This is a genomic window from uncultured Sulfitobacter sp. (assembly GCF_947502895.1).
In the GTDB taxonomy this organism is placed as follows: Bacteria; Pseudomonadota; Alphaproteobacteria; order Rhodobacterales; family Rhodobacteraceae; genus Sulfitobacter.
This window is the reverse complement of the sequence record NZ_CANNBM010000002.1, coordinates 456652-568226: the sequence shown is the minus strand read 5'-3', so window position 1 is coordinate 568226 and position 111575 is coordinate 456652. Positions and strand designations below refer to the sequence as shown.

Genomic DNA, 111575 nt, shown 5'->3' with positions numbered 1-111575 from the left:
AAAATCAAGGACTAGGGGGGAAAAATTCGTTATTCCCTACCAAAGCGAACGCAACTTGGGGAAAAATTAAGCATGATCACGCTATATGGTCTGAAAAATTGCGATACCTGCCGTAAGGCATTGAAAGAACTGGATGATGTCGTTCTGGTGGATGTCCGCACCGATGGTGTACCCGCAGAAATCCTGCAAAAGGCCCATGCGCAGTTCGGCGAAAAACTGCTCAACACGCGCTCGACGACATGGCGTGGGCTATCGGCGGATGAACGGACCGAGCCGCCTTTGGAGCTTATCGCCCGTCACCCCGCCCTTATGAAGCGCCCGCTGATTGTTGCGGGCGACACGATGTCTTTGGGGTGGACAGCACAAACCGCAGATCAGGTCCGCGCGGCGGGCTGATCTTTGCGCAATGCGCGGTCGAAAGAGATCGGGCCTGCGCCTTTGATGACCAGCACCAGCAGGGCAAAGACCCAGAAGGCGCGTTGGTCCATGATGATACTGTCCGGCACCTTGTCGAACCACGCGCCCAGCACTTTGGGGTCTGCCCAGCCGCCATGGCCATACAGATCGGTCAGGGATTGCAGGGCGATAAAGGCGATCATACCAAGCGCGGCCAGTCGTGTGAAAAGCCCCAGTACAATCAGGGCAGGCAGGATGAATTCGGCCCAAGTTCCAGCGAGAACAAACAGCTTGGCGAACAGGCCGAACTGGCTGCTGTCATATCCTACCGCCTCCATCATGCGTGGGAAGATCTGGACGTAGGCACCGGCGGAAGGGGAGAAGATACCGGCAAACCCGTCGCCCAGTTTGGTCAGGCCTGACAGCCAGAAATACATCAGCAGGATCGCCGCAAACAACAAGCGCGCCAGCGTGGGCAATAGCCAGTCGGCTTGCTCGAGTCGTTCTGTGGTGGCGCGGTAGAGAGAGAGAAGGGCGGTCATTCAGATGTCCTTTTGAGTTTTGCAAAATGCCTGCGATTGGAGCGCGAGGGTAAGTGTTGCTGCGAAATCGAAATCAGGTGCTGCGGCAGTTGCCGTCTCGACGGCAGGGCCGATGGGTTGGGTTTGCAGAGCACCCAGCCATGTGGCGGCACCTGTGGGCAAAAGATGCACTTGGGGATCAAACTCAGGCCGCGTGATAAGCACCGCCTGTCCTGTCGGACGCGGCGCCGGAGCGTCCGTGTCACGGGCGCGCTGCCACAGATCGTAAAGAGGCCAGCGCGAGCGGATAATTCGTGTCGCCGGTGCCGCTGTGAGATGTAGGGTGGCAAGTTGTTCGGGCGCTTGTTGCAGCACAGTCGGGTCAAATGGCGCTGCATCGGCGGCGTGGTAAGACGCACGGATCGCCAGATCCAGCCGCGCTACATCTCCTAGATAGCCGAGATGGGCTAAAGGCTCAAAACCTTCAAGAAACGCAGGAAATTCAAAGCCATAGTGCATCATTAGCGGCGTTTTGGGAGGGTGGGCGCGCACGAACATGGGCACGAGGCTGTCGAAATTCTGTTGACCCAGCAGGCTGCGCACCGAGGGAAAGGCGACCTTCATCGCCTCGACCAGCGAGACGGTGACGTTGTTGCGGTAAACAGCGTAACGGCGGCCTGCTGGTCCGCCTTGGGCGTCGATCAACCCTTCAGGCACGGGGACGGATGCCTCTAACAGTGCGGCGCGAAATTTTGATTGGGTAACGTGTGGCATCACTGGGCGGGGATGGATGTGAGGGCTGTGGCGGCACGTGCGGCTTCGCTGCGCAAGATTTGCCATTCTGGCACGTCTGTGTCCCATTCGACCAGCACGGGTCTGGGGCCGCTGCGGGCCAGTGTATAGTCCAGCAGTGCCCAAACAGGATCAACCACAGCTGCGCCATGGCTGTCGATCAGCAAGGGCGCACCGTGATCGTCCTCATCCTCGTCGTGGCCGCCGACGTGGATTTCGCCAACGGCGTCCAATGGATAGGCATCGATGTAGGCTTGGGGGCTGAGATTGAGGTTTGTGGCGGAGACAAAGACGTTGTTCACGTCGAGCAGCAGGCCACAGCCCGTCTTGCTGACCAGCGCGGCCAGAAAGTCGGTTTCGGAATAGGTGCTTTCGGCGAAAGCGAGGTAGCTGGAGGGGTTTTCCAGCAGCATCTGGCGGCCCAGTGTGTCTTGCACTTGGGCGATGTGGTCGGCCACGCGCGTCAGGGTTGCGTCGGTATAGGGCAGGGGCAGCAGATCGTTCAGAAACTCGGCCCCGTGTGTCGACCATGCAAGGTGTTCGGAAAAGCTGGCGGGGTTGGTGCGGTCAAGCAGGTGGCGCAAACGGGCGAGGTGATCTGCATCCAGCGCTTGTTCTCCGCCAATGGACAGGCCGACGCCGTGAGTTGACAGGGCAAAATGCTCGGCCAAGGCGCGCAGTTGGGCGTGCGGGCGGCCGCCATCCCCCATATAGTTTTCCGCGTGAACTTCGATCCATTGCACAGGCCCTGGGGCGGCGATGAGATCGGTGAAATGTTGGGGTTTGTATCCCACGCCGATGGCGTTTGGCAGCGGGGCTGCGGGGGAGGATTGGTCAAACATATCAGCGCCCTCCGGTAGTGGGTGGTGAGGCAGAGCAGAGCCGCGTGAACAGCTCTGCTCCGGTTGTTGGCTTATGCAGGCAGGTCACGGTCCTGCGGCTCAAGCGAGCCTTTACGCTCGGTGCCGTCTGCCATGGCGGGCAGGTCGATCGTGGTGCATGTGCCTGCGTCGACCAGCGTCCATGCGTTGCCCTGATAGTCGGTCACGGATGTGCCAGCGCATGTAGTGCCGGGACCGGCGGCGCAATCATTGGCGCCTGCAACGGACACGCCATAGCATTTCTCTTTGGAGGCGGCTTCGGCTGTGGTGGTTGTGGCACCTGTCATGGAGGCAGCAACAACGCCTGCAATGGCGAGGGTTTTCATGGTTGTGGACATCAGGTCTCTCCTTGGTTGGGTCTTTGATTGTCTTGGTAAGGACAGTTAAACAGGCAGTGCGCCCAAAATCTACTCACGAGGCAGTGTGTCACAGCCACGTCAGGATTTCCGCCGCTTTCTGTGTCAAATTCAGGGGGATTTTGCCGTTTTCGCGGTGTTTTGTAACAAAACGGGGGGCGCATGGCCCCCCGATCACGGTAATTGTTACAAAAGGTCTGGCGAGGTTGCCTCGATTTTCAGGGCGGCTGTAACATCGTCCAGCGCCTGCACCGAGGTTTGCTTTTCGCCCAAGCGGCGGACGGAGACCGTACGCTCCTCAACTTCGCGGTTGCCCACGGCGAGGATCACGGGAACCTTGCCGACCGAGTGTTCGCGAACCTTATAGTTGATCTTTTCGTTGCGCTTGTCAGCTTCTGCACGCACGCCCGAAGCAATCAATGTGGCGACAACTTCATCCACGTAAGCATCGGAGTCTGATGTGATGGACGCCACAACCACCTGACGCGGGGCCAGCCAGAAAGGCAGTTTGCCTGCGTGTTCTTCGATCAGGATGCCGATGAAGCGCTCGAACGAGCCAAGGGTCGCGCGGTGCAGCATCACGGGGCGGTGCTTGCCGCCATCCGCGCCGACATAGGTCGCGTCCAGCCGTTCGGGCAGGTTGGGGTCAACTTGCAACGTACCGCACTGCCATTCGCGGCCAATCGCGTCCGTGAGCGTGAACTCCAGCTTGGGGCCATAGAACGCGCCCTCACCCGGCAGCAGCTCGAACTCATAACCTGCCGCGTTGCACGCATCGCCGAGGGCTTTTTCGACGCGGTCCCAGCTTTCCTCGGTGCCGACACGCTTTTCAGGGCGGGTCGAGAGTTTGATGGTCCAGTCGTTAAAGCCCAGATCACTATACACAGACGCGAGGAAGGCGATGAATTTCGCAGTCTCGTCGACAATCTGGTCCTCGGTGCAGAAAATATGCCCGTCATCTTGGGTAAAGCCGCGCACGCGCATGATGCCGTGCAAAGCGCCTGACGGCTCATAGCGGTTGCAGCTGCCAAACTCGGCCATGCGCAGGGGCAGGTCACGATAGCTTTTCATGCCGGTGTTGAAAATCTGCACGTGGCAGGGGCAGTTCATGGGTTTGAGCGCATTGACGGTCTTTTGGGCTGCATGCTCTTCATCGACCTCGACGATGAACATATGGTCCTGATAGTTCTGCCAGTGGCCGCTGTCTTCCCACAGCTTGCGGTTGACGACCTGCGGTGTGTTCACCTCGACATAGCCGTCGGCGCGTTGTTTGCGGCGCATATAGTCCTGCAACTGCGTATAGACCATCCAGCCGTTGGGGTGCCAGAACACCTGACCGGGGGCTTCTTCCTGCATGTGATAGAGGTCCATCTCGCGGCCCAGCTTGCGGTGATCGCGCTTGGCTGCTTCCTCCAGCATGTTCAGGTGGGCGCGCAGCTTTTCCTTGCCGGTAAAGGCCACGCCGTAGATGCGTTGCAGCATCGCGCGGTCACTGTCGCCGCGCCAGTATGCGCCTGCGATGGACATCAATTTAAAGCTGTCACCGGGGACCTGTCCTGTATGTTGCAGGTGTGGACCACGGCACAGGTCTTGCCAGTCGCCATGCCAGTACATGCGCAGCGGTTCGTCACCTGGAATGGCCTCGATCAGTTCGACTTTGTACGGCTCACCCAAGTCTTCGTAGTGCTTAATCGCGCGGGCGCGGTCCCAGACTTCGGTGCGCACAGGCTCGCGTTTGTTGATGATTTCTTTCATCTTCTTCTCGATCAGACCCAGGTCTTCCGGTGTGAAGCTCTCCTTACGGTCAAAGTCATAGTACCAGCCGTCTTTGATGACAGGGCCGATGGTGACTTTTGTATCGGGCCAGATTTCCTGCACTGCACGCGCCATAATGTGTGCCAGATCGTGGCGCACCAGCTCGTTGGCTTGGTCTTCGTCGGCCATGGTGTGGATGGCGATGCTGGCGTCGGCGTCGATGGGCCATGCCAGATCGAAATGCGCGCCGTTCACCGTGGCGCTGATGGCTTTCTTGCCAAGCGATTTCGAGATATCGGCCGCGACTTCGCCCGCAGTAATACCTGCGTCGTAGTGTCGTGCGGAGCCATCGGGAAGGGTAAGTGCGATCTGGACCATGCGGGTCTCCTCGTCGGTTTGGCGCCTACGAGACGCCCGGTTGCGGGTTTATGTGAGCGCCGTTTTGACCGCAGGTGCAGGCCTCGTCAAGAGGCGCTGCGCGTGACGGGCTGGAACCGTGCGGATAGTGTCAAATGTATCAGCGCAAGGGCCGCGCCCGCGCCTGCACCGAGCCCCAGGGATGTCAGCCCGTAGCCCAAGATCAAAATACCGCCCAAGGCCGAGCCGATGGCGGCACCCACATAGATTGCAGCCGCGTTGAGCGCGAGGACGACAGGCGCGCGATGGCCTGCAAGGTTGATGAGGCGGGTCTGCTGGGCGGCCATGAATGACCAGCTGCACATCGCCCAAAGAAATGCCAGACCCATCAGCTTTGCCTCTGCCACCGGCAGCAGTGAGAACATTGGCATAATACATATTTGCACCAGACAGAGGCTTGTGAGCGTTATCCGCCAGCCAAACCGGTCGGATAGATAACCACCCATGACATTGCCGATCACAGCGCCCACGCCAGAGATCATCAGCACCAATGCGATGCCGTCGCGTCCAAAGCCCATTGTCGCACTTAGCAGCGGGGCAATGTAGGTGAACAAAATATACTGCGAGCCGATGAAGGTGGCGGTAAAGCCGATCGCAAGCATCAGACGCCCGTCGCCCAGCACATCGCGCAGATCGCTCATGCTGACAGGCTGAAACCGCAAACCCGGCGGCACGCGTGTCCAGATCAACCACAGGCAAGGCAGCGCTATTGCTACCACCAGTCCAAAAGCCCAGCGCCAGCCAAAGGTATATGCGATCCAGCTGCTTGCCGGCACGCCGATGACCTGACTCATCGTGAGGCCGAAAAAGACGGCTGCCAGCACCCGCGCGCGTTGCTCTGCGGGAAAAAGGGCGGCTGCGACAGCGGCAGCCAGCGGCGTGAATATCCCCGCACCCGCAGCCGCCAGTACCCGCGCCAGATTGAGCGTCGCCATGTTGGGCGCAATGGCCGAGACGGCTGCTGCAAGGGCGAACATGCCAAAACCGATGGCCATGATACGCCGCCGCCCGATCTGGCCTGTTATGGCCACCAGCAGCGGCGACAGCAGCGCGTATGCAACTGCATAGGCGGTCAGCAGCTGGCCTGTTTGCGCGGTGCTCAGGTCAAGATCTGCGCCAAGGGGTTCCACCAGCCCGATGATGCCAAACGCGCCAATACCGATGACAAAATTGCACAACGACAGGGTCGGGATCAAAAAGCGGTCTGGGGGCGTTGTGTCCATGACCAGCGATGTATCACCCACAGGGTACAGGACAACAAATTATAAAATGCCGTTGCGGCACAGCAATGGCGATGACGTAACCGAACGAGGACACCCGCATGCCCGAAACCACTGTCGAGACGACTTTTCGAACCATAACGGGAACGCAGGAAGTTTCCGGTGGTGCGGCCCACAAGAACGAGGCAGCGAACGGTCTGCGCCACATTGCAGCCCTGAGCATGAGCAAAATCGCGGACGGGCTGATTGACCCCAAACTGGTGCTAAGCTGGCTGGTGACGGCGCTGGGCGCGCCCGCTGTCTATGCAGGCGCGCTGGTGCCGCTGCGCGAGGCGGGCGCGTTGCTGCCACAGATCGCGCTGGCAGGCTGGGTGCAGGGCATGGCGCAGCGCAAGTGGGCGTGGGTGATTGGTGCCGCAGGGCAGGGACTGTGCGCAGGGCTGATCGTGCTGGCAGCCCTTACGCTGAGCGGTGCTGCGGCGGGGCTGGCGATTGGCGCGGCCTTGGGGGCGCTGGCGTTGTTTCGGGCGGTCTGCTCGGTCTCCTACAAAGACATTCTGGGCAAGACGGTGGGCCAGACACGGCGCGGCGCAGTCACGGGTATGGCGGGCTCTGCCTCGTCCATCGGGGTATTGGCGTTTGCGGCGCTGTTGATGACAGGGGTGTTGCAAGAACGAGGCGCGATTGTTGCGGCCATCGGACTGGCTGCTGTTTTGTGGGCATCGGGTGCGTTGGTTTTATCTTCGCTGAAAGAAGAACCAAGCGCGGCCGAGGGCGGGCTGACTGCTTCATTTGATGTCCTCAGAGACAATCCGGTGCTGTGGCGGTTCATCATTGTGCGCGGCTTGCTGGTGTCCACCGCTTTGGCACCCCCTTACTTCGTGGTGCTGAGCGGTGAAGAGGGCGGGACGCTGGGTGCGTTGGGTGCATTGGTGCTTGCTTCGGCAGCGGCCTCATTGCTCAGTTCCTATGTCTGGGGGCGGATGTCCGACCGCTCAAGCCGTCGCGTGCTGATATGGGCGGGGGTCAGCGGTTCGGGCGCTATCGGTATGGGGCTTGTACTGGCGCAATTGGGGTTTGCGCAGACAGTTTGGGCAATGCCGTTGTCGTTATTTGTCTTGATGATTGCCTACCATGGTGTGCGGCAGGGGCGTTCGACCTATCTTGTCGATATCGCTCCCGAAGATCGGCGCGCGGCCTATGCCGCTGTGGCAAATACCGTGATTGGGATGTTGTTGCTGGTTGCCGGAATTGCGGGGGGCGGTGCTGCACTGCTGGGACCGCAAGCCTCGCTGGTGCTGTTTGCAGTCATGGCCATTGCAGCGGCGTTTGTGGCGCGCGGCCTGCCCGAAGCGGAGGACGGTTGAAACAAACAGCCCCATGGGCCACACTCCAACCTGAACATGAAAGGTTCTCACATGCCTAAATATAACCGGAATTTCGACCTTACCCTTGCGGATATTGATATGATCGAGGCCGCGTTGCGCGTGGTGAAACGTGATCTTTCGCTGGGGCGGGAAGGGTCGCGCGCGCTGTTGCCAGCGGTTGAAAACGACGACCCGGTGCGTGAGATTGATGATCTGCTGGGGCGGCTTCATAATCAAAAGACATTCTACCGCCCCAACGACGAACCCTACGTCAGCGGCTAGATCGCAGCGAATACCGCAAAGGCCATGACCAGACAGCATAACCAATCGGCCGGAACGATCGTGGGCGAAGTGGTATGCGCGCAATGCCTCTAATATACCCTGCTGCATGTGCGACCTGCAGCCAGAGCAGTACGATCTACGTTCAATAGGTGATTGTTCGAAAGCTATCCGCACGGTCCACTCAAGCGCGGTGCAGCGCTCGATTGGCGATACGAAAGAAGCCGTATGGCGCATCTGCGGGTAAATCGTCTGCCCCTGCGCGGTGCATTTTGGATATGGTGGAACATGAAATGATAGGCCGCCATCCGCGCAGATGTTTCACCACGCCAAAGCGCGACATCTCAAGCAGTTCCGTCAGATCGGCCAGCATTGCCCAACCTTAAGGCGCAAAGCATCCCGCGGGGTGCGGGTGACAAGGTCGTCACGTGACAATATGGTCACCTAAATAAATCTCTGAGCCTTGTTGCCCTTGGTGTTGCCGCTGCGCATGATTGGCGAAATCTCATGGAGCGTGCAAATGACCGACCCCTCTTATCTGACAACGCCGCAAGGGCGACGGATTGCCTATCACCTCACGGACGGAGAGGGGCCTTGTGTGGTCTTTCTCGGGGGGCTGAAATCAGACATGGAGGGCACCAAGGCGGTGCATCTGGAGGATTGGGCGCGCGCCAATGGCCGCGCATACCTGCGGCTGGACTATTCGGGCCACGGCCAGTCGTCCGGTACGTTCGAAGAAGGCTGCATCGGGGATTGGCATCAGGATACGCTGGCGGTTGTGGACGCGTTGACGGAAGGGCCTGTTGTGCCTGTCGGATCGTCGATGGGCGGCTGGCAGTCTTTGCTGTTGGCCCGCGCACGCCCTGCGCGGCTGGCGGGGCTGGTCACGATTGCCGCGGCACCCGATTTTACCGAAGACGGCTGGTGGGCCAGTTTCACGGATGCGCAGAAGGCGCAGTTGGAGAGTGCAGGGCGGGTCGAGCTGCCCTCGGACTACATGGAGCCATATGTGGTGACCAAACGCATGGTGGAAGACGGGCGCGCGCATCTGGTACTGCGTGATGATCTTGATTTGCCCTGCTCGGTGCGGATGCTGCAAGGCACGGCAGATACGGCAGTGAGCGTGGCTACGGCCACGCAGCTGCTGGAGCATGCAAACAGTCCTGACATGCAGCTATTGCTGGTCAAAGACGCAGATCACCGTTTCTCGGACGGACCCTGCCTTGGGCTGATTGAACAGGCCGTCGAAGACGTGATTGAAACGTTCAAGGCAGGAGATTTCTGAGCATGGAACAGCGTATAAGTCTTATCACCCTTGGTGTGCGGGACATGGCGGGGGTTGCCGCGTTCTATGAGGCGCTGGGCTGGCAAAGGGTCGAAACGCAGGACGGTGTCATCGCGTTTGATCTGTTGGGGCAAACGCTGGGCCTTTATCCGCTGGAGAAGTTGGCCGAAGATATCGGGATCGCGGTTGAGGATATGGGGCGCGGGGGTACTACGTTTTCGTACAATGTGCGCGACAAGGGCGAAGTGGCGCCATTGCTGGCGCAGGCTGAAGCCGCAGGCGGGCGTATCTTGCGCGCCGCGTCTGATGTGTTCTGGGGCGGGCATATCGGCTATTTCGCGGATCCCGAAGGCAACATCTGGGAAGTGTCGCACAATCCTTATTCGCCGTTGTCGGGCGAGGGTGCGTTTCGCTGGAACGGCTATTGATGCGCACTCCGCGCAGTATGTGGAGCCTTGAGACGTTCGGCCGTGTGCGCCTGTCCAAACACTTTTACATGCGCGACTTTTTGATGAGTGAAATCAGCGCGTTTCACGGTATTCCCAACATTCCCGACGACCCTGATCTGGCGATCAGACACGGCCAGCGGCTGTGTCAGGACTTGTTGGACCCGTTGGAAGAGACATTCGGGCGGCTCGCCATCAGATCTGGCTATCGGTCGGCGGCGCTGAACACCTACGGCAACGAGAACAAGCTGAACTGCGCACGCAGCGACAACCCGATCGAGTGTCATATCTGGGATTGGAACGGGGCGGCGATTTGTGGCACATCTTTGGTGATCCCGTGGTTTGCCGACCAATACGACCAAGGCCGCGACTGGCGCGATCTGGCGTGGTGGGTGCATGACCATTTGCCCTATTCCGAGATGTGGTTTTTTCCCAAACTGGCCGCCTTCAATCTGGTCTGGCGGCCACAGCCGTTGCGCACGATCAGCAGCTACATTGCACCGCGCGGCATGTTGCTGCGCGCAGGCCACGTGCCTGAGGAAGACGTGACCACACGTGCGCGCCGTTATGCCGATTTCCCGCCGTTTCGGGGCATTGTCTATCCCTGAGGGCTTGCACACCCGCGCGCGGCACGGCATTGCGGAAGCGTGACAGCAAACGGGGAGAGACCATGAAAGAGCCGCTGGTTCTATTGCCGGGCATGATGTGTGACGCACGCCTGTTTGGCCCGCAGATTGCAGAGCTGTCCAGCGACACTGCTGTCATGGTTGCACCCGTCACAGGGGGTGAACGGATCGAGGAGATTGCCTCGGTTCTGCTGGACATTCTGCCCAAACGCTTTGCGCTGGCGGGGCTGTCGATGGGCGGGATCGTCGCGATGGAGATTTTGCGCCGCGCGCCCGACCGCGTAACGCGCATTGCGCTGATGGATACCAACCCGCTGGCCGAAACGCCGGTGATTGCCGCCAACCGCGAGCCGCAGATCGTCAAGGTCCGCTCGGGTCGGATGATGGAAGTGATGCGTGACGAGATGAAGCCCAACTACCTCGCGCCCGGGCCTTACCGTTCGGAAGTGTTGGAACTGGTGATGGAAATGGCCCAGACGCTGGGACCAGAGGTGTTCATCCGCCAGTCCCGCGCATTGCAGCGACGCAAGGACCAGCAGGCGACCCTGCGCAAATGCCGCGTGCCTGCATTGGTGCTTTGTGGCGCACATGACGCGCTGTGCCCGCCAAAACGGCATGAGTTTATGGCCGAACTGATCCCTTACGCACATCTGGAAGTGCTGGAGCATTCAGGCCATCTGCCCACGCTTGAGCAGCCTGACGAGACCACGGCCGCACTGCGTGCGTGGATGAACCAGCCCTATGTATTGAAATAGGCGCTGCCGCGCTCAGAGCGGAAGCTTTTCGCGTTCCTGTGCTGTAGGCACGTAGACCTCGCTCACAGGTTTGCATGTGGTGATATCGAAGAATGACGTTTGTTTCCAACGGCCTGTGATACGCGCGATCAAGGCACGCCACATGGTCCCGCCATAGAGACGCACCACTGACGTATGTTTGGATGTGCCGTCTGGCTGCGGCACAAAAGCCTCCATCGCGACAGGGCCGATGGCGGATGTGTCTGCAAGCAGGTTGGTCATCATGCCCGCCATTGCGAATTTGGGCGTGGGCAGCATTGTAAACATCGGCACTCCGCAGCAGGAAGCGCGATAGCGCAGCAGCTTTTCGGGATTAAACGAAAACACAGCAAGATTGCCACGCCCGTGCTGAAAGCTGATCTTGTCAGGCGTTGTCTGGTAGAGTTCTACGCCGCGATCTTCCGGATCATGACCAGTTGTATAGAGCACAGCTGCGCGGCACGCGGCGCAATAGCAGCGCACATGATTGCCGGTTGTGGGCGAGGCACCGTGCAACGTGCCCTTGATCTCACCGCATTTGCAAGAAAAGGGCACGTCTGTCATGGCGTCAGGCCGCCGCGTTTTTGTTGGCGGGCTTCTTTTTGTCCGCAGATTTGTCAGCCTTGCTTTTGGCGCTGGCTGCTTTGGCATCCGCTGCCTTTTTCACCCGGTAGCCGGGGGGGGTGCGGACCTCGTTATCGTCGATAAAGTCGAGAACCATGGGGCGGATGTTGTTGCGCCAGCTTTTGCCGGCGAAGATGCCGTAATGGCCTGCGCCTTCTTCCACGTGGCTTGCCTTTTTCTCATCGGGCACACCGCTACACAGGGCAAGGGCTGCAATACACTGACCAGGAGCCGAGATATCGTCCTTGGAGCCTTCGACCGTTTTTACAGCAACGGTTGTAATCTTGCCGATGTCCACTTTCTTGCCTTTGATTGTGAACTCGTTGTTGGCGATTTCGCCATTTTTGAAAACACGATCCACGGTCGACAGATAGAATTCGGCCGTCATGTCCATCACGGAAAGATACTCATCATAGAATTTGTTGTGCTTGTCATGCTCGTGCGCGTCGCCGTTAGCGACACGGTTGATTTGATCCATAAAGGCCTTTTTATGCGTCTCGGCGTTCATGGAGATGAAAGAACTGAGCTGCAACAGACCAGGGTAGACCATGCGGCCTACGCCTTTGTACTTGAAACCAACCTGCTGGATCATCGACTGCTCAAGCTGGCCCATGGTAACGGAATGGCCAAAGTCTGTGACTTCGGTGGGGGCAGCACTTGGATCAATCGGGCCACCGATCAGCGTCAGGCTGCTGGGCTGTGCGGCTGGGTCTTCCTCGGCCAGAAAGGCGGTGGCGACCAGCGCCAAGGGCGCAGGCTGGCATACAGCGATCACATGAGTGTCGGGGCCGAGGTGGCGAATATAGTCCACCAGATACATGGTATAGTCTTCGACATCGAACTTGCCTGCACTGACAGGAATGTCACGGGCGTTGTGCCAGTCGGTGATATAAAGGTCGCAATCGGGCAAAAGGCTGATCACGGTTGAGCGGAGCAGTGTTGCATAGTGACCCGACATGGGCGCAACCAACAGCACCTTGCGGCGCTTTTCGGTACGTCCCTGCACACGGAAGTGCAACAGATCCCCAAAATCGCCTTTCAGCTCGATATCTTCATAAACCAGACGGTCAGTGCCATTTGCACCAACAAAGGGAGGAATATTCCAGTCAGGCTTGGTCACCATACGGCTGAAAGCGCGCTCTGTGACTTCGCCCCACGCGCCCATCCATTGCAACGCGGGGTTGGGGAACATAGAAAAGGCAGGGTAAGAGGCCATTGCAAGCGTAGAGGCACCAAGCCACTGATTAGTGTTTCGGATTGTCTCCATCATATCGTAAGATGCCATAAAGCGCATTGTGGAACTCCTAAACCAATGCCCAAGAACTGGGGTACAAACTGTGCCGCGCGCCTCACGATGGGGTGGCTGACTCAAAATGCTGCAGGTGCGAACATAGGACGGAAGTATTAAGATGACAACTAATTCTGAAAATCACGATAAACCGACTGCGGCATCTTTGGCACGAATGACCGAGAACCTGAGCAAAGTGGACGCTCTGCGGGACCGTCTGACGCAGGTTTTGGCAAACCGTCATACCCACCAAGCGGCGCTTGATGGCCCAAATCAGGAATTGTTCGCAAAGGCTGCGAAGGGGTACATGCAGGAGGCGGTGACGAACCCGGCCAAACTGATAGAACACCAGCTGGAATTCTGGACCAAATCAGTCACGCATTTTGTGGAGGCGCAGCAGGCGCTGGCCAAGGGGACCCTCTCGGCGCCTGAAGATCGTACAGGGACGGACCGGCGTTTCACAAACCCGATGTGGGAGCAGCACCCTTACTTTAACTTTGTCAAACAGCAGTACCTGATGAACGCGGAGGCGATCTCGAAGGCGGTTGAGGATGTGGGCGACATGGAGCCGCGTGAAAAGCAGCGGCTTGCCTATTTCTCGCGTCAGATCATTGACATGATGAGCCCGACCAACTTTCTGGCGACCAATCCCGATGCGCTGCAACGCGCCGTGGATACCGAAGGCGAGAGCCTGATCAAAGGGCTGGAAAACCTGATCTCGGATCTGGAAGCCAACAACGGCGAAATGATCGTGCGCCTTGCGGATGAGGATGCTTTCGAGCTGGGCGGCAATATCGCCACCACACCCGGCAAGGTGGTCTACCGCAACCGGATGTTCGAGCTGATCCAGTACATGCCAACCACCGAGGAAGTACACGCCAAGCCATTGGTCGTTTTTCCGCCTTGGATCAACAAATACTATATCCTTGACCTCAAGGCGCAGAACTCCTTTGTGAAGTGGGTGGTGGATCAGGGATATACCTTGTTCATGGTGTCATGGATCAACCCAGACAGCACCTACCGCGATGTCGGTATGGAGGACTATGTCGAGGACGGATATGTAGCCGCCTTCCGCGAAGTGCGTGCAATTACCGGAGAGAAAGACCTGAATGCGGTCGGCTACTGCATTGCCGGCACGACCCTGTCGCTGACGCTGTCATTGCTAAAGCAGCGGGGCGAAAAGTCTGTGAAATCCGCTACTTTCTTTACCGCGCTTACGGATTTCTCCGATCAGGGGGAGTTCCAGCCCTTCCTTACCGATGATTTCATTGACGGGATCGCGGCAGAGACGGAAGACAAGGGAATACTACCCTCCATCGTTATGGCGCGGACATTTTCATTTTTGCGCTCCAACGATCTGGTCTACGGACCAGCGGTCAAAAGCTATATGATGGGTGAAACGCCGCCTGCCTTTGATCTGCTGTACTGGAACGGGGACGGGGCCAATCTGCCTGCCAAGATGGCGATGCAATATCTGCGTGGTCTGTGCCAGCGAAACGAACTGGCCGAGAGCGGTTATGATCTGTGCGGGCATCATCTGGTGCTGGACGAGGTGGATGTGCCGCTGTGTGCCATCGCCTGCGAGACCGATCACATCGCACCGTGGAAAGACAGCTATCGCGGTGTGCAAAAGATGGGCAGTACCGACAAGACCTTCATCATGACCCAGTCGGGCCATATCGCCGGAATCGTGAACCCGCCCAGTCGTAACAAATACGGCCACTATACCAACACCGATTTGGCGCTGGATCATGCGGACTGGCGCGAGGGTGCCAAGTTCCATGAGGGGTCGTGGTGGCCGCGGTGGGAAAAGTGGCTGCGCAAACGCTCGGGCAAGATGATTCCCGCCCGTATCCCGGGTGAGGGCGGCAGAGAAATTTTGTGTGATGCGCCTGGTACATATGTTGCGGTCAAGGCAAGGGGCTGATTTTCCAAAGAGTTTCCCTAGGGGCAGTCAAAAATGCTGCAGTGCAGAAAATACTTGCAATGCCGCACTGCAGCATCTATGTTGTTTGCAGACGCAGAACCTTGGGATCACCCAAGCAGATGCATAGAAATTCAGACGGGGCGTTGATGCTTCGATGATGCAAACAAAGGACGATTAAAATGGCTACTGCAAAAACACCTGACATGACTGCAATGCTCAAAGACATCATGGGCGCGTTCCCAGTTGACACGACATCCATGGAAGCGTCTTTCAAGACATCCGCAACACTGAACGAAAAACTGTCTGGCGTTGCCCTGACAGCTGTTGAGAAGTCCACCGAGATTTCTTCCGCATGGACCAAAGACACGGTAACAAAGCTGTCGGATATGGCGAAAGCCAAAGCCGAGCCAGCAGACTATGCAAAAGCGATGACAGATTTCGCAACTGCATACTCCGAAGCGGCGTCCGAGCACATGGCAGCATTTGCCGAAGTTGCGAAGAAGGTTCAGATGGAAACAGTTGAGCTGATGATGGCTGCCGGCAAAGACATGTCCGAAGAAGCACAGTCCGCAATGACCAAAGCAACTGGCGAAGTTCAGGCTGCTGCGAAAAAAGCGACAGCAAAATAAGTCTGGTTTCCAGACACAGGCGCCGCCCTGTCGGGGTGGTGTAAGGGAAGGGTGTGCTGCATGCAGCGCACCCTTTCTTTTTGCGCATGCAGCGACTAGGCTGCAACGCAGCACACCTTTGGGGAGGAACATTCGTGGCTGAGACAGGCAAATCCCTTTTGATCAAAAGATACGCCAGCAGGCGGCTCTATAATACCGAGACCAGCGACTATGTGACGTTGGAGGATATTGCGGGCTTTATCCGAGACGGCCGCGAGGTGCAGATTGTCGACCTTAAATCGGGCGATGACCTGACACGCCAGTACTTGTTGCAGATTATCGCAGAACACGAGAGCCGCGGCGAGAGCGTGCTGCCGGTGGATGTGCTGAACGATTTGGTGCGCAGCTACATGACCGGCAAGGTCAGTGTGGTGCCCGAGTTCTTGCAGCAGTCCTTTGCTATGTTGCGCGACGGGCAGAGCAAGGTGATGGAAAACATGACCTCGATGAACCCGCTGGCAAAAATGCCGGGGTTTGATGCAATGCAGGCGCAGCAAGAAGCGTTCATGAAAGCGATGACAGGCACCTGGCCCGCAGGCGGTGCTGCACCAGAACCCGAAAAACCTGCCGCCCAGAGCGGCGAGGATCTGGAAGCGATCAAGCGTCAGTTGGCTGAACTGCAGGACAAGCTGTCCAAACTGAAGTGACCGCACGGACACGGGCCATGGCCCGTGGTGATATACTTGGTGCGTGAGGCGGGTGTGAGCCCGCCTTTTTTATGTGATTTCTTTTAGCGGGCGTATTCGGGGGCCAGCCCCCGAGGGCGTTTACGCCCTCTCCCCCGGAGAATATAAGGCCAGGAAAAATAGGGGGATGGAGGGCTCAGAGCCCGATGCGGTCACGCATTGCATACCAGCACATGGCGAGCACCAGAAGCGGACTGCGCAGGGATGGACCGCCGGGAAAGGGGGTGTTGGGCAGTGCCGCGAGTGTGTTAAACCCGTCGTCTTGTCCGATGATCGCCTGTGCCATCAGCTGACCCGCGTGGGTTGCAGTGCCGACACCGTGGCCTGAATAGCCCGAAGCCGAGAGGATGTTGGTGCTGGTCCGCGCCAGATAGGGCAGGCGTTTCATTGTGATGCCCAGTGTGCCGCCCCAAGCATAATCTATTTGCACGTCTTTCAGGGCTGGAAAGACTACTGACATGGGTTTGCGCACTTTTGCTGCGATGTCTGTGGGAAAGCGGTAACTATAGCTTTCGCCGCCGCCAAAGAGCAGCCTACCGTCATGGCTGAGGCGGAAGTAGTTGACGACAAATCGGCTGTCGGCGACAGCTATATCGCGGGGCAACACATCGGCCACACGTGCGCCTAGGGGTTCGGTGGCGATGATGAAATTGTTTATGGGCATGACCCGTGCCGCCACTTGCCCGTTGAGCCCACCCAGATAACCGTTGCAGGCAAGAATTACGTGATCGGCAACTACATGACCTGCGTCTGTATTGACGGTTGCCGGACTGCCTTCTGCGATTTGTCGGACTGCGCTGCTTTCGTGAATGCGCACTCCGGCTGCTGCGGCAGCGCGGGCAAGGCCCAGAGCATAGTTTAGCGGATGCAGGTGTGCTGCATCTGCATCAAGAATTCCGCCGAGATAGTCTGGCGAAGGGCAGACCGATTGCAGCGCCTTATGATCAAGCGTTTCGATGTGCCGATAGCTGTATTTCTGCGCAAGATGTTCGGCATATTCATGCAGATGGCGGACCTCTTTCGTCGAAGAGCCCGTCCATGCGACACCTGGTTTGATTTGGCAGTCGATCTGATGCCCGGCGATCAGCGACTTCACGAGGTTTTTTGCATCTTCTGCCAAGGCCCAGAGCTTGGCTGCTTCTGGATCGCCGACAAGCGCCTCCAGCGCATCCTGATCCATCCGCTGGCCCGAGCCGAGCTGCCCCCCGTTGCGCCCTGATGCACCAAAGCCCAAGCGCTGCGCATCTAGCAGAACGACGCTGCGGCCCGCTTGGGCTAAGTGTAGCGCGGCCGAGAGACCTGTATAGCCCGCACCGACAATGCAGACATCGGCGCGCTGTGCGCCTTGCAATGGCTCAAAGGGGGGGAGGGTATTGGCCGTTGCGGCATACCAGCTGGGCGGGTAGGCGCCGCGCGTGTCATTGGCATAGAGCAGGTCCATTCTCCTGCCTCAGACGTTGAGCAACAGATGCTCGCGCTCCCAAGGGGAGATCACCTGCAGAAACTCGTCATATTCGGCCTCTTTTACAATCGCGTAGACGCGGGCAAAATCTTGGCCGAGGACCTCGTGGAGGGCTTCTGCTTCGCTGAACACGCGCAACGCCTCGCCCATCGTGCGGGGGATGTCACCATCGCCATCGTAAGCATCACCTTTGAATTCGGACATTGGAACCTGCTGTTCTTTCAGGCCCAGATAGCCACACGCAAGCGATGCTGCGATGCCGAGGTACGGGTTGCAATCCATACCTGCAAGGCGATTTTCGACGCGCCGTGCGGCAGGACCGGACAGCGGCACGCGGATGCCCGTTGTGCGGTTGTCACGCCCCCATTCGAGGTTGATGGGTGCCGCGTGATCTTTGACATAACGGCGGTAGCTGTTCACGTAGGGCGCGATTACAGCCAATGCGCTGGGCATGTGGTTCTGTAGCCCTGCGATGAAGTGCATAAAGGCGGCAGTCTCGTCGCCATTTTCGGCAGAGAAAATGTTCGCGCCGGTTTTTGCATCCAAAACCGAATGGTGGATGTGCATGGCTGACCCGGGTTCGTCTGCGATGGGTTTGGCCATGAAGGTGGCATAGCAGTCGTGACGCATGGCCGCCTCGCGGATCAGGCGTTTGAAATAGAACACCTCATCGGCTAGCTGCACAGGATCACCGTGCAGCAGGTTGATCTCCAGCTGGCCTGCACCGCCTTCCTGCGTGATGCCGTCAATCTCGAAACCCTGCGCCTCGGCAAAATCGTAAATGTCGTCGATCACAGGGCCGAACTCATCTACAGCGGTCATGGAGTAGGCCTGTCGCGCGGCGGCAGGGCGGCCGGAGCGGCCCATCATCGGTTTGATTTCATGGGCGGGGTCGAGGTTGCGCGCGGTCAGAAAGAACTCCATTTCAGGGGCGACCACAGGCTCCCAACCTTCGGCACGGTAGAGAGCGACCACGCGTTTGAGAACGTTGCGGGGGCTGAATTCAATGACATTACCGTTGCGATCATAGGCGTCGTGGATGACCTGAAGCGTCCAGTCGCCTGTCCAGGGGGCAGCGGTTGCGGTGGACATATCGGGACGCAGGACCATGTCCTTTTCGATAAAGCCTTCCTCGCCTGCTGCCTCGCCCCAGTTGCCTGTGATGGTCTGGTAAAAAATGCTGTCGGGCAGATGGAAATTCTCTTGTCGTGCGAATTTGGAGGCGGGGACCGCTTTGCCGCGCGCAATGCCAGGTAGATCGGGGATGATACATTCGACCTCGTCGAGGCGGCGGCCCTCCAGATAGGCGGCGGCGGCAGGTGGCAGGTTTTTGGTCCAATCGGCCATCAGGCCCTCGCTTTGCTTTTGAAAAATTGCGCCATGTGTCTGGCCATATCGGCGTTGTGGGTGGGTTGCTCCAGTCTATCAGTCGCAGTGGCTAACAGATCATCAGGAACGACCCCTTTGCCGCGTGTCCTGATCAGCACATCAACGGAGGCTGCTGGGAATTCGGGGTGGGGCTGGATCGTCCAGATGCTATCGCCGTAGGCCAGCACCGCATTGGCGCAGAAATCCGAATGACCCAGCACATCTGCGCCATGGGGCAGTTCAACGACCTGGTCCTGATGCCATGCATTGAGGGCGACTTGCTTGCCGTCGATGGTGTATTCGGTGCGCCCGACCGACCAGCCGCCCTCGAACTTAACCACTTTGCCGCCCATCGCCTGTGCAATGATCTGGTGGCCGAAACAGACACCGATCATGGGTTTGTCGGCAGCATGGATGTCACGGATCAGATCTTCCAGCGGGGGAATCCACGCATGATCCTCATATGCGCCATGTTTTGAGCCGGTGATAAGCCAGCCATCGGCGTCTTGGGGCGTGGAGGGAAACTCGCCATCCACCACCGAGAACGTCTGGAAGGTGAAATCATGACCATCGAGCATTTTCTCGAACATATTGTCGTAGTCGCCTTGCAGCTCGACCATACCTTCAGGCGCGTGGCCTGTTTGCAGAATACCAATTTTCATCGTTTATACCGTATCCAGATAAATCTCGACCTGCTCGGCAGGGCTGAGTTCTCGCATATAATGTAGTTCCTGCCGCTTTGTCAGAACAAGGTTCTGGATCAATTCAGGCGCAAAGATGCGGGCGATTTGCGCGTCCTTTTCAAAGGCGTCAATTGCTGTGGCCCATGTGTGCGGGATTTGCGGAAGCTCGGCTGCATAGGCGTTGCCAGTGATTGGTGCAGGTGGCTCAACCCCGTCTTCGATTCCGTTGATTGCGGCACCCAGAACAGCGGCCAGCATCAGATAGGGGTTCACATCACCGCCCGACACGCGATGCTCGATCCGGCGCGCGGCAAAGTTGCCTGAAGGAATACGAATGGCCGAGGTGCGGTTTTCATAAGCCCAACTGACGCCTGTTGGCGCATGGCTACCCGGCACCATGCGGTCAAAGCTGTTGGCGTGCGGGGCAAAGACGAGGGCAGAGCCCTGCATGGCGTTCATACACCCTGCAACTGCGTGGCGCATCACATCCGTGCCTTCCGGCCCGCCGTTGTCAAAGATATTATTGCCTTCGGAATCCAGCACAGAGAAATGTGTGTGCAGACCAGAGCCGGCATAGTCTTTGTAAGGTTTCGCCATGAAGCTGGCGGCAAAGCCGTGACGCCGCGCAAGGCCGCGCACCAGCATCTTGAACAGCCACGCATCGTCTGCGGCGCGCAGGGCGTCGTCGCAGTGCATCATGTTTATTTCGAACTGGCCCAACCCCGCCTCGGAAATGGCGGTATCGGCGGGAATATCCATTTCTTCGCAGGCGTCATAAAGATCGGTAAAGAACTGGTCAAACTGGTCCAGCGCGCGGATGCTGAGCGTTTCAGCGCCTTTGCGCCGCTTGCCCGAACGCTCGGACGGGGGGATTTGCAGCTTGCGGCCACTGTCGTCGATCAGAAAAAACTCAAGCTCTACCGCGCATACGGGGGTCAGGCCCCGCGCCTTGAAGCGATCCAGCACGGCGCGCAGGGCATGGCGGGGATCGCCCGCATAGGGGCGGCCATCCTCGTGGAACATCCAGATGGGCAGCAGCGCACTGGGTGCGTCCAGCCATGGCATAGGCATAAAGCCACGTTCTGTCGGTTTCAGAACGCCGTCACGGTCACCTGTGTCAAACACCAGCGGGCTGTTGTCGATATCTTCGCCCCAAATATCGAGATTGAGAACAGAAAAGGGAAAGCGCGTGCCGTCCTGCGTTATCTTGTCTGCAAAGCGGGTCGGGATACGCTTGCCGCGCGGAACGCCATTTAGATCAGCAGCTGCCACACGAATTGTGCGAACGGAGGGATTTTTTCGAAGCCAGTTGTGCATAGGTCACCATAGGGTGGGCTGGCACATGTCGGTGTTCGGAAACGATGAACGCCAACTGCCTGTGGCCAGCGCCACGGGATTTGATCAAATTATTGATACTACCGTATCAGATTAGGGCGCAAGCGCAATTTTTGGCGCTTCTCGGCAGGCAGATGGCGGTTGAGGCGGCGGTTTGCCAACCCGTACAACGAGATGATGACCAGCGTCAGCAAAATGAAATATCCCGCAAGGATCGGGTAGGGAATAAACGGGTTGAATGTCTTATCGGCAAAATAGCTGGCGTAATACAGCGCATCACCGCGCTGCTGCCACGCCGGAAAGCTGGAGATATAGACCAGTGTCGTTGCGTGGAACAGAAAGATCGCCTCGTTCGTGTAGGCGGGCCATGCAAGGCGCATCATGGTGGGCCAGATCACCCGTTTGAACCGCGTCCAGCCCGTGAGGCCATAAGCATCAGCCGCCTCCACATCGCCCTTGGGGATGGATTGTAGCGCGCCATAAAAAATCTCGGCAGAGTAGGCGGAGGTGTTGCAGACCAGCACAATCAACGCACCAAGCCATGCGGCGGTAAAGGGATCAAAGAAGGCGTATTGCGATTTGAGGCTGAGGAAAACGAAGTAGGCAAAGAAGAACTGGATGAACAGCGGCGAGCCGCGAAAGACAAAGATAAACCACTCACTGGGTTTGCGCAGAACTCGGTGACGGCTGGCTTTGCCCATCGCCAGCGCCGTTGCGATAAAGAAACCGATCACAAGTGCGGTCAGGCCGAAATAGATGTTCCAGATCATGCCCGAGCCGATCAGCGTGAACTGCTGGCATAGGGTGAAATCTTCACGCGGGAGCAGACGCTCGCCGATGCCGATGGCGCGCAGGCCGTAGTCCTGAATGGTCTGGAGGCAGGCACTCATGCCATATTCCTTTGCGCTTCGCCGCCGGTGGTGGCTTGGCCGTGGGTCAGACGGCGCATCAATCGGTCAATGACGAGTTCTGAAATACGGGTAAAGATCAGGTAGAATACCAGCAGCGCAAGGAAGTACCACATGCGCCAGTCTGGGTGCGGGTATTCGGTAAATCGCGGCGTTTTAGAGCCGCCAAGCTCGCGCGCCCAATAGACGATATCCTCAATCCCCAACAAAAACAGCAGCGGCGTGGCCTTGATCAGGACCATCCACAGATTGCCCAGACCCGGAAGAGCATAGACCCACATCTGCGGAACCAGAACGCGGCGGAACGTCTGGCGGGGCGACATACCATAGGCCTCGGCGGTTTCGATCTGGGCGCGGGGTACAGCGCGCATGGCACCGAACAGCACGTTGCCCGCAAAGGCCCCGAAAACAATCGCAAAGGTCAGTACGGCAATGGCAAAGCCGTATGTCTCGTGTACCCATTGTGGCGCGTTGCCCAGTGGCATCTTGGCGGCCTGACACACGATGAAGTCATTGCCCTGCCGGATTGGCTGATCCCAATCAGCGCACAGGGCTTTGTGGCGCAGGTATTCAATGCCCTGATCCAGTGCGATGACGAAAAACAGAAAAAATGCAATATCGGGCACGCCGCGCACAATGGCGATGTAGGTTTTGCCGAACCAGCGCAGGGGGGCCACACGCGACCGCGCAGCGGACGCACCGGCAAAGCCGAAGGCGAGGGCCGTGGGCGCCGTAATTGCCAGCAGGGTCAGCACAGTGAGAACGGACCAATAGAGGTTCATGTGCTTGCCTGTGGTCAGGTAGCAGCTGAACCAACGGAGGCTCTCTAGTTGGTCTGGGTCTGAGCAAAACTGGAACATGGTGCACTCTTTTCTAATACGCCAGTTTTCGCAGCGGGCTGGGGTTGTCAACCTCTTGCCGTTTCATTTCGCACGCGTCACTGTCGAGATGCATAAACGAGTGGGTAAGTCATGAGCGTAACGGGACCATCAGTCATTGTCGTTGGAGCGGGCATCATCGGCGCTGCGGTAGCCGATGCGCTGCAATCTGCGGGCGCGCGGGTGATTGTTGTGGATTCTGGCGCGGCTTCGGCGACTGCGGCCTCTTTCGGGTGGATCAACGCCAGTTTTCATCATGACACAGCGCATTTCAGGCTTCGCCACGAGGGGCTTGCTGCATGGCACCGGCTGCAGGCGCGGCTTGAGCTGCCAGTAGTATGGCAGGGTACGTTATGTTGGGAGGAAACTGGCGCGGCTTTTGACGCGGAGCGCGACAGGCTATCGGCGCTGGGTTATGACCTGCACGAGGTAGACCGCGACGCGTTTGCCGCACTGGAGCCGCATGTGGCTACCCCGCCCGAACGTGCCCTGCATTTTCAACAAGAAGCAGCGGCAGACAGTACTGCCGTAAACGAGCGCTTGTTACAGAGCGCCGTGGATGCAGGCGCACAGCGGTTGCGTGGCCTTAAGGTGCTTGGGCTGGTTGAACAAGGGGGCCGCATTACAGGTATCCGGACGGAGGCAGGGATTACCACCGCCGATCACGTCCTGATCGCTGCAGGTACAGGCAGTGCGGGGCTGATGGCGTATGCAGGAGCGCCCTTGCCGATGGTGCGCAGACCTGCGCTGGTCCTGCGCTCGCGGCCTGTCGCACCCCTCCTACGGCATATTCTTGTGTCGGAATTCGGCGAGCTGCGGCAATTGCCCGACGGCACATTGCTGATGCCTGCTGCTGTGGATCATCAGGGCGACACGTCAGAGGTTTTGACAAGCAGTCTGGAAGACACAGCAGCCGATGTACTGGTGCGGTTGCGCGCACTGCTGGGGGATAAAGGTCTGGACTGGCAGGAACTGACGCTGGCCCATCGGCCTGTGCCTCAAGACGGATTGCCCGTGATTGGCGCTGTGCGCGAGGGGCTGCATGTGGCCTGCATGCATTCGGGGATCACCCTTGGTGCGCTCGCGGGCGAATTGGTGGCGCACGAAATGCTGGAAGGGGTGTCTAATACGTCAGGCGCGCTGTTGGCGCCCTATCGTCCCGCGCGGTTTGGCGGGTAGAGGCGGACCAGTGCTGGCCCGCCTCAAGTAGCTAGATCAGAACTGTGCCGCTTCGGGCAGCCACTTTGCGATCAGCGCGTTGAGCGAGCCGTCCGCTTTCATGGACTGGATCGCGGTGTTGAACTTTGCGCGCAGCTCGCCATCGCTTTCACGGATGCCAAGGCCGATACCGCCGCCCAGCAGCTCGTCCTGCGCCAGAAGTTGCAGATCACCGTCTGCTTCGGCAATTGGCGCAAGGAAGGATTTGTCGGCCAGAACCGCATCCGCTTCGCCGTTTTTCACAGCTGCGACAGTTTCTTCGGGTGTGGCGAATTCAACAAGTGTCGCGCCGTCCATGGAGGCGACATGGGACGCCTGAATCGTGCCTGTCTGTGCTGCGACAACTGCGCTGGACAAATCCAGCTCGCCCATGGCGAGATACGAGGAGGGGTCTGGCAGTGTGTAGGGATCGGAGAAGTCGATGACTTCGTCACGCTCGTCTGTGATGGACATGCCTGCAATGATGACGTCGTAGTTGCCGGAAACGAGGTTCGGGATGATGCTGTCCCACTCGTTTGTGACCCACTCACAAGTCAGCTCTGCGCGCTTGCACAGCTCATCGCCCACTTCACGCTCAAAACCGTCGACTTCGCCGGCGTCGTTGAGGAAGTTATAGGGGGGGTAAGCGCCCTCGGTGCCGAGGCGGATCGTTTTGCCGTGACCGTCAGCCATTGCCATACCAGCCGTGAGGGCCAGTGCGGATGTCGCAAGAATAAGGTTTTTCATTTTGGTGTCTCCCAGGGGTTACCATTTAAGGTTTTATGCGGCGTGGGTTGCCGAAAGGAACCCGCGCAGTCGCTCTGATTTGGGCGCGCCGAACAGCGTCTCTGGCGGCCCTTGTTCTTCGATCAGACCCTGATGCAGGAACACGACAGTGTCCGATACATCGGCGGCCAGTTTCATATCATGTGTCACGATCAGCATTGTGCGCCCTTCGGCGGCCAGATCTTTGATGACACGGATCACCTCTTGCTCAAGCTCTGGGTCCAGCGCGCTGGTCGGCTCGTCAAACAGCAGGGCTTCGGGCTCCATGCACAGCGCGCGCGCGATGGCGGCGCGTTGTTGCTGTCCACCCGACAGCTGCGCGGGATAAACATCGCATTTGTCGCCGATGCCCACCTTGTCCAGATAGCGCCGTGCGGCTGTCTCAACCTCGGCGCGGTCACGGCCCAGAACCGTCAGGGGCGCCTCCATCACGTTTTCGAGGATGGTCATGTGCGCCCAAAGGTTGAACTGCTGGAAGACCATGCTGAGATTGGTACGGATGCGTACGACCTGTTTGGCATCGCTGGGTCGGCGATTGTGATCACCGTCGCGCCACGACACAGGCTCGCCCTTGAACAGAACTTCGCCTTGCTGACTGTTTTCCAGCAGATTGCAGCAGCGCAGCAGGGTCGACTTGCCCGAGCCTGACGACCCTATAAGGGAGACGACATGGCCTTTGGGTGCTGCGATGCTGACGCCTTTCAAAACCTCCAAAGCACCGTAGGCTTTGTGCAGGTCGCGGATTTCGATCACGGGAGTGTCTGCTGTCACGGCTGGTCCATACGTTGCGTTCCGGCGGGCATATGACGCGAGAATCACCTCTTATGCAATGCGCAATGGCATATGGCTGCAAGACTTCCTCTTTGGTCAACACCCAAGGGGTATCGCATCAGCCCTCGACGCGTTTGCGCGCCTGTGCGCTGTCCATATCCGTGATGCCCAAAAGATTTGCCACCAACCGTAGCAATGCGTCCTCTTCCTTGGCGCGTGCGCCATCTGCCAGCACAACTTGCCACAGCGCCTCTACCACAGCGAGGCGGTCATCATAGGCCACAGCATCCTTGATCGAGCGGGTAAAGCGCACGGTGTCCGGCGCCTCAGACTCCAGCGTTTCCGCATCGGTCAAAAGCGCATCGCGCTCTGCGCCTTCAAGGCCGTAGCGCGCGGTGATAATATCCTGAATACGGCCCCGTTCTGCAGTGCTGTATTCATTGTCAGAGCGTGCAACGCGGACCAGCAGCGCGGTGAGCGCAAGGCGGGCATCAGTGTCGGGCATCGGGGCGGGGGCCGACACGGTCAGCCGTTTTAATAGATCTGCAAACATAAAGGATAACCTAGGCGGTGAGGATGATTTTACAATTGGTCGCGTGCATTTAACGCGCCGAGGGCATTTTTTCGCGCAGCAACAATATCTTCGCCCGACAGACCAAGTGCTGCTTCGATCTCAACCAACTGCGCCTCTTCCGCGTCATCACGGCGACCATCGGCCAGCGCTACGGCCCACATGGCATCCCCAAGCGACTTGCGCTCAGCATATGGAACCTCTTCGCGCAAGATTTGCGCAAATTCGCTTGTGCCGGGTGCATGGCGCTCCAGCGCTTCGCATTCGGCGCGCAGCTTTGCCGCATCGAGCGGTTTTAGGGAAAAGGTCGTCGCCAGCACACGGTCGATCTGTGCCACCTCTGCGGCCACATACTGACGGTTGGCCAAGGCCACACGGACCAGCAAAGCACCTAGCGCAAGCTGCGCGTTGGGTTGTGGCAATGGTTTTGGCGCAGGGGCGCGGCGGGGGAAAAGACGTTCTAACATCGGCTTTGATTATCCGAGATTGGGGGCTTTGCCAAATTTAATCGTATCAAGGGCGATGCCTTGGTCGTCTGTGTTGTTCAGCACGATCCCCGCAATGTCCTCGGTTCCGGAGGCGCGCAGGAAACCCAGTGCAAACTCTCCTACGGGGGTGACAGGCACGCGCGCCAGCACACTGCCGTCACGGCGCAGGAACAAAACATCAGCACTGCCTTGCTCGCCGCCGCGCAGCCCTAGGGTGACAGCGGACTGGTCCTGATCGAACAAGATCGCGATAGCGCCTTCGCCCTGTGCGTCGCGTTTGGGGAAACCCTTGTGACCATAGCCGTTTAGCACAGTAATGCCCATAAAGCTGACAACAGACAGGTTCTGCCCCGCTTCGCCCGGCAGCAGGGTAAGCGGGCCGTAGGCCGCACCATCGACGGCATCATGGGTGCCTTGGACCTGTAGGGTCTGGCCAGCGAACCGTTCTCCGAACTGGGCGCCGTTTAACACCAGCACATCGTCCACCAGATACCCCGGACCCGCACCAGATGGTGTGCCCTGAAAATCTATCGTCTCGGGCAGCAGCAAGCTTTCTGGATCGACAAGACAGACGGCGCTGGAACAGGCAAGCGCGGGAAGCGGGAGCAGGGCGAGAATGCACGCGATAAGATGTCTCATGCGCAGAGCATATCACAAATCAGTCGCCATATCCTTCAATAATTATCAGACTGCCGTCAGAAACAGTCATGCGGATGTCCTTGGCGGCTTGGTAGCTGGGGCTTTGATAGCAGGCGACAGCATCTGCATAGCTGGGAAATTCGATCACGACGGTGCGCGGATGTGCAGTGCCTTCGCGGATTTGCTGCGTGCCGCCGCGCACCAGAAACTTTGCGCCGAAGTCGGCAAATGGTTTTGCATTGGCGGCGCGGTACTTCTCGTACACTTCGGCATCGCGCACATCCATATTGCCGATCCAATATCCCTTTTTTGCCATTCGCATGATCCTTCCGTTCGTCGCGTGCAATTAGCGCAGTTTGGCATAGCGGGCGGCAAGGCGTTGCGCCTCGTCGCTCAATCCATATGGCGGGTTTAACACAAACATGCCAGAGCCTACCATCCCATGCCCTGGACGGGCGGGGGGGAAGCGGACCTCATGGCGCAGCGCGCCCTTGTGTTGTGTAGTCAGCGCGTTGAGCATGTCCAGATGCGCGCCATTGGTCAGGATCGGATACCAAAGAGCAATGATACCTACATTCCATGCGCGGTGTAATTTGGCGATATGCCGAAAGATGTCGACGTAGTCGGTCTTGATCTCGTAGCTGGGGTCGATCAGCAGCAAACCACGGCGCGGTGTGGGCGGACACAAGGCAAAGGCTGTCTCGAACCCGTCGCGCAGGTGGATTTTTGCGCCAGTGGGCGACATTGCCAGTGCGAGCGCGGAATGTTCCTGTGGGTGAAGCTCGGCCAGATGGATATGGTCTGTGGGGCGCAGCAGGTGCGACGCGATCAGAGGTGATCCGGGGTAGGCCTTCGCGCCATCCTCGTCCTCTACGCGGGCCAGCACGCGGGCATAGGGATGATCCTTGGCAAACCAATTGCGCGCAACGGCGATACCGGCCGCAGCCTCGCCTGTCTTGAGCGCCTCGTCAGCGCCCAAATCATAAAGCGCGCGGCCCGCGTGGGTCTCGATATAGCTGAGAGGTTTGTCTTTGCGCGTGAGGTATTCAAGCATCCACGCCAGTAAACTGTGTTTGTGGACATCGGCCAGATTTCCGGCGTGATAGATATGTTGATAGCTGAGCATACCAGCGGTGTAGCGGATCAGCGCAGGGGCGCAACGCATAATATTCGAACTATCGGGCGCAGTTTGTCCCTGAAAACAGCCCTGAAGTTAACGTTATTTGAACTTCCCTGCGAGATGGGTCATAATCGCTTACATAAGAATAACAAGATCGAGTGGACTTTTGATGAAGGCGGTACTTCGTATGGTCTGGGATGCTTTCCTGAGACCTCTTTTGCAACGACCCAAAAAATTACAGGTAGCTGCCTTGTGCCATCGTGGTTCAGGCGTGGACAGCGAATACCTGTTGGTGACCAGCCGTGACACGGGCCGCTGGATCATCCCGAAAGGGTGGCCGATCCGCGGTCTTAAATCCAGCGAGACTGCGCTGCAAGAAGCGTGGGAAGAAGCGGGCGTGCGCAACAGCCAAGCCTCTGCTGCCCCCGTTGGCCGTTACACCTATAACAAGCGCAAACCCTCGGGGCTGCAAGTTCCTGTTGAAACGCTCGTCTATTCTGTTGCGGTGAAAGATCTGGCATCGGAGTTCCCCGAAGCACATGAACGCACGCGCAAATGGGTTACGGCCAGCGATGCGGCTAACATGGTGAACGAGCCCGAGTTGCAATCGATTTTCCGCGGCCGTGCCAATCAATCGGCCTGATCCGTTTTGCTAGGTTGATTTCCCCTATGGTGCGGCGCTATGTCCTTCCGCCAACGGGGGAACAACGACATGACACAAAAACAGGGCGATCCACGCCATCTTGAAACGCTGGACCGCGACCTTGCGCGCTATTCCAACCTAGAGCTTGCGACGAGCTATGTTGCACGCCCTATGGTGGGACCAGGCATTGCGCTGGTCTTTATTATGCTGGCTGGCTTGGCGGCGCTGCTGTTCTTCGGGCAGACCAACAATTCCATGATTGTGGTGATTGCAGCCTGTTTGGGGGCCTATATGGCGCTGAACATCGGGGCCAACGACGTCGCCAATAACATGGGGCCAGCGGTGGGGGCGAATGCCTTGTCCATGGGCGGTGCGATTGCGATTGCTGTTGTTTTCGAGAGTGCAGGCGCGCTGATTGCGGGGGGTGATGTTGTCTCGACGATCGCGAAAGGCATTATTGCGCCCGAAAGTATGGGCAATGCCTCGACCTTCATCTGGGCAATGATGGCGGCGCTTTTGTCCGCCGCGTTGTGGGTGAACCTTGCTACCTGGGTCGGCGCACCTGTCTCGACAACGCACTCGGTCGTGGGCGGCGTCATGGGCGCAGGTATTGCTGCGGCAGGGTTTGCGGCTGTGAATTGGCCCACAATGGCAGGGATTGCGGCCAGTTGGGTGATTTCGCCGATGCTGGGTGGTTTGATCGCTGCTATGTTCTTGTGGCTTATCAAGTCGCGCATCATCTACCGTGACGACAAAATTGCGGCGGCTCGGACATGGGTGCCGATCCTTGTGGGCATCATGGCGGGGGCTTTTGCGGCCTATCTGTCGCTGAAAGGTCTGAAAAAGATTATCAAGATCGACATGCCAACAGCGTTGCTGATTGGTGCGGTGTTGGGTGTGTTGGTCTGGGCCGTGATGATCCCCGTGATCCGCAAGCAATCCCAAGGGCTGGAGAACCGCAACAAATCGCTCAAAGTGCTGTTTGGTATCCCGCTGGTTGTCTCGGCAGCACTGCTGAGCTTTGCGCATGGGGCTAATGACGTGGCCAATGCTGTCGCCCCGTTGGCGGCTATTGTTCAGGCATCGCAATCCGCAAATTTCATGGAAGCGGTAAGCATTCCGTTCTGGGTCATGATTATCGGGGCGTTCGGTATCTCGTTCGGCCTGTTCCTGTTTGGCCCCAAGCTGATCCGTATGGTCGGCGGCCAGATCACCAAACTGAACCCCATGCGCGCCTATTGCGTGGCCCTGTCGGCTGCACTGACTGTTATCATCGCCAGCTGGCTGGGGCTGCCCGTCAGCTCGACCCACATTGCCGTTGGCGGTGTGTTCGGTGTGGGCTTTTTCCGTGAGTGGGACGCAGAACGGCGTATCCGCAAGCAGCGATTGGAAATGCCTGATCGCGCGATCTATGCGCCCGAAGAGCGTCGCCGCCGCAAGCTGGTGCGCCGCTCACACTTTCTGACGATCCTTGCGGCATGGGTAATTACAGTACCCGCAGCGGCAACCCTGTCAGCAGTTATCTTTGTGATGATAAATCTCGCGGTAGCCTGATCCGGCCACCGCAGTGTGCCCCTGCCGCGCAGGCAGGGGCCCCGCGCGTCACACCAGACGCGACATTTCCTTGGCCGCCTGTATAAAGCCCTTGAACAAAGGATGGGGCTTGAACGGCTTTGACTTCAGTTCTGGGTGGAACTGCACGCCGATGAACCACGGGTGATCCGACCATTCCACTATCTCGGGCAGCTTGCCGTCTGGCGACATGCCCGAGAACGTGAGGCCCGCTTTTTCCAGCTGCTCCCGATAGGCGATATCGACCTCATAGCGGTGGCGGTGACGCTCGTCGATGGAAGTGCTTCCATACACCTCGGCGACCTTTGATCCCTCTTTCAGCGTGGCATCATATGCGCCCAGACGCATGGTGCCGCCTTTGTCATCGCCGACCTTACGCTCAACCTTGTGGTTGCCCTGCACCCATTCCTTGAGGTGGTAGACCACAGGCTCAAATCGTTTCTTGCCACTGGATTCGTGGTCGAACTCTTCCGAGCCTGCCGTGGACAGGCCAGCCACATTGCGCGCGGCCTCGATCACGGCCATTTGCATGCCCAGACAGATGCCAAGATAGGGTACTTTATGCTCGCGGGCATATTGCGCGGCTTTGATTTTGCCCTCTGTGCCACGCTCGCCAAAACCACCCGGAACGAGGATGGCGTGATATCCTTCCAACTGGGCAGCCACGTCATCGGATTTGTCGAACACCTCTGCATCGACCCATTCGATTTTCACGCGGACACGGTTGGCCATACCGCCGTGTGTCAGCGCCTCGGCGATAGATTTATAGGCATCACCCAACTGCGTGTATTTGCCCACAATGGCGACTTTGACTTCGCCTTCGGGGTTATGGATACGGTCATAGACGTCGTGCCAGACGCTCAGATCAGGCTTGGGCGCAGGCGAGATATCGAAGGCATCCAGAACGGCCTGATCGAGCCCTTGTGCGTGATAGGCCAGCGGCGCCTCGTAGATGGATTTCAGATCGTAAGCGGCGACGACCGATTCCTTGCGCACGTTACAGAAGAGGGCGATCTTCTCGCGCTCTTTCTCGGGGATCGGATGCTCGGACCGGCAGACAAGGATGTCAGGTGCGATGCCGATGCTTTGCAGCTCCTTGACGGAGTGCTGCGTGGGTTTTGTTTTCAACTCACCACTGGCGGCAAGATAGGGCAGCAGCGTGAGGTGCATAAAGATGCATTGGCCGCGTGGTTTATCGTGGGAGAACTGGCGGATTGCCTCGAAAAACGGCAGGCCTTCGATATCGCCTACGGTGCCACCGATTTCGCACAGCATAAAATCAACTTCGTCTTCGCCAACGGCAAGGAAATCTTTGATCTCGTTTGTGACGTGGGGAATGACCTGAATTGTCTTCCCAAGATAGTCGCCGCGGCGTTCTTTCTCCAGCACAGTGGAATAGACGCGCCCGGATGAGACGGAATCGGTCTTGCGGGCGGCCACGCCTGTGAATCGTTCGTAATGTCCAAGATCGAGATCGGTTTCTGCGCCGTCATCGGTCACAAACACTTCGCCATGCTCAAAAGGGCTCATCGTGCCGGGATCGACGTTGAGATAGGGATCAAGTTTGCGCAGCCGCACCGAGAAGCCACGCGCCTGCAACAACGCGCCAAGTGCGGCCGAGGCGAGACCTTTGCCAAGCGAGGATACAACACCACCGGTGATGAAAATATAGCGTGCCATGTGCAGTTTCTCCCGTGCGCTTTCAGCGTCTGCTCTGTTGTTTTCGGACCTGCAAAACGGGTCCAGAGCGGTGCGAAATTCGCACCATCACGGGGCCTCAGTCTAACAGGATTCGCAACCCCGAGGCAAGGCGCTGGCCGCAACATGATGTTGCGCTGGGGCCTTTTACCTCAAAGTCTTGAGATTATGTGTTAATCGAGTGTCGGGACCAGTGGCGCATTGTCACCCTCGGCAGGGGGCAGCAAATTGTCCAGATCAGGGGTTGGCACGCCGTCGTTCTGGTTCAGGGCTGGCGGCTGTGCGCTTAGACGGTCCAGAACCGATACACCCGCAGATTTCTGTGCGGAAACAATGGTCAGCGTGATCGATGTCACTACGAATGCAGCGCCCAGCAACCACGTGAACTTGCTCATCGGAGTGGCTGGCGGGCGGCCCGAGTTTGCACCGCCACCACCGCCACCAATGCCCAATCCGCCACCTTCTGAGCGTTGCAACAGCACCACGGCAATCAGGCCAAGCGCGAGAATAAGGTGGATGATCAGGACGACATTTTCCATGGGGTGCAGGCTGCTCTTTTCTGGGTCGGTTTGGGGGTATCTAGGCACATTTGCTTTTGGGGGCAAGGGAGGATGCGCGGCGCAGGCTCTGCTTGCCCATAGACAAGCGCATTATCTCGCGGCAATGTGTCTGTATGCCCCATGACAGCCATGACCACGATCACGCCCACGCCCTGCTACCGCCCGAACCTGCCTTGCGGGTTAAGGCGCTGGAGAGCGTGCTAAAACAAAAGGGTCTGATTGACCCTGCTGCCCTTGATGCGATCATAGATACCTATGAAAACAAGATCGGGCCGCGCAACGGGGCCCATGTGGTTGCCAAAGCATGGAGTGATCCTGCGTTTCTGGACGCCCTGCGCAACGATGCCACCAATACGCTGGCCGATTTGGGGTACTTCGGCCGTCAGGGCGAGCATATGGTGGTGGTCGAGAATACGCCGCAGACCCATAACATTGTCGTCTGTACCCTGTGCAGCTGTTATCCTTGGCCTTTGCTGGGCATTCCGCCTGCGTGGTACAAGTCAGACGCCTACCGCGCGCGGGTTGTCCGTGAGCCACGCAAAGTGCTGGCTGATTTCGGTGTGGTTTTGCCTGACGAAACTGCTGTGCGTGTTTGGGATTCGACCGCCGAGGTGCGCTATCTTGTGCTGCCCATGCGGCCTGAAGGGACCGAGGGCTGGAGCGAGGATGCGCTGATGGATCTGGTGACACGCGACAGTATGGTTGGCACGGGTTTGGCGAGGAGTTCCGATGCTGCTTGAGAACCCCACTGATGCGGTGCGCCCAAGCTACGCATGCGTTGCCTCCATGGCATCGCTCTTGGCGGAGCACTGCTTGTGAGCCGTGTCCATGATATGGGCGGGCGGTTTGGTGACGGTGCAGTTGTGCCAGAAGGCGAGGACGAGCGGTTTCACGAGGACTGGCATGCACGCGCACTGGCCCTGACACTCGCATCTGGCAGTTTAGGGAAATGGAACATCGACGTATCGCGCCACGCCCGCGAATGCCTCGCGCCCAAGGACTACACGGCATTTAGCTATTACGAGAAATGGATAGGTGGTCTGGCGGCATTGCTTGTGAATACTGACGTGCTGCGCCGTGACGAGCTGGCGGGGCAGTCACATGCCGAGATCAGCGATCTGGCAGAAAAGAAATTGACGGCGGATCAAGTCGCGGGTGTTTTGGCCCGAGGCGGACCGGCGGACCGCCAGAGCGATGTCTTGCCCGTATTTACGGTAGGCGACAGCGTGCTGACACGCGCCATAGCAGAGAACACGCTGGTAAGCGGCGGTCATACGCGCTTGCCTGGGTATGCGGCAGGTGCGCGTGGGCGGATCGTTCGCTATCATGGCACACATATATTGCCCGACAGCAATGCGCATGGTTTGGGCGAAGCGCCAGAGCCGCTTTATGCTGTGGCTTTTGAAGCTTCTCAACTATGGGCGCATCCCGAACATCCACGTGACGAGGTCGTACTGGACCTATGGCAAAGCTATCTGGAGGCCGCATGAGCGCGACACCCGAACCTGTTTTCGAGGCCCCATGGCACGCGCAATTGTTCGCGCTGACAGTGCATCTGAACGAAGCCGGGCATTTCGAGTGGACGGACTGGGCCGCGCGTTTCGGAGCAATGCTGAAGCAGCACGGACTATCAAAAGAATTGAATGGCGGCGAGGACTACTTTACCGCATGGCTCGCGACGTTGGAGGGTTTTTTGGCCGAAATCAAGATGACCGATCCTGAAGCTGTAGAGGAAATGCGGGCGGCATGGGAGCACGCGTACCTGCATACCGCTCACGGTGATCCCGTGACGCTGGACGGCACTTTTGCACCCTGACGGGCGCAAGACGCCCGCCCACCGACCCGTTCAGGCATCTACATCATCTACATCGGCCTGACCCGACAGCGCACGGCGTACAATGCTCCAGCTGAGGCCAATGGCGAGTACAAAACTGAGCGCGCCCAGGCCGAGCCATACGTTCATGCTGGGATCTTTGAGGCGCAAAACGCCCAGGTCATAGAGAACCCATATGCCTGCGCCGACAACTGCGAGTACCAGAATCATCCCGAACGCACCGATGCTGCGCAGGGTCGCGCGCAGGTAAATGATGTATCCGATCAGCAGAACCAACCCTGCGAGCACGGCAATCGAGACATTCATGCCGCCATAGCTGCGCACCCACTGGATATAGTTGTACTCGGTCGGGTTAAACGTTGCTGTGAGCAGCAAAAACGCACAAATCCAGCGCAGTAAAAAGCCCATCATCGGTTGTCCTTTGTTCTGTTGCCGCGCAATATCGAAGCCTTACGCACAAAAGTCTATGGGAATTGGTCAGTTTGCGGTTCCCTGCCACCGCATGGACGGCTATCAGGGGCGCGGGTTTGGAATAGGCGGGCGGTGCTGAGTGCCCCTGCGATGAGAGGAATAGAATGGCCAATGTTGTTGTCGTAGGCGCCCAATGGGGTGACGAGGGTAAAGGCAAGATTGTGGACTGGCTGTCCGAGCGTGCGGATGTGATCGCGCGTTTTCAGGGCGGGCATAACGCAGGCCACACGCTGGTTATTGACGGCGAAGTGTTCAAGCTGAGCCTGCTGCCGTCAGGCATTGTGCGGGGTGGCAAACTGTCGGTCATTGGCAACGGTGTCGTTCTGGACCCGTGGCATCTGGAAAAAGAGATTGCCGGCTTGCGCGAACAAGGCGTCACGATCACGCCTGAAACGCTCATGATTGCCGAGAATACACCGCTGATCCTGCCCATCCACGGAGAGCTGGACCGCGCGCGTGAAGAGCAGACAAGTGTCGCAAAGATTGGCACCACAGGACGCGGCATCGGCCCTGCCTATGAAGACAAGGTCGGACGCCGTTCGGTGCGTGTAGCTGATTTGGCCGACGACGCGACGCTGGAACTGCGTGTCGACCGCGCGTTGGTCCACCATGACGCGTTGCGCCGTGGTTTGGGGCTCGAGCCTGTGGACCGCGCGCGACTGTTGGCTGATTTGCGGGCTATTGCGCCCAGCGTTTTGGAATACGCAGCGCCTGTTTGGAAAGTGCTGAATGAAAAACGTCGCGCAGGTAAACGCATCTTGTTCGAGGGGGCACAGGGCGCGCTGTTGGACATCGATTTCGGCACTTATCCCTTCGTCACCTCAAGCAATGTAATTGCGGGACAGGCGGCAACGGGTACAGGCATTGGTCCCGGCTCGATCGATTTTGTTTTGGGTATTGTAAAGGCCTATACAACGCGGGTGGGCGAAGGCCCGTTTCCGGCAGAGTTGGACGATGCTGATGGCCAGCGTCTGGGCGAGCGGGGCCATGAATTTGGCACTGTGACAGGGCGGAAACGCCGCTGTGGATGGTTTGATGCGGTGCTTGTGCGCCAGACCTGCGCGACTTCTGGTGTGAACGGGATATCGTTTACCAAACTGGACGTTTTGGATGGTTTCGAGACGCTGAAAATCTGTGTGGCTTATGAGCTGGATGGCAAGCGGTTGGACTATCTGCCCACAGCCGCGGATCAGCAAGCGCGATGCACCCCGATCTATGAGGAAATGCCCGGCTGGTCGCAATCGACCGAAGGCGCACGCAGCTGGGCCGACCTGCCCGCAGAAGCGATCAAATATGTTCGCCGCGTGGAAGAGTTGATTGATTGCCCTGTCGCCCTTCTGTCGACCTCTCCCGAGCGTGAGGACACGATTTTGGTCACAGATCCGTTTGCGGACTAATTGTCGCCATTGAAAACCGCTCGGGATGGGCCACCTCTCGTCCTGAGTAAACTGTTATGGAGAAAACGTGATGGCAATGAGTTACAAAGCCCGCCGCCGCTGGTCGCTGTTTGTCCTGCTTGTTGCATTGCCTGTTTATATCGTGGGCATGGTATGGGTGATTTCGTTGTTTGATCGCCCGCCGTTTTGGGTAGAGCTGGTGATTTATGTGGGTTCTGGCGTGATCTGGGCGTTTCCGATGAAGGCAGTGTTCAAGGGCGTCGGCCAAGCCGATCCTGATGCGAAAGACCCTGCAGGGTGAAACCCCCTGTGCCTATTCTGCGCAGTTACGATGCGGATGCGGCGCGTGCTTTCTACATCGATTTTTTGGGGTTCGAGTTGTTGTTCGAGCACCGGTTTGCGGATGATGCCCCTTTGTACATGGGCTTGAAATGCGGTGAGTGTGAATTGCACCTGTCAGAGCATTTCGGTGACGGGACACCTGGCACCTATATCCGAATAGAAGTCGATGATGTTGCGGCGATGTCTGAAAGGCTGATCGCCAAGAATTACAAAAATGCCAAGCCAGGCTGGCAACATCAAAGCTGGGGATGGGACGAAATGAGTATTTCCGATCCTGCGGGAAACAAGCTGATTTTTGCCTCGCCTCAAATATAAAACGGCAAAAAGGCGGACCATGAGGCCCGCCTTTTTTTGTGGATACCATGTGCCTTATGTTTAGCCGGCAGCGCGTGCGTCCTGCTGGAAGCCGATCTGGTCAGAGGCCTGAAAGCGGCCGCCTTTCAGCTTCTGGATTTTGCCTTCGCGCAACAGCTTGCCGAATGACCGCAGGCTTTCTTCGCGGGTAAAGTTCTCTTTCTCGACCTGACGGACTTTTGTCATCAGCTGCGGGCGGGAAAACTCCTGATGGCCTTCCACGAAAGAGAGGTATGCCGCTGCGGCCTCCAGTAGATCGGGTAGCTTGTCCGCGCCGACATCGGCTGCGAAATCAGCAAAGCTTGATGCATCGGAAACACCCTCAGTTGGTGCAGGTGTGTTGACCACTGCTGCAACGCGGCGGGGGCGTACGGGCGTAACGCCGGCTGATTGCGCAACGTCGATCCGCTGCTCTGCGACCAGTTTCAGCGGGGCAGGGCGTGTCTCGGTTGGGCGTTGGGTGCGGACACGCTCGCCTGTTACGGGGCGGCGGGGGCGCACAACACTAGCAAGGTCATCACGGTAGGCTTCGTCGCTATCTGTTTCACTGTCAGCACCGCCTACCGCTTCGTCAGCCTTTTTGGCGGCGACTGCGGCGCGCAGATGGGCAAAAGCATCGCGGCGTGTAGCGCCTTCTGGCTCGTCCATCTGGGTGGCTGTTTCTTCCATCAACCGTGACAGGTCTGCATCTGCATTGCCGTGAATATCTGACCGCTGCGATGTTTCTTCTACGGCAGGCGATTCTACCGGTGCCTCTGGCGCGGTCTGCGCAGGCGCGTCGGCTGCTTCCATGTCCGCCTCAAGCTCGGCTAGTTCGCGGGCCAGTTCTTGTTCGGCTTCGTCGCTCAGCGATGAGCGTTCGGCCAAGGGTGCTTTGCGCAGGGGACGGGTTTGTGCGGCAGGCGCGTCGTCCTCATCCTCTTCGTCGTCATATTCCTCCAGCTTGCCCGCGTCGATTGCAGCTTCAAGCGTTGCGCGCTTTACCTTGAGCACACGGGTACGCATCGCTGGTGCGGGTGTGGCAGGGGCCATCTCGGCAGGCTCTTCGCTGGCTTCCTCTTCGGGTGCTACGGCATCAGTGTCTTCGGCCTCGTCAAAGAGGTGACTATCGCCGAGGTCATCCAGATCATCCGCATCGGGGGCAGCAACAAGGCTATCCATCGCTGCGAGAATGTCATCATCCATATCGTCGTCGTCGTACAGCGATGCCAGATCATCCAACACAGGGGCGGCATCTTCGGCGTTGTCGTGCTCCAGACGGCTCAGGATTGCGGCGATATCGTCATCCTCGCTTTCCATGGAGGGCGCAGGATCGGCATCCGAATCTGCTTCGTCATCGACGTCCAGTGCGTCTTCCAGGTCACGCAGAGTATTGGCGAGAACATCGCTCTGGGCTTGTTCGTCGCTTTCGTCTGCGTTGTGTTGCGCATCTTCAATGGTCTCATCGGCCTCTGCCACAGCAGCAGCCAGTGATGCTTTTACTGCGTCTGCATCGGCGTGCTGGTCTTCGGAATAGTCCGGCGCTGCGGCTGCATCGGACTGCTGGGAGACAACGGCGCGAATGCGCTTGAGCTTGTCGGCAATGCTGTCGGCTTTTGCGCGCTCTTGCGCAGGTGTTTCCTCTGCAACGGGGACGACATCCTCAAAGCTGTCGTCTGTCCCTGTTGCGCTGTCGGCAAAGAAGGCTTCGACATCGGCGTCAGGCAGGCTGGGCACGATATCGTTCTCGTCTTCCTCAACCGCGTCCTTTTCGGGTGCGGCTTCAGCTGCGACTTCGGCATCAGCTTCGGAAGCGTCAGCGTGGGCAGGCTCTTCGCTTTCGTCTGCTGTCGCGTCGTCTTCTGACTGCTCTGCTTCATGGGCCGGTGCTGCGACTTCTTCTTGTGGTTCAGCCGCGTCTTTGCCGGAAGATGCATTTGCATCTGCTTCTGGCGCGTCGACATCGGCGTCGGCATCGGGAGCGTCGGGCGTCTGATCTGCCTTGGCTGGCTCTGTCGTCGGCTCTGCGACCTCAACACTGGCCTCTGCCATGGCATCGGCCACGTCTTCAACAACCTCCTGGGCTACCAGAGCGGCAGACTGGGGGGTGTTGTGCGCAGAGAGAACGATGCGGCCATCATCCTCGCGGGCCTCGACATGGCGTGCGATCTCTCGCTCTGCGATGCGGGCCAGCATTTGTGCGTCGGGCTGAACGGGTTCGGCCCCGAAGTATCTGTCGTCGGCCGAGAGATCGCGAAAATACTCTGCAATCGCCTTCATCGTGCCGAAAGAATCGTCAAATCCTTCAAGGGTGCACGAGAAAGTGCCATAAGATACGGTAAGAATCTTGTTGTTATTGATCATCGGATGCTCGTCCTCTGCGTCTTTGTTGGGACTTGTTTACCATGATATCCAAGACCAAAGCGGCCCGAAACTGTGCCGGATGCGGTATCATTGTGTGGCGATATTGTGGTTTTCGCCGAATGTCGCCATGTAGGTCGCATGTCAAAAGCCATTCTTCACAGTTCCGGTCCTGTTACACTTCTCGGTGGGGGGCAAGCTACCGCACAAGACATTGCGGAGGCGTTAACCATCGCGCCGAAACTCGTGGCGGTGGATGGCGGGCTGGTTGCAGCACAGGCCGCAGGAGTTGATCCTGTGGCTGTCATCGGTGATATGGACAGCGCACCCCCAGATGCGCTTGCCCGTGTGCCGACCCAGCATCAGCACCGCGTAAGTGAACAACAATCTACTGATTTCGACAAGGCTCTTCGTTCTGTTGCCGCCCCTGTTGTATTGGGGGTGGGGTTTTGCGGGGGGCGTGTTGATCACCAGTTGGCTGCTTTCCACACCCTATTGGCCCACGTGGACCGCCCCTGCATTTTACTGGCACAGGACGAGATTATCGTGATGGCCCCTCCCTGCATGGCATTGCCGATGGAGGCGGGCGATGTTGTTTCGCTGTTCCCGATGGTGCCTGTGACGGGGCGCAGTACGGGGCTGGAATGGGCGATTGAAGGGTTGGCGTTTGATCCCGCTGTGTTCATCGGCACATCGAACCGCGCGACAGGTCCGGTTCAGCTGTGGATGGATGATGCTGGCATGTTGCTGATCGTGGCGCGGCGCTATCTTAAACCGCTGGTGGCGCATTTTGTGCAAGACGCCGCGCGTTGGCCTGCTCGCGTAGAACAACATACACCCCCGCCACCACAGTAAGGGTAATGCCCCAAGCGGCCAGCGTATCGGGCAGTTCGGAGAACAGCCAGTAGCCTACGAAGGTGGCCACCGGAATTTCCAGATATTGCATAGGCGCCACTGTGGCGCTGGGCGCAAAGCGCAACGACCATGTCATCAGCAGATGCGCAAAAGTACCAAGCAGGCCGATCGCCGCCAGCAACCACCATTCATCGGCGTTTGGAACCACCAGTGAAACGGGCGCAAAATCAACGGTTATACCCACCACCATAAGCGGACTGAGTATGATTATCGCAATTACTCCACTGACCGCTTGCAACGCGATGGCGTCAACCTCTTTTGCAATCTGGCGGGTGGTCAGCATAAACAGCGCAAAGATCACTGCCACCGCCAGCGGCAGCAGGGCCACCCAGCCAACGGCCAGAAAATTGGGCTGGATCACCATTAATGTACCAACAAACCCGACACCGCAGGCCGCCATACGGTGCAGCCCGACCTCTTCGCCCAGTACGAAGTGACCCAGTAGCAGCATGATGAAAGGCATGACAAAGGCGATAGCGACTGCCTCCGCTAGTGGTAGATATTGCAGGGAGGTGAACATGAAGCCGATGCCAAGGATGTGGAGCACGGTGCGAATGGTCGCCAGTCGCCATGCGCGCGGCGAGAGGCGCCAATGTACACCCGCCAGCACAACCAAAGGGATGAGGATAACAGCCTGCACGCCAAAGCGGGTCAGGATCAACTGTCCCAGCGGAATTGTCGGCCCAAGAATTTTTGCAATCGAGTCGCCCAGCGGGGCAAGTATGCAAAACCCCAGCATAAGCAGGATACCAAGAACGGGACGGTCAGCTGTCATCCTTACGGCCTATGCGCTGACCGTAACGCTGGCAATACCCAAGAGGTGGTTAACGTGTGGGGAAATCGTATTCAGGCGTGGCGGCGAAAGAGGGCGGCACAGATGCGCCGCCCTTCTCAAGGTCAAAGCAGGGCGAGCAGGGCTTTCGCCGCTTCCGCTGAGGAGGCGGGGTTCTGCCCTGTCACCAACTTGCCGTCGGTCGTGACAAAGCTGGCCCAGTCCTCGCCGCGCAGATAGACGCCGCCGTTGGCCTTGAGCATGTCTTCGAGCAAAAACGGAACTACATCGGTCAGGCCAACGGCCTCTTCTTCACTGTTGGAAAAGCCGGTGACTTTTTTGCCCGCGACCAACGGTTTGTTGCCCAGCTTTGTATCCTTGAAGATCGCTGGCGCGTGGCAGACTGCTCCTATGGGCAGGTCATTGGCGGCAAAGCTCTCGATCAGGCGGATGCTATCGGCATCTGTTGCCAGATCCCACATGGGACCGTGACCACCGGGGTAGAATACGGCGTCAAAGCCGTCACTGCCGACCGAAGACAGGGTGACGGTGCTGGCCAATGCGGCCTGAGCGCCCTTGTCAGACTTGAAGCGTTTGGTCGCCTCTGTCTGCGCATCCTCTGAATCGCTTTTGGGGTCCAGTGGGGGCTGACCCCCTTTGGGAGAGGCCAATGTGATTTGTGCGCCAGCATCTTTTAGCGCGTAATAGGGGGCGGCAAACTCCTCCAGCCAGAAGCCCGTCTTTTCGCCCGTATCGCCCAAGGTGTCATGGGAGGTGAGGATCATAAGAATATTCATTGGGGAGTGTCCTGTAATTGGGTCCATGATGCCGCGCATCAGGTGTTCTATGCAAAGCTAACCCTGCACAGACAGAACCGTTCCCGATTTTTGCGGTAACCACACGTCAGCCTGCCAGAAAGACGACAGACAGGTTCGGTAACCGCTTATTCAGCAGTTCGGCACGTTCACGGCCAAACCGCCCAGAGAGGTTTCTTTGTATTTCTCGCTCATGTCGACACCGGTCTGGCGCATGGTTTCGATACAAGCATCCAGCGGCACAAGATGTGTACCATCGCCGCGCAGGGCAAGGCTTGCGGCTGAAACAGCCTTGATCGCGCCCAGACCGTTGCGCTCGATGCACGGCACTTGCACGAGGCCTTTCACCGGATCACATGTCATGCCCAAATGATGCTCCAGCGCGATTTCGGCAGCGTTTTCGACCTGCTCGGGCGTGCCGCCCATCACAGCACACAAGGCGCCTGCGGACATTGCAGCAGCAGAGCCGACTTCGGCCTGACAGCCTGCTTCGGCCCCGGATATGGAGGCGTTGAACTTGACGAGCCCCCCGATAGCGGCGGCCGTCAGCAAGAAATCTTCGACGTGGCTCTCTGAGGCACCAGGCACGTGGTCGAGATAGTAGCGCAGGGTGGCAGGCATTACGCCAGCGGCACCATTGGTGGGGGCTGTGACCACTTGACCGCCCGCAGCGTTTTCCTCGTTCACGGCCATGGCATAGACACTCATCCAGTCGTTAATGGTGTGAGGCGCGGATTGGTTCATGCCACGCTCGGCGATGAGGGCATCATGGATGCCTTTGGCGCGGCGTTTGACGTTCAAGCCACCGGGCAGGATGCCGTCAGTCTCAAGGCCGCGATTGATACAATCGTTCATAACTTGCCACAGGCGTTTGGACCCCTCACGCAGATGCACCTCGCCATTGCGGCTGACCTCGTTGGCGCGTTTCATCTGGGCGATATTTTTGCCAGACGCTTTTGCCATTTCCAGCATCTCCGCGGCGGATTTGAACGGGTAGGGCACGGGTGCGCCTTCGTCTGTGTCCTTGCCTGCGGACAATTCTTCCTCGGTCATCACAAAACCTCCGCCGATGGAGTAATAGACCTGCCGCAGAGTGATATCGCCCTGCGCATCGGTCGCCATCAGGGTCATGCCGTTGGCGTGGCCTGTCAGGGGGGTCTCGTAATCAAAAATCAGGTCGGTCTTGGGGTTGAAGCGTAAAGTGCCCAACCCTTCCACTTCCAGCGCATGTGCCTCCTCAATCCCTTTCAGGGTTTCCTCGGCCTTGATGGCGTCATAGCTTTCGGGAGTGAACCCTGCGAGGCCGAGGATCGTTGCGCGATCGGTGGCGTGCCCTACACCTGTAAACGCAAGGCTACCGTGCAGGGAGGCGCGCAAGCCCGCAAAGTGGAAAGGCGAGGCGCGCATCATCTCTAAAAAGCGCGCAGCAGCTACCATCGGTCCCATGGTGTGTGAAGAAGAGGGACCGATCCCCACTTTGAACATCTCGAAAACAGACAAAAACATCAGGTCGCACTCCCTTGGGGCGGGTTGGCATAAACAGGTGCTGTGAACGGGGTTGGCCCCAGTCCTTCGGCAGCTTGCAAGTGTGTGGTGCAGGCCAGTTTCTCAACCCGCGCGCACGTTGACGCCAACGCGGGCGTTGCGGCTAAATCGAACCAGTCGCGCGGACCATCGACAGGGTAGAGAGCGCACCAGCGCAGACAGCCCGCCAAATAGAAATCGAGCCCTGTAGGAGCGACAGCACCAAACAGCTCGGGTTGTTTGGTGGCGGCGGCGTCCAACTGTTCTAGTGCTGTGCGGATCTGTCGGCGCAGCCCGTTTTGCAGCGCCGTCTGCTGCACGGTGTTCTCCCCAATGTACTTTGCGGGATAAAACAGCATGCGCAATGCAGGGTGCAGAGTATTGGCGGTGAAAAACAGCCATTTGAGGTAATCGGCGCGCGCAGGGTCTGAAGACCGGGGGCCGAGCCCGCCATGTGTGTCGCCCAACCATAGCAGAATTGCGCCCGTCTCGAACAACGGGCCGACAGGGGTTTCCAGTACGGGGATCAACCCGTTTGGATTAAGGGCAAGATAGGCAGGTGCGCGCTGCCCTTGCGCGGCGCGGTCAACCAGCGCATCGGTGTAGGGCACGCGCAAATGATCCAGCGCAAGACGGATAATAAGCGAGGCGTTATCTGGGGCGTAGTGGAGGACGTATGTCATGTTGGTCTGTCTGCCGATCCACCAAAGCAAACGCCCGCCTGAAAACGACGCCACGGCACGCATTTGGGGCAAATAGGCCAAAGGCGCTGCCCTTGCTCGAAAGGAGATAAAGTGTAGTCCGTAACGCAAACCCGAGAAGTTCATTAAACAAGGTGCTAAAAAAGCGGTCTGTCGCCTCTCGCACCTGCGCGCGTTTGGGCATATACGAAGGGCCAACCCTGTCAAACCTCGGAGCTGCCCCATGTCCGGAGAACTATCGCCCATCGACAAAGCCAAGTTCGTAGCCGCCAAGCGCGCTGCCGAATTTGTCGAGGACGGCATGCGTGTCGGGTTAGGAACGGGATCAACAGCTGCGTGGTTGGTGCGTTGTCTGGGTGAGATGGTGCGTGATGAGGGTTTGAAAATTCGCGGCGTACCGACGTCGAGCCGGACGGCGCAGCTGGCGCGCGAAGTGGGGATCGAAGTGATCTCGCTGGATGAAGCGAAATGGCTGGACCTGACGATTGATGGCGCTGACGAGTTTGACGGCGATCTGAACCTGATCAAAGGCGGTGGCGGTGCTTTGCTGCAAGAAAAGATCGTGGCGACGGCCAGCGACCAGATGGTTGTGATTGCAGATATCGGCAAAGAAGTCGAACATTTGGGCGCATTCCCGCTGCCCATCGAAGTAATCCCCTTTGGCTGGCAGACAACGCAGGCGCTGGTCGAGGAGACGTTGATCTCCATGGATGTTCTGGGCCGTTCAAGTACGTTGCGGATGAATGGCGACCGCCCGTTTGTGACGGATGAAGGCAACCATATCCTTGATCTGCATCTGGGGCGCATCGGAAACCCGCGTCAGCTGGCGCTGGTCATTAACCAGATGCCGGGCGTGGTCGAGAACGGTCTGTTCATTGATATCTGTGACGCGGTTGTGATCGGGTTCGGGGATGGTAAAGTTCAGGTGCGCGACATAAACCAAGGCACTGTCGCCACAGAGCGGCTGGATTTCGTCGAGAGTGACAACCTCTTTTCCGACCTGAGTGATTGAAAGGCCCTGCCATGAGTGACGCCAAAAGCGATTTTGACTACGACCTGTTTGTAATTGGCGGCGGTTCGGGCGGCGTGCGCGCGGCGCGTGTCGCTGCGGGCGAATACGGCGCGCGCGTCGGACTGGCAGAAGAAGACCGCTATGGCGGGACATGTGTAATTCGCGGGTGTGTCCCGAAAAAGCTGATGGTTTTTGCCTCGACGTATCGCGATGCGTTTGGGGATGCGCGCGAATATGGCTGGGACGTAAACGACGGACCGTTTGACTGGCACATCTTTGCTGACAAAATGCGCAGCGAGCTGGACCGCCTTGAGGGCGTGTACCGTAATCTTCTGGACGGCTCTGGCGTCGATAAATTCGATGCACGTGCCACACTAAAGGACGCGCATACTGTTACCCTCTCTACGGGCGAGGAAAAGACGGCCAAACACATCCTGATCGCCAGCGGCGGGCGGCCTGTACGGCCTGACCTCAAGAACGCCGAGTTGGGGATCGTATCGGATGATATTTTTCATCTTGAGTCGTTGCCACGCTCGATGTTGATCATCGGCGGCGGATATATCGCGTGTGAGTTTGCCTGTATCCTGCACGGCCTCGGGGTCGATGTGACAATGTACTATCGCGGGGGCCAGATCCTGAACGGATTTGACGACGAGGCGCGCGGCCTTGTGGCCGAACAGATGCGGGCGCGGGGCATTGCCATGCATTCGGGTGCCAGCGTACTGGAGATGGAAGAGCGCGAAGGCGGTATCTGGACCAAAGCAACCACCGGCGCCGAAAAGATCTTTGACAAGGTGTTGTTTGCCACTGGCCGCAAACCCAATAGCGACAACATGGGGCTGGAGGCGCTGGGCGTCGAGATGGAGCGTAATGGTGCCATCAAGGTAAACGAATACAGCCAGTCCGGCGTGCCATCGGTCTATGCCATCGGAGATGTGACGGACCGCGTGAACCTGACGCCGGTTGCGATCCGTGAAGGTATGGCATTTGTAAAAACCGTATTCGGTGGAGAGCCCACACCAGTAGATCACGAACTGATTGCATCTGCGGTATTTACGCAGCCTGAAATGGGCACGGTGGGCATGACCGAGGAAGAGGCCGAGGCGCAAGAGCCGATCGAAGTCTATGCCACGTCGTTCAGGCCGATGCAGACAGCGTTTGCAGATCGTTCTGATCGCGTGATGATGAAGCTTGTTGTATCTAAGGCCAATCGCACTGTGCTGGGTTGTCATATCGTCGCACCGCAGGCGGGCGAGATGATCCAACTGGCAGGAATTGCCGTGAAAATGGGCGCAACAAAAGAACAGTTTGACCAAACCTGCGCTGTGCATCCGACGATGTCGGAGGAATTGGTCACAATGCGGACGCCTGTGCGCACATCTTGAGGCGATACGCCTTGAAATAACCGTGTGAACGCACAGTTTACACTTCATACGACAAGCCTGCCTCGGTGCGGGGCGACTTAAAGAGGGAAATAAATATGGCTGGCAACACGGGCGGTCCTTGGGGCGGCGGTGGTAATTCGGGCGGCGGCAATAATGGCGGCGGCAACGGCGGCGGTAACAATGGTGGCGGCAATAACGGCGGCAACCGTGGCAATGGCGGCGGTGGCGGCGGCGGTGGTGACAAGCCACCAATCCCCGAAATCGACGAACTGGTCAGAAAAGGTCAGGAGCAGTTGCGCGTCCTGATGGGTGGCGGTGGCCGCAATAACGGCACTGGCGGCGGATCGGGCGACGGCCCGAGCGGCCCTGCGCTGACACGCGGAACGGTCGGCATCGGTGTTTTGGTTGCGGCTGCGGCGTGGCTGTTTGCTTCGACCTATACAGTGCGCCCCGAACAGCAATCCATTGAGCTGTTCCTTGGTGAGTTTTCGGGCATCGGGACCGAGGGTTTGAACTTTGCGCCGTGGCCCTTGGTCACAGCTGAGGTATTCGATGTCACCACCAACAGAACAGAAACGTTGGGCGTTAGCCGTTCTGCGGGTGACAACGACGGCCTTATGCTGACAACCGACGAAAACATCGTCGACATCGATTTTCAGGTGGTCTGGAACATTAAAGACGCCGAGCAGTTCAAATTCTCGCTGCGCGATCCAGACGGATCGGTTCGTGCGATCTCTGAATCCGCCATGCGCGAGATTATCGCCCAGTCCGAGCTGGCTCCTATCCTGAACCGTGACCGTGGTCTGGTAGAGGAACAGGTCAAGGCGCTGATCCAGACAACGCTAGACAACCGTGAGACAGGCATCAATGTGCTGCGTGTGAACGTGAACAAGGTTGACCCGCCAAGCCGGACCGTAGTGGTCACGTCTCCGGATGGGTCGACTGCACAGGTTTCAGTTGTGGACGCATTCCGCGACGTTCAAGCCGCCGAGCAGGAACGCGACCGTCTGGAGCGTCAGGCCGATGCCTACGCCAACCAGAAAGTCGCCGAAGCCCGCGGTGAAAGCGCAAAACTTCTGGAAGCTGCCGAAGGCTACCGCGCGCGCGAAGTCAACGGTGCCATCGGTGAGGCGTCTCGCTTTGAGGCGGTTCTGACCGAATATTCAGCAGCCCCCGAAGTGACCCGCAAGCGTCTCTATCTGGAAACGATGGAGAAGGTTCTGGGGCAGGTCGACAAGATCATCCTGGAGAAAAACAACGGAGAGGGAGGCAACAACGGCGTAGTATCGTATTTGCCGCTGAACGAGCTGCGCCGTAGTGGAGGAAACAACTGATGAACAAAGTAAGCTTCTTGATCCCTATTGTGGCGATTGCTGCAGCGGCTCTTTTGTCCTCGATTTTTGTGGTGGACGAGCGTGAAAAGGCACTTGTGCTGCGCTTTGGCCAGATCAAACAGGTGCGTGTCGAGCCGGGTCTCGGCTTTAAGGTGCCTTTGATCGACGAGGTCGTTCGTTTCGAAGACCGTATTCTGTCGCTGGAAACGCCTTTGATCGAAGTGACGCCTGCCGATGATCGTCGTCTCGAGATTGACGCGTTCGTTCTCTACCGCATCGACGACATCGTGCAGTACCGTCAGGCGATTGGTTCGGGCGGCGAAACCCGTGCGGCCAATGATCTCAGCGGTATTCTCGAATCCCAGATCAGGGCCGTGCTGGGTAGCCAGGGTGTGACCTCCAACACCATCCTGTCGCCAGAACGGTCAGCCCTGATGGACCAGATTCGCGCCCGCGCAGATGTGCGTGCCAATGCGCTGGGTCTCGAAGTGGTAGACGTGCGTTTGCGCCAGACCAACCTTCCCGAGCAGAACTTTGACGCAACCTTGCAACGTATGATCGCCGAGCGTGAGCGTGAAGCGACTGACGAGCGTGCGCGTGGCCGTGAAGCGGCACAACGTGTAACAGCCCTTGCGGATCGTACGTTTGAAGAAATCATCTCGGAAGCGCGCCGTGATGCACGTATCATCGAAGGTGAAGCAGATGCGGAACGTAACCGGATTTTTGCCGAGGCCTATTCCAAGGATGCGGAGTTCTTTGAATTCTACCGGTCGCTCGCAGCCTATGAAGAAGCGCTGAAAGGTAGCAATTCGCAGATGGTGATGTCACCAGACAGCGAGTTCTTCAACTACCTACGCTCCGATCAGGGCTCGCGCTCGGACGAGGGCGAGTCGCGCTAGGGCACCCAAACAAATCTTGGAAGAGGGGGCCTGCAGTAATGCAGGCCCCTTTTTTGTTGCGTGACAGTCAGAGGACGGTTCAGCGCGCAAAGCTTGATCCGGGCGAATTAACCGTATGAATGTCTAAAAACATCATTTCTTGCCGCCCGATTGCTCACAGCTGCGTCACTGCATGTTGATTTCGCGCGCGCGCAGCACATGTTTCATATTGCGGTTAGGCAAGGCACCATGCAGTCTAAGCGCAACGAAACAGCCCCCATCAAGGGGCGTGATGTCGATCAGGAGACGATATATGCAGCCCAAAGCGGTCGCCCGGACACAAACACCAGCATTTTCCGTCGCATTACGCGCAGCACTTGTGGCGCTGATGACGTTGACGCTGGTTGTTTTGCAGACACTCGCAGCGCAGGCCAAGCCAGAAAGTCTTGCGCCACTGGCCGAGAAAATCAGCCCCTCTGTCGTGAACATTACCACCTCTACTTTGGTGGAAGGGCGCACAGGGCCTCGCGGCATTGTTCCCGAAGGCTCGCCCTTTGAAGATTTCTTTCGCGAGTTTCAGGACCGCAACCGCGGCGATGATGATGCACCCACCCCACGCCGCTCGTCTGCGTTGGGATCGGGCTTTGTTATTTCCGAAGACGGCTATGTTGTAACAAACAACCACGTGATTGAAGGTGCGGACGAGATTACGATCGAGTTCTTTTCCGGAGCGGAGCTGATTGCAAAAGTTATCGGCACCGATCCGAACACAGATATTGCTTTGCTCAAGGTCGAAGCAGACGCGCCGCTGCCTTTTGTCAGCTTTGGCGACAGTGACGCCGCGCGCGTGGGGGATTGGGTGATCGCGATGGGCAATCCGCTGGGTCAGGGATTTTCGGTATCAGCCGGTATCGTATCGGCGCGCAACCGTGCGTTGTCTGGTACCTATGACGACTATATCCAGACTGATGCTGCGATTAACCGTGGCAACTCGGGTGGGCCGTTGTTCAATATGGACGGGGCAGTGATCGGTGTGAACACCGCGATCCTGTCGCCCAACGGCGGCTCCATCGGTATCGGATTTTCGATGGCAGCCAATGTTGTGACCCGTGTTGTAGATCAGTTGAAAGAGTTCGGCGAAACCCGTCGTGGCTGGCTAGGTGTGCGCATTCAGGACGTCACGCAGGATGTGGCGGATGCGATGGGTCTGGCAAGTGCGACGGGCGCTTTGATTACCGATGTGCCAGAAGGGCCTGCGAAGGAAGCGGGGCTGGAGACTGGCGATGTGATTTTGTCATTTGATGGCGTTGATGTTGCCGACACCCGCGGCCTTGTACGTCAAGTGGGCAACAGTCCTGTTGGTGCCACCGTGCGCGTGACAGTGCTGCGCGAAGGCAAAAGCCAGACCATCGCTGTCGTCCTTGGCCGCCGTGAGGACGCGAACGGGGCGAGTGCGTCAGACGTCGAGGAACAGCCCGAGACGCCTAGCACTCCAGAAGTGTCATCGTTGTTGGGTCTTACCGTAACACCGCTGACCGACGACATGCGTAGCGAATTGGGCGCAAGTGCGGAGATGGTTGGTCTTGCGGTGACAAATGTCGAGGATGGCTCGGAGGCGTTCGAGAAGGGTCTGCGTGCAGGCGATATCATCACCGAGGCAGGTCAACAGAAGATCACAACAATCGCCGATCTGAATGACCGTGTGGCGGCCGCACGCGAGGCCGGGCGCAAGTCTTTGTTGTTGCTCGTGCGCCGCGCAGGCGATCCACGGTTCGTCGCATTGACGCTCGACGAAGAGTAGCAGCAGGCTCAACCAGACCAACGGGCGCTCCTTCGGGGGCGCCCTTTTTGTTTTGGAGTGGGCCGATTGGCTCCCGTCATTGGAGCATGCTGTTTATTGGAGTATGTAGTTGAAGCGCATGGCGGCGATGCATTCCGGCCTTATGGCGAGCGCGGTACCGCAACGATCCCGAGGTCCCGCGCAGTCTTGATCGACAAAACATCGCTAGGAAGACCATCGGCTGTCTGGACAGCCAAGACGGCACGCCGCGTGACATCATCCATATTGCCATTCACCACACCGGTATAAAGCCCCCGCGCTTGTAACGCGCGTTGCAGGGTCGATACGAATTCAATGGTAAAGGCAGGCGGGCAGGGGATTTCGAACCAGCGGTCGGTGCGCGGCGTCACGATCTGCTGGCGGCTTTCTTCGCGGTAGACTGGCAAGGTTGCGATGGTGCCATCGGGGTTTACCCTGGCGGGCGTTACGAGAACCTGTTCTGTCACTGTCTCAATCACCGCTGGCGTCGGAATCTTGCCCCAGCACGTACCTAGGGGCGCGCCAGGTGGGGCGAGGCCATTGCCAACGATAACGCCTTGCTCTGACACTGTCTGGTTTTGCAGGCAGCCGGCAAGAAACACGGCCCCCAAGAGGGCTGCAATAACGCGAGTGGAAGATGCCTGTGTCATAGCCCAATGCCTTTGGGTCTGGTTTTGCTCGCGCTCAACCTAGCGTGTTTTCACTGGCCTGCCTAGAACAGTAATACCGCGCTGCAAGATGCCGCGCAAAAGGGGCTGGTACGTGGCCGGACCCTTGCGTAAAAAGAGGGAAATCATCTGGAATAAGGGCAGCTTTGATGGCCAAGATCACTTACGTAGAACATAACGGTAAAGAACATGTAGTAGAGGTCGCGAATGGCCTGACTGTCATGGAAGGCGCACGCGACAATAATATCCCCGGCATTGAAGCAGACTGCGGCGGGGCCTGTGCCTGTTCGACCTGCCATGTCTATGTGGATGACGCATGGGTCGAGAAGCTGCCTGCCAAGGACGATATGGAAGAAGACATGCTGGATTTCGCTTATGAGCCTGATCCAGCCAAATCGCGTCTGACCTGCCAGTTGAAAGTGACAGATGCGCTGGACGGTCTGGTTGTGAAAATGCCTGAAAAGCAGATCTGATGCGAAAAGCGGCGCGGCGTCTGCTGTGGTGCGGGTGGCCATGTGCCACACGCCGCGCACGGCTGGCGTTGGGTTTTGTTGCAGCCGTGTCAGGCACTGCTGCAACCGCTGAAACGATCACATCCGCACGGTTTGCCGAGCCAACTACACGCTATGCCCATGGCGTTTTGGGCGACTACGAAGAGTGGGGCGCGCTTGTTATCGAAACGCGTGACCCTGACAACTCTTCGGTGGCTCAGGACGCAGTGTTGCGTAAGAAGAGCTATCGTATCCGACTGCCTCTAACTTCTGTATTCGAGGATGTTGCACCGCGTCTTGCGGATGTTGATGGTGACGGTAAACCCGAGATTGTCGTGGTCGAGAGCGATGTGGACCGCGGCGCGTCTCTTGCGATCTACACCGAAAAGGGCAAACTTATTGCGACCCCCTATATCGGCCAGCGCAACCGCTGGCTTGCCCCGATCGCTATTGCGGATATGGACAGTGATGGTCATGTGGAACTTGCCTATATAGACCGCCCCCATCTGGCGAAGACCTTGCGTATCTGGCGTTTTCAGAACGGTGCGCTGTCTCAGGTCGCGCATCTGGCAGGGTTGACCAATCACCGTATCGGCGAGCGCGACATCGCTGGCGGCTTGCGTGATTGTGGCAAAGGGCCAGAGATGATCGTGGCACGCAGCGACTGGCAGCGGCTGATGGCCGTCACATTCAACGGCACCAGCCTGCGCGCACGCGATATCGCCCGCCACAAGGACCGCTCCAGCTTTGCTGCGGCACTTGCATGTAAATGAGGGCGCTGTTTTTCGGCATAACCCTAGCGGCAGCCGCCACATCTATAGCTGCACAAGAGCAAATCACGCCTGACGATTTTCTTGATCTGGCTCTGGGTCGCACCTTGAGTTTTTCCAGCATCCGGTCTGGTATGCTGGTAGGGGAGGAGCAGTTTTTACGCCGTGATCTGTCTGTCTGGGCCGATGAAACAGGCCGCTGCACCTATGGCAGGATCGAGCAGCGCGGCCCTGAAATCTGCTTCCTCTATGAGGATTACCCCGACCCCGACAATTGCTGGCTGCCTTTTCTGGATCAGGGAACGATTCTGGTCATGGCGGTACGCACGGGCGAAGTGCAGCGCATCAGCGATATCAATGACACGCCGATCACCTGCGAAGGCGCGCCAACGTCCTGATGACACTTTGCCGCTAATCGCGCGACACGCGCTACGCCTTCAGGACAGCGCGCGCCAGCCGATATCGCGGCGGTGAAACCCGTCGGGCCAGTCAATCCCGTCAACGAGCGCATAGGCTTTTTCGCGTGCCTGCGCCAGACTGTCGCCGCGCGCTGTCACGTTCAGCACACGGCCCCCAATAGCAACGATATTGCCGTTCTGTGATGCAGTACCCGCATGAAACACCATATTGCTGCTGTCCTCAGGCAACTCCCCCAGCCCGCCGATGACCGAGCCTTTCTCATAGCTCCCCGGATATCCGTTGGCAGCCAGTACGACTGTAAGCGCATGATCCTGCGCCCAGTTCACCTGCATCTCGCTGAGACGGCCTTGTGAAGCGGCGTGCATCAAATCAAGTGCTTGGGCGCCCAGCCGCATCATCAGCACCTGACACTCGGGGTCGCCGAAACGGACGTTGTATTCGACCAGCCGTGGTGTTCCGTTTTCGATCATCAGGCCAGCATAGAGGACACCCTGATAGGGCATTCCGCGTTTTACCATCTCGGCCATTGTGGGGCGGATGATTTCGTTCAATGCGCGCTCTGCAATCTGGTCCGTCAGGACAGGCGCAGGGGAATATGCCCCCATACCGCCCGTATTGGGGCCGGTATCCCCGTCGCCGACGCGCTTGTGGTCTTGCGCGGTTCCGATCGGCAGCACATCCGCACCGTCACACAGCACGAAAAATGATGCTTCTTCGCCAGCCATGAATTCTTCAATCACCACTTCCGCACCGGCCGTGCCAAATTCGCCACCGAACATGTCGTCAATCGCGGCTTCGGCCTGCGCTAGGGTCTCGGCGATGATCACACCTTTGCCCGCTGCCAGCCCGTCTGCCTTTACCACGATGGGTGCGCCTTGCGCTTTGACATAGGCTTTCGCTGCGGCGGCATCGGTGAAATGGCCGTATGCGGCAGTCAGGGCTGCACAAGCATCGCAAATTTCTTTGGTAAATGCTTTGGACGCTTCCAGTGCAGCGGCTGCTTTTGAAGGACCAAAGACCAGCACGCCAGCTTCACGCAACCTGTCGGCAACGCCATTGGCCAACGGGGCCTCCGGGCCGATAATCACAAAGTCGATATTGTTGCGTGCGGCAAATTCCACCACTGTGCCGCCGTCATTGATGTCGATGGCCGCGCAATCGGCGATTTGGGCAATCCCTGCATTGCCCGGTGCCACGATCAGCTTGTCACATTTAGGGTTCTGCAAAACAGCCCAAGCAAGACTGTGTTCACGCCCGCCACTGCCCAAGATCAAAATATTCATAGCGCGCGCTCCCTTGGCCTTTGTCGGCTTGCGTTTTATGCTGGCTGCGCGCCATGCACAAGGATGCACAGATGGATCTGTTCGACGACCGCCCCGAAGAAGACGCGCCGCAAGGTAACAGCCCCGAATATACGGTGGGCGAGCTTTCGGGCGCTATCAAACGCGTAATTGAGAACGAATTCGGCCATGTCCGGCTGCGCGCAGAAGTAGGCCGCGTCAGCTTGCCCCGTTCGGGCCATGTCTATCTGGATCTGAAAGATGAAAAGGCCGTCTTGTCCGGCATCATCTGGAAAGGCGTGGCGTCGCGGCTCGGTACGATGCCCGAGGAAGGGATGGAAGTGATCGCCACAGGCCGCATCACGACATTCCCGGGGCAGTCGAAATACCAGATCATCATCGAAGATATCAAACCCGCGGGCATGGGTGCGTTGATGGCAGTGCTGGAAAAGCGCAAGGCGGCGCTGACAGCCGAAGGCCTGTTTGATCCTGCACGCAAACGCCCGCTGCCGTATCTCCCTGAAATCATTGGCGTTGTCACCTCTCCTTCCGGTGCGGTGATCCGCGATATCCTGCACCGCCTGCGCGACCGCTTCCCGCGTAAGGTGTTGATCTGGCCCGTTGCCGTACAGGGGGCGAAATGCGCTCCGGAAGTTGCCCATGCCATAAAGGGTTTCAACCGTCTTACCCCTGGTGGGGCGCTGCCCCGCCCTGATCTGATAATCGTGGCGCGCGGTGGCGGTTCGGTTGAGGATCTGTGGGGCTTTAACGAGGAAGCAGTGGTGCGTGCCGCCGCGGCCTCTGACATCCCGTTGATCTCGGCAGTGGGGCATGAGACCGACACAACCCTGATCGATTACGCCTCTGACAAACGGGCGCCGACGCCTTCGGCTGCTGCCGAGCTGGCTGTGCCTGTTCGGGTTGAGCTTATGGCCTATCTGGACCAGCAGCACGCAAGGATGAGCAGGGCGCTGAGCCAGGGACTGGTCCAGCGGGGACAGCGTTTGCGCGACATGTCACGCGCTTTGCCGCGCCCCGACAGTCTGCTCGACAATCCGCGCCAAAGGCTTGACCGCGCAAATGATCGCCTGTTGCGTGCGGCATCCCTGACAGATACGGCCCGTCAGCGGCTGGAGCGCGCGTCGCTGCGTCTTGACCCTGCCCTGATGGCGGGTGTGCAGCGCCGCCGTATGCGGCTGGCGGACCTTGGTGGCGGCTTGCGACCTGCCACATTGCACCGCCGTCTGACACAGGACCGACAGCGCGCGGCCAGCCTCGCAAAACGTCTCGATCCCGCACTTGCCCGCGAACGTGCTTTGCAGGAGGCCCGCTTTGTCCGCGCGTCCAAGGTGCTGTCCGATATCGGCCAGCGCCAGATACACGACTGGCGGTCCCAGATCACCGCAGCCGAGCGGTTGCGCCGCACATTGGGCTATGAGGCTACGTTGGAGCGCGGATTTGCCGTGGTCCGAAGCGGTGATACCATCGTCACATCGCGTACTGCCGCCGCGCAGGCCGCAGCCCTTGAGATCCAGTTCAGTGATGGGAAAATCAGCGTCAAACCCTGATATAGCTATTTTTTCTGGCCGTAAGTCCTCCGGGGAGTCTTTGCCGCACGGCAAAGACGGGGCAGCGCCCCAGCCCTATCCGGTACGCGGTCAAACGCCGATTTTGGGCCCAAGGCACAAGAGCTCTTCCGTGCTTTCAGTCGCTTCATAAAGCGGTGTGACCGCAGGATCATTCTCGAATCGCGCAATCAATCCACCCGAACCCAATTCGAAGCTCCAGCATTGGGGGTCTGGGCGGTCATCGTAGGTAAAGCAGATGAGCCCGCTATCTTCGTACCAAGCCCCGTCCTTGCATTCGCCATCCAGAAAAGACCAGCGAACCCGACGGTCAGGCAGGTAAATCTCTGCGCCATAAGGCTCTGCACCATTGCCGTAGTAAAGAGTCTTTCCACGGGTGTAGGCATCAAACTCCTCCGCGCTCATCAAGGATTGGGCGCAGGCGGGCAGGGCAACGAAAGCGGTAAGGCAAAAGGCGATAAGTTTCATATCCGAGGTATGCCAGAGCTGTAGCGCCCATGCCAGTACCGTACCTTGTTTCCTATCCGCACCCGCGCATCTTTGCTCATCGCGCAAAGGGCCGCTGAATTGTCGCTTTTCGCCTCAACGCAGGCAGCGGGTTTTGTTAAACCGACCCAAAGAACAAGGGGACTTTGGCAATGGCGCTGGATGCAAACAAGAACGGGCCTGATAAAGGTGTCTGGAAGTCGGGCAAAGGCAAAGGCCGCCGCCATACAAAAGGCCGCCAGCTGGAAGACAGCGCATGGAATGATGTGCGTACGCTTTTGGATGCAGAGCCACGCGACCGCGATCTGCTGATTGAATATCTGCACCTTATTCAAGACAAATTCGGCCATCTCTCTGCTGCGCATCTTCGGGCATTGGCCGAAGAAATGCGCCTGAGTATGGCGGAGGTCTACGAAGTAGCGACGTTTTATGCGCATTTCGATGTGGTCAAAGAGGGCGAGACCCCGCCACCGGCGCTGACCATTCGTGTGTGCGACTCGCTCAGCTGTGAACTGGCGGGCGCGCAGGCCCTCAAATCAGCACTCGAGGACGGGTTGGACCCCGCAGAGGTTCGTGTGCTGCGCGCGCCCTGCATGGGGCGTTGTGATACGGCACCCGTGCTGGAATTGGGCCATGCCCATATCGACAATGCGACCCCTGAAAAAGTACATGCTGCGATTGCGGCAAACCACACACATGCGCACATCCCCGACTATCAGGACTATACTGCATATGCTGCTGATGGTGGCTATGCCTCACTTGCCACCCTGCGAGAGAGCGGTGACTGGGAAGCGGTGCAGGACAAAGTGCTGGCCTCGGGCCTGCGTGGCTTGGGCGGTGCAGGCTTCCCGTCCGGGAAAAAATGGGGCTTTGTGCGCGCCAACGAGGGGCCGCGCTATCTGGCTGTGAACGGGGATGAGGGTGAACCGGGTACATTTAAAGACCGTTATTACCTAGAGCGTACCCCACATCTGTTTCTTGAGGGGATGCTGATCGCCGCATGGGCTGTGGAAGCTGACCGCGCCTATATTTACATGCGCGATGAATATCCCGCCGTGCTGGAAATTCTCGCGCGCGAGATCGCAGCACTTGAGGATGCCGGCATCGTCGAGGCAGGCTATATCGATCTGCGCCGTGGTGCAGGTGCGTATATCTGTGGTGAAGAATCGGCCATGATCGAGAGCATCGAGGGCAAGCGTGGAATGCCGCGCCACCGTCCGCCTTTCGTTGCGCAAGTCGGCATCTTTGGTCGCCCTACGTTGGTGCACAATGTAGAGACCTTACACTGGGTCGCACGGATTTGCCGTGAAGGGCCCGAGATTCTCTCGTCGGTCGAACATAATGGCCGCAAGGGTCTGCGCAGTTATTCGGTTTCTGGTCGGGTGGCCAAGGCGGGTGTTTACCTGCTGCCAGCCGGTTCGACGATCACAGATATCATCGCGGCTGCGGGCGGCATGGCAGAGGGGCATGTGTTCAAAGCGTATCAGCCAGGGGGGCCATCCTCGGGGCTGCTGCCTGCCAGCATGAACGACATTCCACTTGATTTTGATACGTTGCAGCCCCACGGCAGTTTTATCGGATCGGCAGCTGTTGTTGTTCTTTCCGAGATGGACCGTGCGCGTGATGCGGCCCTCAACATGTTGCGGTTCTTTGAGGATGAAAGCTGCGGGCAGTGCACACCTTGCCGTGTTGGCTGTGAAAAAGCCGTAAAGCTGATGCAGGCAGATACATGGAACCAAGAGCTGCTGGAGGAACTGTCCACAGCGATGGTGGATGCATCTATCTGCGGCTTGGGTCAGGCAGCGCCAAACCCGATCCGCATGACAATGAAGCACTTTTCTGACGAGATTTAGCAGCTTTCCACACCTCATGCGCTGCGTGAGGTGTGGTTGGTAATATCCTGATTAGTTTATTTATTTTGAACAACCAGACAGGCGCAGCGCTGACGCTTGAGGCTGGTGCAGAGCTTTTGAGCGCCTTGCCTTGTATTGCGTCCAATGCGGCCGAAGTAATAGCCCTTTCTGCCCGAGACGCGATTTTTCACATAGACCAGATCCAGCTTTTCGCGGCGGACCTGACCGCTGCAGTTTGCCGTCAAATTCCGGATCTTGGCCTGTGCTGACTTCTTGGATGTTCCAAACCCCAATTGAACGCCCCATGGTTTGATCGGGGGTGGCGCAGGCTTCACCCGCTTGATGGGGGTTAGCTTGCGGTTGCGTGCCATTTCGGAACAGGCGGTATAAAAGCTCTTGTCCGGCGCTAGTCCAAAGTCATGGTTTGCGGGAGGGGCATCGCGCCATTGCTCGGCATTGAGCCCGGTGATGATCGGTACGTAGTTGACGGTTTCTTGCGCCAGCCCTTTGCCTTCCAAAAAGCCTTCGGCGCGCCGCTCGCCGCCGTTATAGCCAATTGCTGCCATGCCTTCGTTGCCATAGCGGCGGACCATCTCGGCGAGGTACTGTGCAGAGTGTTCCAGCGCATCGGCGGGGTTGTACGGATCTTTCAGGCCACGGATACGCGCTGTTGAGGGAATGAACTGTGCGATGCCTCGCGCGTTGGCGGGGCTGAGCGCGTTCGGGTCAAAACGGCTTTCTTGCCAGATAAGACGGGCGAAGAAGCCGGTGTTTAGGCCATGCCGTTTCGAGAAAATTTCGATAGCGTTGCAGGTGTCGTAGACAAAATGCTGGGATCTGATGCAATGGGCGTGGCCCCATTTTCCGCTGCTGCACTGTGGTGCGCGCGGATCGGCAAAGGCAGAACCTGCCCAAATCACTGACAAAAAGATCGCTAACAACCGCATAACATGTTGGTGGCGCGCGGGGGCGCGGTTGTCAATCGTGCACCCTTCCATCCTGCCGCGCGAGGGGTTAGATCAGGGAGGCAGTCCAATTCGGAGACCACCCGCGTGGCGTTTTTCAAAAAACTCAAAGATCGTTTGTTCAAATCTTCCTCCAAAATTGACGAGGGGCTGGAAGCGATCGTCAGCGACGGTGGCACAACGGAAGAAGCGGTAGACGCGGCAGTTGAGGATTCAGCGCAAGCCGCTGCCGAGGTGGCAAAACAGGCCGCCGAACGTGAAGCACAGCAGATAGCTGCCGAAGAAGCGGCGCAAGTGCGCGCTGAAGCAGCGGCACGCGCGCAGGCCGAAGCCCGTGCAGAAGCAGAAGCACGCGCAGAAGCAGCGGCGCGGGTCAAAGAGGCGGCTGAGGCTGAGGCAGCAGCATGCGAGACGCGTGAAGCTGAAGCGAGGGCTCAGGCCGCCCGAGCAGCGCAAGCTGCCGCGGAAGAAAGCGAAAGACAGCAAGCCGCTGAAGCTGCCCGCGCTGCGGAAGCTGCGGCACATGCCGCGAAAGAGGCGCAGGCAAAACAAGCAGCCGAAGTGGCAGAGGCCGCGCGCGCACGCGAAATACAACAGCAAGCAGCCGAAGCCGCGCGGGCCGAGCAGCAAGCCTTGGAGGCTGCTCAAGCCACCGCCAAGGAGCAGCCGGCAGTAGAACCCTTGCGCACTACGATCGTGCCGGTGACCCCTTCTTTGGAGGAAGAGGAGCCGTCAGAGCCCGCGCCCAAGCGGGGCATATTGGGGCGCCTGATGGGCCGTGGTACATCTGCACCCGTCACGCGCCGCGTGTTGGATGACGCGATGCTTGAGCAGCTGGAAGAGCTGTTGATCACGGCAGATATGGGTGTCGATACGGCCCTGCGTGTCACCGCGAACATGGCCGAGGGGCGTCTGGGCAAAAAACTCTCTGTGCAGGAGATCAAGACCCTGATGAGCGACGAGATTGCGCGCATCATGGAGCCCGTTGCCAAACCACTTCCACTGTATGCGAAGACACCGCAAGTGGTGTTGGTCGTGGGGGTTAACGGGTCTGGTAAGACAACGACCATCGGCAAGCTGGCAAGCCAGTTCCGCGCGGCGGGCAAGAAGGTGGTGATTGCTGCTGGCGATACTTTCCGCGCTGCCGCTGTGGAGCAGTTGCAGGTCTGGGGCGAGCGTGCTGGCGTCCCCGTGTTGACTGCACCGCAGGGCAGCGACCCTGCCAGCCTTGCATTTGATGCGATGGTGCGCGCCGAGGCAGATGGCGCCGACTTGCTTATGATCGACACTGCTGGGCGTCTGCAAAACCGTGGTGATCTGATGGAAGAATTGGCCAAGATCGTGCGGGTGATCCGCAAGAAAGACCCGGACGCGCCGCACAACACTCTGTTGGTGCTGGACGCCACCACTGGGCAGAATGCAGTCAATCAGGTGAAGGTATTTCAGGAAATTTCGGATGTGTCGGGGCTCGTGATGACCAAGCTGGACGGCACGGCCAAGGGTGGTGTTCTGGTGGCGCTTGCGGACAAGTTCGGTTTGCCCATCCATGCCATTGGTGTCGGCGAACAAATCGATGATTTGCAGGCATTTGATCCGCAGGAATTTGCAGACGCGCTGACAGGGTTGGACCGCTAAGTGCCCCGCACGTGACTGATTGGCTTATTTCAATCGAGGGCACCGATACGGGGCATAGCGTTGCGCTAATGTTGGCCTTGATGGCTGCATTTCTCCATGCAGTGTTTGGCGCGCTTCAGAAAGGCCGCCATGATCCTTGGCTCACGCGGGGGGCGATTGACGGGTCATATTGCCTGATGGCTGCGCCTTTTGCCTTGTTTGTCGTGCCATGGCCCGAGCCGCACATGTGGGCCATATTTGCGGGTGCATGGGTGATCCACTGTCTTTATAAATTCCTGCAAGCAGCAGCCTATACCAAAGGCGCATACACGGTTGTCTATCCCGTGGTACGCGGTACGGGGCCACTTTTTACCGTGATCGGCGCCTACCTGCTGTTTGGCGAGGTATTCAACGGCATCCAATGGATGGGTGTGGCCGTTCTGATGGCAGGAATTTTCGGGCTGGCGGCCTACAATATGGCGTATCTTGAGGCCGAGCGTGAGACGCTGAATGTTGCGCTGGGGCTGGCGGTGGTGACAGGCCTATTCGTCGCCACGTACACTACATTCGATGCGTACGGCATCCGCGCCACAGCCAATCCGTTCACCTTTTTGGCGTGGTTTTTCATGATAGACGGTTTTTTATTCCCGATCATCGCTTACAGGCGGTGGCATGGGATGGAAAATCCGCCCGCTGTAGGACCGCTAATGCAACGTGGCGTCTTTGGCGGGATGGTTGCCTTTCTCAGTTTTGGATCAATAATGCTGGCCACACGCCTTGATAAGGTGGGAGAGGCCGCAATATTGAGAGAGACATCAACAGTCTTCGCGGCCCTCATCGGTTGGTTGGTGCTGAAAGAAACGGTTGGCCCGCGCCGCATCGCCTTGATGACGTTAATCGCGGCTGGCGCGGTAATAGTAGAATTTGGAGGCTAGCCATGGCTGAAGCACGTGAGATCAACCCAATCCTCAAACAGGTTCTGGAGCTTGGCCCGACGCTTGCATTCTTCGTGTTGTATATACGGATAAAGGATGACGTGTTTACATTTGGCGGCACCGAATACACGGGGTTTATTGTGGCAGCTGTGGTGTTTGTGCCGATATTGCTGATCGCGATGGGTATCCTTTGGGCGCTGACGGGCAAGCTGAGCCGGATGCAGGTTTTTACAGCCTTTATGGTCATCTTTTTCGGTGGCCTTACCGCTTGGTTCAATGACGAGCGGTTCTTCAAGATGAAGACCACAATTGTTTACGGCTTTCTGGCGCTGATCCTTGCGGTTGGTCTGCTGCGGGGGCGATCATGGCTGGAATATGTGATGGCTGATGTGATGCCGATGCAGCACGAGGGCTGGATTATCCTGACAAAGCGTCTGGCAATGGCATTTACGGCACTGGCCGTTGCGAATGAGGTGATCTGGCGCACAATGTCCACCGATGCATGGGTCAAGATCGAGACATTCGGCTTTCCCGTGGCCTTGATGGTCTTTCTGTTCTGGCAGTTCGCGCAGCTCCAGCCCTACGTGATCGAGCCTGAGAAGGACGCAAACTAAGTATTATTTGCGCAGATCCGCGTGCAGTGCACGTCCAGCCTGCACGCCTTTGCGTGCGCCCATCTGGTCCAGCCACCGCGACATGTTCGGCTTGTCTGCCAGCGTCTGCTGCTGGCCTTCCCATAGGCTGGCCCAGCCCCAGATTGCAAAATCGGCGATAGATATAAAATCACCTGCCACATATTCGCCCTTGGCCAGCTGGCGGTCCAGCACACCATAGAGCCGCGCGGTCTCGGCGCGGTAGCGGTCTTTTGCATAGGGGATGTCTTGGGGCGGGTCGGCCTTTGGGGCGAATTTGAGAAAGTGATGCGCTTGGCCTGCCATTGGCCCCAGCCCGCCCATCTGCCACATCAGCCACTCATCCACGCTGATCTGGTCGCGGGCCGATGTGCCGTAGAACATGCCTGTCTTGCGCGCAAGATATTGCAGTATTGCTCCGCTCTCAAACACTGAAACAGGTGCGCCATCCGGTCCGTCAGGATCGGTAATGGCTGGCATCCTGTTGTTGGGTGCAATCTCTAGAAAGGCGGGCGCGAATTGATCGCCTGCACCGATATCAATAAGACGGGTTTGGTAAGGCAGACCCATTTCCTCCAGCGCGACCGAGATTTTCCAGCCGTTCGGCGTTGGCCAGTAATACAGATCAATAGGCTTGTTCATGCTGTGGCCCTTTCAGTCGGCGCTTTGTTTGCATGATGCGTTTTTTCGCGCGCGGGGCAAGGGACGGAGGGCGCAGGGGGCGCATCTTTCAAAGCGGTCAACAAGCGCGTGAGGGGCAGTTGACCCGTCAGTAATGCGCCATTGAACGCCATTACCCCATGCCTTGTGTAGCTGGACCAGTGACATATCCGCCGCTGCGGCGGGGCCAGTGGAAAGCCGAGTGTGGCGAGGCACTTCAGCGTAGTGGTGCAATCAATCTGTACCTGATGTGCATTGGGCATCGCGATGCCGCGGCCGATTGCACCGCTGCCAGAGACGAGGCGCTCAAAAACCAGATCAAACAGCGCGTTTTCATGGCTTGTTACATGAACGAGATGACAGCTGCGCCCTGCCGGTGTTGCCAACGCATGGCGCGCTAGTCCGATATGTGCTGCACCGCTTAGCAAAACCATCCGCCCCACATCGCCGGATTGTAAATAGGGCAGGGCGGCCAAAGCCACAGTTGCGCCCAGTGAATGGGCAATCACCTGCACAGGCCCGCGTTTTCTCAAAGCAGCAATCACTTCTGCCAGATCACGCGCAGCGTCATAGGCGGCGGCACAGGCAACGGCCAGTCCACCGCGCGCATGCCAGCCGAAAGCAAGGCTTAGAGTGTCAGGCTGCGCCAGTCCTAATGCTGCTGGCCATTCTTCTGCTGCGAAAATCTGCCGATGGGGGCAACGTCCTGTGACAAAAGGGGAGTATTTGTACCCGTGCACCATGATGACCGATACGCCACGACCGTTGCGCGCCTGTACAAGCACGTTGCGGATGGATCGGGTAGACGCGTGCAAAGCAGGGCCGTTAACGGTTGCGTTGATGCGCAGGAGGGGCATAGCCGGTCCTTTCTTGCTGCCGCACCAAGGGACAATGCGCACCTGTGAAAATAGACCCGTTCAGCATGTTGCGCAGGCATGAATATCCCGTTACCTGATCGCCCCATAGCTTGACGATCTTGGCGTGATGGCCTAACCCGTCAGGCAGTGGCGATTTGTTACCGGATTGCGGGCCACTTAAAATATTCCGCTAAAAGGTCAGGATGAAAGCCCCCTTTCGCTTGACCGCGTTTGGGGTTTTTTTGTGCCTGTCCCCTTCCAACGGGCGCGCAAGGAATGATGATATGAGCGATAGCTGGAAACCAAGTACACAGGCCGTTCACGCAGGCACAAGGCGCAGCCAATACGGCGAAGTCTCCGAGGCGATTTTTCTGACGCAGGGCTTTGTCTATGACAGCGCCGAACATGCCGAGCAGCGGTTTATTTCCAGCGGCGATGATGAATTTATCTATGCCCGCTACGGCAACCCGACTGTAAAAATGTTCGAAGAACGCATTGCTGCGCTTGAAGGTGCCGAGGACGCGTTTGCGACCGCTTCCGGCATGGCGGCGGTGTCTGGCGCGCTGACATCAATGCTGAAGGCGGGGGATCATGTCGTATCGGCGCGGGCGCTGTTTGGCTCATGCCTCTACGTGCTAGAAGATATTCTGATGCGCTTCGGTGTCGAGGTGACATTCGTTGATGGCACCAATCTGGACGAATGGGAGGCGGCGATCCGTGAGGATACCCGCGCTGTGTTTTTCGAATCAATCTCCAACCCGACACTGGAGGTCATCGATATTGAAGCTGTTTGTAAGCTGGCGCATGCCAAGGGTGCTTTGGTGCTGATCGACAATGTCTTTGCGACCCCTGTCTACAGCCGTGCGTTTGAACAGGGGGCGGATGTGGTGATTTATTCGGCCACCAAACACATCGACGGTCAGGGCCGCACTCTGGGTGGTGTGATCTTGGGCAGCCGCGAATTTATTCGCAAAACGGTCGAACCCTATCTCAAACACACGGGCGGAGCGATGTCGCCTTTTACCGCTTGGGTCATGCTGAAAGGGTTGGAAACCATGCGTTTGCGGGTGCAGGCACAGACCGCATCAGCGCTGGGCGTGGCCACCGCACTGCAGGGTCATAAAGCACTGGCGCAGAACATTTTTCCCGGGCTTGCTTCGCATCCGCAAAACGCGTTGGTGCAGCGACAGATGGGCGCAGGGGGGACTGTTCTGGCGATTGATCTGAAAGGTGGCAAGGACGCGGCGTTCACGTTCTTGAATGCGGTGCGGATCGGACTGATTTCAAACAATCTGGGTGATGCCAAAACCATCATGACGCATCCGGCCACCACAACGCACCAACGGCTTTCACAACAGCAGCGTGACCTTTTGGGGATCACTGACGGATTGGTCCGGATCAGCATAGGTCTGGAGGACGAAGCAGATCTGATTGAAGATTTTTTACAAGCACTTGATGCCGTAAATTAAGCGGTGTGCGGCGTAATTCCCCTGCCGCACCCGATAAATTTTTGGCAATGTGGCGAGGGACGCCTACATATGGTCCCTGACAGACGAGGGGCTATCCAATGAATATTGCCACACCAATCACACCCACACCCGACCGCACCGCAGCCGAAGCGGCGCTGGAAACTTTGCGCGCGTGGGCTTCTGCCGCAGACGCAACGGAGCTAGCCACGCTTGATCCTGCGGTGGCGCAACTATTGGGCGGCGGTAAGGCGTATCCATTGTTTGACCGGGAATATCCCACCGATTTCGAGATCGAGCCTGAATACAAGGCCAGCCTGCCGGACCTGCAAAACGGCCCCTCCAGCCTGATCAAAGGGGCCAACCAGCAAATCCAGCATGTCGGTATTTCGAACTTTCGACTGCCTGTGCAGTTTGAGACGCGCGACAATGGCCCGCTGACCCTTGAGACGTCCGTCACCGGCACGGTCAGCCTTGAGGCGGATAAAAAGGGCATCAACATGTCCCGCATCATGCGCAGTTTTTATAAACACGCCGAGAGCACCTTCAGCTTTAAAGTAATTGAAGCGGCGCTGGATGATTACATCACTGACCTTGAGAGCTTTGACGCCCGTATCCAGATGCGGTTTTCATTCCCTATGAAAACCATCAGCCTCCGGTCAGGGCTAACGGGGTATCAGTATTACGATGTGGCGCTGGAACTGGTCGAAAGCGCGGGGGTGCGACAGCAGATCATCCATCTGGACTACGTCTATTCCAGTACATGCCCCTGTTCGCTAGAGCTGAGCGAACATGCGCGGGCCACCCGCAACCAACTGGCGACACCTCACTCCCAACGCTCTGTTGCGCGTATTTCGGTGTTGCTAGAGGATGGCGCGGACTGTCTTTGGTTTGAAGATTTGATTGACGCCTGCCGCAGGGCAGTGCCGACCGAGACACAAGTTATGGTCAAGCGCGAGGACGAGCAGGCCTTTGCCGAGTTGAACGCGGCAAACCCGATTTTCGTCGAGGATGCAGCGCGTCTATTTTGCCAGCAACTGTTGGCTGATACGCGGATTTCAGATTTCCGTGTGGTTGCGAGCCACCAAGAAAGCCTGCACAGCCATGACGCGGTGAGTGTGCTGACGGAAGGTCCGACATTTGCACAAGCAAGCCTCGACCCTAAAATGTTCAATACTCTTTTCCACGTTGGCTGATCTGTGAGGTTCAGGGCAGGGTGGCCGCTTACGCGGTGAACCCGCGCCCCAAACCGCGCCTCCCTGCCAGACCCAATATCAGTGCGCCTATGGCTGCGGCCCAAAACGGTGCCGTTAGGGCCACTTCGCGGGGTGCCACGCCACCGAGTGTTTCCACCATCACGCCCGACAAAATCATGCCGACGGGCATCATGCCCCATGCCATCATCCGGTAGATGCTGTTGACGCGGCCCAAAAGCGCATCAGGTATCAACCGCTGGCGATAGGAAACGGATACCGTGTTCCAGACCAAACCTGTAAAACTGAACACGATCATGACAATGGCTAGTGATACAGCACCAGGCGCGAGGGCCATCGCTGCAAATGCAGGCGCCGAGCTGATAAGCATCCACTGCGCTGTGCGCGATGGGCCAAATCGTTCGATAATCCACGCGCCAGACCACCCGCCCGCGATGCCGCCCAAAGCACCCGCAGCAAGGATTAAGCCATATGCGCGCGCGCCGAGGTCTAGGTTTTCCTGCACATGCAGAATCAATGCGATTGCCGCCATTTCATAGAGCAGGTTCCAGAAACCCGTGATCCACGCCAGTTGCCGCAACAATCTGTGCTGGCCGAGAAACGAAAAGCCTTCGCGTAATTCCGCGCGCCAATCTCGCTCCGCTTTTTTTGCCACCAAAGGGGAGGACAGCGGGCGAAGCAGCCACAAGGCTGCCAGACAGGCGACGGCATTTGCGGCAAAGGGGGCTGCAAGCATGGAGGCGATCAAAAATGCGCCCAATGCGGGGCCAAGCAGCGCATTACCGACCAATTCGACACTCCACAAACGGCCATTTGCCCGCTCAAGCGTGGCAGACGGCACAAGCGAGGGCAAAACCGATTGCGCCGCGTTATCGCGAAACACTTCGGCCACGCCAACGACAGCGGCACTGAGCAACAGCAAGGTATAAAGAAACGGATGCGCTACGCCTGTGGCAGGCACCAGCGACAGCGGACCGATGAACCATAGCGCCACTGCCAGCGCCAGATAGGCCAACGCGCGGGTTGCATCCATGGCACGTATCAGCGGCAGGCGGGCGACACGGTCAATAATCACGCCAGCGGGCAAGGAGCATAGGAAATACGGCACACGCAGCATGACAGGCACAAGGGCGATCAGCAAAGCGTCGCGCGTTAGCAGCGAAGCCAGCCAAGCCCATGCAACAGTTGAAATGCCATCTGCAAGGTTACTGAGACCAGCGGAGGCTACGAATCGGTTAAACGCTCTCATGGGCAGAGTTTTAGGGGGCCACATGCCTGATTGCACCCAGCGGGTGACGGCTATGCAGAAATGTCGGTGGTGCTGCGGTGCAGCAATGACTATTTCAATTGGTGTCAGACAGTGACTGACCCAAGATAACAACCGCGAAAGCAGACAAGATGACCTATCAAAACACATCCGAGCCCTTCGCCTCCCAAACGGCTGGCAAGTCTATCGTGCAAGCCGCTGCGACTGCATTGCGCTACGGCGCATCCGCTTTTGGCCGTTTCCTTGCATCTATTGGCGATAGCCATGCACGCGCCATCAATGCATCAGGCCGCGTTAGCAAGATTGCAGCCTTGCAGGCTAAATCCGATGCCGAACTCGCGGAACTGGGCCTGACCCGTGATAACATCGTGCACTACGTGTTCAGCGATCTTTATTACACGTAGAACGACGCACATCTTTTCCGAAGGCCCGCGGTGGTGCTGTTGATCAGTGGCCATGCGGGCCTTTTTGCGTTTGCTGCCTTGGCCCGAAAGCTTCTCCCGCGCACGCGCGCTTGACATGCGGTGCCGGGCGCGCCAACCCTGCGCGGATGGACCTGCGCCCTGTTGGATATGTAATTGGCCTTTTGGTGGCCGTGCTGGGGGCGGCCATGCTGGTGCCGCTTCTTGTCGATCTTGCTGAGGGGCGTGGCCATTGGCCTGTCTTCCTGCAAAGCGCTGTTATTACCCTGTTGGGCGGTACAGCCATCGCGCTTGCCTGTGCCAGCGGCGTGCGCGAAGGACTGACGATCCAGCAGACATTCCTGCTTACATCCTCTGTCTGGCTTGCGCTGCCCTTGTTCGGGGCCATTCCCTTTATGCTGGGCCAGACTGATGCGCGCATGGTCGATGCGTTTTTCGAAGCCATGTCAGGCTTAACAACTACAGGTGCTACGGTTTTTTCGGGGCTCGATGAATTGCCCAAGGGTTTGCTGATCTGGCGGGCGATCCTGCAATGGTTGGGCGGGATCGGTATAATTGTGGTTGCGATGGTTTTCTTGCCCGAACTGCGTGTGGGCGGTATGCAGATCTTTAAATCCGAAGGCTTTGACACCTTTGGTAAAATCCTGCCACGCGCGGGCCAGATTGCGACCCAGATTTCTGGGCTCTATGTGGCGTTCACATTGATCTGTGCGCTGGTCTATCTCTACTTTGGGATGGATGTGTTTGATGCTACAGCCCATGCGATGACCACCATTTCAACAGGGGGCTTCGCCAACTATGACGCTTCCTTTGGTACGTTTTCGGGGCCGTTGGAGTATGTGGCCGCTATATTCATGATCCTCGCGGCCCTGCCTTTTGTGCGTTATGTGCAGCTTATCAATGGCAATCCGCTGGCCCTGCACCGTGATCCGCAAGTGCGTGGATTTGTGATGACCATCGTTGTGCTGATTGCGCTCTTGATGCTGCTGCTGGACGCCGATGTACATCTTGATAACGAACAAGCCGCCCGTGAAGCGTTCTTTAACGTCACTTCGATTATTTCCGGCACTGGCTATGCCTCTGTTGATTATATGCAGTGGGGCGGGTTCGCTGTTGCGCTGTTTTTCTTCATGGGATTGATCGGGGGATGTGCGGGCTCGACCGCGTGTTCGATCAAGGTGTTTCGTTACCAGCTGTTGTTTGCTTCTATCCGCGCGCAATTGCAGCGGATCCGGTCGCCTCACGGGATATTCACGCCACGCTATGACGGCCGCCCTGTGAGTGAGGAAGTCCTCGCTTCTGTCATGTCGTTCTTCATGTTCTTCATTGTTACGTTGGGGTTGGTTGCTGTGGCACTGTCGATGACAGGGCTGGATTTTGTCACTTCGATTTCTGGCGCTGCGGCTGCATTGGGCAATATTGGCCCTGGTTTGGGTGATATCATCGGCCCTGCGGGTAACTTTGCCAGTCTGAACGATACTGCCAAATGGATCCTCGCGGCTGCCATGCTGTTGGGGCGGCTTGAACTGATGGTCGTCTATGTAATTTTTACTGTGAAATTTTGGAGAGCCTGATGTCTGATCCTGTTACCCGCCCCCTCGGTGCGCAAATCTCTCACATGCTCAGGGCGCGGGGCGTGGATGTAATTTTCGGTATTCCGGGGGTTCATAACCAAGAGATGTATCGCGGTATCGAAGAGGCGGGCATCACCCATGTGCTGGCGCGTCATGAGCAGGGGGCGGGTTTCATGGCGGATGGCTATGCCCGTGCGTCCGGCAAACCGGGCGTGGCTTATGTGATTACGGGGCCTGGTCTGTGCAACGTGATGACCCCGATGGGGCAGGCATATAGTGACAGCGTGCCGGTTTTGGTAATCTCCTCTTGTCTGGACGAGACGGCTGCGCGCCGTGGGCAGTTGCACCAGATGAAGGATCAAGAGATCGCGGCGGGTACGGTCTGCGATTGGTCCTGCACAGCGCAAACAGCCCAGTCAGCTTACGGTCTGGTTGACCGCGCGATGCAAGAGTTCGCCACTGCGCGTCCGCGCTCCAAACATGTTCAAGTGCCCATCGCGCAACTGCAAGCCTTGGCACCGCCCGCAGCAGCGCCTGTGGTGCCTGCGCAGCAGGCGCAGCATCTCAAGGCTGACCTTTCAAGTGTTGTTGACCAGATCAAAGCGGCGCAAAAGCCTCTGTTCATCTTTGGGGGAGGGGCCGCCCGCGCAAGTGATGCCGCACGTGCGGTGGTTGCTGCACTGGGCGCTGCCAGCTTTGTTACCTATGCAGGGCGGGGTGTCATGGCGCCTGATGATCCGCTGTTTTTTGGTGCAGCCCTCGCGCGTCCTGACAGCGCAGGTATCGTGGCACAGGCAGATTTGGTGATCGCTGTTGGCACAGAGCTGGCCGAGGTGGACATCTGGCGCGATCATCTTGGACATCGCGCGCCGATGATCCGCGTCGACATAGATGCAGAAGTTCTGAGTGATCCGCAGCAGGCTGAGTATCCTGTTTTGATGGATGCTGGAATATTCCTGAACGCACTTGCTGATGATGTGACGGGCGCACAGGGTAGTTCCCGATGGGATGCGCGTGAAGTGGCCAAGGCTCGGGCCTCATGGCGGGCAGAGGTTGATGCGGAACGGCCCGGCATTGTGCCTATATGCGATGCCCTGCGCAGCGCACTGCCCGACGGCACAATGATCTACTCTGATATGACGCAATTCGCGTATGTCGCAAAAGAGGTCTGGGATATGGAAAACCCCGCCCATTGGCACCACCCCTACGGCTTTGGCACGTTGGGCTATGCCACGCCTGCGGCCATTGGTGGTGCGATTGCACGGCAGGGTAAACCGACACTGGCGATTATTGGCGATTACGGGTTCCATTATACGATGCAAGAACTGGGTGTCGCAGTAGAACTGGGGTTGAGCCTGCCGATCATCTTGTGGGACAACGGCAAACTGGGTGAGATCGAGGATAGCATGGTGCGGGCGCAGATTGCGCCCAATGCCGTGATCGCGCAAAATCCTGATTTCTGTAAACTGGCTGAAGCCTTTGGCGCCCGCGCGGCTGCGCCTGAGACGATCACAGCGTTCCAACAGGCTATCAAGGATGCGTTTGCTGCGGATGGTCCCACGCTTATTTACGTGACACCTGCCCTTACATCTTGAGCGCAACGCCAGCAAAAAAGGGGGGCGGGATTTGCAAAAATTCCAGCCCCCTTCGCAAGCGTTACGCGCTGATTACTCCCAGCAGCTTACCAGTACTGTCATGCCACTTGCTTTTTCCGAGAGCTGAAAAGCTGTCAGGCTGGAAGCGCCCTCAGCTGCTGCCTGTGGCAGTTTGACACCGGCATCGCTGGAGGCAGCAACAACAGTGGCTGCATCTACGGCAAAACTCACGTCTTCGGGCAGTTGTGGGCCACCTTCGGGGGCGGCTGTCAACATGCCGATCACCGCACCCGTGCGGTCCAATACCGGCCCGCCCGCATCCCCTGCACGGGCGCGCAGGGCAAGGCGGCTGATGTTTTGTTCGCCCTGCAGGCCGCGTACATCGGCAAGCGTACCAAAGCTGATGGAGGGCGCATTCAGCACGCCTTCGAAGGAATAACCGGCAAGTGCAACTTCGCTCTGCAAACGTGCAGGTTGGCCCGCAAAACTTGCAACAGCAAGCGGCGACAAGGCAGCCTTTGGTTTCAGCAGCGCAATGCCGCGCGCGGGATCATCACTGGTGACTTCCGCATCCGTATCGCCGTCCAGTGTGATCCGCGAACAGCTTTGCACTGCGGCAGATGTCGTCACAACATCCCCAGACTGTGTTACGAAAAAACCCGAGCGGGAGATTTTGGGTTTGCGGATTTGCAGGCCCGAGATCAGATCAATCGATTGCTGGGATGCACTGCCCGCTGAGGGGCTGAGTACACCGGGCATGCGGGTGAAGCTGCTTCGCATCTCGGCAAGCAGGCGGCGGCGGCGTTCTTCGTCTCCGGCTGGCCAGATCAAGGTGAACCCCTTGATCTCTCCGTTGTCTAGCGTGGCCTCGGTATAGCTGATCATACGGGCGTTTTCGCCCACAAGTGTAAAGCTTGAATTGCCACGCTCACGCGGGCCTTCCAGCGGCACAATTTCGAGGGTCTGCATAATCTCGTATAAGCCAAACAGCGTATCCTGATCGCCAGGTTGGCTGATGAGCAAGACCCGCGCGTCAACATCTCCCGTGGGGGTGTACTGGGCAAAGGGCGGCTCGTAGCGGTCAAAAGCGATCACATCCATCGGCAGGCTCATTTCGATACCTGCCTGTGTGTCGCGCACAGTGCGCAAGCCCAGACCTTCGAGAACGGCATTATATTGCTTTTTCAGAGCGTCGCGCTGGAGCGTTGTCAGAATACCAGTCTTTTCAAAGTTATTGGCCTCTTGCCATGCCGCCATGGAATTGCGGGTGCCACGCCCGAACGAGCCGTCGATCGCTGCTGTATAAAAACCAGCCCACTGCAACATCACTTGCAGTTCTTTCTTCTCGTCACGGCTCAACTCACGTTCGGAGCGTTGCGCCTGTGCGGGGGTTTCGTCCGCGGGTTCAGGCTCTGGCTCTGGCTCGGGCGCAGGGGCGGGTGCCGCTTCGGCGACCTGCGGTGTCTCTTCTTCGGGTGTAGCGGGTGTTGGTGCCTCTGTTTGGGGGGGGACCGTTCCATCGGGTGCGTCAACCGCGCCATTGCCCAGAACATTTGCGCCCACAGGCCAGAATTGCTGGCGCAGACGGTTGGACGTCTGAATGAAACTGTCGCGCGGGATCAACCCGTCGCGGCGGTATTGGCGCAAGACCAGTTCTGCATCCGCGCGTCTGTAAGGGCCAACTACAATGGCATACCACCCGCCACCGACGGCAAAGCCGTTCACGTCTTGGAGCAATGTCGTATAGGCCGTTGCGCGGTCTGTGGCGCGGGCAAGCGATTGTTGCGCCTCGATCTGGACCCAGACCACCTCGTCAGGGTTATTGGATTGTGCATGGGCCATGCTTGCAAAACCAATGGTAAGGACGGCCAGACAGATCGACAAAATTCGCAGCATCGGCGTATAAGCTCTCAAAAAGTTACTTTGCGGCACATAAACAGCATTTGCGGCTGATTCCCATATAGGAACGTCTTGTTTCAGTGCGTTTTTGGCGGCACTGCGTCATCTTATGCGCCATTCCCCCAGACCATGCGCCATAGATTGACCCTTGCCCCCTCGCACCATAGTAAGAGCGCGAAATGCCAAAGGACGCGATCATGCCCGACACACCCCGTTCGTTTCAGGAAATTATTCTGCGGTTGCAGAGCTATTGGGCACGCCATGGCTGCGCTATCCTTCAACCCTACGATATGGAAGTGGGCGCGGGTACATTCCATCCGGCAACAACGCTGCGCAGTCTTGGCAACCAGCCGTGGGCCGCAGCCTATGTGCAGCCTTCACGCCGGCCCACGGACGGGCGCTATGGCGAGAACCCCAACCGATTGCAGCACTACTACCAGTATCAGGTGTTGATCAAACCCAGCCCGCCAAACCTGCAAGAGTTGTATCTGGGCAGTCTGGAAGCCATTGGCGTAGACATGGCGCTGCACGACATCCGTTTTGTCGAGGACGACTGGGAGAGCCCGACGCTTGGTGCATGGGGTTTGGGATGGGAAGTTTGGTGTGACGGCATGGAAGTCAGCCAGTTCACCTATTTCCAGCAGGTTGGCGGCCATGATTGCCACCCCGTATCGGGTGAGCTGACCTATGGTTTGGAGCGTTTGGCCATGTATATCCTTGGCGTTGATCACGTGATGGACATGCCGTTCAACGATCCCGACGCGCCGATCCCGCTTAGCTATGGCGACATCTTCAAACAGACTGAGGAAGAATACGCACGCTGGAATTTCGATGTGGCCAATACAGAGGTACTGCTGCGCCATTTCGAAGAAGCCGAGGCCGAGTGCCGTGCCATCATCGAACAAGCACCGATGGACCCCAAGACAGGCAAGCGCATCGTGATGCCGCATCCGGCCTATGACCAAGCGATCAAGGCGAGCCACATGTTCAACCTGCTAGACGCGCGCGGCGTGATTTCCGTGACCGAGCGGCAAGCCTATATCGGGCGGGTGCGTGCGCTCACCAAAATCTGCGCGGATGCTTTTGTGCAGACCACAGCTGGCGGCTGGACCGGTGACAGCGCATGATGGGTAAAATTCTGGGGAGTGTGATATTGGCCTTTGCTCTTTTCGCCGGTGCGGCGCTCTATTACCTTCAGGTCTATGCGTTCTACGAAGAGGTCGATGCGCCCGCCGAGGGGGTATCTCTGATCATGCTGGGTGGTGCGGAATCCGAAGTCATCCCGATGGATGGTTTTCAGGCGATTGACGCTGACAGCTCTCCCATCCGCTACCGCGCCTGTTTCACCACGCCCTACAGTCTCGCGCTGCTGACCGAGACATTCCAGATGGTCGAAGACGCAACACCGCGCAACGCGCCAAACTGGTTTGACTGCTTTGACGCAGCCGCCCTTGGTGCAGAGCTTGAGGCGGGAACCGCGCTGACGTTCATGAGCCAGAAGAACATCCATTTCGGTGTGGACCGCATTGTCGCCATCACCGATGACGGGCGCGGCTATGTCTGGCACGAGCTGAACGATTGCGGCGAAAAAGCATATGACGGCACGATTGTGGGTGAGGAATGTCCGCCCCTGCCAACTGCGCCGACAGAATAACAACGCCTCTCAAGGCACATAAGAGGTACGCCCGTGGCTGATCTGCTGATTGAACTGTTCTCCGAAGAAATTCCCGCCCGCATGCAGGCCCGCGCCGCTGAAGACCTGAAAAAGCGGATGACCGATGGCATGGTAGACGCGGGGCTTACCTATGCCTCTGCCGCCGCCTTTGCCACGCCGCGCAGGTTGTGCCTGACCGTTGAAGGCGTGCTGGACGCCAGCCCCCGCACTGTGGAAGAGCGTAAAGGGCCGAAGGCTGATGCGCCCGAAAAAGCGATCGAAGGTTTCTTGCGGGGCGCAGGCCTGACCCGCGACGATCTGGAGGAGCGTGAAACGCCCAAGGGCAAGATTCTTTTCGCCAAAATTACCCGCGAGGGCCGCCCCGCGTCCGAGATCATTGCCGAAGTGCTGGAACACACGATCCGCGACTTCCCATGGCCCAAATCCATGCGTTGGGGGGCGGGGAGCCTCAAGTGGGTGCGCCCGCTGCATTCTATCCTGTGCATCCTGAGCCGTGAGGACGGCGCTGAAGTTGTGCCGCTGGATGTTGACGGCATCTCATCGGGCAACACCACTTACGGCCACCGCTTTTTGGCACCTGATGCGATCACTGTCAGCGGCTTTGACGACTACGCCGCCAAACTCAAACGCGCCTTTGTGGTGCTGGACCCGGCCGAGCGCCGCGATGCGATCTGGAATGACGCAACCAATATGGCCTTTGCAAGTGGTCTCGAAGTGGTCGAGGACGCAGGCCTGCTGGCCGAGGTAGCTGGGCTGGTTGAGTGGCCCGTGGTGCTGATGGGCCGCATCGGTGATGATTTCCTCGACCTGCCTCCAGAGGTTTTGCAAACCTCAATGAAAGAACATCAGAAATTCTTTTCCGTACGCAACCCCAAGACAGGGCGGATCGAGCGTTTCGTGACTGTCGCCAACCGCAAGACGGCGGACAACGGCGCGACGATCCTTGCAGGCAACGAAAAAGTGCTAAGCGCGCGTCTGGCGGATGCCAAATTCTTCTGGGACAATGACTTGCGCGTGGCGAAGTCTGATGTCGGCATGGCCGCGTGGGTCGAGAACCTGCAAAACGTGACCTTCCACAACAAGCTTGGCACGCAGGCCGAGTTGATCGAACGCATGGCCGTCCTCGCCCGCGAACTGGCCCCGATGGTGGGCGCTGATGCGGACGCGGCAGAGCAGGCGGCGCGGATTGCCAAGGCCGATCTGTCCTCTGAAATGGTTTATGAGTTCCCCGAACTCCAAGGCCTCATGGGCCGCTACTATGCGCTGGCCGCCGGCATGAGCGAGGAGGTGGCAGCCGCCGCCGAGGAGCACTACGCGCCGCTTGGGCCGTCAGACGATGTGCCGACTGCACCTGTGTCTGTTGCCGTGGCATTGGCCGAGAAGATCGACAAGCTGACAGGATTTTGGGCGATTGACGAGAGGCCCACTGGGAGCAAAGACCCGTTTGCACTGCGCCGCGCTGCGCTTGGGGTTATTCGGACGGTTGTGGAGAATGATATTTCCGTAGAACTTTTACCCTGTTCGCTGCATGGCTTTGGCGCGCATGGAGTGCAGCTATCGCGCCCCGAAGATGGGGATGATTACGCTAACTTGGATAGGCCAATAAATCTCCTTTCCTTCCTCCATGACCGCCTCAAAGTTTACCTCAAAGACCAAGGCATCCGTCATGACATCATCGACGCCTGCATCGCGATGGACGGCAATGACGATCTGACGCTTCTGGTGAAGCGGGCGCGGGCGCTCTCGGATACGCTCAAAACCGAGGACGGGGCCAACTTGTTGCAAGCCTTCAAACGGGCGAACAACATCCTGAGTCAGGCCGAGGCAGGCAGTAACATCGAATATTCCCACGGCGGAGATGTGAAATTCGCCGAGACGGATGAGGAGCGGGCATTGTTTGCCGCTCTGGATCAGGCGGATAGCGTCATCGCGCCTGCCATGAAGGCTCAGGATTTCACGACCGCCATGTCGGCGCTGGCATCGCTGCGCCCGACGCTGGATGCGTTTTTTGAGGCGGTGCAAATCAACACGGAAAATGACGTGGTGCGCCGCAACCGTCTGAACCTGCTGGGCCGTATCCGCACGCTGTGCGCTTCGATCGCCGATCTGACCCGTATTGAGGGGTAACTGTCTGCACGTCACAGGGTCAGCAAAAGCTTGCCCTGTGCGCCCAAGCCCCTATGCTGCATCTGAAACCAAAGGATGCCGCAGTGCAGAATAACCCCGACACCACATTGGTCACGCAAACAGCACCCATCGCCACGGTAACCCACGGCGGGCGGGCGAAATGTTTGCAGCGCCTTGTGCGGCTCGACCTGCCTGTGCCGCGCACCGTGGCGCTTTCCTTTGAAACCGTTGGAAAAATCGCAGAAGGCGCGCTGCCCGATGTCGATCTGGTGGTGGATCAGTTCCCTGTCGATGCGCTGCTGTGTGTGCGGCCCAGCAGTCAGGATCCCGATTGGGGCGGACCGGGTGCCGTGTTGAATATAGGCATGAACGACAAGCGGTTCGAGCAGTATTGCACAACGATGGGCGAAGATGCGGCAGCTGCCCTCTACACCCGTTTCATCCAGTCCTATGCGATAAACGTGGCGCGTCTGGATCCAGACATGTTCGACGATGTGGAAGGGGACGGGCGCGCCGCACTGGCCGAATCCATCGCCGCCTACGAGCTTGAGACAGAAGAGAAATTCCCCCAATCCCGCCGAACGCAACTGGCGGCGGTGTTGCGCTCGATGGCGCGTGCGTGGAACGGGACGTCTGCGCGGCTGCTGCGACAGGCCAAGGGCGCGCCAGCGGATGCGGGCCTTGGCCTTGTAGTGCAGCAGATGATCTTTGGTCTGGGGGCTGGGCAGTGCGGATCGGGTGTGCTGCAACTGGTCGACAGTGATACAGGGGCGCCGCAGGTGACGGGGCGCTATCTGAGCCAGAGTCAGGGCCGCGATGCGCTGGACGGTGAGGAGGGGACACTCTACCTCACCCGCGACCCGCGAGGTCCATCGCTGGAGGATAAACTGCCCGAAGCCTTCGAGACGCTAAAGTCTTATGCCAGTCTGATGCGCCAACGTCTGCGCGCCGAGATGCAGGTGGAATTTGCGATTGACGATGGCGTTGTGCATATCCTCGACGGCGTGCGCGTGGCGCGATCCTCCCGCGCGGCGGTTCGCATCGCGGTGACGCTGGCGCAGGACGGTGTGATCAGTCGCGAAGAGGCATTGATGCGTGTGCAGCCCCGTTTGTTGACCGAATTACTGCACCGCCAGATTGACGCGTCAGCGCGGCGTGATGTGGTGGGCAAGGGCATCGCCGCCAGTCCTGGTGCAGCAACAGGCCGTCTGGTTTTCGATGCCGCGGAAGCGCAGGCCAGTGCCGCGCGCGGGGAGCCGTGTATTCTGGTCCGCCGTGAGACATCCTCTGAAGATGTGCGCGGGATGCACGCCGCCCATGCGGTGCTGACCGAGCGGGGTGGCATCACAAGCCACGCCGCCGTTATTGGCCGCGGGATAGGACTGCCTTGTGTTGTTGGCGTCTCCAGCCTGATTTTCAATCTGCGTGACAAGACGATCACCGCTGCGGACGGCCGCGTGTTCAAAGCGGGTGACGAAATGACGGTTGATGGCTCTACAGGGCAGATCCTCGCAGGAGCAGCCGCCATGCAAGAGGCGGCCTTGGATGATTATTTCCGAACGTTGATGACGTGGGCAACCGATAGTGCAGACATCAAAGTGCGCGCTAATGCGGACACACCTGCTGATGCACAGACTGCGCGCAATTTCGACGCCGATGGCATCGGGCTGTGCCGGACCGAGCATATGTTCTTTGACAAAGGCCGTTTGACTGTGATGCGCGAAATGATCTTTGCCGACACATCCGATGGTCGCCGCGCAGTGCTGGAGCGCTTGTTGCCCATGCAGCGTGATGACTTCACGCAGCTTTTCAATATCATGCAAGGCAAGCCCGTTTGCATCCGCCTGTTTGATCCGCCTTTGCACGAATTTCTGCCAATGGATAAAAGCGGTCAGCGGGAGCTGGCCGAGGCGCTTGACCTGCCCCGCTCAGATGTGACGCGGCGTATCGAGGCAATGCGTGAGTACAATCCCATGCTGGGACTACGCGGTGTGCGTCTGGGGATAACCGTGCCCGAGATTTACGAAATGCAGGCACGCGCGATTTTTGAGGCGATAGTGGATGCGGGGCAGAATGGTGCGCCTGTCACCGCCGAAATTATGATCCCTCTTGTGTCGGCCCGCCGCGAGGTCGAACTGGTGAAGGCTGCGATTGATGCAGTCGCACATGCGGTGCGACAAGAGCGCGACACGGACTTTGAATACCGCCTTGGAGTGATGGTTGAAACACCGCGCGCGGCCCTGCGTGCTGCCGAGATTGCACCCTATTGCGCCTTTCTTAGTTTCGGAACGAACGATCTGACCCAGATGACATATGGCCTGTCACGTGATGATGCGGGACGATTTATGTCTGACTATGTCCAGCAGGGTGTGTTCGACGAAGACCCTTTTCACACACTTGATCATGATGGCGTGGGAGAGTTGTTGACCTTGGGCGCGCAGCGGGGTCGGTCGTCTCAGCCCGACATCACTTTGTCGGTCTGTGGAGAGCATGGCGGCAACCCCGAATCGATAGCGTTTTGCCGTTCAGCAGGGTTTGATTATGTGTCCTGCTCGCCGTTTCGTGTTCCAGTAGCCCGTCTTGCTGCAGCGCAGTTGGCGATTTCTGACCGCGTTGGGTAATTAAAACAACGGTTTATACGAAGCATTTTTAGGGTATCGGCGGGGCTTTGCGCATTTTATGCTGGCGCTGTTGTGGCATCTTTCCAATAGGGCTAGGCGCGGCGGCGATGAAATGACGCTGGAGAAGTCGATGAAATTGTCGGGGAAATATATGCGCGGCGCTGTTACAGCGGCCATAGTGGCGCTTCTGCCCGTTGCTGTTGCTGCCAATACCACCGCAAAAAATCTCGCCAAGATCGAGGCGCGGGGCATTGCATCGCTCTCCCAAGACAAGCTCAAACTGCTCTCCACCGCACCGTCGTCATCAGCCCCGAGTTCAAACAGCGCGGCAAGTGCAGAGGTATTTACCCGAGCATGGCTGGCAGCGCAGCCAAAGGCAAGCGGCGGGTCCGAGTTCCGCTGTTTGTCAGAGGCGCTGTATTTCGAGGCGCGCGGCGAAACCATCAAGGGTCAGTTTGCCGTGGCTGAAGTGATCCGGAACCGCGTGAAATCCGGCCGATTTCCCAACTCGTACTGCGCCGTGATTAATCAAGGCACGGGCCGTAAGTACCAGTGCCAGTTTACCTATACCTGTGATGGACGGCCCGAAGTGGTCGCAGAGCCTGCGGCATATGCGCGTGTGGCCAAAGTGGCCCGTGCCACGCTGGACGGTAAATCACCTGACATAACGCACGGGGCCACATTTTATCACACGACCGCCGTACGCCCGAGCTGGTCACGTAAATTCACCAATACGGCAAAGTTTGGCGTACATCTGTTTTACCGTCGCGGCGTGCGCACAGCCAGCAACTGACGCAAAGCGGTGATTTGGTGGCGTATGTAGCCCTCGACCTGTGCTCTTGTGCGGTATAAACGCGCCAAAACACACCAGACCAGACTGGAACGCGCCTTATGTCGTCCGAGACCCGCCTTGCATTTGATCACCCTAGTGCGCGTGCAGCCGCCACCAGCAGCGCCACTGCGCTCGACCGCATATCGGTGCGCGATCACATCGTAGAAGTAGAGATCGGTGCGTTTCAGGCAGAGCGTGGCGTCACCCAGCGCATCAGCTTCAATATCGTGGTCGAGGTTCAGCCGCTCAGCGGTCCGATTGACGATGATGTAGACCGTATTTTGTCATACGACCGCGTGACTGAGGCCATTCAAGCGGAACTGGCCGTGGAGCGGCTGGCCCTGTTAGAGACATTGGCCGACCGCTTAGCCGAGCGGATACTGCTAGAGCCTCAGGCAATGCGGGTCTTTGTGCGGATCGAAAAGCTGGATCGTGGCCCTGGCGCGCTGGGCGTAGAAATCGTGCGCGCCCGCGATGGTGCGCCCCCTGCGGAAATTGCCCCAGAGGCGGGGCCACAGCCCCAATTGGTGTTTTTGGATAATTCTGCCATCGGCTCTCCCTATCTTGGCGCGTGGCTGGACCAGTTGCATGCGCAGGACCGTCCGCTTGTCCTCTGTGTGGGTGCGGGGGATGTAGCCGCTCCTCAGGTAGATCACAAAATGGCGCAGCGCCGTATTGATCTGCTTGCGATCGAACAGAATGCTTGGGTGTTGGCTGCGCAGGATGACCGCTGCGTTGTCGTGGAAACAAGAACAGAGCTGGATTGGGCGATGAAGAACGGCCAGACCTGTGTATGGGCGCCGTCAAAAGTGGTGCTGGACAGCGTTGATACACCTTCGGCGCAACCCAGCGATGCGGTTGCGTTGGCGGCGTGGTTTGCCGCGACGCTTGAAGCGTTCGAGATGTTGGTCATCGGGTCAGACCTTCCACAGGATGCGTCAGTGCCATTGCGTGCTGTTCCGCTTGACCAAGAGATTTTGTAGAATGACGCGGCACTATTACCGCGCTGTTGTGCAATGTGATGTGGCCGGGGCAGGTGATGCCCGAAGGCTTGCTGCCGGCTGGGGGTGGTTCAACCAGATTGAAGTCTTGCAACGTGGCGCCGCACCTTATGTGATCGCAGCCGACGATGCGCCAGACGATATTCTGGCGCGGCTGGAAACACCGCAATCGCCGCGTCCGCGCATTATGGGCATTGTGAACACCACACCGGACAGTTTTTCTGACGGAGGGGTCCATGCTGCTGCGGGGGATGCCATCGAAGGTGGTTTGGCAATGGCGAAGGCGGGCGCGGATATTCTGGACATTGGGGGAGAGTCCACTCGCCCTGGTGCGCAAACGGTTGCCGCAGATGAAGAGATATCTCGTGTTGTGCCGGTGATTGTCGGGCTGCGGGCGGCAGGCTTTGGCGGGACGATATCCGTTGATACGCGAAAGGCCCAAGTTGCGCATGCGGCCCTGCGGGCTGGCGCAGACCTGATCAATGATGTGTCGGGTTTCACTTATGATCCCGACCTTGCAGGCGTTGCTGCGGATGCTGGTGTGCGCGTGTGCGTGATGCATGGTCCCTTGGACCCTGCAACAATGCAAAACGACCCGCAGTACGATGACGTAGTGCTTGAGGTCTTTGATTTTCTGGAAGCGCGGATAGCCGCATTGGGTGCCCAAGGCATCGCACGAGAAAAGATCACGGTAGACCCCGGTATCGGATTTGGTAAAACGCAGGCCCATAATCTGGCTTTGCTCGCCCGTCTGAGTGTGTTCCACACGCTTGGGGTTCCAGTATTGCTGGGAGCATCGCGCAAACGGTTCATTGGAACCATAGGTGGCGCGCCAGATGCGCAGGACCGGGGACCGGGTTCAATCGCGGTGGCTTTGGCGGGCATTTCACAAGGCGTACAGACAGTACGCGTTCATGACGTTGCGCAAACAGCGCAGGCTATTGCACTTTGGCGCGCGAGCGTGGCAGGATCATAATATGACAAAACTCTTTGGTACCGATGGCGTGCGCGGCACGGCTAACATTCACCCTATGACTGCTGAAATGGCGCTGCGCATTGGCGCAGCTGTGGGGCGGTATTTCAGGCGTGAAAGCGCATCTGCTGTGCACCGTGTGGTAATCGGCAAAGACACGCGGCTGTCGGGTTATATGTTCGAGAATGCGCTGACAGCGGGGCTGACCTCGACAGGAATGAATGTGTTGCTGTTGGGGCCGGTTCCGACACCCGCTGTGGGGTTGCTTACACGCTCCATGCGCGCGGACCTGGGTGTGATGATATCGGCAAGTCATAATCCCGCGCAGGACAACGGAATTAAATTTTTCGGACCTGACGGTTTTAAATTGTCCGATCAGGTTGAGGCCGAGATCGAGGCGCTGGTGGCACAGGGGGTAGAGCCAACGGCGGCGCCCGAGATCGGCCGTGCCAAACGGATTGATGACAGCCGGTTTCGTTATATCGAGCGGGTGAAATCCAGTTTTCCGCGCCAGATGCGGCTGGACGGGTTGAAGGTGGTGATCGATTGCGCAAACGGCGCTGCCCACCACGTAGCCCCGATGACCCTTTGGGAGCTAGGTGCAACGGTGATCCCTGTCGGGGTTGCACCCAACGGACATAACATCAACGCTGCTTGTGGTTCGACCCATCCAGAGGCCGCAGCAGAGACTGTGGTGGCGCATGGGGCGGATGTCGGTATCTGTCTCGACGGTGACGCCGACCGCGTAATCTTGCTGGACGAAAAGGGGCGCGTGGGGGACGGGGACCAGTTTATGGCGCTGATGGCCGCGCGTTGGAAAGCGGATGAACGTCTGAAGGGCGATGCTCTGGTGGCCACAGTAATGAGTAATCTGGGGCTCGAGCATTTTCTGGCGGACCGTGGTGTTACGCTGGAACGGACAGCCGTGGGCGACCGCTATGTTGTTGAGCGGATGCGGGCAGGGGGGTTCAACCTTGGGGGTGAGCAATCGGGCCACATCGTAATGACGGATTACGCGACGACGGGTGACGGCCTGATGGCTGGCATGCAGTTCCTCGCAGAAATGATCCGCGCGGGTAAACCTGCTTCGGAGTTGATGCACCAATTTGAACCAGTGCCGCAGCTGTTGGAAAACGTGCGCTTTGCGGCAGGGCAGGTGCCATTGGAGGACAGCCATGTGCAGGCCGCGATTGCGCAAGCCGAGGCTGACTTGGCGGGCGGTGGGCGACTGCTGATCAGAAAATCTGGAACCGAACCTTTGGTGCGCGTAATGGCAGAGCATGAAGATGCGGAGCTGATGGCGCGGTCGGTCAAATCCGTGGTTGCCGCCGTTCAGGATGCTGTCACGACTTGATCTTGTGGTGCAGGCGGTGCCTGCATGATTTTCTTTCGCTTGTGCCTGGGGTTGCGTGTGTGGTCAGCACGAAAACCTAGCGATTGAAGAGCCGTCGCAATGCGCCGTATTGACTGAGACCAACGCCCAGCAAGATCAGTGACATGGCCAGCAGAAGCGACTTTGGCAGGGCCTCGCCGAGGATCAGGGCACCAAGTACAACGGACCAGACGGGAACCTGATAATTCACCAAGGACATAAAGACGGGTCCTGCGCTGCGCACAACCAAGACGCGCAAGAAATTTGCACCTGCTGTGGGGATTAGGCCAAGGAATGCCAAGACCCCGATGACCTGCGGGGTTGGTATCGGCGGGGGACCTTCGATGGCCCAAGCCAAGGGTACCGTCATGATAGCCCCGATAATCAAAAGGACAGTCGCCAACCCGATAGGGTGGGCATCAGGCAGCCGCCGCAGCATGATCGAGCCTATAGCATAGCAGCTGGCGGCGAGGACGCAGGCGATGCGGCCCGGTGTCTCGAACGCGGCACCCGTGGCCTCGAACGCTTGCGCACCTATCAGGATGACGACACCGACAAAGCCGATCACAAAACCGATTGTCTTGCGGGGTGTCATCTGCTCACCCGGCACCGTGAAATGTGCCAGCGGCAAGACGATCAATGCTACAGCCGCCATTGAGACTCCGGCAAATCCTGATGTGACATATTGCTGCCCCCACGCCAGCAACGAGAAGGGGACAGCAGAGCTGAGCCCGCCAATGATAACCATATTGGCGCGGTCCGCGGGGGAGGTCGGGCCAGAAAAGAGCGGCCTGCCAAGGGCGAGCCAGATCATGCTCATCAGCAGTGCCGCAAAGCCTATACGCGAAGCGGCCAGCCAAAAAGGTGGCATCCCGCCTGCAAGTGCAACTTCGGTCACCATGAACGTGCCACCCCACGTTAGACCGAGGGCCGCAACCATCAGCCAGCTAAGCGGAGTAATCTGGGGGGAGGTATTCATCCTGCCAGATAGAGTGAAACAGCGGGATGGAGCAAGCACCATGTTGGGTGAAGAGCGCGTGCGACAAGATGAACAGGAACCCTGTAGCCTGAGACCGTGTTGAGTTTCTGGAGAAGCAACCAAGGAGACAAACGATGGAATGGACCCTGCTGACTGCCGGATTGGCCTTCACAACATTTTTTGCAGCGATCGCCGTTGCCTTTATGTCAAAGCGGAAAGTGGATGCGCGGCGAGATCAGGAAGATGCCGCAAAATCTACACTGGCCAAAGATGAATCCTCAACTGCGCCGCCAGCGGATGTCGACACGAAATAGACTGTTTAGGGGATGCTAAAGCGAAGCGGAGCATGCGGCCTGACCAAAAAAGGCCCAAGCGATTACTTGGGCCTTTTTGCGTTTCATCAGTAGAACAGTTTAGTTCTTTGCTTTGTCGACCATCTTGCCAGCGGAGATCCAAGGCATCATGTCGCGCAGCTTGCCGCCGACGATCTCGATCTGGTGCTCGTCATTGGCGCGACGGGATGCTTTGATCGTGGGCTGACCCACTGCGTTTTCAAGCATGAAGTCACGCACGAACTTGCCGCTCTGGATGTCGCTGAGGACTGCTTTCATGCGGGCCTTTGTCTCGTCGTAGGGCAGGATGCGCGGGCCGGAGACGTACTGGCCGTACTCGGCTGTGTTGGAGATGGAGTAATCCATGTTGGCGATGCCGCCTTCATAGATCAGGTCCACGATCAGCTTTGTTTCGTGCAGGCACTCGAAATAGGCCATCTCTGGCTCATAGCCTGCTTCAACAAGTGTTTCAAAGCCCATGCGGATCAGTTCAACGATACCGCCACACAGGACAGCCTGCTCACCAAACAGATCGGTTTCGCATTCTTCGCGGAAGTCCGTCTCAATAATGCCGGAGCGGCCACCGCCGATGGCGGAGCAATAGGACAGGCCGATTTCCAGCGCCTTGCCCGAGGCGTTTTGGTTTACAGCTACAAGGCAAGGAACGCCGCCGCCTTTGGTGTATTCGCCGCGCACTGTGTGGCCAGGGCCTTTGGGCGCCATCATGATCACGTCGACGCCTGCTTTTGGCTCAATCAGGCCGAAGTGTACGTTCAGACCGTGGGCGAATGCGATGGCGGCACCTTCGCGGATGTTGTCATGCACATACTTCTTGTATGTGTCTGCCTGAAGCTCGTCGGGCATCGTGAACATGATTACGTCGGCCCAGGCGGCTGCGGAAGCGATGTCCATAACCTCAAGGCCTTCACCTTCGGCTTTGGCGCGCGACGGGGAACCTTCGCGCAGCGCTACGACGAGGTTCTTGGCGCCGGAATCGCGCAGGTTGAGGGCGTGGGCGTGGCCCTGTGAGCCATAGCCAAGAATCGCAACTTTTGCGTCCTTGATGAGGTTTACGTCGCAGTCACGGTCATAATAAACGCGCATGTTTTTATCCCTTTTGTTTGATCTGTCGTGCACAATAGGGAGTTTTGTGCGGTTTGCCATTGTCAGGATATGAGTTTAGAAGGAAAAATAAAGAAGATCATGCGTCAATGTGGAGATAATTGGATTTTTCATGCTCGATGATGACGATCGGAGGTTGCTTCGCTATTGGCAGGCCGAGCCAAGTCTGTCGCAGGCAGAGCTGGCGGAGCGCGTGGGGATCACCACGGGACGTGTGACGCGTCGCATTGCACGTATGCAGGAACTGGGTGTGGTGCGCGGAATGACAGCTGTCATCGACTGGGCCGCACTGGGTTATGCGGTCGAGGTCTCGCTGAGGATCACGTTAGATAAAACCCAAGGCAATGCCTTTGACGTCTTTATGGCGCAGGCCCGTCAGGTTCCAGAGGTGGTCGAATTACAGACCTTTTTGGGCCGCGTTGATGTGCGCCTCTCAATCATCGCGCGGGATATGGCGCATTACCAGCAGATATACCGTCAGTCCATTTTGACCCTGCCGCATATTTCGGAGATCGAGGCGCTTATGCATGTGGCGCGGATCAAAAACAGCGAGGGGCTGCCGCTGTGACGGAACTGGACGAGATTGATACCCAATTGCTGCGCGCTTTGGCACGTGATGCGACGCAGAGCGCGGGCGCACTGGGCCGGCGGTTGGGGTTGAGCCAGCCTGCAACGTGGCGGCGGATCAGGCGGTTGGAGCAGGCAGGGGTCATTCGCGGTCGGCAGCTGCGGCTGGATGCGGAAAAGCTCGGCTTTGGTGTGACGGTGTTTCTGGGGGTCAAACTGGCTTTGCGTGGCCGTGTCAGCCTTGAGGATTTCGAGCGCGCGGTCACAGCCATTCCCGAAGTTCAGACGGTCGAGCATGTCCTTGGCCTCTATGATTACCGCTTGCGCGTTGTCGCGCGGGACCTGCCTGATTTCGAGCGGGTGTTGCGGCGGCGGATCATGACGTTGCCGGGGGCAGGAGAAGTGGAAGCGAACGTACTGTTGAGCGAGGAGCGGCTGGCAGGCCCGTTATAACGAGGCGCATTGGAAACTTTTGCGCGCAACTGCGCCATGAGAGCGCGCGATTAGCCGTTTGTATACCCAGATAGACTTTGCCAATGGTCAGCACAGTTTCTATGCAGATTGTGTAAGCATCTGTTGGAGGATCGACCATGGCACTACTTGACACTGTAGACCCGCAAGGACTGGATGAATTTTCGGTGGTTTTTACCGACCGATCGCTCAATTCCATGAGCGGCACGTTTCAGCAGGTGATGCGCGACATTCACGAAATGTTGTGTGAAGTCTATGGTGCAGCATCTGCAGTTGTGATCCCGGGTGGTGGCTCTTACGGAATGGAAGCGGTTGCCCGCCAGTTCGCGCGAGACCGCGATGTACTGGTTGTGCGCAATGGCTGGTTTTCCTACCGCTGGAGCCAGATCATTGAAACTGGCGGCCTGACCGCCAACACGACAGTGATAAAAGCGCGCCCGCAGGGCAATGCAGCACCTGCACCTTATGCGCCTGCGCCGATTGAAGACGTTGTGGAGGCCATCCGCACCCAAAAGCCACAAGTTGTTTTCGCACCGCATGTAGAGACGTCCGCGGGTGTGATCCTGCCGGATCGATACATTAGCGCCATGTCAGAGGCTGCCCATGAGGTGGGAGCCCTGATGGTACTTGATTGCATCGCGTCTGGTTGCGCATGGGTCGATATGGAGGCACTCGGCGTGGATGTGTTGATCTCTGCACCGCAAAAGGGGTGGAGCGCGCAACCCTGTGCGGGTTTGGTTATGCTATCCGCCCGTGCTGTGGAAAAGTTGGGCGAGACGACGTCGGACAGCTTCGCGATTGATCTGGGGAAATGGCATGCAATCATGCAGGCCTATCTTGATGGTGGCCACGCCTACCACGCGACAATGCCCACGGATGCGCTGCGCGTGTTCCGCGATACCATGCGCGAGACCAAAGACTTTGGCTTTGAGCGGTTGAAGGAAGCGCAGTGGAAACTGGGTGAAGGTGTGCGCGAGATGATGGCCGAAAAAGGTATCAAATCTGTCGCCGCTGAGGGGTATGGCGCGCCGGGTGTGGTGGTGAGCTATACGGAAGACCCCGATGTGAAAACGGGCAAGGCGTTCATGGCGCACGGCATGCAGATTGCCGCAGGTGTACCGCTGCAAGTGGGCGAGCCCGAGGGATTCAGCACTTTCCGTCTGGGGCTGTTCGGACTGGACAAGCTCTATGATGTGGATGGCACGCTGGGGCGTTTGAAGGTGGTTGTAGACAAGGTTTTGTGACGATCAGGCGGGGGATATATTCCCCCGCTGATCTCCGCTGTGTGGACAAGCCGACCTCTGATATCTCCGCTTTGGCGGGCTGTTTTTGTCTTCCTCATCCAGACACCAGACCGCCGTCGACGATGAGGTTCTGACCGGTTACAGCCCGTGCCCAAGGGCTTGCGAAGAAAAGAACTGCGTCCGCTGCTTCTTGTGGTGTGGTGACAGACCGCAGCGGCGTGACGCCCGCGATATAGTCAAAAACCTCTGCCGGTGTCGCGGCGCTGGCGTCGGTGGTCCGCAGCAAACCGCCAGAGACCATGTTGACCGTGATACCCTTTGGTCCCAATTCGGCGGCCGCCGTGCGCGTCAAGGCGAGCAAGGCGGCCTTGGCCGAGGTATAGTCGTGGTAAGGCACGACCGGATTCTGGAAGAGGTTCGTGCCGATGGTGATGATGCGCCCAAAACCTGCCTTCGTCATCGCAGGCGTCGTGGCTTGCATGACGTTTAGTGCCCCAAGCACAGCAGTGTTGTGCTGGGACAGCATCTCAGCTGCCGTTACCGCCTCAATCGGTGACCGTGCGTCGCCATCAAAGCTGTAATCGGCCAAGGCGTTGTGGACGATGGTCGTTATGGGTCCGAAATGTGCTTCGGCCTTTTCGACCATGTGCGTCACCGCGCCCGCATCTTGCACATCGGCCTGCAAGGCCATCGCATGTTCCCCAAGACCATCCGCAAGAATTTCAGCGGCGGCCTTGCTGTTGCGGTAGTTGATGACCACGTTCGCACCTTCGCGGGCGAAGGCGCTTGCGATGGCAGCGCCCAACCCTCGCCCCGCACCGGTCACCAAAACGGTCTGTTCGCTAAGTGCTTTGCTCATGTTTTATCCTTCCAAAGGTCATAAAAATGATGGACCGGCCCGTGGCCGTGCCCGACTGTCTGTTGGTCTGACGCCGCAATCGCACCGGAGACATAGCGCTTGGCTTTTGCGACTGCGGCCCTTGGCGTCAGGCCTTGGGCAAGCTGGGCTGCAATCGATGAAGACAAGGTGCAGCCGGTGCCATGAGTGTTCTTTGTGTCCGTACGCATGCCCTCAATCCAATGAAGTGCAGAACCATCCCAAAGAACATCGGGGCTTTCATCGCCAGCAAGGTGGCCGCCCTTTACCAACGCAGCTTGGGGCCCCAGATCAGCGAGTGCTCTGGCGTGGGTCGCCATTGCGTCACGGTTTTCCGCCTCAGGCTGCTGCAGCAGTCGCGCGGCCTCTGGCAAGTTCGGGGTCAGGACCGTTGCCAAGGGAACAAGGGCAGTTCGCAGTGCCTCCATCGCGTCGTCTTGCAGCAGGGGGGCGCCCCCCTTCGCGACCATCACCGGATCCAGTACAATGGGTATTTGTTGATGGTCGGATAACGCCTTGGCAACCGCCAGTGCGATCTCGGCGGTTGCGATCATCCCGATTTTAACGGCATCAACGCGGACATCGGCAAAGACGGCATCAATCTGCGCCTGAACAAACGTCGGCGCGACAAGCTCGACTCCGCGCACCCCTTGCGTGTTCTGCGCGGTAAGCGCTGTGATTGCCGCCATCCCGTAGACACCGTTGGCTGCAAATGCTTTGAGGTCGGCCTGAATTCCTGCTCCACCGGACGGGTCGGAGCCCGCAATGGTCAACACATTCCTGATCATAAGAAAGTCCCGTTTCTAGACTGAATTGCGCGGCCAAGGTCACGCGCCGCCTGTTCCGGATCGGGCTGACCGCAAATTGCGTACACGACTGCGATGCCATCACATCCCGTTTTGAGGATGTCGGCCGCATGTTCTTTCTTTAGGCCACCGATGGCGACGGTCGGGATCTTTGCCAAGCGCACCATTTCGGATAGGCCAATCAACCCGATCGTCGGCTTGTGATCCGCTTTGGTCGAGGTCGCAAAAACCGTCCCGAGGCCGAGGTAATCGACAAAATCGACATTCGCTGCGGCGACCTGAACCGTTGTCTCGCAAGAAAGCCCGATAAGCTTTCCGTGCCCGAGCCGGTGACGCGCGATGTCGGGGCTCACGTCCTCTTGGCCGATATGGATGCCGTCCACGTCAGCTGCAAGTGCAGCGTCAAGATCATCGTTGATGACCAGCGGAATACCAGTACCGGCAAGGACACCTTTGAGTGCGCAGGCAGCTTCGATGCGGTCGCGGGTTGATGCGTCTTTGTCGCGCAGCTGCACGAATGTGACGCCACCGCGAACTGCCGCTGCTACTGTCTCAACCAGACGCGGGCCGGGGCACAGGCTTGGGTCGGTTACGAGGTACAACCGCAAGCTATCGGTCTTTAGCGCCATGTCACACGCGCCTCGCCCAGATCGCCAGGTTGCAGGGTGTGGAGCGCATCAAGGAACGCCACTGAAAAGCTGCCTGGTCCCAGGGCATCTTTGCCTGCGCGCTCTCCTGCCTCGGCAAAGTGCACGAAGGCGGCGACTGTCGCCTCGAGGCTCGGGGCGACGGCAGAATAAGCCCCGACCAATGCCGTTAGAGAACATCCCAAAGCGGTTACTTTGGGCATGAGGTCTGATCCGCCGGTTACGCTGGCGCTCCGTTTGCCATCAGTGATGAAATCAACGGGGCCCGAGACCGCAACAACGCAGCCATGGCTTGACGCAAGGGCCATGGCCGAGCTTTGCGCGTCAGCAACGCTATCACCGCTATCTGCGCCCTTGCCTGACCCGATCCCGCCTGCGAGCGCGACGATCTCGGACGCATTCCCGCGCACAATGGCGGGTTTCAGGGTGAGCAAATCCACAGCGGCTTTGGCGCGGTAGGGCGTTGCGAAATGAGCAACGGGATCCAGCACCCAAGGCACACTGGCCGCGTTCGCTGCGACGGCAGCTGCTTTCATGCTTTCAAGCCACGGGGCGGATAGGGTGCCGATATTGATGGTTACCGCACCGGCGATAGGCGCGAAATCTGCGATCTCTTCGGGTGCGTGGATCATGGCGGGTGAAGCCCCTGCCGCCAAGGTAACATTTGCCGCAATGTTCATAGCGACGTAGTTGGTAATGCAGTGGACAAGTGGCGCTTGCGCGCGCAGAGCCTCAAAAGCGGTATTCGGTGTCATGCGGTCTTTCCTTTTCACAACGAACGGAAAGACGCGACAAACCAAATTGGTCTGATTTTGCCTCCCTCCGCCGGCATTATCCGGTTCAGGTTCAAAGGGTACATCTCAGCCTCGCGGCGCCCCTGACATTTTCATGAATAGCTAATTAGGACTTAAGGTCAATCACCATTCTGATGCCGGATCAGGCACCAACATCTGACATTTGGACGGCATGCATCATCCGGCACTTTTCGCACTAATCTGCAATTGGTGTGATCTGTCCCGCGCTTTTACGTAATCGCATCCAGTATCCGTGCCCATGAGCGGATGCCTTTGTGAAAGCTCTCCATGTCGTATTTCTCGTTCGGGGAGTGGATCTGGTCGTCGTCTTTGCCAAAGCCGATCAGCACGGGTGTGGTGCCGAGGATCTGGTCGAAATGCCCTGCAATCGGAATGGAGCCGCCGCAGCCGATGTAGGCAGCGGGCGTCTGCCATTCCTCCGAGAGTGCTTTGAGCGATTTTGCGAAGGCAGGATCGTCTGTGGGGGTTGCGGATGCGCGGCTTGCCCCGTGACCCAACCATTCCGCAGTGCAATCTGGCGGCAACATGTCTTCCACCATCGTGCGGAAATTTTCTCGGATAACCAACGGGTCCTGATCGCCCACAAGGCGGAATGAAATCTTTGCGGTGGCCTTGGACGGGAGTACGGTTTTGAACCCGTCGCCCTGATAGCCGCCGCCAATGCCGTTCACTTCACAGGTGGGGCGTGACCAGATCATTTCCAGCGGCGTGCGGTCCTGTTCACCCGCTGGATGGCTGAGGCCTACATCGCGAAGGAATCCGGCATGATCAAATGCCAGACCCTGCCACTGCGCCTCCAGCTCGTCTGACAGGTCTGGCACGCCATCATAAAAGCCAGGAATGGTGATGCGGCCCTGATCGTCATGTAGGGATGCAATGATGCGCGACAGAACGCGGATCGGGTTCATGGCGATGCCGCCGAACATGCCGCTGTGCAGGTCTTTTGACGGGGCGGTGATGGTCAGCTCTTCGCCCAATAAACCGCGCAGCATGGTCGTTATTGCAGGGGTGCGGCTTTGGAACATCCCTGTGTCACAGATCATGGCAAAATCTGCGCGCAGTTCGTCTTTGTGCTCCTCCATGAAAGGCACCAGCGACGGGGAGCCTGATTCCTCCTCGCCCTCGAAAAAGAACGTGATGCGGCAGGGCCAATCGCCATGCACGGCCTTCCATGCGCGAAATGCCTCGACAAATGTCATTAACTGGCCTTTGTCGTCGGCGGCACCGCGCCCGCGGATCACAGCGCCTGCATCGGTCTGTTCAATGGCGGGGTCAAACGGATCGCGGTCCCACAAATTCAGAGGGTCAACAGGCTGCACATCATAGTGGCCGTAGAACAAGAGATGCGGTTTGCCGTTTTCAGGCCCTACATGTCCTACAACCATCGGATGACCTGTCGTTTCACGCTTTTGTGCATCTATTCCAAGGCTTTGAAGGTCCGCTACAAGCCAATCTGCGGCCTGCTGACAGTCCTCCTTGAACGCGGGATCGGTCGAGATTGACTTGATCCGCAGCAGTTCAAGCAACCGTTCGGTGGCGGCAGGAAGGTCAGCGTCAATATGGGCGAGAACGGCATCGAGGGACATGGGGCGGCTCCTTGGGAGGGGTGTATTTGCGCGGAGCCTATCAGGCGTCAAAGCGTTGTCCAGTGGCGGGATTTTCCCATCGGAAACAACACCTGCGACACTACGCGCCCGTTTGCGTATTGATCCGTTTGGAACCATTCTATACTTGAGCATCACTGCCAATTGACGCCCGCGCGCGGCGCCCTGCACTGACGGAGATGCGCATGACCTATTCGGACCAGCTTGATCAGGCGCTTGCGCGTTTGCATGACGAAGGCCGCTATCGCACGTTCATTGATATTGAGCGGCGCAATGGCAATTTTCCCCATGCAGTCTGGACCAAGCCTGACGGGACCGCGCAGGATATTACGGTGTGGTGCGGTAATGATTATCTGGGAATGGGCCAACACCCTGTCGTGCGCGAAGCGATGCACGAAGCGATTGAAGCCACAGGCGCAGGCTCGGGCGGGACGCGTAACATCTCCGGCACGACAGTATATCACAAGCGGCTCGAGGCCGAGTTGGCCGATTTGCACGGCAAAGAGGCGGCGCTGCTGTTCACTTCTGCCTACATTGCGAACGATGCCACCCTCAGCACGTTGCCAAAGTTGTTTCCGGGGCTGATCATTTATTCCGACGCGCTTAACCATGCCTCCATGATCGAGGGTGTGCGCCGCAACGGGGGCGCAAAGCGGATTTTTCGCCACAATGACGTCGCCCATCTCCGAGAGTTGCTGGAAGCCGACGATAGCGATGCCCCCAAATTGATTGCATTTGAGAGCATCTATTCCATGGATGGTGATTTTGGCCCGATTGAAGCGTTGTGCGATCTGGCAGATGAATTCGGGGCACTGACATATATCGATGAAGTACACGCCGTTGGTATGTACGGCCCGCGTGGGGCAGGGGTTGCCGAACGGGACCGCCTAATGCATCGCCTTGATATCATTAACGGAACGCTGGCCAAAGCGTATGGCGTTATGGGCGGCTATATCGCGGCGTCTGCCAAAATGTGCGATGCGATACGGTCTTATGCACCCGGATTTATTTTTACAACATCGCTGCCGCCAGCCGTGGCTGCGGGTGCCGCGGCTTCTGTTGCGTTTCTCAAAACAGCGCCAGAGCTACGCGAAAAACATCAAGAGCAGGCGCGCGCGCTCAAGCTGCGGCTCAAGGGGCTTGGCCTGCCGATTATTGATCATGGCAGCCACATTGTTCCCGTGATGGTAGGCAATCCTGTCCATACAAAGATGTTGTCGGACATGTTGTTGGAAGATCATGGAATCTATGTCCAACCTATCAACTTTCCGACCGTGCCACGCGGCACTGAAAGGCTGCGCTTCACACCTTCGCCCGTACACGGTTCTGACGAAATGGATGCGCTCGTGAATGCAATGGATGGATTGTGGGCGCATTGTGCGCTGAATCGTGCCGAACTCGCCGGATAATTCGTCAATAACTCGCTAATAACTTTGCACTGTGCTACGTTTAGCCTAACAAGACCTAAGACGAATCAAGGTATTTGGTTGTCAAAGGGTAGACAGGCACAAAGAGTAGACTAGGGCATTGCTATGATCGGGCGTTGGGCCAGCAAGAGCGTTGAAGACGAATCAGTCAAGCAGTCTGGCTTTGACGCGTTTGAATTGCGCTTGGGCGATCTGATGCGCGGAGAGCGTGCAACGCTTGGCAAATCCCTTCTCGATGTGCAGCGCGAACTACGGATCAAAGCATCCTACATCGCCGCTATCGAAAATGCCGATCCTGACGCATTCGACACTCCCGGATTTATCGCAGGCTATGTGCGCTCGTACGCACGGTACCTCAACATGGACCCTGACAAGGCTTTTGACGCGTTCTGCAATGAAAGCGGATTTAGCGTGGCACACGGCATGTCTGCCGAAGCGTCAGTGGTCAAAAAACCGACCCGCGAAGAGCGTCTGAGCCGTCAGGCCGAGCATGATATCTTTTCCCGCCCTGCGATGCCGTTCGCACCGGGCGGTGATGGTTTTCTGTCTCGGATCGAGCCCGCTGCCATCGGGTCCTCGCTTATTCTGGTGGCACTGATCGGTGCGATTGGTTTCGGCGGGTGGAGCGTTTTGAAAGAAGTGCAGCGTGTGCAGGTGTCACCTGTGGATCAGACGCCCGTTGTTTTATCTGATCTTGACCCGTTGCAGGCAAATGCGCCTGCTCAACCGATCCTTGAGAACGGTGTGCCAACTCCCGCTGCGCTGGAAGACGCGCCCCGCGTTGAGGCGTTGGACCGTTTGTACCGACCTGCGGCGTTGGATGTGCCCGTGCTGGTTGCGCGTGATGCTCCCATTGCATCGCTTGATCCACGCACCAGCGGCTTGTTCGACCAACCCACAATCGCGGCACCGGCGGGCCCGCAAGACCTGCTCGCCAATGCTGTGGATGGTGCCATAACCGAGGCGCTGGATGTGCCGACCGTAACAGCTGGCCTTACGGTTCCACAGGTTCTCGAAGGTCCCGCACCTGCAGTGCAAGTCGTTGCAACCAGCGAAACTTGGGTGCGTGTGACGGCAGCAGATGGTACCAACATCTTTGAAAAAGTCATGCAAAAGGGCGACACCTTTGACGTGCCTGCATTGGAAGAGCCGCCGATGCTGCGCACAGGTCAAAGCGGTGCAGTCTATTTCGTGATGAACGGCGAGTTCTTTGGCCCAGCGGGAAGCCGCGGCAGTGTGACATCCAATGTTCCGCTGCAGCAGCAGGCCTTGGCCGAGCTCTATGAGCCTGCGCAGCCCGGTCAGGACAGCGCATTGGAAACATTGGTTGCTGAATTGCGTGCCGTGGCCGACGCTCCATCTGACGCTGACCAGTAAACTACCCCCAAGACTGCGCTTATCGTCGCACAAAGCATAGCTTTTGATTGCAGCCGCGGGTCTGCATGGCTACTTAGGACATGTCTGAACTGTCTAGTGAGGTTGACATGTCGCTCAATCATATACGTCCTTGGCGCAACATTTATCGTCGCAAATCGCGCCAGATCATGGTGGGTAATGTTCCTGTGGGTGGCGACGCACCGATATCTGTGCAGACGATGACCAACACACTCACGACAGATGCAAAAGCAACCATCGCCCAAATTCAGGCTGCGGCGGATGCAGGGGCAGATATCGTACGCGTTTCGGTGCCTGATGTCGAAAGCTCGGCGGCGCTGAAGCAGATTGTCCGCGAAAGCCCTGTGCCTTTGGTTGCGGATATCCATTTTCACTACAAGCGCGGGATCGAAGCAGCCGAAGCGGGGGCTGCCTGCCTTCGGATCAATCCTGGCAATATCGGTGATGAAAAGCGGGTCAAAGAGGTTATCAAGGCCGCGCGTGACAACAACTGCTCCATCCGTATCGGTGTGAACGCCGGATCACTGGAAAAGCACTTGCTGGACAAATACGGAGAGCCGTGTCCCGATGCGATGGTCGAGAGCGGCTTGGACCACATCAAGATACTGCAAGATAACGATTTTCACGAATTCAAGATCAGCTGTAAAGCCTCGGACGTCTTTATGGCCGCTGCTGCCTATCAGCAGTTGGCAGAGGCAACCGATGCGCCGATCCACCTAGGGATTACCGAGGCGGGCGGGCTGATATCAGGCACGGTCAAATCTGCCATCGGCATGGGCAACCTGTTGTGGATGGGTATTGGTGATACGATCCGCGTGTCGCTGTCTGCCGATCCTGTAGAAGAGGTAAAGATGGGGTTCGAGATTCTCAAATCCCTCGGCCTACGCCACCGCGGCGTAAACATCATTTCTTGTCCCTCCTGCGCGCGGCAGGGGTTTGATGTGATCAAAACAGTCGAGGCGCTTGAGACGCGTTTGGAGCACATCAAAACGCCGATGAGCCTCAGCATAATTGGCTGTGTCGTCAACGGCCCTGGCGAGGCGCTTATGACGGATGTCGGGTTTACTGGCGGCGGGGCCGGATCGGGTATGGTCTATCTCGCGGGCAAGCAGAGCCACAAACTCAACAATGACCAGATGATCGAACATATTGTCGAACAGGTTGAAGCACGCGCAGCCCAGTTGGAAGCAGAGGCTGCCGCTGAAGACGCCTAGCGCGTTCCCAAACCCATCTGCATGAGCATTTTACGCACAGGCGGCGCGCTGTATAGCGCGTTCAGCCCTGCGGCACGCGCATCGCGCGCAAGCGTGCTGCTAGCCTGTGATGCACGGTTAAGCAGGTCGATACCGCGCACGCGCAGGGTGATATCGCCGTAGCGTGCTGTATGATAGGCATCCAGCATATCCGCATCGCCCAAGCCATCAGGCCGCTCTTGTGCGAGGTCCAGCAGCGTTGCAATGTCGTTCAAAGACATGTTCAAGCCCTGCGCCCCGATAGGGGGCATGACATGCGCAGCCTCTGCAATCAGGGCAATCCGTTCGCCGCTCAGGCGGTTCGCATGTTGGGTGATGATCGGCCAGACCTGACGCTTGCTCACCAGTGTCAGCGGGCCGAAATGATAGGTAGAGCGCGCAGAGGCTTCGGCCTCGAATGTCGCCACATCCAGTTCGAGACGCTCTTGCGCGAGGCGCCCGTCATCCATCCAAACCACTGCCGAACAAGGCATGCCATCACGGTCAGGGAGGGGGACAAGAGTGAAAGGCCCGCCAGTGCGGTGGACCTCGGTAGATACGTTTTCATGCGGTATCGGATGGGTCACCGCAAAGACGAGGGCCTTTTGCCCGTAGCGTTGCGTATGAACAGGAATTCCGGCCGCGGCGCGCATGGGCGATCCGCGCCCGTCCGCTGCAATGACCAGTTTCGTCTCTACGCGCGTGCCATCAGTAAGTGTTACCTTCGCGCTACCCTCGCGGGTGAACAGCCGTGTTGTACCGACACCTGCGCGAAAATCGACTGTGTCCAGTGCGTTTAAGCGTGCAAGGATTTCACGACGCAGCAGCCAATTTGGAAAATTCCAACCGAAGGGCAGCTCGGAGATGTCACTGGCATCAAACTCGCGGGTGACGCGGGGTTCGGCCTCGGCTCCGCCAGCATCAATGATCCGCATGACCTGCAGGGGGGCTGCGTGCGGTGCCAAGCTCTCCCATATGCCTGCGCGCTCCAGCAGGGTACGTGCAGGTTGCAGCATCGCTGTTGAGCGCAGGTCAGCGCCTGTTGCGGCGCCATCGGTGACAGGTGGCGTCGGATCAACGCATATAACGCTGAACCCCGCCGTTCCAAAAGCGGAAGCCGCCGTCAGCCCCGCAATGCCACCACCGGAAATCAGTATGTCACAGGTGTTGGTCATGGCGCCGCCCTCATGTCTTAGGTCAATTGATCGAGGAACACAGATAGGTTGTCTGTGTGGAATTGCACATGCGGCGCGTCCGCACGGTGGGGTGACACATGCACTGTTCGCATTCCCATATCATGTGGCACTTCGAGATTGCGCGCATCGTCTTCGAACATTGCGGCTTTTGCAGGGGTAAGATCATCTCTTGCAAATATCTGCTCGAACGCGCCACGCTCCGGCTTTGGTAGAAAATCTGCATGCTCCACCCCGTAGACCGCATCAAACAGGCCAGATAGCCCGCGCGCGGCCAACACGCGCTCTGCGTAGGGCGCACAGCCGTTGGTATAAACAATGCGCCGACCGGGAAGAGCGCGGATGTGGGCAGCAAGCTGTGGATCAGGCGTGAGGCTGTCCATTGAGATGTCATGCACATCCGTAAGATATGGCCCGGGATCAACGTCATGTTCACGCATCAGCCCAGCCAGGGTCGTTCCGTACTTGTGCCAATACTCCACACGAAGCCGATCTGCCTTTGCACGTTCGACGCCGAGGGCATTCATGACCCATGCGGTCATTCGCACTTCGATCAGATCGAAAAGGCGCGCCTGCGGCGGGTAGAGGGTGTTGTCCAGATCAAAGACCCAAGTGGACACATGAGAGAACGAGGTGCGAGGCATTGCAACTTGGTAGGGGCTGTCGTTGGTGCGTGCAAGGGGGTAGGCGCGCGGGCGCTCTGGCGCTAAGGTGTTGGGATATGATTTGAAAAGGCTTATCTATGCCCCCTGTTTCTTCTGCTGGCCGTCCTGGCAATACCGACGCCTATTCGATGATACTGGACGCCATTGACACAGGCACTTACCGCCCGGGCGACCGTTTGGTTGAAAGCGAACTTGCCGAGCGTTTTGGCGTCTCGCGCACACCGATCCGCGAGGCGCTGCAACGTCTGGAGACACAATCACTGTTGGTGCGCGACGGGCGCAGCCTGATTGTTGCCTCGCTGGATCACAACCAGATGGCAGAGCTGTACGTCGTGCGCGGAGAGCTGGAGGGGTTGGCAGCACGGCTGGCCGCCCGCAATGCGACAGAAGAGGAGGTGCGCCTGCTGCGCGAGATGGTTGAGGCGGACAATGCACTCAAAGATCACCCTGCCGCACTGGCGCGTGCCAATCGACGCTTTCATAAACAAATCCACCTTGCCTCGCACAACCGCTTTCTGGTGCAGCAGTTGGACCTTGTGCACCGGTCTATGGCGCTGATGGCAACCACATCGCTGGCGGTGGTAGGCCGTGGTGAAATCGCCCAAAGCGAGCATGACCGTATCGTCGCGGCCATTGAGGCGCGCGATGGTGATGCGGCTGATGCGGCGTTGCGCGCGCATATTTCAGTGGCCTTCACCACTCGCCTCAAACAAGAGGCAGAGCTGCGCGAGGCGGAAACTTAATCCGTGCTTGAGCTGATGCCGTGTTGGGTCTTGTCCCAATAAAATGGTTTAAGGACCATTTCCTTTAGCGCCTTATACGCCGAAAGCGCACCCATCGGGAAATAAAGCGGCAGCGTGAGAACATAGATCAGCAAGTGGCGATGTTCTTTGCCTGATACCGCCACAAGCGAGATTACCATATTAATCATTACAGCCGCAAAAAACAGCCATGCCATCACCAGCGACGTTGTCGTTCCCAAGGTCAACGTGACGGGATGCTCGAACCCCAACAACGTGATCCAGAATGACCAAAGCAGCGGCCCGCAGGCAAACTGCGCGAATGTTGCCATAAGCAGGGTTTGCACCCCCCAAAACCGAAGCCAACCCAGATCACGCAAAAGCGCGCGGGGCGCCCGCATATGAACGAGCCACGTAATTAGAAAGCCTTTGAGCCAACGCGAGCGTTGTTTAACCCAAGGCCACGCACGACAGTTTGCCTCTTCATAGGTCACGGTTGGAATGAGCTGCGTCACGTATCCATGCCGTGCCAGCCTGACGCCCAGATCGGCGTCCTCTGTGACGTTATGAGCATCCCATCCCGACAGCTTTTCGAGAATAGAGCGCCGGAAAAAAAGGGTTGTCCCGCCCAGTGGAATGACCAAGCCCAGATGGGCAATACCGGGCAGGATCATCCGCCACCATGTTGCGTATTCAATGGCGAAACAGCGTGATAGCCAGTTGGACTTTGAGTTATAGTAGTCCAGCACGCCTTGTAGGCAGGCCACATTCCCGGCGGCATCCTGAAAACGGGTTACTACCTTTTCGATCTGGTCGGGTTCCGGAGCATCTTCTGCGTCCCAGACCCCGATGATCGAGCCACGGCAAAAATCGAGTGCATAGTTCAAAGCGCGTGGTTTCGTTGTCAGATTGTTGGCGCAAGGCACTTCGATAACGCTCATCCAGCCGGGCATCTCGGTGCGTGCAATGGTTTCACGGGTCACGGCGTCATCGGCCTCAAGCACCAGAACCACTTCCAACAGTGATTTGGGGTAGGTAAGGCGGGTAAGCCGCTGGATCAGTTTTCCGGCAATTTCCTTTTCCTGCAACAGCGGTACCAGAACCGATACTTTGGGCAGGGGAAACGGTGCATGTCCGTGATCGTGTTGCGTGATGGTACTGGCGGACATTTTTGTGATCTGGGCAATAAATGCAGCCAGCTTCATTACAGTTGTCATCATCAGCGTGATAAACGCGAAAAGCATCAACAGAGTAATTGTCCAGAGCGGCGAAAACACCAAAGCAGCAAAACACAGCCCCAAGGCGAGCCAAGCGAGGGGTTGCCGCATCCGCGAATTCACTTTCCAGCTTCGACAACTTGCAGCGGTGGGGACACGCGTTGCTGCCTTCTGTGCCAGTTCTTCGCCATAGAGTGTGCCGATATGCGCCCTGATTTGATGTTCCTCTACCAGAACAGGCAGCATTCGGCGGCTATGATCCCCCATGCAGGTGCGCAATTTCTCAAAATCATCGGGGTGTGTGGTCCCGACAAGCAGAATGTCCCCGATCTTCAGCCATGGCACACAACGATGTGTCAGACACAAACGCGAGGGTAGTGTGGCACTAAGTGCGGGGTCAGGCGGGTCGGCAAACAGATCAGCGACAGGAATATTGTGCTGCCGTGAAACCATCTGCATCACATCAAAAGTGCTCGCCAACCCTTCAGCGACCAGAATTTCACCCAAGGGCGCATCAATGTGCCGCTGCAAATCCAATGCATGCACAAGGTCATTCTGTGAAATGATGCCCGCGTTCACCATGACCCGCCCTAACGGCAGCCTCTCTGTCGGAGGGGTAGCCGCCTGCGGATCGGGGAGCCGCAGGTAAAGGTCGCTCATCGCGTGCCTGCCTTAAGTCGTTTCGAACCAGTTAGAACGATCCCAGACAAATATTAATTTTGTCTTAACTTGTAGGCAGGCTTGCGGTTGTGGCTCTTACACTGGTGCCTTTTCAGCCCGAACAGCCATGGCTTGCGCAAAACGTTCGAACAAATAATAGCTGTCTTGTGGCCCTGGCGACGCCTCTGGATGGTGCTGAACGGAATAGACGGGACGCCCCTCCATGCGGATACCGCAGTTTGAGCCGTCAAAAAGCGAGCGATGGGTTTCGATCACACCGTCTGGAAGGGACTGCCCGTCAACGGCAAAGCCGTGGTTCATCGACGTAATCTCGACCTTGCCTGTATCGTTGTCTTTTACAGGATGGTTGGCTCCGTGGTGCCCGTGGCTCATCTTGACGGTACGGCCACCAAGCGCCAGCGCCAACATCTGGTGCCCCAGACAGATGCCAAAAACCGGCAGTTCGGTCTTGCCGAGTATGTCTTGGATCATTGGAACAGCGTATTCACCGGTAGCAGCAGGATCACCGGGGCCGTTGGACAGAAAAACACCATCAGGATTGTGCGCCATCACATCGTCATATGTGGCGCTCGCAGGCAGTACAGTCACATCGCAGCCCGCAGATGCAAGGCAGCGCAGGATATTGCGCTTGGCGCCATAATCAACGGCAACGACTTTGTGCTTTGGGTCTTTCTGTGGTGCGTATCCGTCCGGCCATGCCCACCGCTTTTCGTTCCAGCGATAGGACTGAGCGCAGGTCACATCTTTTGCCAAATCCATACCTTCCAATCCGGCAAAATCACGTGCAGCAGCAACAAGTGCGGCTACGTCAAACTCACCATCTGGATTGTGGGCGAGGGCGGCATGCGGCGCGCCTTGTTGGCGTATTGCGCGTGTCAGGCGCCGCGTATCAATCCCGCCTATCGCGATGCGGCCCCGTGCAGCCAGCCAGTCAGACAGATGTTGTGTGGCACGCCAGTTACTCGGCTCGGTTGGCATCCACTTCACGACCATGCCAGCGGCCACAGGATCGGCGGTTTCGTCGTCTTCGGGGTTGGTGCCGGTATTGCCGATGTGCGGAAAGGTAAATGTCACGATCTGCCCTGCATAGGAAGGATCGGTCATAATCTCCTGATAGCCCGTCATCGCAGTGTTGAAACACATCTCGGCGACCGTCTGACCTGTCGCTCCAAAACCGCTTCCGTAAAAGACTGAACCATCAGCAAGGGCTAGGCAGGCAGTCGGGCGAGTAGGTGCAGCGGTGGACATTGAGCAGATCCTTTTGCATAGAATGAAGCTGGCGCAGAGCTTCGGAACCAGCGCGGCGCGTGGCAACCCCCGCGTGGCAAACGTGTGCAACCTATAGCGGTCACTGCAGAGCGTCAAGATTGGCCGAAAAATGAATAATGTATGTATATCAGATAGATAGAGAGGGCTGGCGTGCATTGCATGTGGGGCAGCGATTGGGTAGTGTCGCTGCTCTTGTAATGATCATATGTAAAGGCGTCCCATGGACCTTCGTACCCGCATCAGTGCTGCTCTGAAACAAGCCATGAAAGACAAAGCGGCTGACCGCTTGTCTACCTTACGGCTGGTAAATGCGGCGATCAAAGACAAAGACATAGCTGCGCGTGCCGAAGGCAACGAAGACGGTGTCGGCGAGAGCGAAGTTCTTGCGATTTTGGGGAAAATGGCAAAACAGAGGATCGAATCTGCGCGTGCCTACGAAGAGGGTGGCCGTCTTGATCTGGCAGAGCGGGAACGCTCTGAAATTCTTGTGATCGAAGAGTTCCTGCCCCGTCAGTTGGACGCAGCCGAGACAGAAGCGGCTGTGGATGCAGCAGTAACAGAAACGGGCGCCAGCTCTATCCGTGACATGGGCAAGGTCATGGGAGTGTTAAAGGCAAAATACACGGGCCAGATGGATTTTGGACGTGTAGGCCCGATGCTGAAAGAACGGCTGTCGAACTAGGCTCTATCGCCGCAAGGCGCGCTGCAAGTCGTCATAAAGCGCGATCCGCTCTTCCTCGCTCAGAAATGACCCGATCTCGACTTCGCGGCCTTTGCCGCGAAGGGTTACGTAGTGGGGTACAGGCCCCTCGTCATCATATTTGGTAACTTGGGTCCAATAACGATCACAGTCCCACTCTTGGACATCCCCTTTCGGGTTGGTTCTTTTGAGGTGGGCAATCGTCTCACCCAGCACAAGCTCTTCTTCGATTTGTCGCGCTTTGTGATTGCGCTGTAGCGCCCAAAAAATCCCCCAGACTGCCGCCAGTGTAAACGGCAACATTCCCCAAAGGATTGGAGAACCGAGCAGAGGAAGTACGGGGATCGAGATCAGCGTGAAAGTGGTAAGCACAAAGGCGGCCATGCCCCGCGCGGGCAGCGAATTATGCGGCCACAGTCGCATTCTCTGCGGGGTCGTATGCGGCGGTGAGGTCCATTCATAAGGCATGGTAGTGTTTTAGCGTCTCTGTAGGTCAGATCAATGCGGCAAACTGATCGGGCAGGGACCCTTGGCCAGACACTGCGGCCTATTTCACCCATAAACTCAATTCAGTTCAGGCTGCATACACTGCACGCCGAAATTTGACCAAATAACCAAAAAGGGCCCCAACCGCCGTTGGAGCCCTCGCTTTGTTTTATGTGTCAGCCTCAGCCTTTATTCGGCTCGTACTGCGCATCCCGAGGATGATCGTTGCCAGCCCATTCTTCGATGCTGTCAGGGTAGCGATGGGACTTGTCCCAATCCGACTGCTTTGGCAGCTGCTCGAAGGTATGCTCTGGTGGCGGGGATGGAAGTGTCCATTCCAGCGTGTCAGCAAACTCGTTCCATGGGTTGTTCGCTGTAACACGCGCGCCGCGTGTCAGTGTCCATGCCATCACCCCAAAGAAGAAGATGAAGGAGCCGAAGGACAGGAACGCACCAAGGCTAGACCACCAGTTCCAGTATGCGAAAGCATCAGGATAGTCTATGTAGCGACGTGGCATACCCTGACGACCCAGGAAGTGCTGTGGGAAGAAGGTCAGGTTTGCACCGATGAACATGGTCCAGAAGTGCAGTTTGCCAGCCCACTCAGGGTACATGCGGCCAGTCATCTTGGGCAGGTAGAAGTAGATGCCCGCAAAGATTGTGAACACAGCACCCAACGACATCACATAGTGGAAGTGCGCAACCACGTAGTATGTATCGTGGTAATAGCGGTCGACAGCTGCTTGTGACAATACGATGCCGGTCACGCCACCAACGGTGAACAGAAACAGGAAGCCGAAGGCCCAGAGCATCGGTGTTTCAAACGAAACAGAGCCGCCCCACATCGTTGCAATCCACGAGAAGACTTTGACGCCTGTCGGCACCGCGATCACCATGGTCGCCAGCATGAAGTAGGCCTGCTGGTTCAATGACATACCAACTGTGTACATGTGGTGTGCCCAGACAACAAAACCCAACGCACCGATCGCGATGATGGCCCAAACCATTGGCAGATAGCCAAAGACAGGTTTGCGCGCAAACGTCGCAATAACGTGGGAGATGATGCCAAAGCCTGGTAAGATGATGATATACACTTCCGGGTGTCCGAAGAACCACAGAATGTGCTGGTACAGAACCGGATCACCGCCGCCTGCAGGGTCAAAGAATGCAAACCCGAAGTTACGGTCCATCAGCAGCATGGTAATCGCACCAGCCAAGACGGGCAGGGACAACAGAATCAGCCAGCTGGTGACGAAGATCGACCAGGAAAACAGCGGAACTTTGAACAATGTCATGCCAGGGGCACGCATGTTCAGGAAGGTTGTGATCATGTTGATCGCACCGAGGATGGAGGAAGCGCCCGAGACGTGAACCGCGAAAATCGCGAAATCCATCGACATGCCGCCCTCTTTTACCGACAGCGGCGGATACAATACCCAGCCTACGCCAGAGCCGGACTGACCGTTACCGCCAGGAAGCAGCACGGAGCAGATCGCCAGAGACGTACCTGCAACATAAAGCCAGAAGGACAGGTTGTTCATCCGCGGGAACGCCATGTCTGGCGCGCCGATCTGCAAAGGCATGAAATAGTTGCCGAAACCGCCAAACAGAGCAGGAATAACGACAAAGAACATCATAAGAATGCCGTGACCGGTGATCAGAACATTCCAAAGGTGCCCGTTGGGCGTACACGTCGCAGAAGAATCGGCGACGAAGCGCGCGCCTTCCATACACATGTACTGAACGCCGGGGTTCATCAGCTCAAGACGCATGTAGATCGTGAATGCGACAGAGATAAATCCGACAAAAGCGGAGACGATCAGATATAGAATACCGATGTCTTTGTGGTTTGTGGACATGAACCAGCGCGTGAAAAACCCGCGCTCATCTTCATGGTCATGGCCGTTAATGGCTGCGTCTGCCATGCGGTGCCTCCTTGGCTTGATATTGAAATACAGGTGCGCCTGTTGGCAAAACGCACTGCGGTCTTGCGGCTCTTTTAGATTCAACTTGGCATCAGGGCAATGGGCGCGTTGGTCGCAGGTAGAAGTATTTTCAAGTGTATGGCCACATAAATGGAGCTCTGTATGGGCCAAATCATACCAGTGTAAATCTGCAAGACATTTGATCTATTCCAGCACCTTTCTGTTGGGGAAAGTTAACATGCTGGTAATGAAATTGGGCAATGGTTCCTTTTGTCGAGAACTAGGGGGTGCTTGTGACCAAAGCCAGATCACTCAGCCGCCATGAGGGCGCAAATGTGCTGCCCTTAGTGCGGGAGAACGAGCCGAGCTGTCTGCCATCAGTTGATCTTGTGGTTGGGCTCATGCCGGGCTTTGTTTATGTGTTTAACCACGACAGCTTTGCGAATGATTATTCCAACCGCTCGGTTGCAGAGCAGTTGGGTTATTCCCCCGATGAAATCCGCGCGTTTGGCGCTGATTTGTTCAGCCAGATCGTTCACCCTGACGATTTTCCGTCTCTGGGGGCGCATATGGCGTCGATAATGGCGCTGGCCGATGACGAAGAGGCGACACTGGAATATCGGGTCATCACCAAAGAGGGTACATTGCGTTGGCTTCGGTCGGTGGATGCTGTGTTTGACCGCGCGGCGGACGGGCGGGTGGTGCGCCATATTGGATGTGCCAGCGACATCACGGTCGAAAAAGAGGCCGAGTTCAGGCTGCTGGAGATGAACGCCAGTCTGGAAGAAAAAGTCTCTGCGCGGACAAAGGATCTTGCAACGCTCAATGCGGAACTTGAGGAGCGGATTTGCGCGCGCACGCTGGAATTGCAAGACGCGGTGGATGAGTTGGAGCAGCTGACTTACATCGCGACACATGATTTAAAGGTCCCGCTCAATAACCTCAATCGTCTTGGTCTGATGCTATGCGATGCTGCCGATACACTGACTGCGGAACAGGCTGAACAGGTTAGGTGGGTTCGCGAGTGTTCTGAGCAGCTTAATGCAAAAGTTCAGGGGCTGGTCCTTGTCTCCCAGATCCGTCTGGGGGATGCCCCTCCCCAGTTTCGGCTTGACCTGCGGGCTGCTGTGCAGAGCGTTGTTGATGTTGTCTATCCGACGATCGGTGGCAATGTGTTCCCTATTGTCATTAACATAGAAAATGACTTCAAGGTCAGATTTTCGGGTGTCGAGCTAGAGGCAATCCTCGCAGCGGTTCTGGATAATTCGGTGAAATACGCGCATCCACAGCGCAAACTCCAAATTAATGTGTCCTGCGGCATTGAGGACGGGCAGGTCTGGCTGAGGGTTGCAGATAACGGACTTGGCATCGACAGTGTAAGGGATATCCCGACAGTCTTTGGCTTGTTTCAACGGGGGCAGAAAGAGCCTGCTGGTGGTGGTATTTCTCTCTACTGCGCGCAGCGTATGCTGCATCGCTGCGGCGGTAAGATCACTGCCGAAGGAACGCGCGGCGAATGGGCTGCCTTCACAATCCATTTCCCGAAAGAGGAGGTCGCGGCATGAATCCGTTAGAGCGTATATTGCTTGTGGACGATGATGCGGTAACCAATATGCTGCACCGGCGCGTTATCGAGCGTTCCAAGAGGGCGCGGCAGATTGATGTTGCCACGGACGGGGGGGAAGCATTGCAGATCTTGCGTGCAGACATCGCGGCGGGTCGTCCACTGCCGGAACTTATATTTCTGGATATCAACATGCCCGGGATGGGCGGTTTTGAGTTTTTGGAGCATTATGCCCGACTGCATATCGATCCGGCTGCCCAACTCATTATCGTAATGCTGTCCACTTCACTTCTTGAGGCTGATCATGCCCGTGCAGAGGCAGACCCCAATGTGCATAGCTTTTGCGACAAACCGCTTCGCTTGGAAAAGCTGCTGGAACTGGTTGAGGATTTCCAAAGAACGGCTGAAAAGAATCGCCCTGCTGCTTAGCGAACATGCGTTTGGGGAATGTCGCCAAACACTTGGGGAAAACTGCTTCGCAGGGCCAGATCAACGTCAGCCATAGTGACTGGCAGGCCAAGATCGACAAGGCTGGTCACGCCATGCTCCGTAATGCCGCACGGCACGATCCCCTCAAAATGAGTCAAGTCAGGCTCCACGTTGAGCGAAATTCCATGATAGCTGATCCATTTACGAAGGCGGATGCCAATCGCGGCCACTTTGTCTTCTGCGGGGTTCCCTGCTGTCGTCTGCGGCTTTTCCGGTCTTGTGACCCAGACACCTACGCGGCCTTCTCGGATTTCACCTGTTACATTGAACTGGCCCAACGTGAGAATTACCCAGTCTTCCAGCTGTTTTACAAACTTGCGCACGTCCCGTCCGCGTTTGCTTACATCCAGCATCACGTAAGCGACGCGCTGCCCGGGTCCGTGATAGGTGTACTGCCCGCCGCGTCTGGTGGGAAAGACGTCGAAGCGATCAGGATCTGTTAAATCATGTGCTTTGGCGGATGTACCTGCCGTATAGAGCGGTGGATGCTCCACTAGCCAGATGCATTCATTCGCTTGACCTTCATGGATCGCAGCGACCCGCGCCTCCATCCATGCTTCGGCGGTTCGAAAATCGGTCAATCCGTCAGAGACTATCCACTCTATCATCCGGTGCGTCTTGCCTGTCACGGCGATCTCCTCAGGGTTTCGCGGGTTCGGACCGCTCAGCCAGAACTTTTTGCAACATCTGCGCATAGTTTTGCGCACCCTGCGCACCTGTCAGCAGGTACTTACCCTCAAACACCATCGCGGGAACCCCGGAAATACCACGCTCGGTCCAGAACGTCTGCCGCGCGCGGGTTTCTGCCGCGTGGGTAGACTGATCCAGCACATTTTGGGCTTCTGCTGAATCCAATCCGACCGAGCTTGCCACTTCCTTTAATACATCGTGTTGCGAGACATCACGCTGTTGCGTGAAATGCGCATCGAACAACGCAAGTTTGAGCGGGTGTTGCAATCCTTTGGACTGGGCCCAGTCCAAAAGCTGATGGGCGGCAAAGGTATTGACGATGCGACTGTCATCACTGAATTGAAAATCGATGCCCAATTCAGTGCCGATTTGTTGCATCTGCGCGCGGTTTTGCGCGCTTTGCTCTGGGGTGGCGCCATACTTCTCGGCGATGTGTTCGCGTAGGTTCTGACCTTCGGGAGGCATGTCAGGGTTTAACTCAAACGGATGCCAACGGATAAAAGCACCCGTGTCCAACGCACCAAGCGCCTGTTCCAATTGCCGAAATCCGATTATGCACCACGGGCACATCACGTCTGAAATGATGTCAATTTGAATTGGTTGTGTCTCTGACATCTCGTCGCTCCCGCTTGTTCCTTCTCTAGATTGCGTCTTCGCAGCACATTTACAACCGCTACAGCAGGATTTGAGGATGTGCAGGCGGAAGGCCATGCTCCGCTAGCGTACAGCGCCGAGATTGATGGTGCGGAGAGATCGCCAAGACCCCTAAATTCCCTCTTGAGGTATCGCGTAACCCACGCTATTGCATCCCCACCATCCATGGCGTGCGGTCGTGGCGGAATGGTAGACGCGCAGCGTTGAGGTCGCTGTGGGGTAACACCCGTGAGAGTTCGAGTCTCTCCGACCGCACCAATTAACTCAGCACTAATGTTTGTTTTTGACCGCTTGAGTTTCGATGCTCTCAGTCGTTTCCCCGTATATTTCCCGTCTCGCGCTTTGCTCTCGCTCGGAACTTGCAGTTTTTTTTGATGCTGCGGGCGAGGCGTAGCGGCATAATTTCTGTTGTGGGGCTTAAATGGTTAGGCTTCTCCAAAGGCCCTGAATAGTTTTTGTCAGGAGGCCCATTGCAAGACAGCGAAACACACGGCATCGAAAAATCAGGGCATGGATGATGGCTACGCCATCAAGAACAGGGCCAGCATACCTCCAAACGATCCGACTTACCTATCGGGTCAGACAGCTGTGCAGCTGAAAAAGAACCTCGGGGTGACTATTGACCAGACAGTCCAGGCGCTCTGTCCTATGTGAGGCCACCGGTTTCCACTTTCGCCGTTTTACGGACGGGCACACCTTTCCAAATGCTCTGCCTACGCAGGAACTGGCGTAAGGGGGCGACCGGGCGATACCGTCAAAAGACACAAAACCATACAGCTACCGTGGTTCGGGTTGCTCCTGACATAGAGTGCGTTTCGCGGTGTGCGGGTTTGGCGTTTTTAAGTCGCCTTGGGCGAGTGCCGGTGAAGATCATTGAACCAGACATTTCAACATGATAGACTGATGTATATGGTTGATGAAGTGATCCGCTCTTTAGACGTCGCTGAGGACGCGGTGCTTATTGCGCGTGTCGGTCAGGGCGATATGACTGCCATGAAATCGCTCTATGAAGTTCATGCAGCCGCGGTGGCCCGCTTTGTGCGCCCGCGCGTTCGCGACCTGACTGAGGCCGATGACATCGTCCATGATACAATGCTGAGTGTGTGGCGCGGGGCCGCAGGCTTTCAGGGGCGCTGTAGTGTGCGGTCTTGGATACTGACGCTGGCACGCAACAAGACCGTCGATCACATCCGCAAGCAAGCCCGTGTCACCCTCGCTGATGCCGATGAGACGCAGATCGATGATGCGCCCGACCCCGAGGTAGTACTGGGTGCTGCGCAGGATGCAGCGCGTGTGCGGGCCTGTCTTGACAAGCTGCCAGAGCGTCAGAGGGCCGCGATCCATCTTGCTTTTTACGAAGATATGACCTGCGCAGAAGTCGGGATCGTCGAAAATGTGCCCGAAGGTACAGTCAAGAGCCGGATCTTCCACGCCAAGAAGAACCTGATGCGTTGTCTTTCTCGCGCGGTATTGAAATGATTTTGAACCGATCCGTTTTTCGCCCGTCCAATGAATACACCACATTCGAGCAAGGAGGGTGACATGGACCGACCAGACGGCCTGAACGAAGATACATTGTTGGCGCATATGCGTGGCGAAACCGATCCCGAAACAGCTGCCCGTATTGATGCGCAGGCTGCGGCAGACCCT

At 57.8% G+C, this 111575-nt stretch carries 111 protein-coding genes, 1 tRNA gene, 1 pseudogene and 2 riboswitches (1 of these 115 running past the window's edge); of the genes and pseudogenes, 60 read left to right on the top strand and 53 right to left on the bottom strand.

The window, feature by feature from the left end; all coding sequences use genetic code 11:
• Nucleotides 1-75 precede the first annotated feature (75 nt).
• Entirely contained in the window at nucleotides 76-396 is a 321-nt protein-coding gene (locus Q0903_RS10720) for an ArsC/Spx/MgsR family protein (protein WP_299416047.1), read from the top strand.
• Here Q0903_RS10720 and Q0903_RS10715 read toward each other — a convergent pair.
• From Q0903_RS10715 to Q0903_RS10690, 6 genes are all read right to left on the bottom strand, one after another.
• Nucleotides 375-938 (bottom strand): DoxX family protein, encoded by a 564-nt coding sequence (locus Q0903_RS10715; RefSeq protein ID WP_299028937.1) that lies wholly within the window; start codon nucleotides 936-938, stop codon nucleotides 375-377. The two genes, Q0903_RS10720 and Q0903_RS10715, sit on opposite strands and share 22 nt — an antisense overlap.
• Nucleotides 939-1691 carry a DNA-binding domain-containing protein gene (locus Q0903_RS10710; protein ID WP_299415118.1) on the bottom strand — a complete coding sequence of 251 codons (753 nt, stop codon included), beginning with the start codon at nucleotides 1689-1691 and terminating at the stop codon, nucleotides 939-941. It lies immediately after the preceding gene.
• A complete protein-coding gene (locus Q0903_RS10705) occupies nucleotides 1691-2551 on the bottom strand; it encodes a DUF692 domain-containing protein (RefSeq protein WP_299415116.1) in 861 nt (286 codons plus the stop codon). Before Q0903_RS10705 ends, Q0903_RS10710 begins: the two co-directional genes overlap by 1 nt.
• A gap of 71 nt (nucleotides 2552-2622) precedes the next feature.
• Nucleotides 2623-2928: a DUF2282 domain-containing protein gene (locus Q0903_RS10700; RefSeq protein WP_299028946.1), complete on the bottom strand. Its 306-nt coding sequence runs from the start codon at nucleotides 2926-2928 to the stop codon at nucleotides 2623-2625.
• A 204-nt stretch (nucleotides 2929-3132) separates the two neighbouring features.
• The gene (gene thrS / locus Q0903_RS10695) at nucleotides 3133-5079 is read right to left on the bottom strand and encodes a threonine--tRNA ligase (RefSeq protein ID WP_299028949.1); all 1947 of its coding nucleotides are present in this window, start codon (nucleotides 5077-5079) and stop codon (nucleotides 3133-3135) included.
• 86 nt (nucleotides 5080-5165) lie between these two features.
• Complete coding sequence (locus tag Q0903_RS10690) at nucleotides 5166-6341, bottom strand: MFS transporter (protein ID WP_299415114.1); 1176 nt, start codon at nucleotides 6339-6341, stop codon at nucleotides 5166-5168.
• Between the two features lie 98 nt (nucleotides 6342-6439).
• Here Q0903_RS10690 and Q0903_RS10685 point away from each other — a divergent pair, with 98 nt between their 5' ends.
• Nucleotides 6440-7705: an MFS transporter gene (locus tag Q0903_RS10685; protein WP_299415112.1), complete on the top strand. Its 1266-nt coding sequence runs from the start codon at nucleotides 6440-6442 to the stop codon at nucleotides 7703-7705.
• A 51-nt stretch (nucleotides 7706-7756) separates the two neighbouring features.
• A complete protein-coding gene (locus tag Q0903_RS10680) occupies nucleotides 7757-7987 on the top strand; it encodes a hypothetical protein (protein WP_299028958.1) in 231 nt (76 codons plus the stop codon).
• 181 nt (nucleotides 7988-8168) lie between these two features.
• On the opposite strand, the gene Q0903_RS10675 is transcribed toward Q0903_RS10680, so the two are convergent.
• Complete coding sequence (locus tag Q0903_RS10675; protein ID WP_299415110.1) at nucleotides 8169-8357, bottom strand: hypothetical protein; 189 nt, start codon at nucleotides 8355-8357, stop codon at nucleotides 8169-8171.
• 147 nt (nucleotides 8358-8504) lie between these two features.
• Between Q0903_RS10675 and Q0903_RS10670 the strand changes: the two genes are divergently transcribed.
• From Q0903_RS10670 to Q0903_RS10655, 4 genes are all read left to right on the top strand, one after another.
• Nucleotides 8505-9269: an alpha/beta hydrolase gene (locus tag Q0903_RS10670; protein WP_299415109.1), complete on the top strand. Its 765-nt coding sequence runs from the start codon at nucleotides 8505-8507 to the stop codon at nucleotides 9267-9269.
• Nucleotides 9270-9271: 2 nt separating this feature from the next.
• Nucleotides 9272-9697 carry a VOC family protein gene (locus tag Q0903_RS10665; protein WP_299028964.1) on the top strand — a complete coding sequence of 142 codons (426 nt, stop codon included), beginning with the start codon at nucleotides 9272-9274 and terminating at the stop codon, nucleotides 9695-9697.
• A gap of 17 nt (nucleotides 9698-9714) precedes the next feature.
• Nucleotides 9715-10323: a hypothetical protein gene (locus Q0903_RS10660; protein WP_299416044.1), complete on the top strand. Its 609-nt coding sequence runs from the start codon at nucleotides 9715-9717 to the stop codon at nucleotides 10321-10323.
• 62 nt (nucleotides 10324-10385) lie between these two features.
• Entirely contained in the window at nucleotides 10386-11096 is a 711-nt protein-coding gene (locus Q0903_RS10655) for an alpha/beta fold hydrolase (protein ID WP_299028967.1), read from the top strand.
• A 12-nt stretch (nucleotides 11097-11108) separates the two neighbouring features.
• Here the strand turns inward: Q0903_RS10655 and Q0903_RS10650 are convergent, their stop codons facing one another.
• On the bottom strand, nucleotides 11109-11678 hold the full coding sequence (locus tag Q0903_RS10650; RefSeq protein WP_299415106.1) for a DUF6151 family protein: 570 nt from the start codon (nucleotides 11676-11678) through the stop codon (nucleotides 11109-11111).
• Nucleotides 11679-11682: 4 nt separating this feature from the next.
• Nucleotides 11683-13032 carry a polyhydroxyalkanoate depolymerase gene (gene phaZ, locus Q0903_RS10645; RefSeq protein ID WP_299028973.1) on the bottom strand — a complete coding sequence of 450 codons (1350 nt, stop codon included), beginning with the start codon at nucleotides 13030-13032 and terminating at the stop codon, nucleotides 11683-11685.
• A gap of 115 nt (nucleotides 13033-13147) precedes the next feature.
• On the opposite strand from phaZ, the gene phaC reads away from it, so the two are divergent.
• From phaC to phaR, 3 genes are all read left to right on the top strand, one after another.
• On the top strand, nucleotides 13148-14953 hold the full coding sequence (phaC, locus tag Q0903_RS10640; RefSeq protein WP_299028975.1) for a class I poly(R)-hydroxyalkanoic acid synthase: 1806 nt from the start codon (nucleotides 13148-13150) through the stop codon (nucleotides 14951-14953).
• Between the two features lie 179 nt (nucleotides 14954-15132).
• A complete protein-coding gene (locus Q0903_RS10635) occupies nucleotides 15133-15582 on the top strand; it encodes a phasin, PhaP (protein ID WP_299028977.1) in 450 nt (149 codons plus the stop codon).
• A 134-nt stretch (nucleotides 15583-15716) separates the two neighbouring features.
• A complete protein-coding gene (gene phaR / locus Q0903_RS10630; protein WP_299028980.1) occupies nucleotides 15717-16268 on the top strand; it encodes a polyhydroxyalkanoate synthesis repressor PhaR in 552 nt (183 codons plus the stop codon).
• Nucleotides 16269-16443: 175 nt separating this feature from the next.
• Here phaR and Q0903_RS10625 read toward each other — a convergent pair whose 3' ends face one another.
• The 6 genes from Q0903_RS10625 to Q0903_RS10600 form a co-directional block, all read right to left on the bottom strand.
• Nucleotides 16444-17748, bottom strand: a complete 1305-nt coding sequence (locus Q0903_RS10625; protein WP_299415104.1) for an FAD-binding oxidoreductase — start codon at nucleotides 17746-17748, stop codon at nucleotides 16444-16446.
• Between the two features lie 9 nt (nucleotides 17749-17757).
• Nucleotides 17758-19116 (bottom strand): glutamine synthetase family protein, encoded by a 1359-nt coding sequence (locus Q0903_RS10620; RefSeq protein WP_299415103.1) that lies wholly within the window; start codon nucleotides 19114-19116, stop codon nucleotides 17758-17760.
• Nucleotides 19116-19799: a type 1 glutamine amidotransferase gene (locus tag Q0903_RS10615; protein WP_299415101.1), complete on the bottom strand. Its 684-nt coding sequence runs from the start codon at nucleotides 19797-19799 to the stop codon at nucleotides 19116-19118. The genes Q0903_RS10620 and Q0903_RS10615 overlap by 1 nt, the downstream gene beginning before the upstream one ends.
• A gap of 3 nt (nucleotides 19800-19802) precedes the next feature.
• Nucleotides 19803-21137, bottom strand: a complete 1335-nt coding sequence (locus Q0903_RS10610; RefSeq protein WP_299415099.1) for a glutamine synthetase family protein — start codon at nucleotides 21135-21137, stop codon at nucleotides 19803-19805.
• A 98-nt stretch (nucleotides 21138-21235) separates the two neighbouring features.
• Nucleotides 21236-22045, bottom strand: coding sequence for an ABC transporter permease subunit (locus Q0903_RS10605; protein ID WP_299415097.1), 810 nt, complete (start codon nucleotides 22043-22045; stop codon nucleotides 21236-21238).
• Entirely contained in the window at nucleotides 22042-22923 is an 882-nt protein-coding gene (locus Q0903_RS10600) for an ABC transporter permease subunit (RefSeq protein WP_299028999.1), read from the bottom strand. The genes Q0903_RS10605 and Q0903_RS10600 overlap by 4 nt, the downstream gene beginning before the upstream one ends.
• 111 nt (nucleotides 22924-23034) lie before the next feature.
• Between Q0903_RS10600 and Q0903_RS10595 the strand changes: the two genes are divergently transcribed.
• On the top strand, nucleotides 23035-24120 hold the full coding sequence (locus Q0903_RS10595; protein ID WP_299415095.1) for an FAD-dependent oxidoreductase: 1086 nt from the start codon (nucleotides 23035-23037) through the stop codon (nucleotides 24118-24120).
• Between the two features lie 36 nt (nucleotides 24121-24156).
• On the opposite strand, the gene Q0903_RS10590 is transcribed toward Q0903_RS10595, so the two are convergent.
• The 7 genes from Q0903_RS10590 to rlmJ all read right to left on the bottom strand — a co-directional run bounded on the left by Q0903_RS10590 (nucleotide 24157) and on the right by rlmJ (nucleotide 28519).
• Nucleotides 24157-24885 carry a transporter substrate-binding domain-containing protein gene (locus tag Q0903_RS10590; RefSeq protein WP_299029005.1) on the bottom strand — a complete coding sequence of 243 codons (729 nt, stop codon included), beginning with the start codon at nucleotides 24883-24885 and terminating at the stop codon, nucleotides 24157-24159.
• 33 nt (nucleotides 24886-24918) lie between these two features.
• Nucleotides 24919-25695 (bottom strand): ATP-binding cassette domain-containing protein, encoded by a 777-nt coding sequence (locus Q0903_RS10585; protein ID WP_299029008.1) that lies wholly within the window; start codon nucleotides 25693-25695, stop codon nucleotides 24919-24921.
• A gap of 118 nt (nucleotides 25696-25813) precedes the next feature.
• Nucleotides 25814-26248: a TerB family tellurite resistance protein gene (locus tag Q0903_RS10580; protein ID WP_299029011.1), complete on the bottom strand. Its 435-nt coding sequence runs from the start codon at nucleotides 26246-26248 to the stop codon at nucleotides 25814-25816.
• A 29-nt stretch (nucleotides 26249-26277) separates the two neighbouring features.
• Nucleotides 26278-26733: a TerB family tellurite resistance protein gene (locus Q0903_RS10575; RefSeq protein WP_299029014.1), complete on the bottom strand. Its 456-nt coding sequence runs from the start codon at nucleotides 26731-26733 to the stop codon at nucleotides 26278-26280.
• A 9-nt stretch (nucleotides 26734-26742) separates the two neighbouring features.
• Complete coding sequence (locus Q0903_RS10570) at nucleotides 26743-27393, bottom strand: hypothetical protein (RefSeq protein WP_299415092.1); 651 nt, start codon at nucleotides 27391-27393, stop codon at nucleotides 26743-26745.
• 19 nt (nucleotides 27394-27412) lie between these two features.
• A complete protein-coding gene (locus Q0903_RS10565) occupies nucleotides 27413-27709 on the bottom strand; it encodes a DUF1330 domain-containing protein (protein WP_299415091.1) in 297 nt (98 codons plus the stop codon).
• Between the two features lie 30 nt (nucleotides 27710-27739).
• Nucleotides 27740-28519, bottom strand: a complete 780-nt coding sequence (gene rlmJ, locus Q0903_RS10560; RefSeq protein ID WP_299029857.1) for a 23S rRNA (adenine(2030)-N(6))-methyltransferase RlmJ — start codon at nucleotides 28517-28519, stop codon at nucleotides 27740-27742.
• 163 nt (nucleotides 28520-28682) lie between these two features.
• Between rlmJ and Q0903_RS10555 the strand changes: the two genes are divergently transcribed.
• Together Q0903_RS10555 and Q0903_RS10550 are read left to right on the top strand one after the other, a co-directional pair.
• Nucleotides 28683-29156 carry an NUDIX hydrolase gene (locus Q0903_RS10555; protein WP_299029022.1) on the top strand — a complete coding sequence of 158 codons (474 nt, stop codon included), beginning with the start codon at nucleotides 28683-28685 and terminating at the stop codon, nucleotides 29154-29156.
• 69 nt (nucleotides 29157-29225) lie between these two features.
• The gene (locus Q0903_RS10550) at nucleotides 29226-30710 is read left to right on the top strand and encodes an inorganic phosphate transporter (RefSeq protein ID WP_299029025.1); all 1485 of its coding nucleotides are present in this window, start codon (nucleotides 29226-29228) and stop codon (nucleotides 30708-30710) included.
• Nucleotides 30711-30758: 48 nt separating this feature from the next.
• Here the strand turns inward: Q0903_RS10550 and Q0903_RS10545 are convergent, their stop codons facing one another.
• Together Q0903_RS10545 and secG are read right to left on the bottom strand one after the other, a co-directional pair.
• Entirely contained in the window at nucleotides 30759-32408 is a 1650-nt protein-coding gene (locus Q0903_RS10545; RefSeq protein WP_299029028.1) for a CTP synthase, read from the bottom strand.
• Nucleotides 32409-32599: 191 nt separating this feature from the next.
• Complete coding sequence (gene secG / locus Q0903_RS10540) at nucleotides 32600-32965, bottom strand: preprotein translocase subunit SecG (RefSeq protein WP_299029031.1); 366 nt, start codon at nucleotides 32963-32965, stop codon at nucleotides 32600-32602.
• A 134-nt stretch (nucleotides 32966-33099) separates the two neighbouring features.
• Here secG and nthA point away from each other — a divergent pair, with 134 nt between their 5' ends.
• The 3 genes from nthA to Q0903_RS10525 all read left to right on the top strand — a co-directional run bounded on the left by nthA (nucleotide 33100) and on the right by Q0903_RS10525 (nucleotide 34802).
• Nucleotides 33100-33726, top strand: a complete 627-nt coding sequence (gene nthA, locus Q0903_RS10535) for a nitrile hydratase subunit alpha (protein WP_299415089.1) — start codon at nucleotides 33100-33102, stop codon at nucleotides 33724-33726.
• 75 nt (nucleotides 33727-33801) lie between these two features.
• On the top strand, nucleotides 33802-34476 hold the full coding sequence (gene nthB, locus Q0903_RS10530) for a nitrile hydratase subunit beta (protein WP_299415087.1): 675 nt from the start codon (nucleotides 33802-33804) through the stop codon (nucleotides 34474-34476).
• Nucleotides 34473-34802: a nitrile hydratase accessory protein gene (locus Q0903_RS10525; protein WP_299415085.1), complete on the top strand. Its 330-nt coding sequence runs from the start codon at nucleotides 34473-34475 to the stop codon at nucleotides 34800-34802. The genes nthB and Q0903_RS10525 overlap by 4 nt, the downstream gene beginning before the upstream one ends.
• Before the next feature lie 30 nt (nucleotides 34803-34832).
• Here the strand turns inward: Q0903_RS10525 and Q0903_RS10520 are convergent, their stop codons facing one another.
• Nucleotides 34833-35228, bottom strand: a complete 396-nt coding sequence (locus Q0903_RS10520; protein ID WP_299029859.1) for a DUF6524 family protein — start codon at nucleotides 35226-35228, stop codon at nucleotides 34833-34835.
• A gap of 167 nt (nucleotides 35229-35395) precedes the next feature.
• On the opposite strand from Q0903_RS10520, the gene Q0903_RS10515 reads away from it, so the two are divergent.
• The 3 genes from Q0903_RS10515 (at nucleotide 35396) to Q0903_RS10505 (ending at nucleotide 37345) form a co-directional block, all read left to right on the top strand.
• On the top strand, nucleotides 35396-36688 hold the full coding sequence (locus Q0903_RS10515) for an adenylosuccinate synthase (protein ID WP_299029043.1): 1293 nt from the start codon (nucleotides 35396-35398) through the stop codon (nucleotides 36686-36688).
• Nucleotides 36689-36758: 70 nt separating this feature from the next.
• A complete protein-coding gene (locus Q0903_RS10510; RefSeq protein WP_299029045.1) occupies nucleotides 36759-36989 on the top strand; it encodes a DUF2842 domain-containing protein in 231 nt (76 codons plus the stop codon).
• On the top strand, nucleotides 36986-37345 hold the full coding sequence (locus tag Q0903_RS10505; RefSeq protein WP_299415083.1) for a glyoxalase superfamily protein: 360 nt from the start codon (nucleotides 36986-36988) through the stop codon (nucleotides 37343-37345). The genes Q0903_RS10510 and Q0903_RS10505 overlap by 4 nt, the downstream gene beginning before the upstream one ends.
• 60 nt (nucleotides 37346-37405) lie before the next feature.
• Here Q0903_RS10505 and Q0903_RS10500 read toward each other — a convergent pair whose 3' ends face one another.
• Nucleotides 37406-39727: a hypothetical protein gene (locus tag Q0903_RS10500; protein WP_299415081.1), complete on the bottom strand. Its 2322-nt coding sequence runs from the start codon at nucleotides 39725-39727 to the stop codon at nucleotides 37406-37408.
• A gap of 138 nt (nucleotides 39728-39865) precedes the next feature.
• Here Q0903_RS10500 and Q0903_RS10495 point away from each other — a divergent pair, with 138 nt between their 5' ends.
• Complete coding sequence (locus Q0903_RS10495; protein WP_299029052.1) at nucleotides 39866-40579, top strand: thiamine diphosphokinase; 714 nt, start codon at nucleotides 39866-39868, stop codon at nucleotides 40577-40579.
• Here the strand turns inward: Q0903_RS10495 and Q0903_RS10490 are convergent.
• From Q0903_RS10490 to Q0903_RS10475, 4 genes are all read right to left on the bottom strand, one after another.
• A complete protein-coding gene (locus tag Q0903_RS10490) occupies nucleotides 40494-41414 on the bottom strand; it encodes a DMT family transporter (RefSeq protein WP_299415079.1) in 921 nt (306 codons plus the stop codon). The two genes, Q0903_RS10495 and Q0903_RS10490, sit on opposite strands and share 86 nt — an antisense overlap.
• A gap of 122 nt (nucleotides 41415-41536) precedes the next feature.
• Nucleotides 41537-42208 (bottom strand): type 1 glutamine amidotransferase domain-containing protein, encoded by a 672-nt coding sequence (locus Q0903_RS10485; protein WP_299029058.1) that lies wholly within the window; start codon nucleotides 42206-42208, stop codon nucleotides 41537-41539.
• A 150-nt stretch (nucleotides 42209-42358) separates the two neighbouring features.
• Entirely contained in the window at nucleotides 42359-43732 is a 1374-nt protein-coding gene (locus Q0903_RS10480) for an L-serine ammonia-lyase (protein ID WP_299415077.1), read from the bottom strand.
• A complete protein-coding gene (locus Q0903_RS10475; protein WP_299415076.1) occupies nucleotides 43732-44433 on the bottom strand; it encodes a glutathione S-transferase family protein in 702 nt (233 codons plus the stop codon). Before Q0903_RS10475 ends, Q0903_RS10480 begins: the two co-directional genes overlap by 1 nt.
• Nucleotides 44434-44674: 241 nt before the next feature.
• Here Q0903_RS10475 and rpiA point away from each other — a divergent pair, with 241 nt between their 5' ends.
• The 5 genes from rpiA (at nucleotide 44675) to Q0903_RS10450 (ending at nucleotide 50861) form a co-directional block, all read left to right on the top strand.
• Nucleotides 44675-45463 (top strand): ribose-5-phosphate isomerase RpiA, encoded by a 789-nt coding sequence (gene rpiA / locus Q0903_RS10470; protein WP_299029066.1) that lies wholly within the window; start codon nucleotides 44675-44677, stop codon nucleotides 45461-45463.
• An 11-nt stretch (nucleotides 45464-45474) separates the two neighbouring features.
• On the top strand, nucleotides 45475-46848 hold the full coding sequence (gene gor, locus Q0903_RS10465; RefSeq protein WP_299415074.1) for a glutathione-disulfide reductase: 1374 nt from the start codon (nucleotides 45475-45477) through the stop codon (nucleotides 46846-46848).
• A gap of 95 nt (nucleotides 46849-46943) precedes the next feature.
• Complete coding sequence (hflK, locus tag Q0903_RS10460) at nucleotides 46944-48182, top strand: FtsH protease activity modulator HflK (protein ID WP_299415072.1); 1239 nt, start codon at nucleotides 46944-46946, stop codon at nucleotides 48180-48182.
• Nucleotides 48182-49081 (top strand): protease modulator HflC, encoded by a 900-nt coding sequence (locus Q0903_RS10455; RefSeq protein WP_299029078.1) that lies wholly within the window; start codon nucleotides 48182-48184, stop codon nucleotides 49079-49081. The genes hflK and Q0903_RS10455 overlap by 1 nt, the downstream gene beginning before the upstream one ends.
• A gap of 292 nt (nucleotides 49082-49373) precedes the next feature.
• Entirely contained in the window at nucleotides 49374-50861 is a 1488-nt protein-coding gene (locus Q0903_RS10450) for a DegQ family serine endoprotease (RefSeq protein WP_299415070.1), read from the top strand.
• 140 nt (nucleotides 50862-51001) lie between these two features.
• On the opposite strand, the gene Q0903_RS10445 is transcribed toward Q0903_RS10450, so the two are convergent.
• Nucleotides 51002-51529 carry a peptidoglycan-binding domain-containing protein gene (locus tag Q0903_RS10445; RefSeq protein ID WP_299415068.1) on the bottom strand — a complete coding sequence of 176 codons (528 nt, stop codon included), beginning with the start codon at nucleotides 51527-51529 and terminating at the stop codon, nucleotides 51002-51004.
• A 167-nt stretch (nucleotides 51530-51696) separates the two neighbouring features.
• On the opposite strand from Q0903_RS10445, the gene Q0903_RS10440 reads away from it, so the two are divergent.
• Genes Q0903_RS10440 through Q0903_RS10430 form a run of 3 tightly spaced genes read left to right on the top strand, consistent with a single transcriptional unit; the run spans nucleotide 51697 to nucleotide 53206 of the window.
• Nucleotides 51697-52020 (top strand): 2Fe-2S iron-sulfur cluster-binding protein, encoded by a 324-nt coding sequence (locus Q0903_RS10440; RefSeq protein WP_299029087.1) that lies wholly within the window; start codon nucleotides 51697-51699, stop codon nucleotides 52018-52020.
• Complete coding sequence (locus Q0903_RS10435) at nucleotides 52020-52811, top strand: VCBS repeat-containing protein (protein ID WP_299415066.1); 792 nt, start codon at nucleotides 52020-52022, stop codon at nucleotides 52809-52811. Before Q0903_RS10440 ends, Q0903_RS10435 begins: the two co-directional genes overlap by 1 nt.
• On the top strand, nucleotides 52808-53206 hold the full coding sequence (locus Q0903_RS10430; RefSeq protein ID WP_299415064.1) for a hypothetical protein: 399 nt from the start codon (nucleotides 52808-52810) through the stop codon (nucleotides 53204-53206). Before Q0903_RS10435 ends, Q0903_RS10430 begins: the two co-directional genes overlap by 4 nt.
• Before the next feature lie 39 nt (nucleotides 53207-53245).
• Here Q0903_RS10430 and purD read toward each other — a convergent pair whose 3' ends face one another.
• Nucleotides 53246-54511 carry a phosphoribosylamine--glycine ligase gene (gene purD / locus Q0903_RS10425; RefSeq protein WP_299415062.1) on the bottom strand — a complete coding sequence of 422 codons (1266 nt, stop codon included), beginning with the start codon at nucleotides 54509-54511 and terminating at the stop codon, nucleotides 53246-53248.
• 71 nt (nucleotides 54512-54582) lie between these two features.
• Between purD and xseA the strand changes: the two genes are divergently transcribed.
• Nucleotides 54583-56076, top strand: a complete 1494-nt coding sequence (gene xseA / locus Q0903_RS10420) for an exodeoxyribonuclease VII large subunit (protein WP_299415060.1) — start codon at nucleotides 54583-54585, stop codon at nucleotides 56074-56076.
• 90 nt (nucleotides 56077-56166) lie between these two features.
• On the opposite strand, the gene Q0903_RS10415 is transcribed toward xseA, so the two are convergent.
• Nucleotides 56167-56562, bottom strand: coding sequence for a hypothetical protein (locus tag Q0903_RS10415; RefSeq protein ID WP_299415058.1), 396 nt, complete (start codon nucleotides 56560-56562; stop codon nucleotides 56167-56169).
• A 170-nt stretch (nucleotides 56563-56732) separates the two neighbouring features.
• Here Q0903_RS10415 and Q0903_RS10410 point away from each other — a divergent pair, with 170 nt between their 5' ends.
• A complete protein-coding gene (locus tag Q0903_RS10410; RefSeq protein WP_299415056.1) occupies nucleotides 56733-58433 on the top strand; it encodes an NAD(P)H-dependent oxidoreductase subunit E in 1701 nt (566 codons plus the stop codon).
• A 56-nt stretch (nucleotides 58434-58489) separates the two neighbouring features.
• On the opposite strand, the gene Q0903_RS10405 is transcribed toward Q0903_RS10410, so the two are convergent.
• Nucleotides 58490-59353, bottom strand: a complete 864-nt coding sequence (locus tag Q0903_RS10405; protein ID WP_299416040.1) for a lytic transglycosylase domain-containing protein — start codon at nucleotides 59351-59353, stop codon at nucleotides 58490-58492.
• Nucleotides 59354-59485: 132 nt separating this feature from the next.
• On the opposite strand from Q0903_RS10405, the gene ftsY reads away from it, so the two are divergent.
• From ftsY to Q0903_RS10390, 3 genes are read left to right on the top strand one after another with little or no spacing between them, the layout of a single operon-like run.
• The gene (gene ftsY / locus Q0903_RS10400) at nucleotides 59486-61033 is read left to right on the top strand and encodes a signal recognition particle-docking protein FtsY (RefSeq protein WP_299415054.1); all 1548 of its coding nucleotides are present in this window, start codon (nucleotides 59486-59488) and stop codon (nucleotides 61031-61033) included.
• 11 nt (nucleotides 61034-61044) lie between these two features.
• Nucleotides 61045-61947 carry a DMT family transporter gene (locus tag Q0903_RS10395; protein WP_299415052.1) on the top strand — a complete coding sequence of 301 codons (903 nt, stop codon included), beginning with the start codon at nucleotides 61045-61047 and terminating at the stop codon, nucleotides 61945-61947.
• Between the two features lie 2 nt (nucleotides 61948-61949).
• Nucleotides 61950-62561, top strand: coding sequence for an inner membrane-spanning protein YciB (locus tag Q0903_RS10390; RefSeq protein WP_299029117.1), 612 nt, complete (start codon nucleotides 61950-61952; stop codon nucleotides 62559-62561).
• 3 nt (nucleotides 62562-62564) lie between these two features.
• On the opposite strand, the gene Q0903_RS10385 is transcribed toward Q0903_RS10390, so the two are convergent.
• A complete protein-coding gene (locus Q0903_RS10385; protein ID WP_299415050.1) occupies nucleotides 62565-63221 on the bottom strand; it encodes a glutathione S-transferase N-terminal domain-containing protein in 657 nt (218 codons plus the stop codon).
• On the bottom strand, nucleotides 63218-64096 hold the full coding sequence (locus Q0903_RS10380; RefSeq protein WP_299415048.1) for an alpha/beta fold hydrolase: 879 nt from the start codon (nucleotides 64094-64096) through the stop codon (nucleotides 63218-63220). Before Q0903_RS10380 ends, Q0903_RS10385 begins: the two co-directional genes overlap by 4 nt.
• A gap of 137 nt (nucleotides 64097-64233) precedes the next feature.
• A riboswitch (SAM riboswitch) is annotated at nucleotides 64234-64310 on the top strand.
• Between the two features lie 70 nt (nucleotides 64311-64380).
• Here Q0903_RS10380 and metZ point away from each other — a divergent pair.
• Both metZ and folE2 read left to right on the top strand, forming a co-directional pair.
• Complete coding sequence (gene metZ, locus Q0903_RS10375; RefSeq protein ID WP_299415046.1) at nucleotides 64381-65565, top strand: O-succinylhomoserine sulfhydrylase; 1185 nt, start codon at nucleotides 64381-64383, stop codon at nucleotides 65563-65565.
• A gap of 98 nt (nucleotides 65566-65663) precedes the next feature.
• Nucleotides 65664-66758 carry a GTP cyclohydrolase FolE2 gene (folE2, locus tag Q0903_RS10370; RefSeq protein ID WP_299029131.1) on the top strand — a complete coding sequence of 365 codons (1095 nt, stop codon included), beginning with the start codon at nucleotides 65664-65666 and terminating at the stop codon, nucleotides 66756-66758.
• A gap of 28 nt (nucleotides 66759-66786) precedes the next feature.
• Here the strand turns inward: folE2 and Q0903_RS10365 are convergent, their stop codons facing one another.
• Entirely contained in the window at nucleotides 66787-68025 is a 1239-nt protein-coding gene (locus Q0903_RS10365; protein ID WP_299415044.1) for an MFS transporter, read from the bottom strand.
• A gap of 149 nt (nucleotides 68026-68174) precedes the next feature.
• On the opposite strand from Q0903_RS10365, the gene Q0903_RS10360 reads away from it, so the two are divergent.
• The 3 genes from Q0903_RS10360 to Q0903_RS10350 all read left to right on the top strand — a co-directional run bounded on the left by Q0903_RS10360 (nucleotide 68175) and on the right by Q0903_RS10350 (nucleotide 71634).
• Nucleotides 68175-68447: a DUF1127 domain-containing protein gene (locus Q0903_RS10360; protein WP_299415043.1), complete on the top strand. Its 273-nt coding sequence runs from the start codon at nucleotides 68175-68177 to the stop codon at nucleotides 68445-68447.
• Between the two features lie 146 nt (nucleotides 68448-68593).
• Complete coding sequence (locus Q0903_RS10355) at nucleotides 68594-70039, top strand: TrkH family potassium uptake protein (RefSeq protein ID WP_299029139.1); 1446 nt, start codon at nucleotides 68594-68596, stop codon at nucleotides 70037-70039.
• Nucleotides 70039-71634 (top strand): thiamine pyrophosphate-binding protein, encoded by a 1596-nt coding sequence (locus tag Q0903_RS10350; RefSeq protein WP_299415041.1) that lies wholly within the window; start codon nucleotides 70039-70041, stop codon nucleotides 71632-71634. The genes Q0903_RS10355 and Q0903_RS10350 overlap by 1 nt, the downstream gene beginning before the upstream one ends.
• 72 nt (nucleotides 71635-71706) lie before the next feature.
• Here the strand turns inward: Q0903_RS10350 and Q0903_RS10345 are convergent, their stop codons facing one another.
• Nucleotides 71707-73530: a serine protease gene (locus tag Q0903_RS10345; protein WP_299415039.1), complete on the bottom strand. Its 1824-nt coding sequence runs from the start codon at nucleotides 73528-73530 to the stop codon at nucleotides 71707-71709.
• Between the two features lie 200 nt (nucleotides 73531-73730).
• On the opposite strand from Q0903_RS10345, the gene Q0903_RS10340 reads away from it, so the two are divergent.
• From Q0903_RS10340 to glmM, 8 genes are all read left to right on the top strand, one after another.
• Complete coding sequence (locus tag Q0903_RS10340; RefSeq protein WP_299415037.1) at nucleotides 73731-74660, top strand: glycine--tRNA ligase subunit alpha; 930 nt, start codon at nucleotides 73731-73733, stop codon at nucleotides 74658-74660.
• Nucleotides 74657-75187, top strand: a complete 531-nt coding sequence (locus Q0903_RS10335; RefSeq protein ID WP_299029150.1) for a DUF6446 family protein — start codon at nucleotides 74657-74659, stop codon at nucleotides 75185-75187. The genes Q0903_RS10340 and Q0903_RS10335 overlap by 4 nt, the downstream gene beginning before the upstream one ends.
• A 33-nt stretch (nucleotides 75188-75220) precedes the next feature.
• A complete protein-coding gene (glyS, locus tag Q0903_RS10330; protein WP_299415035.1) occupies nucleotides 75221-77335 on the top strand; it encodes a glycine--tRNA ligase subunit beta in 2115 nt (704 codons plus the stop codon).
• Nucleotides 77336-77388: 53 nt separating this feature from the next.
• On the top strand, nucleotides 77389-79956 hold the full coding sequence (locus Q0903_RS10325) for a putative PEP-binding protein (protein WP_299415033.1): 2568 nt from the start codon (nucleotides 77389-77391) through the stop codon (nucleotides 79954-79956).
• A 130-nt stretch (nucleotides 79957-80086) separates the two neighbouring features.
• Nucleotides 80087-80749 carry a cell wall hydrolase gene (locus Q0903_RS10320; protein ID WP_299415031.1) on the top strand — a complete coding sequence of 221 codons (663 nt, stop codon included), beginning with the start codon at nucleotides 80087-80089 and terminating at the stop codon, nucleotides 80747-80749.
• A 98-nt stretch (nucleotides 80750-80847) separates the two neighbouring features.
• On the top strand, nucleotides 80848-81771 hold the full coding sequence (locus tag Q0903_RS10315; RefSeq protein WP_299029162.1) for a dihydroneopterin aldolase: 924 nt from the start codon (nucleotides 80848-80850) through the stop codon (nucleotides 81769-81771).
• A gap of 1 nt (nucleotide 81772) precedes the next feature.
• Complete coding sequence (gene folP / locus Q0903_RS10310; RefSeq protein ID WP_299029165.1) at nucleotides 81773-82765, top strand: dihydropteroate synthase; 993 nt, start codon at nucleotides 81773-81775, stop codon at nucleotides 82763-82765.
• 1 nt (nucleotide 82766) lies between these two features.
• Nucleotides 82767-84116, top strand: coding sequence for a phosphoglucosamine mutase (gene glmM, locus Q0903_RS10305; protein ID WP_299029168.1), 1350 nt, complete (start codon nucleotides 82767-82769; stop codon nucleotides 84114-84116).
• A 76-nt stretch (nucleotides 84117-84192) separates the two neighbouring features.
• Here the strand turns inward: glmM and Q0903_RS10300 are convergent, their stop codons facing one another.
• Nucleotides 84193-85113, bottom strand: coding sequence for a DMT family transporter (locus Q0903_RS10300; RefSeq protein WP_299415029.1), 921 nt, complete (start codon nucleotides 85111-85113; stop codon nucleotides 84193-84195).
• Nucleotides 85114-85247: 134 nt separating this feature from the next.
• Between Q0903_RS10300 and Q0903_RS10295 the strand changes: the two genes are divergently transcribed.
• Nucleotides 85248-85427, top strand: a complete 180-nt coding sequence (locus tag Q0903_RS10295) for a hypothetical protein (RefSeq protein WP_299415027.1) — start codon at nucleotides 85248-85250, stop codon at nucleotides 85425-85427.
• A 99-nt stretch (nucleotides 85428-85526) separates the two neighbouring features.
• Here Q0903_RS10295 and ilvC read toward each other — a convergent pair whose 3' ends face one another.
• On the bottom strand, nucleotides 85527-86549 hold the full coding sequence (gene ilvC / locus Q0903_RS10290) for a ketol-acid reductoisomerase (RefSeq protein WP_299029176.1): 1023 nt from the start codon (nucleotides 86547-86549) through the stop codon (nucleotides 85527-85529).
• Between the two features lie 130 nt (nucleotides 86550-86679).
• Here ilvC and Q0903_RS10285 point away from each other — a divergent pair, with 130 nt between their 5' ends.
• The 3 genes from Q0903_RS10285 to Q0903_RS10275 all read left to right on the top strand — a co-directional run bounded on the left by Q0903_RS10285 (nucleotide 86680) and on the right by Q0903_RS10275 (nucleotide 88849).
• Nucleotides 86680-87135 carry an Lrp/AsnC family transcriptional regulator gene (locus tag Q0903_RS10285; protein WP_299029179.1) on the top strand — a complete coding sequence of 152 codons (456 nt, stop codon included), beginning with the start codon at nucleotides 86680-86682 and terminating at the stop codon, nucleotides 87133-87135.
• Complete coding sequence (locus Q0903_RS10280; RefSeq protein ID WP_299415025.1) at nucleotides 87132-87587, top strand: Lrp/AsnC family transcriptional regulator; 456 nt, start codon at nucleotides 87132-87134, stop codon at nucleotides 87585-87587. Before Q0903_RS10285 ends, Q0903_RS10280 begins: the two co-directional genes overlap by 4 nt.
• Before the next feature lie 137 nt (nucleotides 87588-87724).
• Complete coding sequence (locus Q0903_RS10275; RefSeq protein WP_299415024.1) at nucleotides 87725-88849, top strand: aminotransferase class V-fold PLP-dependent enzyme; 1125 nt, start codon at nucleotides 87725-87727, stop codon at nucleotides 88847-88849.
• 94 nt (nucleotides 88850-88943) lie between these two features.
• Here Q0903_RS10275 and Q0903_RS10270 read toward each other — a convergent pair whose 3' ends face one another.
• From Q0903_RS10270 to Q0903_RS10250, 5 genes are all read right to left on the bottom strand, one after another.
• On the bottom strand, nucleotides 88944-89708 hold the full coding sequence (locus Q0903_RS10270) for a 3-oxoacyl-ACP reductase (protein ID WP_299415023.1): 765 nt from the start codon (nucleotides 89706-89708) through the stop codon (nucleotides 88944-88946).
• Nucleotides 89705-90514: a bifunctional hydroxymethylpyrimidine kinase/phosphomethylpyrimidine kinase gene (gene thiD / locus Q0903_RS10265; protein WP_299415022.1), complete on the bottom strand. Its 810-nt coding sequence runs from the start codon at nucleotides 90512-90514 to the stop codon at nucleotides 89705-89707. The genes Q0903_RS10270 and thiD overlap by 4 nt, the downstream gene beginning before the upstream one ends.
• Nucleotides 90511-91161: a thiamine phosphate synthase gene (thiE, locus tag Q0903_RS10260; RefSeq protein WP_299415020.1), complete on the bottom strand. Its 651-nt coding sequence runs from the start codon at nucleotides 91159-91161 to the stop codon at nucleotides 90511-90513. Before thiE ends, thiD begins: the two co-directional genes overlap by 4 nt.
• Nucleotides 91152-91934 carry a hydroxyethylthiazole kinase gene (gene thiM, locus Q0903_RS10255; RefSeq protein ID WP_299415018.1) on the bottom strand — a complete coding sequence of 261 codons (783 nt, stop codon included), beginning with the start codon at nucleotides 91932-91934 and terminating at the stop codon, nucleotides 91152-91154. Before thiM ends, thiE begins: the two co-directional genes overlap by 10 nt.
• Before the next feature lie 45 nt (nucleotides 91935-91979).
• Nucleotides 91980-92068: riboswitch (TPP riboswitch) on the bottom strand.
• A 135-nt stretch (nucleotides 92069-92203) separates the two neighbouring features.
• Nucleotides 92204-93580, bottom strand: coding sequence for a M20/M25/M40 family metallo-hydrolase (locus Q0903_RS10250; RefSeq protein ID WP_299415016.1), 1377 nt, complete (start codon nucleotides 93578-93580; stop codon nucleotides 92204-92206).
• Nucleotides 93581-93783: 203 nt separating this feature from the next.
• Here Q0903_RS10250 and hemA point away from each other — a divergent pair, with 203 nt between their 5' ends.
• From hemA to ispG, 3 genes are all read left to right on the top strand, one after another.
• A complete protein-coding gene (gene hemA, locus Q0903_RS10245; RefSeq protein ID WP_299415014.1) occupies nucleotides 93784-95007 on the top strand; it encodes a 5-aminolevulinate synthase in 1224 nt (407 codons plus the stop codon).
• Nucleotides 95008-95130: 123 nt separating this feature from the next.
• Nucleotides 95131-96402 (top strand): helix-turn-helix domain-containing protein, encoded by a 1272-nt coding sequence (locus Q0903_RS10240; RefSeq protein ID WP_299029206.1) that lies wholly within the window; start codon nucleotides 95131-95133, stop codon nucleotides 96400-96402.
• A gap of 107 nt (nucleotides 96403-96509) precedes the next feature.
• Complete coding sequence (gene ispG / locus Q0903_RS10235; RefSeq protein ID WP_299415012.1) at nucleotides 96510-97634, top strand: flavodoxin-dependent (E)-4-hydroxy-3-methylbut-2-enyl-diphosphate synthase; 1125 nt, start codon at nucleotides 96510-96512, stop codon at nucleotides 97632-97634.
• Here the strand turns inward: ispG and Q0903_RS10230 are convergent.
• Together Q0903_RS10230 and Q0903_RS10225 are read right to left on the bottom strand one after the other, a co-directional pair.
• Complete coding sequence (locus Q0903_RS10230; protein ID WP_299415011.1) at nucleotides 97631-98827, bottom strand: UbiH/UbiF family hydroxylase; 1197 nt, start codon at nucleotides 98825-98827, stop codon at nucleotides 97631-97633. The genes ispG and Q0903_RS10230 overlap by 4 nt on opposite strands.
• 17 nt (nucleotides 98828-98844) lie before the next feature.
• Nucleotides 98845-99489, bottom strand: coding sequence for a pyrimidine 5'-nucleotidase (locus tag Q0903_RS10225; RefSeq protein ID WP_299415009.1), 645 nt, complete (start codon nucleotides 99487-99489; stop codon nucleotides 98845-98847).
• Between the two features lie 98 nt (nucleotides 99490-99587).
• Between Q0903_RS10225 and Q0903_RS10220 the strand changes: the two genes are divergently transcribed.
• On the top strand, nucleotides 99588-100253 hold the full coding sequence (locus Q0903_RS10220) for a GntR family transcriptional regulator (protein WP_299029213.1): 666 nt from the start codon (nucleotides 99588-99590) through the stop codon (nucleotides 100251-100253).
• Here the strand turns inward: Q0903_RS10220 and Q0903_RS10215 are convergent.
• Both Q0903_RS10215 and carA read right to left on the bottom strand, forming a co-directional pair.
• The gene (locus tag Q0903_RS10215) at nucleotides 100250-102127 is read right to left on the bottom strand and encodes a glycosyltransferase (RefSeq protein WP_299029214.1); all 1878 of its coding nucleotides are present in this window, start codon (nucleotides 102125-102127) and stop codon (nucleotides 100250-100252) included. The genes Q0903_RS10220 and Q0903_RS10215 overlap by 4 nt on opposite strands.
• 96 nt (nucleotides 102128-102223) lie before the next feature.
• Nucleotides 102224-103396: a glutamine-hydrolyzing carbamoyl-phosphate synthase small subunit gene (carA, locus tag Q0903_RS10210; protein WP_299415006.1), complete on the bottom strand. Its 1173-nt coding sequence runs from the start codon at nucleotides 103394-103396 to the stop codon at nucleotides 102224-102226.
• 241 nt (nucleotides 103397-103637) lie between these two features.
• Between carA and Q0903_RS10205 the strand changes: the two genes are divergently transcribed.
• Nucleotides 103638-104099, top strand: a complete 462-nt coding sequence (locus Q0903_RS10205; protein WP_299029220.1) for a GatB/YqeY domain-containing protein — start codon at nucleotides 103638-103640, stop codon at nucleotides 104097-104099.
• A 3-nt stretch (nucleotides 104100-104102) separates the two neighbouring features.
• Here Q0903_RS10205 and Q0903_RS10200 read toward each other — a convergent pair whose 3' ends face one another.
• A complete protein-coding gene (locus tag Q0903_RS10200) occupies nucleotides 104103-104585 on the bottom strand; it encodes a DUF2244 domain-containing protein (protein ID WP_299415004.1) in 483 nt (160 codons plus the stop codon).
• 272 nt (nucleotides 104586-104857) lie between these two features.
• A pseudogene (gene ctaD, locus Q0903_RS10195) lies at nucleotides 104858-106528 on the bottom strand (cytochrome c oxidase subunit I); the annotation flags it as partial.
• Nucleotides 106529-106821: 293 nt separating this feature from the next.
• Between ctaD and Q0903_RS10190 the strand changes: the two are divergent.
• Nucleotides 106822-108093: a PAS domain-containing sensor histidine kinase gene (locus tag Q0903_RS10190; RefSeq protein WP_299415003.1), complete on the top strand. Its 1272-nt coding sequence runs from the start codon at nucleotides 106822-106824 to the stop codon at nucleotides 108091-108093.
• Entirely contained in the window at nucleotides 108090-108521 is a 432-nt protein-coding gene (locus Q0903_RS10185) for a response regulator (protein WP_299029228.1), read from the top strand. Before Q0903_RS10190 ends, Q0903_RS10185 begins: the two co-directional genes overlap by 4 nt.
• Here Q0903_RS10185 and lipB read toward each other — a convergent pair.
• Both lipB and Q0903_RS10175 read right to left on the bottom strand, forming a co-directional pair.
• Nucleotides 108518-109210 carry a lipoyl(octanoyl) transferase LipB gene (gene lipB, locus Q0903_RS10180; protein WP_299029231.1) on the bottom strand — a complete coding sequence of 231 codons (693 nt, stop codon included), beginning with the start codon at nucleotides 109208-109210 and terminating at the stop codon, nucleotides 108518-108520. The genes Q0903_RS10185 and lipB overlap by 4 nt on opposite strands.
• Nucleotides 109211-109220: 10 nt before the next feature.
• Nucleotides 109221-109886, bottom strand: a complete 666-nt coding sequence (locus Q0903_RS10175) for a DsbA family oxidoreductase (protein WP_299029234.1) — start codon at nucleotides 109884-109886, stop codon at nucleotides 109221-109223.
• 211 nt (nucleotides 109887-110097) lie between these two features.
• On the opposite strand from Q0903_RS10175, the gene Q0903_RS10170 reads away from it, so the two are divergent.
• From Q0903_RS10170 to Q0903_RS10160, 3 genes are all read left to right on the top strand, one after another.
• Nucleotides 110098-110183: transfer RNA gene (locus Q0903_RS10170), tRNA-Leu, on the top strand.
• Between the two features lie 645 nt (nucleotides 110184-110828).
• Nucleotides 110829-111404, top strand: coding sequence for a sigma-70 family RNA polymerase sigma factor (locus Q0903_RS10165; RefSeq protein ID WP_299415001.1), 576 nt, complete (start codon nucleotides 110829-110831; stop codon nucleotides 111402-111404).
• 63 nt (nucleotides 111405-111467) lie between these two features.
• Nucleotides 111468-111575, top strand: the beginning of a protein-coding gene (locus tag Q0903_RS10160; protein ID WP_299414999.1) for a hypothetical protein. 462 nt of this gene lie beyond the right edge of the window; the window shows 108 of its 570 coding nt (coding positions 1-108); the start codon lies at nucleotides 111468-111470; the stop codon falls past the right edge of the window.

Excerpts from the sequence above, each read along its gene's own strand:
- Q0903_RS10715 (WP_299028937.1), bottom strand. The coding sequence starts at position 938 with ATGACCGCCCTTCTCTCTCTCTACCGCGCCACCACAGAACGACTCGAG.
- Q0903_RS10710 (WP_299415118.1), bottom strand. The coding sequence starts at position 1,691 with ATGCCACACGTTACCCAATCAAAATTTCGCGCCGCACTGTTAGAGGCA.
- Q0903_RS10705 (WP_299415116.1), bottom strand. The coding sequence starts at position 2,551 with ATGTTTGACCAATCCTCCCCCGCAGCCCCGCTGCCAAACGCCATCGGC.
- Q0903_RS10700 (WP_299028946.1), bottom strand. The coding sequence starts at position 2,928 with ATGTCCACAACCATGAAAACCCTCGCCATTGCAGGCGTTGTTGCTGCC.
- thrS (WP_299028949.1), bottom strand. The coding sequence starts at position 5,079 with ATGGTCCAGATCGCACTTACCCTTCCCGATGGCTCCGCACGACACTAC.
- Q0903_RS10690 (WP_299415114.1), bottom strand. The coding sequence starts at position 6,341 with ATGGACACAACGCCCCCAGACCGCTTTTTGATCCCGACCCTGTCGTTG.
- Q0903_RS10685 (WP_299415112.1), top strand. The coding sequence starts at position 6,440 with ATGCCCGAAACCACTGTCGAGACGACTTTTCGAACCATAACGGGAACG.
- Q0903_RS10680 (WP_299028958.1), top strand. The coding sequence starts at position 7,757 with ATGCCTAAATATAACCGGAATTTCGACCTTACCCTTGCGGATATTGAT.
- Q0903_RS10675 (WP_299415110.1), bottom strand. The coding sequence starts at position 8,357 with ATGCTGGCCGATCTGACGGAACTGCTTGAGATGTCGCGCTTTGGCGTG.
- Q0903_RS10670 (WP_299415109.1), top strand. The coding sequence starts at position 8,505 with ATGACCGACCCCTCTTATCTGACAACGCCGCAAGGGCGACGGATTGCC.
- Q0903_RS10665 (WP_299028964.1), top strand. The coding sequence starts at position 9,272 with ATGGAACAGCGTATAAGTCTTATCACCCTTGGTGTGCGGGACATGGCG.
- Q0903_RS10660 (WP_299416044.1), top strand. The coding sequence starts at position 9,715 with ATGTGGAGCCTTGAGACGTTCGGCCGTGTGCGCCTGTCCAAACACTTT.
- Q0903_RS10655 (WP_299028967.1), top strand. The coding sequence starts at position 10,386 with ATGAAAGAGCCGCTGGTTCTATTGCCGGGCATGATGTGTGACGCACGC.
- Q0903_RS10650 (WP_299415106.1), bottom strand. The coding sequence starts at position 11,678 with ATGACAGACGTGCCCTTTTCTTGCAAATGCGGTGAGATCAAGGGCACG.
- phaZ (WP_299028973.1), bottom strand. The coding sequence starts at position 13,032 with ATGCGCTTTATGGCATCTTACGATATGATGGAGACAATCCGAAACACT.
- phaC (WP_299028975.1), top strand. The coding sequence starts at position 13,148 with ATGACAACTAATTCTGAAAATCACGATAAACCGACTGCGGCATCTTTG.
- Q0903_RS10635 (WP_299028977.1), top strand. The coding sequence starts at position 15,133 with ATGGCTACTGCAAAAACACCTGACATGACTGCAATGCTCAAAGACATC.
- Q0903_RS10625 (WP_299415104.1), bottom strand. The coding sequence starts at position 17,748 with ATGGACCTGCTCTATGCCAATGACACGCGCGGCGCCTACCCGCCCAGC.
- Q0903_RS10620 (WP_299415103.1), bottom strand. The coding sequence starts at position 19,116 with ATGGCCGATTGGACCAAAAACCTGCCACCTGCCGCCGCCGCCTATCTG.
- Q0903_RS10615 (WP_299415101.1), bottom strand. The coding sequence starts at position 19,799 with ATGAAAATTGGTATTCTGCAAACAGGCCACGCGCCTGAAGGTATGGTC.
- Q0903_RS10610 (WP_299415099.1), bottom strand. The coding sequence starts at position 21,137 with ATGCACAACTGGCTTCGAAAAAATCCCTCCGTTCGCACAATTCGTGTG.
- Q0903_RS10605 (WP_299415097.1), bottom strand. The coding sequence starts at position 22,045 with ATGAGTGCCTGCCTCCAGACCATTCAGGACTACGGCCTGCGCGCCATC.
- Q0903_RS10600 (WP_299028999.1), bottom strand. The coding sequence starts at position 22,923 with ATGTTCCAGTTTTGCTCAGACCCAGACCAACTAGAGAGCCTCCGTTGG.
- Q0903_RS10595 (WP_299415095.1), top strand. The coding sequence starts at position 23,035 with ATGAGCGTAACGGGACCATCAGTCATTGTCGTTGGAGCGGGCATCATC.
- Q0903_RS10590 (WP_299029005.1), bottom strand. The coding sequence starts at position 24,885 with ATGAAAAACCTTATTCTTGCGACATCCGCACTGGCCCTCACGGCTGGT.
- Q0903_RS10580 (WP_299029011.1), bottom strand. The coding sequence starts at position 26,248 with ATGTTTGCAGATCTATTAAAACGGCTGACCGTGTCGGCCCCCGCCCCG.
- Q0903_RS10575 (WP_299029014.1), bottom strand. The coding sequence starts at position 26,733 with ATGTTAGAACGTCTTTTCCCCCGCCGCGCCCCTGCGCCAAAACCATTG.
- Q0903_RS10570 (WP_299415092.1), bottom strand. The coding sequence starts at position 27,393 with ATGAGACATCTTATCGCGTGCATTCTCGCCCTGCTCCCGCTTCCCGCG.
- Q0903_RS10565 (WP_299415091.1), bottom strand. The coding sequence starts at position 27,709 with ATGGCAAAAAAGGGATATTGGATCGGCAATATGGATGTGCGCGATGCC.
- rlmJ (WP_299029857.1), bottom strand. The coding sequence starts at position 28,519 with ATGCTCAGCTATCAACATATCTATCACGCCGGAAATCTGGCCGATGTC.
- Q0903_RS10555 (WP_299029022.1), top strand. The coding sequence starts at position 28,683 with ATGAAGGCGGTACTTCGTATGGTCTGGGATGCTTTCCTGAGACCTCTT.
- Q0903_RS10550 (WP_299029025.1), top strand. The coding sequence starts at position 29,226 with ATGACACAAAAACAGGGCGATCCACGCCATCTTGAAACGCTGGACCGC.
- Q0903_RS10545 (WP_299029028.1), bottom strand. The coding sequence starts at position 32,408 with ATGGCACGCTATATTTTCATCACCGGTGGTGTTGTATCCTCGCTTGGC.
- secG (WP_299029031.1), bottom strand. The coding sequence starts at position 32,965 with ATGGAAAATGTCGTCCTGATCATCCACCTTATTCTCGCGCTTGGCCTG.
- nthA (WP_299415089.1), top strand. The coding sequence starts at position 33,100 with ATGCCCCATGACAGCCATGACCACGATCACGCCCACGCCCTGCTACCG.
- Q0903_RS10525 (WP_299415085.1), top strand. The coding sequence starts at position 34,473 with ATGAGCGCGACACCCGAACCTGTTTTCGAGGCCCCATGGCACGCGCAA.
- Q0903_RS10520 (WP_299029859.1), bottom strand. The coding sequence starts at position 35,228 with ATGGGCTTTTTACTGCGCTGGATTTGTGCGTTTTTGCTGCTCACAGCA.
- Q0903_RS10515 (WP_299029043.1), top strand. The coding sequence starts at position 35,396 with ATGGCCAATGTTGTTGTCGTAGGCGCCCAATGGGGTGACGAGGGTAAA.
- Q0903_RS10510 (WP_299029045.1), top strand. The coding sequence starts at position 36,759 with ATGGCAATGAGTTACAAAGCCCGCCGCCGCTGGTCGCTGTTTGTCCTG.
- Q0903_RS10500 (WP_299415081.1), bottom strand. The coding sequence starts at position 39,727 with ATGATCAATAACAACAAGATTCTTACCGTATCTTATGGCACTTTCTCG.
- Q0903_RS10495 (WP_299029052.1), top strand. The coding sequence starts at position 39,866 with ATGTCAAAAGCCATTCTTCACAGTTCCGGTCCTGTTACACTTCTCGGT.
- Q0903_RS10490 (WP_299415079.1), bottom strand. The coding sequence starts at position 41,414 with ATGACAGCTGACCGTCCCGTTCTTGGTATCCTGCTTATGCTGGGGTTT.
- Q0903_RS10485 (WP_299029058.1), bottom strand. The coding sequence starts at position 42,208 with ATGAATATTCTTATGATCCTCACCTCCCATGACACCTTGGGCGATACG.
- Q0903_RS10480 (WP_299415077.1), bottom strand. The coding sequence starts at position 43,732 with ATGTTTTTGTCTGTTTTCGAGATGTTCAAAGTGGGGATCGGTCCCTCT.
- Q0903_RS10475 (WP_299415076.1), bottom strand. The coding sequence starts at position 44,433 with ATGACATACGTCCTCCACTACGCCCCAGATAACGCCTCGCTTATTATC.
- rpiA (WP_299029066.1), top strand. The coding sequence starts at position 44,675 with ATGTCCGGAGAACTATCGCCCATCGACAAAGCCAAGTTCGTAGCCGCC.
- gor (WP_299415074.1), top strand. The coding sequence starts at position 45,475 with ATGAGTGACGCCAAAAGCGATTTTGACTACGACCTGTTTGTAATTGGC.
- hflK (WP_299415072.1), top strand. The coding sequence starts at position 46,944 with ATGGCTGGCAACACGGGCGGTCCTTGGGGCGGCGGTGGTAATTCGGGC.
- Q0903_RS10455 (WP_299029078.1), top strand. The coding sequence starts at position 48,182 with ATGAACAAAGTAAGCTTCTTGATCCCTATTGTGGCGATTGCTGCAGCG.
- Q0903_RS10450 (WP_299415070.1), top strand. The coding sequence starts at position 49,374 with ATGCAGCCCAAAGCGGTCGCCCGGACACAAACACCAGCATTTTCCGTC.
- Q0903_RS10445 (WP_299415068.1), bottom strand. The coding sequence starts at position 51,529 with ATGACACAGGCATCTTCCACTCGCGTTATTGCAGCCCTCTTGGGGGCC.
- Q0903_RS10440 (WP_299029087.1), top strand. The coding sequence starts at position 51,697 with ATGGCCAAGATCACTTACGTAGAACATAACGGTAAAGAACATGTAGTA.
- Q0903_RS10435 (WP_299415066.1), top strand. The coding sequence starts at position 52,020 with ATGCGAAAAGCGGCGCGGCGTCTGCTGTGGTGCGGGTGGCCATGTGCC.
- Q0903_RS10430 (WP_299415064.1), top strand. The coding sequence starts at position 52,808 with ATGAGGGCGCTGTTTTTCGGCATAACCCTAGCGGCAGCCGCCACATCT.
- purD (WP_299415062.1), bottom strand. The coding sequence starts at position 54,511 with ATGAATATTTTGATCTTGGGCAGTGGCGGGCGTGAACACAGTCTTGCT.
- xseA (WP_299415060.1), top strand. The coding sequence starts at position 54,583 with ATGGATCTGTTCGACGACCGCCCCGAAGAAGACGCGCCGCAAGGTAAC.
- Q0903_RS10415 (WP_299415058.1), bottom strand. The coding sequence starts at position 56,562 with ATGAAACTTATCGCCTTTTGCCTTACCGCTTTCGTTGCCCTGCCCGCC.
- Q0903_RS10410 (WP_299415056.1), top strand. The coding sequence starts at position 56,733 with ATGGCGCTGGATGCAAACAAGAACGGGCCTGATAAAGGTGTCTGGAAG.
- Q0903_RS10390 (WP_299029117.1), top strand. The coding sequence starts at position 61,950 with ATGGCTGAAGCACGTGAGATCAACCCAATCCTCAAACAGGTTCTGGAG.
- Q0903_RS10385 (WP_299415050.1), bottom strand. The coding sequence starts at position 63,221 with ATGAACAAGCCTATTGATCTGTATTACTGGCCAACGCCGAACGGCTGG.
- Q0903_RS10380 (WP_299415048.1), bottom strand. The coding sequence starts at position 64,096 with ATGCCCCTCCTGCGCATCAACGCAACCGTTAACGGCCCTGCTTTGCAC.
- metZ (WP_299415046.1), top strand. The coding sequence starts at position 64,381 with ATGAGCGATAGCTGGAAACCAAGTACACAGGCCGTTCACGCAGGCACA.
- folE2 (WP_299029131.1), top strand. The coding sequence starts at position 65,664 with ATGAATATTGCCACACCAATCACACCCACACCCGACCGCACCGCAGCC.
- Q0903_RS10365 (WP_299415044.1), bottom strand. The coding sequence starts at position 68,025 with ATGAGAGCGTTTAACCGATTCGTAGCCTCCGCTGGTCTCAGTAACCTT.
- Q0903_RS10360 (WP_299415043.1), top strand. The coding sequence starts at position 68,175 with ATGACCTATCAAAACACATCCGAGCCCTTCGCCTCCCAAACGGCTGGC.
- Q0903_RS10355 (WP_299029139.1), top strand. The coding sequence starts at position 68,594 with ATGGACCTGCGCCCTGTTGGATATGTAATTGGCCTTTTGGTGGCCGTG.
- Q0903_RS10350 (WP_299415041.1), top strand. The coding sequence starts at position 70,039 with ATGTCTGATCCTGTTACCCGCCCCCTCGGTGCGCAAATCTCTCACATG.
- Q0903_RS10345 (WP_299415039.1), bottom strand. The coding sequence starts at position 73,530 with ATGCTGCGAATTTTGTCGATCTGTCTGGCCGTCCTTACCATTGGTTTT.
- Q0903_RS10340 (WP_299415037.1), top strand. The coding sequence starts at position 73,731 with ATGCCCGACACACCCCGTTCGTTTCAGGAAATTATTCTGCGGTTGCAG.
- Q0903_RS10335 (WP_299029150.1), top strand. The coding sequence starts at position 74,657 with ATGATGGGTAAAATTCTGGGGAGTGTGATATTGGCCTTTGCTCTTTTC.
- Q0903_RS10325 (WP_299415033.1), top strand. The coding sequence starts at position 77,389 with ATGCTGCATCTGAAACCAAAGGATGCCGCAGTGCAGAATAACCCCGAC.
- Q0903_RS10320 (WP_299415031.1), top strand. The coding sequence starts at position 80,087 with ATGAAATTGTCGGGGAAATATATGCGCGGCGCTGTTACAGCGGCCATA.
- Q0903_RS10315 (WP_299029162.1), top strand. The coding sequence starts at position 80,848 with ATGTCGTCCGAGACCCGCCTTGCATTTGATCACCCTAGTGCGCGTGCA.
- folP (WP_299029165.1), top strand. The coding sequence starts at position 81,773 with ATGACGCGGCACTATTACCGCGCTGTTGTGCAATGTGATGTGGCCGGG.
- glmM (WP_299029168.1), top strand. The coding sequence starts at position 82,767 with ATGACAAAACTCTTTGGTACCGATGGCGTGCGCGGCACGGCTAACATT.
- Q0903_RS10300 (WP_299415029.1), bottom strand. The coding sequence starts at position 85,113 with ATGAATACCTCCCCCCAGATTACTCCGCTTAGCTGGCTGATGGTTGCG.
- Q0903_RS10295 (WP_299415027.1), top strand. The coding sequence starts at position 85,248 with ATGGAATGGACCCTGCTGACTGCCGGATTGGCCTTCACAACATTTTTT.
- ilvC (WP_299029176.1), bottom strand. The coding sequence starts at position 86,549 with ATGCGCGTTTATTATGACCGTGACTGCGACGTAAACCTCATCAAGGAC.
- Q0903_RS10285 (WP_299029179.1), top strand. The coding sequence starts at position 86,680 with ATGCTCGATGATGACGATCGGAGGTTGCTTCGCTATTGGCAGGCCGAG.
- Q0903_RS10275 (WP_299415024.1), top strand. The coding sequence starts at position 87,725 with ATGGCACTACTTGACACTGTAGACCCGCAAGGACTGGATGAATTTTCG.
- Q0903_RS10270 (WP_299415023.1), bottom strand. The coding sequence starts at position 89,708 with ATGAGCAAAGCACTTAGCGAACAGACCGTTTTGGTGACCGGTGCGGGG.
- thiD (WP_299415022.1), bottom strand. The coding sequence starts at position 90,514 with ATGATCAGGAATGTGTTGACCATTGCGGGCTCCGACCCGTCCGGTGGA.
- thiE (WP_299415020.1), bottom strand. The coding sequence starts at position 91,161 with ATGGCGCTAAAGACCGATAGCTTGCGGTTGTACCTCGTAACCGACCCA.
- thiM (WP_299415018.1), bottom strand. The coding sequence starts at position 91,934 with ATGACACCGAATACCGCTTTTGAGGCTCTGCGCGCGCAAGCGCCACTT.
- Q0903_RS10250 (WP_299415016.1), bottom strand. The coding sequence starts at position 93,580 with ATGTCCCTCGATGCCGTTCTCGCCCATATTGACGCTGACCTTCCTGCC.
- hemA (WP_299415014.1), top strand. The coding sequence starts at position 93,784 with ATGACCTATTCGGACCAGCTTGATCAGGCGCTTGCGCGTTTGCATGAC.
- Q0903_RS10240 (WP_299029206.1), top strand. The coding sequence starts at position 95,131 with ATGATCGGGCGTTGGGCCAGCAAGAGCGTTGAAGACGAATCAGTCAAG.
- ispG (WP_299415012.1), top strand. The coding sequence starts at position 96,510 with ATGTCGCTCAATCATATACGTCCTTGGCGCAACATTTATCGTCGCAAA.
- Q0903_RS10230 (WP_299415011.1), bottom strand. The coding sequence starts at position 98,827 with ATGACCAACACCTGTGACATACTGATTTCCGGTGGTGGCATTGCGGGG.
- Q0903_RS10225 (WP_299415009.1), bottom strand. The coding sequence starts at position 99,489 with ATGCCTCGCACCTCGTTCTCTCATGTGTCCACTTGGGTCTTTGATCTG.
- Q0903_RS10220 (WP_299029213.1), top strand. The coding sequence starts at position 99,588 with ATGCCCCCTGTTTCTTCTGCTGGCCGTCCTGGCAATACCGACGCCTAT.
- Q0903_RS10215 (WP_299029214.1), bottom strand. The coding sequence starts at position 102,127 with ATGAGCGACCTTTACCTGCGGCTCCCCGATCCGCAGGCGGCTACCCCT.
- carA (WP_299415006.1), bottom strand. The coding sequence starts at position 103,396 with ATGTCCACCGCTGCACCTACTCGCCCGACTGCCTGCCTAGCCCTTGCT.
- Q0903_RS10205 (WP_299029220.1), top strand. The coding sequence starts at position 103,638 with ATGGACCTTCGTACCCGCATCAGTGCTGCTCTGAAACAAGCCATGAAA.
- Q0903_RS10200 (WP_299415004.1), bottom strand. The coding sequence starts at position 104,585 with ATGCCTTATGAATGGACCTCACCGCCGCATACGACCCCGCAGAGAATG.
- Q0903_RS10185 (WP_299029228.1), top strand. The coding sequence starts at position 108,090 with ATGAATCCGTTAGAGCGTATATTGCTTGTGGACGATGATGCGGTAACC.
- Q0903_RS10175 (WP_299029234.1), bottom strand. The coding sequence starts at position 109,886 with ATGTCAGAGACACAACCAATTCAAATTGACATCATTTCAGACGTGATG.
- Q0903_RS10165 (WP_299415001.1), top strand. The coding sequence starts at position 110,829 with ATGTATATGGTTGATGAAGTGATCCGCTCTTTAGACGTCGCTGAGGAC.